Consider the following 115343-nt stretch of genomic DNA (forward strand, 5'->3'; position numbering starts at 1 on the left):
TACAAGTACTATGATCGTCCTCTAAGCACCGTCAGCAAGGCGGCGATGACGCTGACGGGAGATATCGGCTGCGAGAGCGGCGGCGGAGTAAGCTGCTTCGGCAACGGCAAGAACGGCCCGAAGCAGAGCTTCCTCGGCTTCATGGTCTATAACCGTGTCTGGTTCGACCGCGACCGTTATGCCGTTACGGTGGGCGGAGGACGCATCAACAATCCGGGCCGCTACCTTGTGCTGCTGCCGCCCATCAATGGAGCGACGGCTGCCTCGGGTACGCCGTACTTCACGCAGAACCCGGGCGACCCGTTCAAGGCATGGGACATGTCAGTGACGGGAGATTGGATGCCGAGCCAGTACATCACCTACAGGATGGAATACAACCATCGCGCCGCGAATGTTCCTTACTTCAGCGGAGCTGGAGGAGTAACCCCTCCTGGGGGAAATACCGGAGCGCCGGGTTCGCTTGTCCCGGGCTGGACTCCCGATCTTCGCAACAGCGAAAATCGTGTGACCGCAGCTATCCTTGTGAAGTTCTAACCTCGATACCCTGTTGTTCCGGTGCGCGCGTCCTCAGGGGCGCGCGCACTGTTGTATAAGGATGCAATGGATTATCGTCGCTTCATTCATCTGTATCGCGGAGCGCGCCTGCTTGCACTCTGCCTGCTTGTTTCTCTTGCTATGCGTGCGCATGCACAACGGGCGGCGCACACGTTTGCGGTTGCGAATGGACAGTTCACGCTCGACGGCAAGCCCTTCCGCGTGATCTCGGGCGAAATGCACTATCAGCGCATTCCGCGCGCTTACTGGCGCGATCGGTTTCGCATGGCGAAGGCGATGGGGCTGAATGCGGTGACGACGTATGTCTTCTGGAACGTACACGAGCCGCAGCCGGGTGTCTACGACTTCAGCGGTAATAACGATGTTGCAGAGTTTATCCGCGAAGCTCAGCAGGAGGGGCTCTACGTGATTCTGCGCCCTGGCCCTTATGTCTGTGCCGAGTGGGAGTGGGGCGGCTATCCGGCGTGGCTGTTGAAGGATCGCGGCATTGTTGTGCGCACGACCGATACGAAATTCATGCAGCCTGCTGCACGCTGGATCAAGCGGCTCGGCCAGGAGCTGGCTCCGCTGCAGATCGGCAACGGCGGCCCGATCATTCTGACGCAGGTTGAGAACGAGTACGGCTCCTTCGGCAAGGATCACGAGTACATGCAGCAGATTCACAAGCTGCTGGTGGATGCGGGCTTTACCAAGTCGCAGCTCTACACGGCTGACGGCCCGGAGCAGGTTCCGGATGGCTCGCTGCCCGATCTACCGGTCGGCATCAACTTTGGCGCGGGCAAGCCGGGTGATGCGGAAGCAGCATTCGCCACACTCAAGAAGCTGCGTCCCAATGGCCCTTTCTTCAACAGTGAGTATTGGGCCGGCTGGTTCGATCACTGGGGAGCGAAGCATGCGCATACGAACACTGACGCGCAGGTTGCGAACCTGCAGTGGATGCTGGAGCAGGGCTACTCGGTCAGCATCTATATGTTTCATGGCGGCACGAGCTTCGGCTGGATGAACGGCGCGAACTCCAACGGTAAGAACTACGAACCGGATGTGACGAGCTACGACTATGACTCGGCGCTGGATGAGAGCGGTCGGCCCACGCCGAAGTACTTTGCCATGCGCGATGCGATTGCGAAGGTCACCGGCGTGACGCCGCCTGCTGTGACTGAAGTGGCGTCTGCCATCAGCGTGCCGGCTTTCCCTCTCGCAGAGACGGCATCGCTGTGGGATAACCTGCCGCTCGCCATCAGCTCGGAGCAGGTGCAGAGCATGGAAGATATTGGCCAGGCTTACGGCTGGATTCTTTATCGCACACATCTGAAGGCTGATGCAGCGGGCGAGCTTGTGCTCGATCAACTGCACAGTTATGCGCAGGTGTATGTGAACAAGAAGCTGGCTGGCACGATCGATCGCCGGTTGAATCAGAATAGCCTCAAGCTCGAAGCGAAGGCAGGCGCGCAGCTCGACATTCTGGTTGAGAATACGGGCCGTGTGAACTTCGGCAAGACTATTGGTGGCGAGCGCGCAGGCATCACCAAGCAGGCCACGCTCAACGGCGCGCCGTTGCTTGGCTGGGAGATTTATCCGCTGACGATGGCGCACGTCGACAAGCTGCGCTTTGCGAAGAAGGCGTGCGAAGGGCCCTGCTTTTATCGTGGAGGCTTCGATGTTGCTGCGACTGCCGACACTTTCCTTGATACGGGTGCCTTCAATAAAGGTCAGCTATGGCTCAACGGCCGTGCGCTTGGACGCATCTGGAACGTTGGGCCGCAGCGTACGCTCTATACGCCGGGGCCGTTCCTGAACAAAGGACATAACGAGACGGTGGTCTTCGACGCGCAGGGCAAGATGGGTGGCACGCTGCGTGGCCTCGATAAGCCGGTTCTCGATGCACCGGTGAAGTAATACGAATGCAAAAGAGGGAGCGGCTTAGCCGGTCCCTCTTTTTGTTGACCTGAATTTAGTGGCCTGCAGATGGGCTGGCGTTCTTCGGTGGCTTCGGAATGAAGAACAACAGCGGAAGCATGCACGCGCAGAAGATGCACATGTATTGGATGATGTCGAGATAGGCCAGCATCCCGGCCTGGCGATGCATCTGGTTGTAGATCCACGCCTGTGCAGTGTGCGCCGCGTCGCCCAGCATCGGGTTGCCGCCGCCGTGTCCGCCGAAGGCTTCCTTGAGCTGCTTCACCTGATTCACAAAGGCAGGATTGCCCGGTGTGAGGTTACGGATCATGTTGGTCTCATGCGCAGCCGTTCGTCGCGTCAGCATCGTGGCGACAAACGCTGTGCCGCACGATCCGCCGATGTTGCGTGCGAGGTTCGTCAGGCCGGAGACGTCGTTGCTCTCCGACTGCTTCACGCCGATGTACGCGATCATGTTGATCGGAATGAAGAGGAAGGCCAGTCCCGAGGCCTGGAAGATGCGCAGGAAGACCAGGCGTCCGTAGCTGATCTGCAGGTCCATCGTGCTCATCAGCAACAACGCCAGCGTCAGCATGGTGAAGCCGTAACCCATCAGCTTGCGCGGATCGACCTTGCTCGAAAGGAAGCCGACGACCGGCATCATCGCCATCATCATCAGTCCGGCAGGGGAGAGCACCATACCCGCGAGCTGGGCGGTGTAACCCAGCAATGTCTGTACAAACTGCGGGATCAGCACCGTCGTGCCATAGAGCGAGAAGCCGAGCACGAACATCAGGATGAAGCCAATGGCGAAGTTGCGCCGTTTGAACAACGTGAGATTCACGATCGGACGATGCCCGACACGAAGCTGCCGCAGCTCCCACCAGATCATGATGACGAACGCGATGATCATGGCAAAGAAGAAGAACGTGATCAGCGGAGAGGAGAACCAGTCGTCCTCCTGGCCCTTGTCGAGGATGAACTCGAGCGAGCCGAAGGTGAGACCCAGCAGACCGAAGCCGAGAAAGTCGAGCTTGATGCCGCCCTTCTGCGATTCCTTCACCTGATCGGCGACCCACGGTGGATCTTCGACGATGCGCGATGTCAGAAAGAGTGACAGGAGGCAGATCGGCACGTTCAGGAAGAAGATCCAGCGCCAGTCGTAGTTGTCGGTGATCCATCCGCCCAGCGTGGGACCGATCGCGGGAGCGACGACGACGGCGAGTCCATACATCGCAAAGGCCTGTCCGCGTTTTTCCGGCGGGAAGGTGTCGGCAAGGATCGCCTGTTCTGACGGAGCGAGTCCGCCTCCGCCGATGCCCTGCAGGATGCGGAAGAAGACCAGCAGCGGAAGCGACGGAGCGAGTCCGCACAGCGCCGAGCTGATGCCGAACAGCAGGACGCAGATCATGTAGAACTTCTTGCGTCCGATAAATGTCGTCATGTACGCGCCGGCCGGAAGGATCACGGCGTTGGCGACGAGGTATGCGGTCAGGACCCAGGTGGCTTCGTCCTGGCTTGCGCCGAGTCCACCAGCGATGTGCGGCAGAGCCACATTGGCGATCGACGAATCGAGCACCTCCATGAAGGTCGCAAGCGTGACGGTCATTGCGACGATCCACGGATTGATCTTCGGCTTCCACGCAACGTGATGCGTGGCCGTTTCCTGTTTCGGTTCCGGCAGGTCTGTTCCGGGGAGATCTAAAGTTGTCGTCGCCATGAGAAAGGAAGTTTGACTAGAAGTTTCGATTCGCTGGAAATTTCACCGGATTCAATTTCTTCCGGAGTTTCTTCGCGTGATGCACTTAAAAAGGTGCAGGCCGCACATAGATTTACAACATGTACGGCCTGAGGGTTCGGTCGAAGAGCGCATTAATTTAATGCGAGTAGTTCTGTGCGTAGATATCGCGCGGAAGTCCCTGATTGCGTGCCTGCTGTTTGAAGGCTTCGGCCTGCTCACGCGTCATCGGTCCGCCAACTGTAACCAAATAGGGAGCGTGTCCGGTCGGCGAAAAGACTTCTGCGTTCAGCGACGGATGTTGCTTTGCAAGGGTCTCTGCTTTGTGCTGTGCCTGATCTTCATGGTTATAAGTGAAGGCCACAACGCGCCACTGCGTCTTTCCGCCTGCTGCCTGATTGTTGACTGCTGCAGCAATGGGTGAAGCAGGAACTGCCGCTACGCGATTGTTGGCAGAGGTTTTTGCTGAAAGCGGCTTGGTTGCGGAAGGCTTGGTCGCTGCTGGCGCAGTTGCAGTTGCATCGGGTGTGCTCGATGTGGCTGCCGGTTTTATCGCCGGAGTGTTCGTGCTGGTGCCCGGCTCGCTGCGCACCATGCGCCAGCCGATCAGAAGGGCCAGCAGGACCAGCGCAGCGATACCGGCGACGATCATGCGGTTCCGTTTCTGGTCGGCTTCGTCGACTGACTTTACGATACGGTGCCGCACATCGGGTGTTTGTGTGATCGCGGGCTTCTCTGCAGGCAGACTCTCGGCAACTGCTTTGGGTGATGTCGCTGTTGCCGGAGCAGGTGCTGTGGCAGGCGGCTTCGCAACGGGAGTTGAAGAACCTGGTACAGCGGTCTGCTTCTCGAAAAGGTTCTCCTGCACGGCTGTTGATGCCGGAGCGTTCGCCTCCGTGGATGCGACAGGCTCAGCCTTGGCTGCAGGCTCGACCGGCCTTACCGGAGTTTGAGGAGCCGCGGATGGTTTGGCTGGTTGCGCTACAGCTTCCGCCACCTGTATGGGAGAGACTGGCCCGAGTGCGGCGGTCATCTCCGTCAGTCCCCAGCGGCCACTTAATCCGTTGCGAATGATGCCGTCGAATGGGCTGGGCAGCAGTGTTGCAGAGCCTTGCAGGCTGGTGCGTCCGGTAAGAGCCTGCAGCAGAACGACGGAGACGGCATGCACGTCTGCGGCTTTTTGCTCTGCGATGTTCGGGCCGATGCCGTCGGGATCGTCGACAGCGAGCTTCACGCAGTCGCTGCGCAGTTTTACGGTCTCGCCGGCAGCCAGAATATTTGCGGGCTCAACCTGGCCATGCACAAATCCGCGCTCATGCAGGGCCTTCAGCGCAGAGAGCAGGCTGGCTGCAAGTTGCTTGGCTTCGTCTGTGGTGAGCGTGCGGTTCTCCAGCAGCTCAGCCAGTGAAATTTCGGTCGGTTCCATCACGGCGTAGACCAGCGGTGTACCGTCGAGCACGGTCTCGCCGAACTTGCGCATCGTGATCAGGTTTTCCTGCTTGATCTCCGAGATGGTCCGCCAGCGATCGAGAATCTCCGATTCATCGAAGTGGGCCTCGATGACGCGGACAAGCGAGGCGGTTCCTGTTCCATTTGTTGTGACAAAGAAGGCGCTCCGGCCCTCAGGGCGCAGCAGCTTCTTCAGTGGATACACCTCGGCGATCGTTCTTCCTTCGTAATCGCTCCACAGCTTCATAACACACACCAATCCTTGGGAATGGAATCAAGGGAGAATGCCCCAAAGGGCAAGCCGAGCAAAAAGGCGCTAAACGTCGCGGGCCGTACACGCGCGCAAGCGCTATGCAATGCTGCCATTATCGTTCATTGGATGCAGGTTTCTCAACGCGCGGCCACGGCGGGCGGTTCCAGAATTGGTTCGTCTCGTGCGGCCGTGCTAGACTTCGGTCTTCGCCGCAGCTTTCTGTTGCGGTACCGCCTTCACAGGCCAATCTAAAAAGCAAAGGTCCCCGATGCACCCGGATCTGGAAAAGATGATTGTGCTGCAGAGCCTCGATATTGAGGCGCGGCGGCTGAACGATGAGATCGCCGAGCTTCCCAGGCGCGTGCAGAAGCTGGCTGCTGAAGGTGAGGCTGCGAAAAAGCATCTGGCTGCCATTGTCGAAGGCATGGCGAAGGAAGACGCGCTGCGCCGCCGTCAGGAACTGGACATCAAGGACCATCAACAGAAGGCTGCTCGGCTGCAGAAGCAGATGGACGTGGTCACCACGACGGCACAGGCTGCGGCACTTGAGCACGAAATCGCTTTTGCGCAGAACGAGGTCAGTCGGCTTGAGGACGAAGAACTGGCCAGCATGGAGCGCACCGAGACGCTGGAGCTGGAAAAGGCTTCGGCTGAAGAGACCGTCGCGAACCTGACGCGCAGGCACGGCGAGGAGAGCGCGAAGACGGCTGAGGCGCTGGAACGCGATCGTGCGTTGCTGGCCGAGGTGGAGGCGAAGCGCGCGGATTTGCGTCCGCAGATTGGTGAGAATTCGCTTTCGATGTACGACCGCATTGCGAAGAGCCGCGGAACGGCGCTGTCGGAAGGTGTCGACCAGAAGTGCTCGGCTTGCCAGATGCTGGTTCGTCCGCAGCGTTGGAACGATCTGCGCGATCGCTCGAACGATGAGCTGATGCTGACCTGCGAGACCTGCGGGCGCATTCTTTATTGGGACCCCGCACGCGATGCTCCGCAGAAGAAGCCAGCGGAGCGTCAGGAGAGTATTGCGGCCTCCATCGTGCGAGCTTCGCTATGAAACGAATTGCCATCGATATGGACGAGGTGATGGCAGATGCTCTTGGGGAGCATCTGCTGCGTTATAACCGCGATCATGAAGATCAGCTGACGTTGGCCGACCTGCAGGGCAAGAAGCTTTGGGAGGTGGTTTCGGCCGACCGTCATGAGACGCTGTATGGCTATCTGCAGTCGGAGGATTTTTTTGAGAACCTGGCGGTGATGCCGGAGTCGCAACGTGTGATCAAGCGGCTGCAGCAGAACTACGAGGTTTTTATCGCCACGGCAGCGATGGAGGTTCCGGCTTCGTTTGCGCAGAAGTTTCGGTGGCTGGCGAAGTACTTCCCTACGATCTCGCCGGCGAATATTGTGTATTGCGGCGATAAGAGCATCCTGAACGCCGATTTTCTGATCGACGACAATCCGCGTCAGCTGCGCCGCTTTAAGGGCGAAGGCATCCTGTTTACTTCGCCGCATAACATTGACGTAAAGGGGTACAGGCGCGTGAACGACTGGCTGGATGTGGAGAAGCTCTTCCTGGGGTGACCCCCCTCCTATACGACTTTGTAAAGCCCTTGTTTTGTTTGGCTTGTGCGATTTGCACAGGGCAAAATATTCAAAACAGAAGAGTTGAGCCTAAAAATATTGATTTATAACGAGTTAGCCCCGGTCCTTTTGGACCGGGGCTTTTTTGTTTGCTGATTTAAGTTTAGCGAAGTGAAGGAAACTCATCGGCAGATTTTTGTGTGTTTATTTGCTTTGGAATGAGGGAGTTGTGATTTTGGGGGGCTTGACAGGCGTTTTCGCTCCAGTTGGCAGGGCGTTGCGCGCTTCGGGCTTCCCTCCGATATATCTCCTATATCTCCCAACGAGCTCGTCGGGGCCGAGCCTTTGATAGAGCGGTGGCCGCTTCGCGGCGGCTGGATTCTGACACTCATTCGACTGCGCTCAAGGCAGGCTCAAAAAAGCTGTGCTCTTCCGAAGTGCGGTTCGGGGTTTTGCCGTAAATGAACTCTCATGGAAGAAGCTGCACGTAAGCATTCGGCGTGAGAAGGGCGTTTATGAGGACTTATCAAATTGCTATGAGTGAGGTAGAAAGGAACAGTGCTACATCTACTCATATTCGCGACAGGCTTGTTCCTATCTCCTACGCACAACGCATGTAGGGGTGGGGTCACAACTGCGCATTTTCCGCAACTTGGCATCGTCTACGGTCAGATTGATGACGAATCCGGAGCGCCGATTCCAAGAGCTGATGTCGTGTTGAAGGCCTCCTCAGGCAAACGGCAATATAAAGTCGCCGACGAAAACGGATGCTATATGTTCACCGCAGAAGCCGGCGACTATACAGTCCTTGCTCGATATCCGGCCTTCCGAATCGCTTCGGCTAGCTTGCACATCGAACCCGAACAGGCCCAAGTCAAGGACATACGTTTAGATGTAGCCAGTTGCACAAATTGCGTGGAGGTTCAGGGAGCGGCAACGTTCGCCGCATGCATACGGGACGCCGGAGGCTACGTAGCTTCCTCGACTGTCACGCTGACACCACGAAACAAACCGCAGAACAGCACGCCGATCACAGTACACCTCGATGAATGGGGTTGTGGACGCCTACAGCCCCCAGAGGGCGTTTACCAACTGGATGTCGTGACGCCCGGCTTCCTTTCGTTGCGGAAAGTACTCTACCTAAAATCTGGCCCGGAATCGCCTAGGGAGACTCTGATCATCCGGCCACTGAAGCATTAGATCGCACCCATCTGCTCAAATCCCTATATGTCGGCTTGTCGGCAGTAGCGAACAACCAGGTGCGGCCGGTGGTTCTGCGAGCTTCTTCTCTTTTCCTGGGTTCTGTCTTTGTTTAGGGGCAACTGTTTGCCGGTTCGAGATTAACTTCGCAATTTATTGAAAATCTGGTCGAGGTACGGAGTGCGCTCATGAAGCTCTCGGTTTTTTGTGGGGTGAGTGTGGATGGGTTTCTTGCTCGTCCGGACGGTGCGCTGGATTTTCTGGAGGCGGGTGGGCAGGAGCCGCACGGTTTTGAGGAGTTCTTTGCAAGTGTGGATGTGGTGGTGCTTGGGCGGAAGACGTATGAGATCGTCCAGGGATTCGGCAAGTGGTTTTATGGCAGCAAGCAGGTTGTTGTTTTGAGCAGCAGCGGGCCGCTGGATTTCTCTGTCGCCAAGGATGGGGTTATTGAGCAGATGGCGGGGGAGCCGGCGGAGATTGCGGCGCGGCTCAGGGCGCGCGGCTTCAAGCATGCGTATATCGATGGCGGCATCACGATTCAGCGATTTCTGGCCGCGGGGTTGATCGACCGGTTGGTGATTACGCGTGTGCCGGTTTTGATTGGAGCGGGGATTCCGCTGTTTGGTGCGGTGCCTCGCGATATTCCTCTTCGCCATGTGGAGACGCGGAGCTATGAGGGTGGCCTGGTGCAGAGTGAATATGAGATAGATGCTGCGGGGTCTGCGAAGGATTGAGAACGATTCCACGTGGATTGCGGTGACCCCCAGGTCTGGAGTCGAGACCTGGGGTTGAGTCGGCAGTTGCGGCGCTGCGAACGAATGCGGGGGTTCTTCGCTTCGCTCGGAATGACCCTTCGTATATTCATCCACCCTTAGTTCGTGATGGGTTCGACGGTGGCCTGGATTTCGGTGCGGCGCGTGGTGCCGGCGGTGTCAAGCGAGCCGATGGTAAGGGGTTTGCCAGGGGTGAGAGTGGAAATGCCCTCGTAGACGGCCTGGCGGAGGACGGGGTCTTGTGCAGTAGCTGAGGCTTCGACGACGCTGGATTGTTCGACCTTGGCTCTGAGACGGATGTTATTCGGCGATGCGTCATCGAGAGTGGCGTCGAAGCTCATGCCTACGTCGATGTACGCGACTTGCGATTGCGGATTGGTGGAATTTTTGAGATCAATCCCGGTGACGACAGGTACCTTGTTGCCCTGCTTAAGGGTGGTTCGCTGGCCGGGGAAGAGGACCATGCTGTAGTGCTGGTCGCCGATGCGTTTGGTTCCGTCGAAGTCGATGAGGGTGTAGGTGAGGCGATAGGTCTGGTGGCGGCGGTCGAGATCGTTGAGGATTTTTTCGACCTTCTCTATCTGGTCGGCTGTGGTGTCGATGACGATGGCACTTTGAGAGGGAACCAGGGTGATTTTGGCGCGCGGATCGAGAATGTTGCGCAATGCGGTGAGGACTTCATTCTGGTCGGCCTGGGAGCTGCTCTTGAGAAAGAAGGTGCGCAGGATGGTGGGGCCGCTGGGGAGCTGCGATTTGCAGGGCGCTGATTGAGGGGCGAGCCTGGGGGGCTCGGTAGGTGCCTGGGCTGCGGCGGTGAGTGGGAGAGCCGAGGTGAGCGCGAAGGCGATGGCGAGTCTGCTCGAGTGCGAGGTGCGTGGGAATGTCATTCACTTTCTCCAATGGTTGGGGGTGGCGGGGGCGGGGCAAAGAATGCGGTGAAATCGGCGGCTTCCTGCTGCTCGCGGGCGGCTTTGCGCTCGGCGGTAATCTCGACGAGGTCGTTCGGATTGCCGTGGCGGGCGAAGCGGATCAGGAGCTTTTCCTGCTCGGTGAGCGGGAGAGGGGGCGCGGGGTGGCTGATGAGAGCGGTGGCTTCAGGCTGCGAGTCTGCGATGCGATTTGTCTGCGTGAGACGCGGTGGTGGTGCTGTGTGCGGTTGCAGCATAGGCGTGTGGGTGGTGATGGTTGCTGCTGCGATGCGGGGTTGCGATGTGTCGTTCGTAAGCGGGGTTGGAGGCGCTTGCACCGTGGGTGTTGTTGTGGGTTGGTGGCGGCGAGTCGCAATGATGGGGATCACGAGGGCGAGGGCGACGGCGCAGGTGAGCGGTATCCAGCGCCAGCGAGGTGTGGCTGAGCTGGCAGTGTGAAATGCGGGGGTTCTTCTTCGCCCAGCGAACCAGTTCGCCGGGGACGCGGTTCCTCGGCGAGCGTCCGACTCGCTCGGAACGACGCCTTCGGTTGCAGCATCGAGAGTGTTGAGGATGCGCCGCTCCAGGCCGTAGGGAGGCGCGGCCTGGGTGAGGGCGTGGAGGACACGGTCGATCGTGTGATCTGGATTGCGATCCTGAGTCATCGGTAGCCTGCTTTCTCGAGTCGGGCGCGCAGGCGGGTGCGTGCGCGGAAGAGGAGTCCGCGGACAGCGGCTGGGGAACGGCCGGTGATGGCGGCGATCTCTGCTGTGTCGAGCTCGTCGATGGAGGAGAGGAGGAGGGTCTGGCGTTCGAGTTTTGGGAGGCGTTCGATCTCGTCGAGTGCGGCGAGCATGTGGCGGCGCTCGTCGAGGGAGCGGTCGGCGGGAAGACCGGGGGCGATGAGGGAGTCGATGAATACGGAGTCGGTGGGGCGTGACTTGCGGCGGCGCAGGCGGTCGAGGGCGAGATTCCAGGTGATGCGGACGAGCCAGACGCGGGTGTCGCGGATGGCGGGCAGAGCGGAGGGGCGCTGGAGGACGCGGAGGAAGGTGTCCTGGACGACGTCTTCGGCTTCGGCGGGGGAGCGGAGGAGGGAGTGGGCGACGCGGAAGAGGAGGGCAGAGTGGGTCTCGACGAGAGCGGTGAGGTCAGCTTCCGACTCGGCGCTCTTGATGGACGACAGCAATGCCAGGCTTTCCTCGAACGATGCCATAGAGAGTGTTCTACAGCACAGACGCGTGGGGTCGCGTTGCGTTCGGAGATTTTGTGATTTGGGGTAGATGGTTGCTGGCTCTGTGGTTGTCTGGGGGGAATAGGGGCTCGACTGCGTCGCTTGGAGTGCTGTGCTCGGCATGACAGTTTGGCTGCCAAAGTTGTTCGTCGATCGCAACGGCGGTAGTCTTGCGGCATGCGACCCCTTCGGTATTCCATCAACATCACGTTGGATGGGTGCTGTGATCATCGAGCCATCGTTCCGGACGAAGAACTGCATCGTCATGCGGGCGAAAATTTGAAGCAGGCGGATGCTCTTCTTTTTGGCCGGGTGACTTACGAGATGATGGAGGCGGCGTGGCGGCAGCCGGCGCCGGCGGGAGCGAGGCCTGAATGGATGGAGCCCTTTGCCCGGACGATCGATGCGGCGAAGAAGTATGTTGTGTCGAGCACGCTGGACCGGGTCGATTGGAACGCGGAGCTGGTGCGCGGTGACCTGGAGAAGGCTGTTCTGCAACTGAAGCGGGAGCCGGGCAAAGGACTGTTTGTGGGAGGCGTGAAGCTTGCGCAGGCGTTGGCGGAGCTGGGATTGATCGACGAGTACGAGTTCATGGTGCAGCCCAGGCTGGCGGGACATGGGCCGACGTTGTTCGCAGGGCTATCGAAGCCTGTTCCTTTGAGGCTCGTGAGCCGGAAGGAGTTCGGCTCGGGCGCAGTGGCGATGCGGTATGAGCCGATACGATAGCGATGAGCTTGTTCGTTGCGTCGAATGCATCCGCCAGGTTGTCTCTGCGGGGCTAGTTGGGTCTCGCGGCTCCAGGATTCGATGCAGGAGCAGCTGTGCGGACTTTTACAGACATGGTATGTCTGGGGACGCCGTTGACGCTCGGTGAAGCCTTCAGGAAGGTTCCGGCCTGAGTATCGTGCTTCAGGTAGAAGTCGAGGAAGGCCTGCGTGTATTGCATGACCCAGGAGAAGGCGACTACGCCGTCGGCATAGTCGTAGTCTGCGACCTGCAGGTTGGTGAGTTCCTTCTCCCAAAGCTCTTCGTTGCGATAGGCGTTGGAGTAGAACTCGGGATGGAAGAGGCCCAGCATGTGCACGGTGATCAGGTCGCCGTGAAGCCACTGATTGAGAACGTTTGGCCCTTCGGCGTGAAAGCGGCTGTTGAGCTTGTCCTGATCTTCGAGGGATTGATCGCCTTCCTCGAAGTAGATCAGGGGAATTGTCATCTGGTCCGGGTGGACGGTTCCGGAGGCTTGAACCAGGCCGGGGAAATAGCGCTCGCTGCCGTCGAGTGAGACGAGTGCCTTGATGCGCGGATCGCGGGAAGCGGCGAAGAGATTGGCGAGTCCTCCCCAGCTGAAGCCTATGGCGGCTACCTTCGTCCTATCGGTGTCCGGAAGCGTGGCTGCGTAGTTGATCAGGAAGATGATGTCTTTAGCCTGAGCATCGACGCCTTGAAGATCGTGAGTGGATTCACGTGAGTTCGCTCCCATGGCCGGACTTGAGATCACAACATAACCGTGGCTTGCGAGGTATTCGCACAGGTCGGCATTCTGCCATGTCCCAGAGCTGAAGCTAGGAGAGTAGATGACGACGGGAAAGTGGCCATCTTCAAAATGCGCGTCACGGACGGCTGACATGACTTGTCCTGAGGCCTTTTGAAACCATTCCTGCAGGCGTTCCGTGTCTTTTGTTCGTGTGGGTTTGCCGAAGGTGGTTTCGGTTTCGATCATTGCGAGATAGTCCCGCATGGTCATCGTGGGTTGATCGCTTTTCTGCGCGGGATACCAGATAACCGTCTGCACAGGGCGAGGGTGTTCTGCCTGAGCTTGATCTGTGCCGAAGTTGCGTGTGCGGTCGTACTGCTCGACGAGCTTCACGCCGACGGCGTGTGGGCCGGGCTTTACCTGGAACTTTACAGCGGCGTAGTTTTGGGCGAGAACGGGTGAGATCGCTCCCAGAAGAATGCAATAAAGAGCTGCCAGGCGGCATAACGGCATGAGGTGCCTCATGTTTGGAATTACAGTCTTTGTACCTTTACGTCGTAGGGGAAGCATCCGTTCCATTCGCCGGATCCCCATGGCGGTGCGGGCGAAATGCGGGGGTTCCTCGCTTGGCTCGGAATGACACCTTCAAAACGCAGACAACCTGCAACTGACAACTAATCCACGGTGGCGATCATGGCTGCGAGCAGCGCGGTGCGTGGAGCGAGGTGCTGGATTTCGATGTGCTCGTGGGCGGCGTGGGCTCCGGTGCCTACGGCTCCCATGCCGTCGAGGGTGGGGATGCCGAGGGCGGCGGTGAAGTTGCCGTCGGAACCTCCGCCGGTTCCGGCCTCTTCGAGGGGGAAGCCGAGCTCGGCGGCTAGTTTTTTGGCCTGCTTGAAGAGGGCGACGGTGCCGGGCTTGCGCTCCATGGGCGGGCGGTTGATGCCTCCGGTGACGGTGAGCTTGCAGGCTTTGTCGAAGGGCTTGAGGGACGAGAAGAAGCGGTCGACTTTTTGTGCGTCGGAGGCGCGAGCGATACGGACGTCGATTTCGACGTAGGCTTCGGCGGCGATGACGTTGGAGCGGGTGCCTCCGGCGATGACGCCGGGGTTGACGGTGAGTCCGCGGCGGAGGTCGGTGAAGGCGGCGATCTTTTCGATCTGGCGGGCGAGCTCGAGGACGGCGGAGTGGCCGCGCTGGAAATCGACGCCGGAGTGTGCGCCGATGCCGGTGACGTGGACGCGATAGTTGCCGATGCCTTTGCGCGAGGTCTTGAGGGCGGCGGTTTTGCTATCGAGAATTTGGGCGGGTTCGAGGACGAAGACGGCGGAGGATTCGCGCGCGAGTTTTTCGGTGATGGGACGCGAGATGGGCGAGCCGACCTCTTCTTCGGAGTTGATGAGCAGGGTGACGGGGCGGCGGAGGAGGGAGAGTTTCTGGAGGACGGAGATGGCGGTGAGGGCCATGACGACTCCGGCCTTCATGTCGAGTGTGCCGGGGCCGTAGATTTTGCCGGCGTCTTCGCGCCAGGGCATGGAGCGGAGGGTGCCGTGGGGCCAGACGGTGTCAAGGTGCGAGAGCAGAAGGATGGGTTTCTGTCTGGATCGCTGCGGGCCGAAGCGGAGTTCGTAGACGTCGCCGAAGGGAGCGTCTGTGGTGGCATGGGCAGAATGCGGGGGTTCCTCGGCTTTGCTGCGCTTCGCTCGGAATGACACTTCTTCGTTGCCTTTTTGGCTCGCTCGGAATGACACTCTCCCTTTCTGCCGGTGGCGTTTGACGCGGGCTCCGAGGGCTTCGGCCCAGGTTGCGGTGAGCTGTTGGGCGGCGTTGACGGCGGCGGGGTCTTCGCTGGGGCTTTCGACGAGGACGAGCTCGCGGAGGTGTTCGAGGAGCCAGGGGGTTTCCTGCTGGGTACGGGCGAGGAGTTGGGCGAAGTCCATGCTAAGTCTCACTAGATGCCTGATTTGTCGTGGTTTACAGGACGAATGAAAGACGAAAGTGTGTCTAAATTGCAACACAAAAAAGAGTTGACCCGTCTGTAACCTAGTAGCTGGAATTTTAGAGCAGTTCCGCTATGGTGTTGTGAGCTTTTGGAGTTGCTTTGACGGAGACCCTTGGTTCGGAGAGTTTAGCTTCGTGAGATCGCAGGTGCACCTGGAATGCACAATCCGGTCGGCGATTGAGTTCAGTGGAGTAGGGCTGCACTCGGGGGCTCCGGTGTCGATGCGGTTGGTTCCGGCTCCGGCTGGTTCGGGCATCGTCTTTCGCAGGACCGATCTGGACAACTTCGAGATTACGGCGACGGGGCGGAACGTGGCGAAGGTGAGTTACGCGACGAGCCTGATGCGCGGGTCGGTGCTGATCTCGACGACGGAGCATCTGTTGAGCGCGCTGATTGGCTATGGGGTCGATAACGTCATCGTCGAAATCAACAACCTTGAAGTGCCAATTCTGGATGGCAGTGCGCTGCCGTATATTCGCGCGTTTGAAGAAACAGGGCTGAAGCAGCAGCGGCGTCGGCGTGAGTACATGCGCATCCTCAAAGATGTTGAGGTGCGCGACGGTGCGAAGTTTATCGGCGTGTATCCGGGCAAGGGCTACCAGATCGACTACATGATTGATTTTCCGGAGCCGATTGGCGTGGAGGGATTTCGCGGCGACCTGGCGACGGGCGATTATGCGCGGCTGATTGCTCCGGCGCGTACGTTTGGGTTTAAGGAAGACGAGGCGATGTTGCGGAACATGGGATTGATCCGCGGCGTTTCGGACGACAGCGCAATTATTCTTTCGCGCAAGGGCGTGGAGAATGGTCCGCTGCGCTTTGACGATGAATTTGTGCGGCACAAGGTGCTGGACCTGATCGGCGATCTTGCCCTGGCGGGACGCAGGATCGAAGGCCGCGTGGTGGCGGAGCGCGCGGGACATGCGATGCATACGGCCCTGGTGCAGCGATTGCTGAAGGATCGCAGCGCGTGGGAGCTGGCGCATGTGCATGATGAAGTGCATGAGCCGGAGACGGCGCGGGCTTCGGTGAGTATGCAGCCCGTTACGGTTTAGGGTTTCCTGAGACATTCTGCGAAGCGCACATCCGGCAAATGAAGGTGCCAGATATGGGGCACCTGATCCTGATGATGCTGTGGCTGGGATGAGAAATGCGGGGGTTGCTTTCACCCCAACGAGCAAGCTCGCTGGGGACCCCGGTCCTCGGCTCCGCTCGGAATGACACCTTCTTTGGTTGCGTACGGGCTCCGGTGCGCATTGGTTTTCTTTATGCTCATCTGATGACGGGTTTGTTTAAGGAGAAGGCGGCGATTGCGCTGGGGTCGAATCTTGCTTCGCCGTATGGCGATCGCGAGGCGAATCTGCGCGAAGCGGTGCGGCGGCTGGGTGCGCTGGGTAAGGTGACGGCGGTCTCGCGCTTTTACGATACGGAGCCGGTGGGATATGTGGAACAGCCGCGGTTTCTGAATGGCGCGGTGGTGCTGGAGACGTCGCTGTCTGCAGAAGACCTGCTGCAAGGCATGATGGAGATCGAGCGGGCGATGGGCCGCGAGCGTGTGATTGCGAAGGGACCGCGGGTGGTCGATCTCGACCTGCTGCTGTATGGCAGCAAGGTGGCAAGCACGGCGGAGCTCACGCTGCCGCATCCGGAGATGCATCAGCGGCGGTTCGTACTGGAGCCGCTGAGTGAGATCGCGGGCGAGTGGGTGCATCCGGTACTGGGGGAGACGGTGCGGGAGCTGCTGGACCAGAGTTAGAAGCTCCCCTGCGTCATTCGTCGGAGTTGCTACAGATCCTGACGCGAGGTGACGAAGGCGCCGATAGATAGCAGGATCAATGCGGCGGTAAAGAAGCCGAAGATGGGTGTGAGGGCGTAGGCGGGTCCCCAGAGCATAGTGTGGGTGTCAAGGTATCGGGGGAGGAGGCCACTCATGAAGTCGGCGACGTGGAGATGGTACGGGCGGAGGCGAGGATAACGCGCTCCCGCGAGGTAGAAGATGTAGGTGATGTAGGCGACCGCGAGCGAGACGTACTCGCTGGTGAAGATGATGGAGGCGAGGAACGAGATCGCAAAGGTGAAGATTCCGCCGACCGCCCAGAGCGGGACAAAGCGCAACCCGTAGGCGAGAGGAAGTTGCTGGTGGACGAGGTGCGATGCGGCGGTGATGACGAAGGGCGGAATCAACGATAGAACGAGGATCTGCAGAAGGCCGAGGGTGGCGCGTGAGACGACCAGGCTGGTGCGGCTGACGGGTAGTGCGAGGGTGAAGCCGAGGGTGTTCTGCTTGCGATCGCGCTGAAGTCCGCCGAGGCCGAGGAGGAGGCAGCTTAGCTGTAAGATTCCGCGTGTAGCTCCGCCGAAGACGGTCCAGTGGATATATTGGGTATAGTTCTGGACGCGTGGCGTGCTGTGGACGACTCCTGGATAGAGATAGCTTTCGAGAAGCGTGTAGACGAGACACATGACAGCGATCAGTGAAGCGCTGAGAAGGAATCGTACTCGGCTTTCACGCCACGCTTTGTACCAGAGCATCGTCATCTCCTAAAAATCTCGCAGCTGTATGCGCCGCGAGGCGAATACAACGAAGGTAAAGCTGAAGAGCACCATGACGAAGAGCGAGAACCATGGCATGGGGCCTGTGAGCAGGTGCTGGGACTCGTTGAAGAAGGGCATGTCTTCTCCGTTGATGATGTCGAAGATATCAAGCATGCGGAAGCGGGAGAGCCAGGGCAGTTGCAAAAGCACGCCGTAGAGCATGAGCGAGGGGACGGCGAGAAGCACCGAGGTGTACTCCCCTTCGAGGTGATGTGCGAGGAGGAAGGTGAAGCCGTAGAAGAGAGCTCCTGCGGCAGCCCACAGGGTGGCGAAGCCGAGCGTTTGTGCGACGGGATACACCTGGCCAATGTAGTGGGAGGCTAGCGGTAGAACGGCGATGGGGACGGCAGCGATGGCGATGACTCCGAAGTAGCCGATGAGTGCTCGGGTGAAGACGATATTCCTTCGGCTGACGGGAAGGGCAAGAGTGAAGCCCGCAGTGCCGTGCGCGCGCTCCTGAAGCAGGCCGCCGCTGCCGAGGATGATGGAGAGGATAAGGAAGAGATCGCGACCGATGCTGTTGTAGACGGCTTTCCAGATGTAGGCGACGTAGGTTATCGGAGCGTCGGCGTGGTCACGCATCGTCTGCTGATTGATGACGATGAAAGCGCAGACGATGGCCATTGCCGCCATGCCGGCGAGGATGACGGTTCTCATCTCGCGCCAGGATTTATACCAGAGCATCTTCATGCTCCCGGTGCAGTTGCTGGTCCTGGCGGTTTCTGTCCTGAACGGTCTCGAGGAAGATCTCGCGCAGGTTGATGGGCGAGATATCGACGGCGACGGCACCGCGCTCGCGGCCGAGCTGTGCGATGGCGTCGGCGTTGCTGCTGGCGAGGATGGTGATCTGGCGGCCATCCTGACGCATTTTTTCGACACCGAGAAGCGGCTCGAGCGTTGGCGCGGTGGTGGAGAAGCCCAGGGAGATGCGGCGGTAGTTCTCGCGTATCTGTTCGAGCGACATGTCGAGGACGGTGACGCCGCGGTCGATCATGAGGATGTCGTCGGCGATGCGTTCGACCTCGGAGAGCTGATGCGATGAGAAGAAGACGGTCGTGCCGTTGGCGGGCGCGCTGACCAATGTTTGAAGAAGCTCTTCGATGGAGACGGGGTCGAGACCTTCGGTGGGTTCATCGAGGATCAGCAGGCTGGGGCGTCGCGAGAGGGCGAGCAGTAGCGCCAGCTTGGTACGCATGCCCTTGGAGAGGGCTTTAACTTTACGGTCTGAGGGCAGGCGATATTCTGCGAGCAATTTCTTTTCAATGGCGGGTTGCCAGTCTGTGTAGAAGGAGCGCGTAAACCGGATCAGTTGTGCCACGGTCATGTAGCCGTAGAGTCCTTTGTCTTCGCCGACGTATGCAATTTTTCGGCGTATCTCGATGCTCTCGCGAGGATCGCTGATGCGATGACCGAGAACAGTGCCGCTGCCCGAGGTGGGTGCGACCATGCCGAGGAGCATCTTGATGGTTGAGCTTTTGCCTGCGCCGTTGCGACCGAGGAAACCGGTGATGCGCTCGGAGCGCACACTGCAGTTCAAGCAGTTGACGGCGCGGAACGAGCCGTAGTCTTTTGTGAGATTCGATGCCTGAATGACTCTCTCTGGAATCATGAGTTCCTCGCTGTTGCTGCGATGTGGATGAGCTGGTTCTCAAAGAGCCGGCGGATTTCGTCTGGAGAGAAGCCGTCTTCGTGCAGGTCATCGACTACGCCGCGCACCTTCGCCTGTGCCTTGAGGAGTTTGCCGGTGCGTGATCTGGCATTGCGAGGTGTAGAGATATATGCGCCAGAGCCGTGACGAAGCTCGAGGAGGCCTTCGTGCTGCAGCTCCATGTAAGCCCTGGCGACGGTGTTGTGGCTCACAATGAGTTGCTCGGCCAGCGTGCGAATGCCGGGCATGAGGTCACCATCCTGCAGGACACCGGTTTCTACGGCGTGGCGTACCTGTTCCATGAGCTGGAGATAGAGGGGGTGACCGGAAGCTGGATTCAGGCGAAAAATCATAACCACAACTGTACCGCTGTATAGGTACAGCATGTCAATATATTTCTTTGAAATTTGTTTGTCTGCGATGTCGTTTGGGTTGGGCGATGGCTGCTGGTGATCGCGGTACCGGGGGTCTATGCTATTGAGTTCAGGGTGTTGCCAGAGAAGAGGAGCAGTATGCGACGTCGGTTGGCGGTAGTTTGTTGTTGTGCTGTCTGGGTAGGTGCGGTGTTGCAGCTTGCGGTGGCGCAGCAGCCGGCGATGCTATGTCACAGCGAGGAGATGACGGGGATTGTGACGTCGGCTGAGACGCTGCCGCCTCCTGTGAAGATGACGGGGATCGGCAATAGCTCGATGGCGATTACGGTGGCCAACGATGAGGCGCGGATGTGGTTTACGCAGGGGCTGAATCTGCTACACGACTTCTGGGACTATGAGGCGGCGCGTGCCTTTGAGCAGGCGGTACGCGTGGATCCGCAGTGTGCGATGTGCTACTGGGGGTTGTATCAGGCGGCGAGTTTTCACAGGAGCGGCGTGAAGTGGGGAGACGATGCTCTGGCTCGCGCAGTGGAGCTGGCGAAAGACAAGAAGCGTGCGACGCATGCAGAGCAGCTCTACATCAAGGCTGCCGAACAGAGTCATAAGGAGCAGGCGGAGCGGTCGAAGCATGGGCCGAATACGGGCGGCAGCACAGGGTCGAAGCCAGCAGCGTACAAGGAATCGAAGGAGACGAAGACGCTGCGCAAGCTGGTGAAGATGCTGCCGGAGGATGTGCAGGCTCGGGTTTATCTGGCTGAGTCGATGATGAACGGCTTCGACGCGAAGGGTATGCCGAAGCAGGGAACGGCGGAGGGGCAGCAGATTCTGGTGGAGATTTTGAAGGAGCATCCGGATGACACGGCGGCGAATCATTACTGGATTCATGCGGTGGAGCCCGGGAATCGTCCTGAGCTGGCGCTGGAGAGCGCGAGGAAGCTGGGGGCGTTGACGCCGGCTTCGGGACATATGGTGCATATGCCGGGGCACATCTTTTATCGCACGGGAGATTATGAGGCGGCGCGCGCGTCGTTTGAGAACTCGATGCGTGTGGATGAGGCGTACATGCAGGCGCAGAAGGTGACGGTGGCCAACGACTGGAACTACGTGCACAACCTGATGTACCTGGTTGCGAATTTGATGGAAGCGGGCAGAGTGGTGGAGGCAATCGAGATTTCGGCGAAGCTGACGCATGCGCGGGGTGAGGCGGGTGGGACGTTGTATCGGCAGACTCCTCGTGATGGGTTGACGCGGCTGAATGTGCAGCTGCCGGTGTTTCTGCGTGCGGGTGCGTGGGGATCGGCTACGGAGGCGTTGGAGAAGAGCGCTCCTGATCCGGAGCTGAAGAATCTTACCGGTCTGCGGAAGGTGATGCTGGATTACACGCAAGGCATGGCAGCTCTGGAGCGCGGCGATGCGAAGTTGGCTCGGCGCAGTGCAGATGCGTTGGCGGAGTATGTGAAGACGAAGCCGGAAGAGGACAAGGATTCGATGCCAGGGATGGCGGCAATGTCGATGGCGAAGGATGCGATGGCCAAGCCGCTGCACAGCTTTCTGGATGTGGCTTCGCTGGAGCTGACGGCGAGTGTGTTGCTGGCGGAGGGCCGCGGCGTGGAGTCGGATGCGATGTTTACGAAGGCTGCGGATGCGGAGCGGGAGCTGGGATATCGCGAGCCGCCGATGTATATCCGGCCGGTGGGTGAGTCGCGCGGCGATGCGCTGCTGCGGGCGAAGCGCTATGACGAGGCGAAGGCCGCGTACGAGGCGGCGCTGAAGGAGCGGCCGAACTCAGGCTATCCACTGTTTGGGATTGCACAAGCGGATGTGGGGGCGAAGCGGACGCGCGAGGCGACGGAGGATTATGCGCGATTGCTGAAGGCGTGGTCGAAGGCGGATGCCGACCTGCCGCAGGTGCAGGTGGCGCGAGCCTGGATTGAGGGTCAGGCGGTAAGTGGGCAGTAAGCGAGCCGTTAAAAATGATCTATGGAAGCGAATCGAGGAATTGGTTCGTCTCGCTTAGGACCTGGGTTCCGTTGGAGATGAAGATGTAATGGTTGGCGTTTGCGATACGAACGACATGCGCGGTTGGCTGTCCCTTCTCGAACGCATCGATTTGGCGTGCTTGATTTGCGTCTGCCGCCGCTGCTGCCGCGATGTTTTGTGGTGTGTCGCGACGGAAGTTCACACCTTTGTTCTGCGGATAACCGATGATCGCGAGAATGGGCAGCTGAATGGGCGCCGTGAAATGCTCAAAGTTTTTGGAGACTGCACTACCCGCGTCAGGTGCTGCGTTGAGAGCGCCCAAACTGCCGTCAGGATTTTCGAGGAAGCTCTCATGAAGTTCTGCTTCGGGGGGAACTCCGCCAATCGCAGTCGTCATCCTCTTCTTCATGGCAGCGAAGCTGGCTTTATCTGCCGGATCGGGCGGACCATACGCTGGCCGCAACGGATTTTCGGCGGAGTTCAATTTGCGGTTTAGATTGTCTTCGAATTGTGGGAGCGCAGCTTTGACCTGACGCATCTGTGCTGGATCATCGGGCTTTTTCGCAAGGTCATCGATCTTCTTCTGGAGATCTTTGAGACTGGCTTTGTAGTCGCCAGCCGCGTCATAGAAGGCGTAGGCATAGGCGGCATCAAGATAGACGAGCGCGGAGACACGTTCAGGGAAACGGGTTCCGATGGAACTGAGTTCTTCACCTGCGATAGAGTGGCCGATCAGTACAGGTCGCTCGATATGCAGTTGAGTCATTACTGCGAGGATGTCATCGCCAAGTCTTTCCGGAGAGTAGCCGCTGCCGGTATGAGTGGATTTGCCGAAGCCGCGCCGCGTGATGGCGTAGACATGATATTTGCTGGTGAAGATTGGGGCGAAGTCATCCCAGATGTGGGCTGTGTTTCCGAGCCCGGCGAGGAAGATGAGGGGGCGGCCGGTGCCACCCCAGTCCAGCACTTCGAGGTTGATGTCCCGGTCGACGGAGATTGTCTTGCTGTGATGCGGAGACAGGTCGTGCCAGGCAGGCGTGGATGGAGTTTGGGATGATCCCACTTGACTGATGAGGAGAAGGGAGAAAAGTAGAGTGACGGGGGCTTTGAGAAGGATCACGGAAAGAGTCCAATTCTGGTGGTTTGGGAAGACTATGGCGAGCGCGTGGCGCGGGTCAACCAAAGGGTGGAGATGAAATTGGATCGGATAGGTCATGACTTGGGGCGGGGGTCAGCCCTAGATTGGTTTACAAGATATCTCATACAACCTCCAGGAGGCGCTTTGGCGCCTCTCTTTTTTTGCCCGGTGCAGGAGTGCGATAGCGGTGCTTTAACGCTGACGCAACTTTGATGTAGGATGCTAGCGCTCTATGACAAAGAGAATTTTGAGGGCTGTACTGTTCTGCGCGAGTGCGTGTGTGATGGCGAAGGCACAGGATGTTGCCATGAATCCTTATATGCAGCTGATGGAGAAGGCGTGGGCCCATGCGAAGGCGCATGGGGCGGGACAGCCGGTGCTGTCTCCGGTGGATGCGACGGTGCTTAGCGGCGAGGTTCCTGTGAAGGAGCTGCAGGCGAAAGGCTTCAAGATCGTGCCGTGGACGACGAACGATCCGGAGAAGATGCGTGCGCAGATTCGTATGGGTGTGGATGGGTTGATCTCGGATCGCCCTGATCTGTTGCAGCAGGTGTTGAAGGAAGAGTTGGCTTCCGCAAAGACGGATGCCGAGCGCGCGCGACTGAAGCGGTTCGATGTGACAGCCCATCGCGGCGGGCGTGGGTTGCGTCCGGAGAATACGCTGCCTTCGTTTGAGAGCGGGCTGGACCAGCTTTCGACGACGCTGGAGACGGATACGGGTGTGACCACGGATGGTGTGTCGCTGATATGGCACGATCAGTTTCTGAACCCGGAAAGCTGCCGGCGCGCAGACGGGCAATCGTACACGATGGAGAATCGCGTCTTTTCGAAGGACATCTCGAGCACGGAGGCGCAGAAGACGTTTATCTGCGACAAGCTGCACTTTGGACCGGAGCAAAAGAACGATCTGGCTCTGTCACCGGTGGCAGTAGCGTTTGCGAAGAAGGAAGGGCTGATCAGTCCGTATGTGCCGACGTATGTCGCGCAGCTGTTCCGGTTCGTGAATTTTTATGTAGAGTACTACCGCACGGGTGCAGGAAAGAACACGCCGCATGCAAGGGAGCGGGCGGAGAATGCAGCGCGGGCGCGCTTCAATATCGAGACGAAGCTGATGCCTGAAGGCATGCAGACGGATGAGGAGCATCGCAATCACACGGTGGGGCCACAGGCCTTCGTCGATGCATTGTGCGGTGCGATTGTGAAGAACGGTATGGAATCACGAGCCGAGGTGCAGAGCTTTGATTTCAGGACGTTGGTTCTGGTGGAGGAGCAGTATCCGAAGATTCCGACGTACTACCTGACGGGTCCGGCAAAGATGCTTTCGGGCCCCATGGTGCCAGAGGCTTTGCGGGCAACAGTGGGTAAGTAAAGTCCTTGGAATGGGTTGGATGTAACAAGCAGATCACCGCTGCAATGGTATTGATTCGTCTCAACAAAGACCGCAATAAAAACACGTCGGAAATTTTGACGAGGTGCACCTGTGAAATCTTCTATTCATCGTTTTGTCATAGTGCATACACAAATCGGCAATAGCGTAGCGGATATGCGTAAAACTTTTCTAGTTTTGATGGCACTCGTGTGTCTGATGTTCTTGCCAGGCCAGGCGATCGCACAGTATGAGAACGGCAGCATTGTGGGTACGGTGCACGATTCTTCGGGTGCTGTGATGCCATCGGCAACCGTAACGGTTACAAATACCGCTACCGGTGTGGTGAGCACGCGTCAGACGAATGATAGCGGCGACTATGAAGTTCCCGGCTTGCGCGTGGGGCAGTACAACATCGAAGTGACGAAGACGGGTTTTGCCCCGGCGCGTGCGAAGGACATTACAGTGTCGGTCGGTGCGCGCCAGAGAATTGACCTGACGCTGCAGGTGGGTGAGACGAGCGAGACGGTCGAGGTTTCCGGTGTTGCTCTGCAGGTGGAAACGGATTCGAGCCAGCGCAGCCAGGTCGTGACGCAGTATCAGTCGGCGGCGCTGCCTCTGGTGAGCCGTAATTATTCGGACCTGCTAGGGCTGGTGACGGGTGTACGTCAGGCGCCAACGGCAGCGACGACAAGTTCGATCTCGAGCCTAGTGCGCGCGGGTGCGTACAACGTGAACGGCCAGCGCAGCATGTTCAACAACTTTCTGCTGGACGGCATGGACAACAATGCCTATGGCGAGTCGAACCAGGGATTCGATAACCAGATCATTGCGATTCCTCCGGATTCGGTGGCACAGTTCAGCGTGGTGACGAACAACCAGAGCGCGGAGTTCGGGCGCTCGTCGGGTGCGACGATCAATACGGCGTCGGCTGGCGGAACGAACAAGTTTCACGGAACGGCGTATGAGTTTATTCGCAACACGTCGCTGAATGCGGCGGGGTACTTCAAGCCGAATGTTGTCAGCAACACGGGCTCAGTCGTTCCCTTCAAGAAGCCGACGTTCAACCGCAACCAGTTCGGCGTGAACCTTGGCGGACCGATTGTGCATGACAAGCTGTTCTTCTTCCTGGACTATGAGGGATTCCGGCAGGTATTGAAGCCGCTGAGCGTGCTGACGCTGCCGACGCAGAACCAGTTGAACGGCATTCTGGTGTCTGCGGTAAGAAATCCGTTGACCGGTCAGGTTTATCCTGCGGGAACTGCGATTCCGGCGAATGCGATCAATCCGCTGTCGGCGCAGATTATCTCGTACTTCAAGAAGATTCCCGGGCTGCCGGTGAGCGGGCTGCCCTCAACGGGACTGGCGACGAACGATTACGCGGTGCAGGCTCCGTTTACGGATAACTCGGATAAGGGCGATCTGCGTTTCGACTATCAGCAGAATGCCTCGAGCTCATGGTTTCTGCGCATCAGCGACCGCAAGGAGAATGCGGTCAACAACCCGACGATCCCGTTGCCGCTGGACGGCCAGACAAACGGAACGATCCGCGTGTTGAATCAGCAGATCGCGCTGGGCTATACGCATCTGATCGGCGGCAACAAAATCATCGATGCGCGTCTTGGTCTGTCGCGCACGAAGGCGGGAAAGTATACGCTTTCGATCGGCAATAATGCCTTCACGATTCCGAACCTGCCGAACAATCCAGTAGTTGCAGGCGGACTGCCTTCGATCGGCATTAACGGCTTTACGGGATTTGGCCGTCAGAGCACGAATCCGCAGTGGCAGAATCCCGCCTTGCTTGATCCGAAGGTGAACTTCACGTGGATCAAGGGCAATCATTCGCTGAAGTTTGGCTATGAATATGAGCACATATGGATGGCGGTGAACGATAACAATCCGCTCTATGGCTCATTTACGTACAACGGCGGGTACAGTGTTTGCCCCAGTGCGACGGTCAACGGTACCAAGGTGCCTACGCTTGCCAATTGCCCGAACATTACGGCGGTCACGGATAACTATATGGCCGACTTTCTGTTCGGCACGACGAACGCCTACTCGCTGGCGAACTATTTTGTAGCCCACCTGCGGCAGACGATGGACAACGCGTATGCACAGGATGACTGGAAGGTGACGCCGAAGCTGACGCTGAACCTGGGCTTGCGCTGGGAGTACGGCTCGCCTTACACGGAGCAGAACAACTACATCTCGAACTTCGATCCGGTCTCGCAGACCGTGTTGACGCTGTCTCCTGGTGCGGTGGCCGGCAATGGCATTACGCCGTACAAGGCCAGTGGGGTTTACGGCAGTACGCTGGTCAATCCTGACCTGAACGACTGGGGCCCGCGCGTCGGCTTTGCGTATGCGGCGACGCCGAAGACCTCGATTCGCGGCGGGTTCGGCATGAGTTACGTGCACTATACTCGCGCCGGGTCGGGCAACATTCTGGCGATCAACGCCCCGCAGGCGCAGTTTGCCAGCGTGGTGCAGATTACGCCGAATACGACGAATCACTGCAACCCGGTGCCGGCGCAGATTATTCCTGTCGGTTCGACTACGCCAAGCTGCTACGTGACTGCCGACCAGGGATATCCGAGCGGCCTGGTGACGGCGTTCAATCCGGCGACTGACAACATTACGTATGTGCCGAAGAACAAGCGCGACAGCTATGTGGAGAGCTACTTCGTCAGTATCCAGCAGGAGATCGCGAAGAACACGCTGCTCGACATTGCGTATGTCGGCAATCACGGACTGAAGCTGGAGGGTTTTCTTAACGCAAACCAGCTGAACCCGTCGGTCATCACGAATGGTAAATTTACTCGCCCGTATGCGAACTGGCCGAGCGACATCACGGCTGCGATCAATGCATTCTATTCGCACTACGATGCGCTGCAGGTGCGGTATGAGCAGCGCATGGTGGCGGGTCTGACGCTGTTGAATTCATTCACATGGTCGCATTCGCTGGACAATGCCAGCGCTTCGCTGGAAGGCAATACGCCTTCTCCGCAGGATGCCAATAACATTGCTGCTGATTATGCTCAGTCGGATTACAACCTGCCGATCGCGAATATCACGAGCCTTGTTTATGAGCTGCCCTTCGGTCGCGGAAGGAAGTTCATGAACACCTCGAACTTCCTCGTCGATGGTGTGCTGGGCGGATGGCAGGTGAGCGCGATCAATACGATGCAGGCGGGTACGCCGTTCAACCTGACGTATTCGCCGAACGCAGCGACGGCAGTCTCGCCGCAGATCAGTGCGACGTATCGCGGAGCGAACGAGTATAGGCCGAACGTTGTCTTCGGGCAGAAGGTAACGCAAGGGCGGTCGGTCAAGGCACCGAACACGGGATACATTCAGTATGTAAACCTGGCGGCTTTTACGCTTCCGGCGACGACGAATGCGTCGGGTGCGTTGTTGAGCCCCTTTGGCAATGCAACGCGTAATCCCGGACGCACGCCTGCTTTCTACCAGACAGACTTTGCGGCGAACAAGAAGTTCAACACGCCGCTGGAGAGTCTGAAGGTGGAGTTCCGTACGGAGCTGTACAACATCTTCAACCACACGAATCTGTACCTGCCTTCGAGCGGATTGGGCGGCACGCTGGGTGGTTCGCCGACAAGCGGTGGTGTGATTTCGAGCACCTTCCAGCCGCGCGTTGTGCAGTTCGGTTTGAAGGTGATGTTCTAAAACGGACGAAAGCATACAGGTGCCTGCCATCGAATGGGTGGCAGGCATCGTCTTTTTGGCTGAGCCTCTACAATTTAAAGAATGGCTTTGACGTTTGAGATCAGTAAGGTCGCCGAAGGTGGCGGACGCAGGGGCGTGCTTATGCTGCCGCATGGCGAGGTGCAGACGCCGGTGTTTATGCCTGTCGGTACGGCGGCGAGTGTGAAGACGGTGGAGCAGGGCGTGCTGGAGCAGATCGGTCCACCGAAGCCGGACGGTACGGCGCGTGGTGCGGAGATTATTCTGGCGAATACGTATCACCTGTATCTGCGGCCCGGGCATGAGCGGATTGCGCGGCTGGGCGGTGTGCACAAATTTATGAGCTGGGAGCGGCCGATGCTGACGGACTCGGGCGGCTTCCAGGTTTTTAGCTTGTCGAGTTTGCGTAAGGTGACTCCGGATGGTGTGGAGTTTCGTTCGCATCTGGATGGCTCGAAGCACTTCTTTTCGCCGGAACACTCGATGGATGTGCAGATTGCTCTGGGCGCGGATATTGCGATGGTCTTCGACGAGTGTGTGGAGACGCCGGCGAGCTGGGAGAGAACGAAGGAGTCGATGGGCCTGACGCATGCGTGGGCCGGGCGCTCGAAGGATCATTTCGAAGCAAACAAGCATCGCGTGCCGTGGCATGAGGAGCTGGGCGGCGCAACGCAGAACCTGTTCGGCATTGTGCAGGGCGGCATGTATGTGGACCTGCGTAAGGAGTCGGCGGAGCGGCTGGTGGAAATGGAGTTTCCCGGCTACGCGATTGGCGGTCTTGCTGTGGGCGAGCCGCGTGAGGTGACGCGCGAGATGATTGCACGCACGTTGGAGTGGCTGCCGAAGGACAAGCCGCGTTACGTGATGGGCGTCGGCTATCCGGACGAGATTGAGGAGTACGCGAAGATGGGCGTCGATATGATGGACTGCGTGCTACCGACGCGCGCGGGGCGTCATGGGCTGCTGTTTACGCGTAAGGAAGATGGCAGTGTCGAGCGCATGAACATCAAGCGCAAAGAGTATGCGGAGGATCAGGGGCCGATCGATGCAACGTGCGGCTGCATGGTGTGTGCTCGCTATACGCGTGCGTATCTGCGGCATCTGTTTGTAGCGGGTGAGCCGTTGGGCCTGACGTTGAACTCCATTCATAATCTGCATTTTTATCTGGCTACGATGGATCGGGTGCGGGCGGAGCTGGCCGGGTAAATCTTTGCATGGACTCACAGGCGCAGATGAGATAGTGGTTGGCATGAATCGTCGGGAGCTTTTGCGTGGTTCGGCTGCTTTGGTGAGTGGAGGCTATCTGTCTCCAGCGTTTGGACTAGGGGGGATGCAGAATGCAGGTGAGTTGGCGGGACCGCCGAAGTATCTGCTGAGCTCGACCTTTACGCAGGAGTTATTGCGCGCGAAGCTGGTTCCGTTGGGGCAGTGGCATCCGTATCCGCGTGCGACGGAACGCGATGCGTGGATGCAAGTGCCGGAGGATGTGCGCACTGCGATCACGAAGCGCGCTGAGGCTGTGCGCGGTCAGGATTGGCCATCGCTGCTGGCGACGACGGCGCTCGATTTCAAGCGCAACGGGAATCGCTCGCGGTATGAGGGACAGCAGTTCGGGCGGCGGCGCAGGCTGATCGATCTGGTTCTGGGCGAGTGTGTGGCCGGCGATGGTCGCTATCTGGATGACATTACGAACGGCATCTGGCTGATATGCGAAGAGACGTTCTGGGGCGCGCCTGCGCATCTTTCCGCACAGAAGGCACGTGTGGGACTGCCGGATGCAGCCGAGCCAATTGTCGATCTGTTTGCGGCGGAGACGGCATCGACGATGGCATGGGTTGACTATCTGGTGGGTGAGAAGCTGAACAGCGTCTCGCCGCTGATCGGTCCGCGTATCCGCCTGGAGGCGAAGCGGCGTGTGTTGGATCCGTGTCTTGCTCGCGACGATTTCTGGTGGATGGGTTTGACGGCGAAGCGCGGGCATCTGAACAACTGGAATCCGTGGATCAACTCGAACTGGCTGATGACGAACATGCTGCTAGAGCAGGATGCGGAGCGTCGTCTGCAGGCGCTGGTGAAGAGCTGCCGCAGCCTCGATGAGTTTTTGAGCGACTATTCGCCCGATGGTGGATGTGAAGAAGGACCGGTGTATTGGCAGCGCTCACCGGGATCATACTTCGATTGTTGCCGGACGCTGGCTTCAGCGGTGAACGGCACGGCCGATGTAATGACGCATCCGTTTGTACAGCGCATGGGGCAGTTCATCGCGGATGTGCATATCGCAGGCAATGCTTATGTGAACTATGGCGACGCGCACATGGAAGATGCTCCATCGCCGGAGCTGGTGTATCGCTATGGGCTTGCGGCGAAGCTACCGCTACTAAAGCAGTTCGGCGCGTTTTACTCGGGCAAAAACGGTCTGGGAGCGGCGGGGGAAGCGGCGAAGCTGGAGCGCGCGGTGGGTGCAAGCCTGCCGAGTCTTGCGCGGTCACTGCCGGATATTTTGTGCGCGAAAGAGATTCGTGTCTCTCCGAAGGCTGACGCGCTAGGACGCGATGCATGGTATCCGGCACTGCACCTGATGACTGCCCGTGCGAAGGCAGGCACGACGGACGGCTTTTATCTTGCGGTACAGGCAGCGAGCAATGGGCGCAGCCACGGACACAATGACTCGGGGAGCTTCATCGTCTTCCACGATGGCGAGCCGGTGCTGATTGATCCCGGCGTCGAGGCGTACACGGCGAAGACCTTCAGCGCACAGCGTTACAACATCTGGACGATGCAGTCGGCGTTTCACAATCTGCCGACGATCAACGGTGTGATGCAGCATGAGGGCAACGCCTATCAGGCGAGCGAGGTGAAGTATGCGAGCGACGATGCGCATGCTTCGATTGCGATGAATCTAGCTACTGCGTATCCGGCAGAGGCCGGGGCGAAGCGGTGGATGCGCGAAGTTGTGCTCGACCGCAGGACCGGCGTCGTGCAGGTGGAGGAAGACTTCATTCTGGCCAAGGCTGCTCCGGTTGCGTTGTCATTTATGACGCCGCGCACGCCTTCGGATGTGCATGGAGCCGTTATCTTTCACTCGGCTAAGTCAGGTGTGAAGGACGTTGCGTTGAAGTACGATGCCGCAGTTTTTCGTTCGAGTGTGGATACGATCGAGCTTGAAGACGAAGGCATGCGGCGTTCGTGGGGGCCTGCGCTTTATCGCGTGCAACTTCACACGGTGAGCGATGTCGGCGGCGGACGGTGGAGGTTCGAGATTGCATGATGCGCGCTGGCCGATTCAATGGAAAAGCCTGCGGATGGTCGCAGGCTTTTCTGTTTGCGAAGGAGAGTTGTGTGGCTTATGGGAAGACGCCAGCGGCTTTGAAGAACTGATAATCCTCCCACTGGCTGGCGTTCTTCAGCATGGTCTCGATCTGCTCGGGTGTGTCGTGCGGAGCGAAGGATTTTTCCGAATCGGCAATGGCGTAGGCCGTAGCCGCTGTGGTGGCGGCTCCCTGGTTGAGGTCGGCCTGCACGACGGAATCGAAGGAGTCCGATGCCTTGTGATGGAGCTTGAAGTACTTATCGGTTTCGTTCCACAGGACGAGCGTGGGTACGCCGAGAAGATCGAAGGAGATATGGTCGGTCTGGAAGAGGAATTCGACCGAAGGCGTAGTGTCGTTGGAGCCGAGGCCCGCGAGCAGCGGTTCGACGTTGGCGAGCGCCTGCTTCTCGTCGTCGCGGCCCATCACGTACCAGCCTTTGGCCGGCTGTGCGCCGGTGTCGGAGATGAGTACGCAGTCGATGGAGGGAAGCTCGGCGCGATGGGCGCGTACATAGGCAGTGGAGCCGAGGATGCCCTGCTCTTCTCCGCCGAAGAGGATGAAGCGCATTGTGCGGCGCGGTGGGCGTCCACTGGCCTTGACGGCACGCGCCACTTCAATGACGGTGGAGGCGCCGGTGCCGTTGTCCTGCGCACCGGTGGCCGGGTGCCAGGAATCGAGATGGCCAGCGACGATGACGACTTCGTTGGGAAGCTCGCGGCCGGGGATCTCAGCGATGACGTTGTTGACTTCGACATCTTTGCGGATGCGGTTCTTAAAGGAGAACTCGACCGTGACAGGACCGTGCTCGAGCATGCGCCGGATGAGGGCTACGTCTTCAAGGCCAACCTGTGCGACGGGGAAGTGCGAAAGGCTGCCGTCGAAGGTGAGCGCGGTCGCGCTCTCGATCCCATTGGCTCCCCCGTATAGCAGCAGCGCCTTTACCGAGAGCTTGTTGAGCTGGTCGAGTGCCTTAAGAATCTCGCTGAACTTCGGGTTCGCACCGAGGGACTTGCGATCGGCGAGGATGATGTTGTCGCCGAGCTTGTCCTTTTGCGCCTCGACGCCTTCCGGAGTGAGGTGTTCGAGATAGACGACGTTGCCCTTCACACCGGAAGCGGGCGTGGAGGGGCTCCAGCCGAGAGAATAGATGTGCAGCGTCTGTTCACGCGGTGCGATGATGTGCCCGGAGGCGGGGCCATCCGGCTCCCATGTGGCCGGGATCTTCCAGCCTTCGGTGTGAACGTTGGCGAGGCCGAGCGCTTTGAACTTATCCTGCGCCCATGAGACAGCGTGGACGTAGTTGGCGGAGCCGGTCAGTCGCGGGCCGATCTCGTCGGCGAGCTGGCGGTCGTATTCGTAGGCCTGTCCGTTGACGATGACGTCACCCACGATGTGAGTGACGGTGGCGCGAGTCTCCGGCGAGACGGGCATCTGGGCCGATGCCAGCGAGGATGTAACGATCGCAAAAAGTGCAGCCGTGAATAAACGCATGGCCGAACAGTATCACAGAGGAAGTTGCCCATTAGAAGGAGTTGCAATGAACAACTTCATCCTCGAATCAGGGCAGCTTCAACTCCTCGGGGTCGCGGCCCAGGGTGAGGCAGAGGGCTTCGACGACGAGGTTGTGGTCCTGCCTCTGCGGCAGGCCGGAGACGGTGAGAGCGCCGACGACTCCCGTGCCGATGACGTGCAGCGGGAAGCTGCCGCCGTGCGTGGCGTAGTCGGCGTCGGGCAGGGAGTACTTCTCGTGAAAGGAGATGTTGCTCTTGGCGAGGAAGAGCCCGAGCTGGTAGCTGCTGCGATGGAAGCGAGCGACGACGTTGGCCTTGCGTTCGACCCAGCGCGCGTTGTCAGGCGTGGTCCCGGGCAGCGCCGTGAAGAAGAGCTGCTGGCTGGGCTGGCCGAAGCGGCGTATGTCGATCACGAGCGTGTGGCCGCGCTCGACGGCGAGCTCGCGCACCAGCGTCCCGAGCTTCCAGGCATCGTCGTTGTTGAAGTGGTGTAGGCGAAGCTCGGCCTCCTGGTGGATGACGCGTGCGAGGTCGTCCTGCGGGTGATTCGTCATGCGGTGTTGTCCTCTTCTCCTAAAAAGCCTATACGATGTGACAGGTAGACTTCTCGGCCCCCATCCCTGATTCATAAAATCGTTAGCGACGATTTACGACTGGAGGACTCCCCCTTGGCCATTCGGCGCAATTTCTCACGCACACTGATTCCTGCAAGCTGTGTTCTTGCCATAGCTGCCTGCACTGTATCTTCTGTGGCGCAATCCACCGATCCGCTGCACGCCTGGACGAATGGCGCCGATCCCGCAGCGCTTGAAACCTGGGTGAATGCCCGGCTGGATGCCGCGAAGGCCGACATCGACAAGGTGACTGCCGTGACCGGCGCGCATACCGTGGAGAACACGGTGCGTCCGTATGACGAAGCGCTGAATCAGCTGTCGCTGGCAGGCAACGAAGCCTACATGATGTATTCGGTGGGCGATGCGGCTCCGCTGCGCGACAAGGGGCAGGCGATGGTGGCGAAGGTCTCGTCGGCGACGACAGATCTCAGCCTGAATCAGCAGGTATACAAGGCGCTGGCTGCGGTTTCGCTGACGGGAGCAGACGCAGCGACGAAGCACTACGTCGAGCGCGCTCTGCTTGAGTACCGTCTCGCCGGTGTCGATAAAGACGAGGCCACGCGGAAGAAGCTACGTCAGCTGCAGGACAAGATTACCGATGCGTCGCTGGTCTTCGGACGTAACGTTGCCGATGGCAGGCTCGAGGTTAAGGCGACGAAGGCGGAGCTCGACGGTCTGCCTGAGGACTACATTGCACGGCACAAGCCGAACGCTGATGGCAGCTACACACTTAACACCGATTCTCCGGATTCGACGCCGGTCTTCAACTTTGCCAAGAGCGCCGAGCTGCGCAAGCGCATGTACCTGGCTTACAACGAGCGTGCGTATCCGAAGAACGTTGACGTATTGAAGAGCATTCTGGAGGCGCGGCAGGAGCTGGCAACGACGCTCGGCTATAAGACCTATGCCGATCTGGCGACGGCTGACCAGATGATGGGTTCGGCGACGAGCCTGAAGACGTTTCTGAAGGACGTCGACGATGCTTCGCGCGGAACCGCGCAGAAGGAGTTCGAGCTGCTGAAGGCGTACGCGCAGACACAGCAGCCGGGGCTGACAACAATTCCTGCCTCCGACGCGAACTACTGGGCCGAGCTGTATCGTCGCGCGAAGTACGACTTTGATGCGCAGAGCGCACGACCTTACTTCGCCTATGACGAGGTGCAGGCAGGAATCCTGCAGACGGCGGCGAAGCTCTTCCACGTTGAATTCAGAGCGGTAACCGATGCGAAGACGTGGGACCCTTCCGTCTCGACCTTCGATGTGTTCGATGCGGCAGGCGCAAGCCACGCGAAGCTGGGCCGCATCTACCTCGACATGCATCCACGCGATGGCAAGGACAAGTGGTTCTCCTCCGCGCCGATCGTTCCCGGTATTCGCGGACGCCAGGTTCCCGAAGGCATGTTGATCTGCAACTTTCCCGGCGGCGTGCCGAACGATCCCGGCCTGATGGAGTATTCCGACGTGGTGACCTTCTTCCACGAGTTCGGCCACCTGATGCATCACATCCTCGGCAGCCAGGGCGAGTGGTCGAATGCGGGCGGCTTCAACGTCGAGGGTGATTTTGTGGAGGCTCCGTCGCAGATGCTCGAAGAGATGTTTCGCGACTACGGCATCCTCTCGGCATTTGCGAAGAACTATAAGACCGGCGAGACGATTCCCGTTGCGCTGGTGGAAAAGATGAACGCCGCGGGCGCGTACGGACGCGGACGCTGGGTGCAGGCGCAGCTTCTCTACTCAACCTACTCGCTGCAGGTACACAACCGGCCTCCGGCTGACATCGACTTCTATGCCTTGTGGAAAGACGACTTCGAGCGTTTCACGCCGTATGCGTTTGTCGACGGCAACCGCTTCTATGCGAGCTTTACACACCTGACGGGCTACTCGTCGAACTACTACACCTACATGCTCGACAAGGTGATTGCGGTGGACTTCTTCGCACAGTTCGACAAGGGCAACCTGCTGGGCGGCCCGGCGGCGATGCGTTATCGCAGGACAGTGCTGGAGCCGGGAGCGACCAAGCCAGCAGCCGCGCTGGTGCATGACTTCCTCGGCAGACCGCAGAGTCTTGAGGCGCTGAAGTCCTGGATGAACGAGGAGTTTGCAACGCCGGGCGCGAAGATGGCTGTCGGCAAGTAAACCGCATCCGCTGCCGCTACACTGGAGAGGATGCAGCTTAGAACGGTAAGGGCAACGCAATATGTCACGGCTCTGCGCGAGGGCGGAAGTATGCCCGCTATCGTCGCCGCCGACGATCTCGGCCTGTATGTGCTGAAGTTTCGCGGCGCGGGACAGGGACCACTGGCTCTGGTGGCCGAGCTTGTTGCCGGTGAGATTGGCCGCGAGCTGAGGCTGAATGTGCCGGAGCTGGTCTTTATGGAGGTCGATGCGGCGCTCGGCCGCAACGAACCGGACCAGGAGATTCGCGATCTGCTAAAGGCGAGCGTTGGGTTGAACCTCGCGCTCGACTATCTTCCCGGCTCGACGATGTTTGATCCGGCTGCGGGCGACAAGGCCGACGCGAGGACGGCGTCGATGGCTGTGTGGTTCGATGCCTTTGTGATGAATGTTGATCGCACGCCGCGCAACGCAAATCTGCTGTCGTGGCATCACGAGCTTTACTTCATCGATCACGGCGCTTCAATCTACGTGCATCATGACTGGGAGTCGATGCTGGAGCGCGCGGAGTCGTTGTTCCGTGAGGTGAAGCATCACGTGCTGCTGCCATGGGCCAGCGCGCTCGATGCGGCGGATGAGCAGGCACATACGCTGCTTACAACAGGACGCATCGAGGAGATTCTCGAAGCGGTGCCGGATAAATGGCTGATGCGCGAAGGCGAGGCGGGGCTTTCTGCCGATGAGAAGCGCCGCGTCTATGCAGATTTCTTCGCGCGCCGTCTGAAGGCGTCGGCGAAGTTTGTAGAGGAGGCGAACCGTGCCCGTGCCGAGCTCGTTTGATTACGCCGTGGTGCGCGTCGTACCTCGCGTCGAGCGCGAGGAGTTCATCAACGCGGGCGTGATCGTCTTCTGCCTCGAATACAGGTTCCTTGCGGCACGCGTCGTCGTCGACGAGGCGCGGTTGAAGGCGCTCTGGCCGAAGCTCGATGTCGAGCTGGTGCGGCGACATCTCGAGGCGATCCCGAAGGTGGCAGCGGGCGACATCGCCGCAGGGCCGATTGCGAAGCTTTCGCAGCGCGAGCGCTTCCACTGGCTGGTCTCGCCACGCAGCACCATCATTCAGGTCTCGCCCGTGCATACAGGCCTCTGCGAACAGGGTCCGGAGAACATGATCGAGGAGTTGGCGGAGCGGTTTTTGGGCCACGCGCTTGAACGTATGTGAACGGTATCGAAATTTGCAGGAGTGACGATGAATGCTTCCCAAAGCGTGAACTCTCGTAGGAGAAGTTCCCACACTTTTCTAGTCCTGGGTTTCGCTTGTCTTGCGGTTTTCGCGCACGGTCAGATGAAGACCGAAACAGATTGGCCGAATTACGGGAACGACCCCGGAGGCATGCGTCATTCCTCACTCACTCAAATCGGCCGAGAAAATGTGGCGAAGCTCAAAGTTGCCTGGACGTATCACACAGGCGATATCTCCGATGGCCGTGATGGCAGAAAGCGCAGCGGCTTCGAGACCACTCCGATTCTTGTTGATGGCAGACTCTATCTCACCACTCCGTTCAATCGTGTGATTGCTCTTGATCCTTCCACGGGCAAGCAGCTGTGGGCTTACGACCCTAAGATCGACCTGAGCCTTTCTTATGGAGACGGCCTGATCAATCGCGGCGTCGCTACCTGGGTCGATCCGGCGCGGGCAGCTACAAAGTTGTGCAGGCGCCGCATCTTCGAGGCGACGCTCGACGCGCGATTGCTCGCGCTCGATGCTGCGACCGGGCAGCCGTGTCCTGACTTCGGTTCATCGGGTCAGGTGAATCTGCGGGATGTGCCGGGATATGAGCATGCCAACCTCGGTTCTGCTCCGCCAGCGTGGTATCACATGACCTCGCCGCCGGTAACGATGGATGACCTGGTCATTGTTGGATCGTCGATTGACGACAACAACCGCACCGATATGCCTTCCGGCGTCGTTCGTGCGTTTGATGCGCGTACAGGAGCGTTGCGCTGGCGCTGGGATCCGATCCCGCGGAATATAAAGGATTCGACGTCATGGGTGAGCGGAGCCGCGAATGCATGGTCAATTATGGCGGTCGATGTTGCGCGGGACCTCGTGTTCGTACCGACGGGAAGTGCAAGCCCGGACTATTACGGCGGCCTGCGCCCAGGTGACGACAAGTGGGCCAATTCCGTCGTTGCTTTACATGCAAAGACCGGGAAGATGGCATGGGGTTTTCAGCTGGTTCATCACGATCTGTGGGACTATGACACGGCCTCTCCACCGCTGCTGGCAACCGTGCCTCACGAAGGCAAGGACACTCCCGTGGTCATTCAAGGGAACAAGACCGGCTTCCTGTATATGCTCCATCGCGATACAGGCAAGCCTGTATTCCCCGTTGAAGAGCGAGCTGTGCCACAAAGCGATGTGCCGGGCGAGAGCGCCTCGCTGACGCAACCTATCCCTGTAGCTCCTCCGCCACTGGCTCCGCAACACATCTCCGCCGAGGATGCGTGGGGGCCAACGCCGGCAGATCGTGACGCCTGCCGCGCAGCCATCGCCAAGCTTCGCAATGAAGGCATCTTCACGCCCCCCAGTGTGCAGGGCACGCTCGCGATACCGGGAAACCTCGGCGGCATGAACTGGAGCGGATATGCGTATGATCCGCGGCACAATCTGCTGATCGTGAATACGAATAACCTGCTGGCGCGCGTGCGGCTGATTCCGCGTGACAAGATCGACTCGGACAACGAAGACGGGAGCATGGCGTTGCAACGCGGCACACCTTACGCCATGCTGCGGCGCTTTCTGCAATCTCCATCGGATCTGCCGTGCGGAACGCCTCCGTGGGGTATGTTGACGGCGGTTGATATGGCGAAGGGAACGATACGCTGGCAGGTGCCGTTCGGCTCCATGCAGAACTTCGGCGGTCAGCATGGTTCCGTACCGCCGGGGTCGATCAGCCTGGGGGGTCCGATCACGACGGAAAGCGGTCTCATCTTCATTGCAGGCACAACGGATTCGAAGATACGAGCATTCGATGTGGAGAATGGAAAAGAGCTGTGGAGCGCGGAGCTGCCCGCCGCTGGAAACGCGACACCGATGACGTACGAATTCGACGGCAAACAGTATCTGGTGATTGCCGCAGGCGGACATCAAGGCATCCCGGAAGATCCTCTTGGCGATGCACTCGTTGCTTTCGCACTGCCCTAAACTGCAGCGAGCGTCAGGATCTAGACTGATCTTCCTCGATGGCGCGTTGTGCGTAGTCCTTGCGGAAGAAGTCGTTCAGCTCAGAGTAGGGGACGGTGTTGTGGAGTCCTTCGAGCGAGTTGTTGCGGGCGATGAGGCGGGCGGCCTGGATGAAGCCGGTCCATGCGGCGCGGGCGAGCGCAGAGCCTACGCTGGCTCGGCGGACGCCGATGGCAGCGAGTTCGGTGAGCGAGAGGCCGCTGCTCGATCCCACGAGGATGTTCACCGGTTTGGGGTGGACGGCGGCGACAATGGCTTCGACCTCGGCGCGCGAGGAGGCTCCGGGCGCGTAGAGGACGTCGGCTCCGGCTTCGGCGTAGGCGGTGAGGCGGCGGATGGATTCACGCAGCGGGTCGTCACAGTGGACGAGGAAGCATTCGGCGCGTGCGGTGAGCAGGACGCCGGTTCCGGCGAGTGCTTCGCGGGCGGCGCGGATGCGTTCGACGGCGAGTGGAAGCGTGTAGAGCGGTTCGGACGGGTTGCCGGTTGCGTCTTCGATGGAAAGGCCGGCGACGCCGGTGGAGGCGCAGAGGCGGACGTTGGCGGCGACTTCATCGGGCGTGTGTCCGTAGCCGGATTCGAAGTCGGCGTTGATGGGCAGGTCGACGGCGGCGACGATGGAGCGGATGTGCTCGAGCGCTGCGTCGCGCGGGATTGCCCAGTCGGCGTCGGGGAGTCCCTGAGTGAAGGCGAGGCCGGCGCTGGTGGTGGCGAGGGCTTTGAAGCCGAGCGAGCGCAGGTAGCGGGCGGTTCCAGCGTCCCAGGGATTGGGCAGGACAAAGAAGCCGGATTCATGGAGAGTCCGGAAGGCAGCGCGGCGGGCTGAAATGCTCGGGTTGGTGCTCATTTTTGTTATCCCTCTGCGAATCAGAGTCTTGAAGGGGTGGTCGCGGTTCAGATTTGTGTTGGGTGGCCTCCCCCTCCCCCTATCTATGCTTGTAAGGCTTTTATTTTGTTTAATTTGCTCGATTTGCACAGGCCAAAATATTCATTTGATGTGGGTTAGGTGTCAAAATATTGATTTATAAAGAGTTAGCCCCGGTCCTTTTGGACCGGGGCTTTTTGTTTGCTGATTTAAGTGTAGCGAAGTGAGGGAAACTCATCGGCAGATTTTCGTGGGTTTATTTGCTTTGGAATGAGGGAGTTGGGGTTTTAGGGGGCTTGACAGAGTTTTCGCTCCAGTTGGCGGGGGTCGTTTCGCCTTCGGCTTCACTCCGGCCTTCGGCAGAGCGGTGGCCGCTTCGCGGCGGCTGGATGGAGAGGGCCAAGCGTGAAGGCTTGGCGTACCTAGAGGCGGTTCGCGCTGCTGCGCGAAAGGGCTCAACCCCCATGTCGTGATGAAGCTGCGCTATGAGTGGGCAACTGCTTTGGTGGCTGGGAGACGGCATTCGCTTTGGTGCGTCATGGTGGGAGCTTCACCATCCGCACCTGTTTGTGGCGCTATGAATGAGGCACCCAGCGTTTTCGCTTCAGATGACGGAGGGGTGTTTCGCCTGCGGCTTCCCTCTCAGCCTCTCACCCCAACGAGCAAGCTCGTTCGGGGGCCCGAGCCTTCGGCAGAGTGGTGGCCGCTTCGCGGCGGCTGGATGGAGAGGGCCAAGCCTGAAGGCTTGGCGTACCTAGAGGCGGTTCGCGCTGCTGCGCGAATGGCTTATCCACAATGTTGCGATGAAGCTGCTCCATGAGTGGGCAGCTGATTTGGTGGCTGGGAGACGGCATTCGCTTTGGTGCATCATGGTGGGCGCTTCGCCATCCGCACCTGTTTGTGGCGCCATGAGTGGGGCAGCTGCTTGTGGTGGCGAGGAGGTATTTGTGGGATCCCACCTTAGCTCGCTGTGCGAGCGAAGATGGGGCACCCGCTTTGGTGCTTGGGAGAAGGCTCCGCTTGGTGCTCTGCTATAGATGGGCACTCGCCCTGCGCCCTGTTGATGAGCCCTGTTTGGTGGTGGAGGGCGGGTTCTGCTTTGGTGCGTGATGGATGGTCGCTCGTCGTATGCAGCTGTTGGTGCGTGATGGGTGGGCGCTCGCCTTGCGCATTTGTTGGTGCGTGATGGATGGTCGCTCCCGTATGCAGCTGTTGGTGGTGGCGGGGATAGGTTCTGTGAAGCAATGCGGAGAGGTTTTTTGACTTGGCTTGAGGAAGGCTTTGGAGCCTGGAGTTTTCCTGTGGCTGCTGGGCGGATCTGGCGTTATGCCGTTTTGCGTTTGGTGGGGTGGGGTTTTGTTTCGGCGGCGAAGCTGCTGCGGGCTACCTGAGCGAAGGTGGCTACTACGGGGCGGTCTTCTCCTGTGCGGTAGGCGAGCTCGATGTCGCTGGTGACACGGGCTCCGCGCAGGCCGGGGCAGGCGATGTTGGGCAGGGCGAGCTGGCGGGTGCAGGCGGGGCCGACGGAGACGCCTAGTCCTGCGCCGACGAGGCGGAGAATGGTGAGCCACTGCGGGGCTTCCTGCACGACGTTGGGACGGAAGCCGTGGGCCTCGAAGATGGAGAGCGGCTTCTCGTAGGCGCGGCGTCCGGCGGACGGGGTGAAGTAGACGAAGGGTTCGTCGCGCAGGTCGGCGGGAGAGATGGTGGCTTTGCCGGCGAGCCGGTGAGTGGAGGGCAGCACGGCGACGAAGGGCTCCGTGAAGAGCGGTTCGGTGTGGAGGCCTTCGATGGGGCCGCCGTCGCGGAGGAAGCCTGCATCGAGCGCGCCGCGGGTGAGTGCGGCGGCGATGCCTGCGGTGTAGGACTCCGAGAGCAGAAGCTGCACGCGCGGGTAGAGCTGTCGGTAGCGCCCGAGCATGGCGGGCAGCGCGGTGAGCATGCCGGAGCCGATGAAGCCGACGCGGAGGGAGCCTTCATCGCCGCGTCCGATGGAGCGGGCCTCTTCTATGTCTTCGTGGACATTGCGCAGGGTGCGGCGGGCGCGTTCGAGGAAGATTTCTCCGGCGGCGGTGAGGCGGACGGCACGCGAGGTGCGGAGGAAGAGCGGGTAGCCGAGGATCTCTTCGAGCTTGCGGATCTGCTGCGAGAGCGGAGGCTGAGCGAGATGCAGGCGCTGGGCGGCGCGGCCGAAGTGCAGCTCTTCGGCGACGGCGACGAAGTAGCGGAGGTGACGCAGCTCGAGGTCGCGATCCATATACGAAAGATCATAATCGTGACAAACAAGATATTGGACGTATCATTTGTGCGGGCCTAAGGTCAGAGACATACAAAGGAGAAACGACGATGTCCTCGACCTTTGCTCTGGCTGATCTGCCATCCAACGGGAATCCGATGCCTGAACCCACGATCAAACTGCGCTCGTACCGCGGAGGCGATGCGGAGGCGTTTCGCCTGCTGAACGAGGCGTGGATCGAGAAGTACTTCGGCCTGGAAGATGCCGACCGCAAGATACTGAACGACCCGGAAGGTTATGTGCTGGCGAAGGGTGGGCACATCTTCTTCGCGACGGCCGCCGGTGCTCCGATTGGCTGTTGCGGGCTGATGCCGATTGCGCCCGGCGAGTACGAAGTGGTGAAGATGGCGGTGGCGGAGGAGTGGCAGGGCCGCGGTATCGGCAGGCGCGTGCTCGAATACACCGTGGAGCAGGCGCGCGCGCTGGGTGCGAAGCGGCTGTACCTGGAGACGAACAATACGTTGAAGAACGCGGTTCATCTGTACGAGGCGCTGGGTTTCCAGCACCTGCCGCCGAAGCAGTCGCCGTATGTGCGGGCGAATGTGTTTATGGAGATGTGGTTTTAGCTACGACCCCACTCATGCCTAGGACGTGAGTGGGGCACCGGCATTTGTAGCTGGGATGCGCAATGCGGGGGTTCCTCGACTCGCCTGCTGCTCGCTCGGAATGACACTCGTTTGGCTAGCTGTTGGTTTCCTGCGAGCCGGTCTGTGATTCGGTTTCCATGCCGTACAACTCGGCTTCGAAGCGGCGGATGGCATCTTCGGACCAGGCGTGGGTGGACTTGCGCCAAGTGTCGCCCTTCTCTTCCATGAAGTTGGGGAAGTTCATGCGGCAGTAGCCGGCGCGGGTGCCGAAGTCGTAGAGGGCCTGCGGGATGCCGTCGAGGTAGAGCACGGCGCGGAGGCCGTCGCGGGACCACTCGACGGCGGCGATGCGCTCGGGTGTGGGGCGCTTGAGCTCTTCGTCGCTGCGGTTGAGGGCGGAGACGTTGTAGATGAGCATGGCGTCGAGGATGGAGTTCTCGTGCGTGGTGCTGGTGCGGTCACAGGCGTAGAAGTATCCGACGACACCCTCGTCCTCGAAGACGACGGTCCAGGGAGGCGTGGTGGAGTCGGCGGAGAGAAAGGCGGCACCGGGAGTAAACGTGAGCGACTGCATACCCTTCACGATACGATAGAAGCTGGGCGGTGCGGCAGGAGAATGCTGTGCGCCAAGTGATTGGATCGACGAAGGCGGACGCGGATTGAAGTTTCCTGCAATTAAGTTTGGCCTGCCGCAGCGGCTTGCCGCGCTGCTGCTTGTCGTTTTTCTGGGCCAGTGCCTGTGGGTGATCGCGCACCAGGAGCTTTCGACGGAGGACTACCGCTATGCGCGCTGCGGGCGCGAGATGTGGGAGCGTCCTTCGCCGCTGGCGGGGTACTTTACTTCGTGCGGCAATCTGAATGGCGATGGGACGTTTGCCTACCGCGTGGCTGGTTTGCCGCTGACGGCGCAGCGGCTGGTGCTGCTGGGAATCGACAAGCTGCGCAAGCCGGAGAACCGGATGTATACGTCGGGCTCGCTGAACGGGACGACATGGGAGGCAAGGCACGAGATCACGAGCGTGAAGTACCTGATGCATCTTCCGTTTGTGTTCTTTGCGATGTGGCTGGGCGCGGGGCTGTGGTGGGTGTCGCGCAGGCTGTTCGGGAATGAAGGCGGATTTTTTGCGCTGGGGCTTTATTGCTTTTGTCCTGAGGTGGTTCGCTACGCCGTCGTGCCGAACAATGAAGTGCTGGCCATGTGGGGGCTGTATGGCCTGGTGTACACGGCGATTGGCGTGGCGCACGCCATGCAGGGGCCGAGGCGCAAGTGGAGGCCACGCATCCTGCTGCTGACGCTGGCTCTTGGGTTGACGGCGGCGGCGCATCTGCTGGCGGCGATGATCGGTTTTCTCGCCGGGGCGATCTTCATGATGTACCTGGCGGAGCGGCGCAGAAGCTATGTGATGCAGGTGCTGATCTATTCGGCGCTGGGAGCGCTGCTGGTGCTGCTGGCTTCGTATGCGTTCCGGTTACAGGCGTTCAGCTATGTGTTTACGGGGGGCAGTGCGCGATTCTGGTTTTCGCTGGAAGCAGCACGCGGGCTCTTCAGCGATCCGCTGAATGCGTCGATTACGGCGGCGCTGGGGATTGCGGCGGTGCTGTATGTGGTGGCGCGGCGCTGCCGGTACTTCGGCAACACGGCGCCGCTGCTGATGGCGCTGGCGCTGCTGCCGATTGTGACGACGCAGACGGTGACGGCTCCGTGGCTGTGGGCGCTGCCGTTTCTGCTGACGTTTGCGGGAGGCGTGTTTGCGGACGTGCTGGAGTCACGGCACCGCAAGCTGTTTCTCGCACTTGCCGGGCTGATTCTGGTGACGCAGGCGGTGTTGTGCATTGCGGTGCTGCCGGCGATTGCGCATCCACTTTAGTACCTGCCTGCAAAGTAGCTGACTCATTTCATCGGCCTTGCATCATACTGGGAGCCGCACCCGATAGATTGCAGAGTGGCGGATGGGTAGCGCGCCAAGGAAGGTTTGCGAAGCATGTTGAAGCTTTCTCCCCGTACTGCGGGGGCTGTGTGTGTGGTTGCTCTGCTTTTGTCCGTTGGAGGATGCAGGAAGCCGCGTAAGACGACGTCGGCCCCGAACACGACGGACTACTCGGACAACATCAAGCCGCTGGTCGAATCGACGCAGCTCTCGTTTCTGCGCTGGCCGAATATTACGGATTACCAGCCGCTTGTGAAGACGTTCTACGAAGATCGCAACTACGAGATTGCATGGACGCGCGATGGCCGGCCGACGGCAGCAGCCAAGGGGTTTATCGTGGCGTTTGCCGCGGCCGATCTGAAGGGGCTGAATCCGGAGGACTACGATGGCACGCGCTGGATGGCGAGCGTAGCGAGCCTCAACGGGAAACCAAGCGAAGACACGGTTGCGCAGTTCGATGTGGCGATGACGGTGTGCGTGATGCGGTTTATCTCGGACCTGCGCATCGGGCGGGTGAATCCGCAGCACTTTAACTTCGACATCAATGTGGCGCAGAAGAAATACAACCTGGCCGAGTTTGTTTCGGACAATGCGGTGGATGTGACCGATGTGCCGAAGCTGCTCCGGGCGGTTGAGCCGGATTCCGATCTTTATCGCCGTACGGAGCGGGCGCTGGCGCTTTATATCGATCTCGAAAAGAAGCAGCTCGACCAGAATGCCGATCCGTTGCCTGCGGTGGCAAAGACGCTGTCGCCGGGCGATGCGTATACGGCAGCTCCAGAGCTGGCAGAGCGGCTTGCGCTGGAGCATGACCTCGATGCCGATACCGACGATGCGGGCGAGTTGCAGCCGAAGGTCTATACGCAGCGGCTTTCGGACGCGGTGAAGAACTATCAGCAGCGTCATGGCCTGACGGATGACGGCAAGCTGACGCAGCAGACGGTCGATTCACTGAACGTGCCGATGAGCGATCGGGTGCGTCAGCTTGATTACACGCTCGAGCGCTTTCGCTGGTTGCCGGAGCCTTACGTGAATCCACGGCTGATGGTGAACCTGCCGGAGTTTGTGCTGCGCGGCTACACGCCGGAGCATACGCTCGACTTCACGATGCGCGTCGTCGTGGGGCAGGTGATGGGCGAGCATCAGACGCCGGTCTTCGCGCACATGATGAAGTACATCATCTTTCGGCCGTACTGGAACGTGCCGGTGGATATCGCGCGCAAGGAGCTGGTGCCGCATATGACGGTCACCAAAGGGTATCTGGAATCGAAGAACTATGAAGTGGTGAACTCCAAGGGCCAGCTTGTGCCGAACTATACGGTGAAGCAGGTGGAGCAGGGCGGCCTGATGGTGCGCGAGAAGCCGGGGCCGAAGAACTCGCTGGGGCTGGTGAAGTTTATGTTTCCCAACCAGTACGACGTGTACCTGCACTCGACGCCTGCGGTGGGCCTGTTCAGCCGCACGCGCAGGGACTTTTCGCATGGGTGTGTGCGGGTGCAGAAGCCGGAAGAGCTGGCCGCCTGGCTGCTCGACGGGCAGAAGGACAAGGACGGCGAAGACTGGGATATCGACAAGGTGCATGAGGCAATGACGGAGGGCGACGACAATCACCAGGTAAACCTGAAGACGCCGGTGCCGATCGTGATCTTCTACATGACGGCTGAGGTGGAAGAGGATGGAACGGTCCACTTCTTCAACGACATCTATGGCTACGACGCCGCGATGCAGAAGGTGCTGGAGAAAGGGCCGCCGTATCCGGTGAAGCCTGAGCCCGTAGTGCCGAAGACAAAACCCGGCGACACGGCTTAGCCGGCATCAGGCGGAGGGTGTTTTCGAGATAAAATGCTCCCACTATGAAAGCCGATCACTTCGATCCCCGCGTCGACGCCTACATCAATAAGTCCGCTGCTTTCGCACAGCCTATCCTTGAGCATCTGCGCGAGGTGGTGCACAAGGCCCTGCCCGATATTGAAGAAAGTATCAAGTGGTCGATGCCCTTCTTCACCTACAAGGGGCAGATGTTCGGCAATATCGCGGGTTTCAAGCAGCATTGCAGCTTTGGGCTGTTTGGCGGTGCGATGAAGGCATGGTTCAAGGAGCAGGGGATCGACAGCGAAGGCATGGGCTCGCTGGGCAAAATCACCAGCGTCAAGGATCTGCCTGCGAACAAGGTGTTGATCGGCTACTGCAAGCAGGCGGCGAAGTTTATCGACGATGGCACGAAGACGATGACGCGGCCGAAGAAGGCGGCGCGTCCGGCGCCGGAGACTCCGGCTGAACTGGCGGCTGCGCTGAAGAAGAATAAAGCCGCGCAGAAGGTATGGAGTGACTTCAGCCCGAGCTGCCAGCGGGAGTATGTGGACTGGATTACTGAGGCCAAACGCGAGGAGACAAAGCAGAAACGCGTGGCGCAGGCCGTCGAGCAGATTGCCGAGGGCAAGCAGCGGAACTGGAAGTATCAGAATTGCTAGGCTGATTGTTCGTTTTGCATGCCGCGTTCTTCGTGACAAGTGCCGCTGCAGGCAAAAGGCGGGGGTTCCTCGGCTTCGCTCGGAAGGCCACTTTTGTGGCCCTCTCCACTGTTTTATGCGTGAAAGGCTACTTCGTTGCAGGGTATCCGTGCAGCTGTGGGCCGACGGAGTTTGAGAAGACGTAGTTCAGGCGGCGGTCGGCGTCGATGGTCCAGAACATGGCTCCGATCATCTCCGGGTAGCCCTTTGGATTGCGCAGCCGGTACTTCGTTCCCTTTGGCGCTTTGCCGGTGATGATATAGTCCATCGCCTGGTCGACGATGCCGGAGGTGGTGTCGCCGGTGAGGAAGCCTACAGCGACCTGGCTTGCGGGCAACGGCGGGAAGAAATGCTTTGGATCGCCGCCGATGTTGAAGCCGTGCAGCAGCAGCTCGGTCATGGCGGCGTGGTAGTCGACGGTGCCGGGCTGGTAGATCTCGCCGTCGAGACCCTGCAGCGGAGGCGTGTTGTAGTCCTGCACGTCGATGAAGGTGAGGATGTCTTTAATTGCGTAGGTGATCGCGAGGTAGGAGCCGAACTGGCCGCCGTAGCTTGGGTAGCCCGCGGGGATCTGGGTGCCTTCGGGGACGAGCGAGATCATGAACCTGGAACCGAAGTGGTTGTGAAGCTGGCGAAGCGCATCGATGAGATTGACGATCGATGGCGTTGTCGGATGGCGGAAGTCGGTGTCGCCTGAGTCGATGGAGAGTGAGGGGCTCTCGAAGTCGATGTCGATGCCGTCGAAGCCATATTCTTCGACAATCTTTGTTACGGAGTCGACGTAGTTCGGGACGCGCTTGGGATCGGCGAGCGTGAAGTGCTGGCCTCCGCCGCCGAGCGAGATCATGACCTTCTTGCCTTTGCTCTGGAGGAACTTGACGTCGGATTTGAAGGTGGCATCGTCCATGCCGGTGGGCGGATGGAAACGCATGGTGCCCTCGGGGGCGTTCTTGTCGGGGATGGCGAAGGCGACGAGGATGTAGTCCCACTGCGGTGAGACGTCGCGCAGCGAGAAGGTGGAGGAGGCGGCACCGTAGCCGGCCCAGTAGCCGATCAGCTTATGCCCGTTGGGAGTGGCGGTGGGTAGGAAAGGTTCGGCGGTGGGTTGGGCCGGCGCGGGAGGAACGGCTCCGGCGCGGCGCTCGGGGCAAGGCTTAGCCTGTTCGGTGAGCGCCTGCGCGTCGGGGAAGCTGAAGGTGCTGCCGAAGGAGCCGGATGCACCGGCGTACCAGGGCATCAAGGCCACATTCTGCACGTGATATGTCCCGACGGCGAAGGGCTTCGATGCCGGGAAGTTGTTCTTCGGATTGGTGTCGGTGGGTTGTAGCTGGAAGTAGGTGGAGGCGACGCGGTTGCCGCCGCAGCGTCCGCCGTCGCCGGGCTGCATGGCGTCGGGACGCATCCAACTGACGAGGTTGCCGGGCGCGGAGGCGGGATTGAGGTGCTGCTCGTAGAGCTCATGCTGGTAGAGCGGGTCGAAGAGAGGGTCGTTGATGAATTCGGCGAGCTGCTGGGTGAGCGGCTGGACGTCCTTGTCGGCGATGACGGTGGGCGCGTGGCTGAGGTAGCTGGCGAGCACGAAAGAATTGCCTGAAGCGCGGTCGACGCCGTGCGTTCCCCATGAGCAGCAGACCGTCGCATCGCCCATGGCGTAGAAGGCAGTGTTGCGCGTGACGGCGAAGACGAGCGCGCCGTCCTGCTTCGGAAGCTGCTTGAAGATTTCCTTCTGCAGAAATTCAATGTCGACGATGGCCGCGGTCGCGCCTTCGCTCTTCGACGTCAGCACATAGCCGAAGCCCGCAGGCACGGTGACGGTGATGGGCTTGACGGTGGGCTTGCCAAGCAGCGTGTGCCAGTCCTTCGCGTTGGGAAAGGTCGTGCGCAGGAGTGCATCGGCATACTGCGTGGTGCCGGCCGCCTTGAAGTTGAAGCGCGAGAAGATGGGCGAGCGCAGAAGCGCAGGCACATCGGTGGCCGCGTCCAGCGTGTAAGGCTTGCCTGCGATCTTCTTCGTCGCAAACGCGAGCCGAACCGGAACGATCACCGTGGGGATCGACGTTGTGCCTCCCCGGGCCGGGTCGGCACCGGCGAGGGTGTAGGAGTGCGAGCCCGCCTGCTGCGCGAAGGTTGGAGCGGTCTGCGATACCGCGGAGGGAACGGTGGTCAGACCGCATACCAGCAAGGCGAGCATTTTGAGCTTCATAGGTACCATTCTCTTTTCCGGAAAAGTGTGCAGCCAGCATCGTTCAACGCTGTGTTGTCGTGCAAGAGGCAATTGTCTTACAGATGGCACGCCTGCTGACTTGCTCATCAAATGGCGATAGACTGTCATCCGCATGCAAGCATCCAACGGCCTCCAGGCAGAGCAGATAGAGGAGACAGAGCAGTCCGAGCCACAGCAGACGCTCGTGGAACTGGACCCGCCTGCTTTTCGCCGCAAGCTGATGGGCTGGTATCGCGCTCATGCGCGCGAGCTTCCCTGGCGCGGCATCAGCGATCCGTACCGCACGTGGATCTCTGAGGTGATGCTGCAGCAGACACGCGTTGAGGCGGTGATCGACCGCTATAACGAGTTCCTCAAGCGCTTTCCTACGCTGCTGGCGCTGGCGCTGGCTTCGGAAGAAGAGGTGCTGGCCGCGTGGTCGGGGCTGGGCTACTATCGCCGGGCGCGGATGCTGCACAAGGCCGCACAGTTCATTGTGAAGGAGCGCGGCGGGGTGCTGCCGAGCACGTCGAGCGGCCTGAGGACCCTGCCTGGCATCGGCGAATACACGTGCGCTGCGATTGCTTCGATTGCATTTGGTGAGAGTATCGCTGTAGTCGACGGCAACGTGGAGCGCGTGCTGTTGCGCCTGACCGGACGCGAAGACGAAGGTAATGCTGCGACACGAGCCTTTGTGCAGCAGCAGGCCAACGCGTTGGTGCCACAGCGCCGCATGGAGGGCAGCTCCAATGCAGCCGGTGACCACAACCAGGCGATGATGGAGCTGGGCGCGACCATCTGCCTGCCGCGTGCACCCATGTGTTTGAACTGCCCGGTGTACGGCATGTGCAGGACGCGCGGCGAACATGTGACTCCTCCGCGTACAGCACAGCGGAGTCAACCGGCTGCTTATCTGCTGGCGCTGCGGAAGCGCGGCGTCCTTACAGAAGTGCTGCTGGAGCGGCGCGGCGACGACCTGAGCCTGATGGCGGGCATGTATGAGCTGCCTCCGTTGCCGCTGGACGCGGTTGAGGATCGGGAGCCTACACTGCGTCTGCGCCACTCCATCACGAATACGAACTACTATGTGCAGGTCTTCGCGCTGCGTGGCCGCAAGGATACGAAGCTGCGTCGCGCTGTCCCTGCGGCGAAGAGCGATCTGCACTGGGTTCGCACCGGACGCCTCGGTTCGGTTGCGCTGACGGGCCTGGCCCGCAAGATTCTGCAGCGGCTCGACATCATGCAGGTGAAGTTCCCGCAGCTCGAAGAGGCCCACTCGCCGAAGAAGGTATCCCTGCCCATCGATACACAGGCGAATAAACTGAAGTCAGTCTCTCGTACAGGAGCACGCAAGTGAAGCATCTCCGTCTTTCTATTCTTACGTTGTTAGCCTTTTCTGCGATTGCGTCGGCGCAGGTCGTTCCTCCTGCGGTGAAGACGGCGGAAGCCTCGGTCGATCCGGAGAAGATTCGCGCGCACGTCAAATTTCTCGCTGACGATCTGCTGGAGGGCCGCGGCCCGGGCACGCGTGGCGGCGAGCTCGCCGCGCAATACATTGCGACGCAATTTGCACTGTATGGGCTGAAGCCAGCGGGCGACAACGGCACGTATCTGCAGCAGGTGAACTTTGTCGGCACTAAGACGCTGGGGGACAAGACGCACTTTTCGCTGGTGCCCGACAAGCCGAAGGATGGTGGCATGCATATCATGCTGCACAGCTATGACCTGAAGTATGGCGACGATTACACGGTGAACAATCGCAAGCTGACCGAAGTCGCCGATATCCATGCGCCTATTGTTTTTGTGGGATACGGTGTCATTGCGCCGGAGTTTGGCTGGAACGACTATGCGGGCATCGATGTGAAGGGCAAGGTGGTGCTGTGCATCGTCGGCGATCCGCCGTCGGACGATCCGAAGTTCTTCGGCGGCAAGGCGCTGACTTACTACGGACGCTGGACCTACAAGTTTGAAGAGGCTGCGCGGCAGGGAGCCATCGGCGCGCTCATCATCCACCGCACCGATCTCGCCAGCTATGGCTGGGAGGTGGTGAAGAATTCGAACACCAGCGAGAAGACTTACCTGCGCGACAACAAAGACCCGCAGCTGGAGGCGGCAAGCTGGATCACACTGGACACGGCGAAACAGCTTTTCCAGGCGGCGAATATGGATCTCGATGCGGAGATGACGGCTGCGGGGAAGAAGGGCTTCAAGGCAGTACCGCTGCCGGTCTCGCTTGATGCGCATATTGAGGCGAAGGTGCGCAGCTTCCAGTCACCGAATGTTGTGGCGATGTTGCCGGGTGCGAATGTTGCCGCGAAAAAGCCGGATCAGGCGGTGATGTACACCGCGCACTACGATCATCTCGGGATGGTTCCCGGGATGGCCGGTGACAATATCTATAACGGTGCGGCTGACAATGCGACCGGCGTCGGCATGTTGCTGGAGATGGCGCGTGCCTGGTCGACGTTGAAGACATCGCCGCCGCACTCGGTCATCTTCGCTTCGGTCGCGGCGGAGGAGCAGGGGCTGCTGGGCTCGGAGTATCTTGGCCAGCATCCACCGGTACCGCCTGCGCAGATCGCGCTTGACATCAACTACGACATGATTCTGCCTGTCGGCACGCCGCTCGAGACGAGCGTCAACGGAGCGCAGCGCACGACCTTCTACCCGACGGTGCAGGCAACGGCGAAGCGCTTTCATCTCGCCATCGTTCCCGACGCGCATCCTGAGGCCGGCGGCTACTATCGCTCGGATCACTTCTCGCTTTCGCGGGTCGGCATCCCGGCGTTTTCAGTCGAGCAGGGAGAATTGTTTGAAGGCCACGACCGCGCCTGGGGCGAGGCCAAGGGCAAGGACTTCGTCGACCACGACTACCATAACTTCTCTGACAACTATCATGCCGACTGGGACTTCGCTGGCAACGCGGAGCTGGTGCGCTTTGGCATGGAGCTGGGCTGGGAGGCGATCAGCGCGCAAAAGATCATTCAGTGGCTGCCAGGGGATGAGTTCGAGGCAGCACGGAAGGCATCGCAGAAGTAGTTTGATTGTCATTTCTCCGCTACGCGCAGCGCGCTCGGTCGAGATGACAAGATTTGCCGTTGTTGCTGCCTATGCTGGAACTATTTCCATGCTCTGCGCCGCGCGGCTCCGATGGCTCCCAGCACGCCGGTGCCAAGCAGGAGCAAGGAAGCAGGCTCGGGTGTGACTGCAGTCGGATTCAGTTGCGTGAGCGTTGTCTCTCCCAGGCGCAGCCAGTATTGCGAGGTCTGCACGACGGTGAGATCGACGATGCCGGTGCCGAGCGCGGCGATCTGCCCTGCGGTCAGCGAGTAGCTCCACGCTGTCGGTGCGATCAGGTTGTTGTAGCAGGTCGTGAACTCGACGCATTGCGCTACCAGCAGCGAGCCGAGATAGACATTCATTCCCGACGAGCTGGGCGTCAGCGAGTTGCCGAACGTACCGGAGATCGTGATGCCCGTGTCTCCAGCCAGGATGTCGAAGCTGCCGACGACGGTCGGCGGCTGGTATGGACCGGGATCGGGATAGCGTGCCGTGCCGTTGTATTCCGGCAGGGTGCTGATGGAATCGGCATGCGCAAACGCAGACCCAGCGAGCGCGCAGAGCAGGATAAGCAATCGTGACATGCGACGATGCATGGTCTCTATCTCCTGATTGTGATGACGGGGGCCCGGAAGAACATGCTGCGCACAACAGGCCTGAAGCGGCAGTTGCACGGTGAATCCGGTCAGGCTCTACGGGGGATTCGCTTACTCTTTGTACTCCTCGAAGATGTTTTTTCGGTCAAAACACCATGGGAGCGGAATAATCGCCACTATTAGCGATAAGGTTATCGACGGATTCAGCAATACACCTAGAGGGGTTTCTTCGTCCATCCACCCAGCACGGCGCCCATCAGCACCATGCCCACCAGGCAGTAGCCGGTATTGATGGCAAGGGTCTTAACTCCACGGGCTTCAAAGACATACTCGGTGGCAAAGGTTACAAATACGGTGCAGAACCAGAGGATGATCGCCATCTGAATTCCGCGCGCAGCCGTTACCGGTCCGGTTACCTGGATCAGCCAGGAGAGGAACAGCGCGAGCGCCAGCGTCAACAAAAGAGCGACACCGTAGGCCAGCGCAGGGCTTACCCCGCTCGATTGCAGCTGCTCCATCGTCTTGCCGATGCCTGCCAGCCACGCATCGCGGAACATCGTGAACCACACCGCGCCCAGTCCGAAGTAACAAAGCGTTGCAACGATAATGGCAAGAGGATGAAAGCGCACTTCGTTCATAGGCCGAAGCTCCATGCACGCGACGTTAGTGAATGGAGGAAATTGTAGCGCGAGTGGCGGCCTTCTGTTCACAAGAGAAATAGCGGATCACTACTTGCCGATCGGCACACCGCGCCATGCACTCGCCCACTTCGAGGGCTCCGGCCCGATGACGAACTCCAGCGTCGAGCCTTGCATGATGTCTTCGTAGCGAATCACTGGTTTGTTCAGCGGCTTGCCATTCAGTGTCGCCGACTGTATATAGATATTCGCCTTGCTCGCGTTCTTCGCCTTCACGGTGAAGGTCTTGCCGTTTGCGAGCTTCAGAGAAAACTTCGCAAACATCGGGCTGCCGATCATGTAATCGCCGCTTGCCGGATTCACCGGATAGAAGCCCATTGCCGTGAACAGCAGCCACGACGACATCTGTCCGCAGTCGTCATCGCCGTCAATACCCGAGGGCAGATTGGCATACTCAGCGTTGGCGATCTCGCGCACCTTGGCCTGTGTCTTCCACGGCTGGCCTGCGTAGTCGTACAGATAGCCGTAGTGGTGGCTCGGTTCGTTGGAGTGATTGTTGTGCTTGCCGGCAAAGTGCTCATCGAGCTTCACGTTGTACTTGTCTGCGCCGCCCATCATCTCCAGCAGCGCAGGAATATCGTGCAGGCCGCCCCAGGTGTAGACCCACGCGTCGCCCTCGGTCCATCCCGAGACGGAGCGGTTGCCGGGAGTATCGCGCGTGCCGCCGATCGGAGCCCAGGCACCGTCGGATGTTTTTCCGTTCATCAGCCCCAGCGCCGGGTTGTAGAGATGCTTGTAGTTCAGCGAGCGATGGAGGAAGAACTGGTAATCCTTCTCGCGGCCAAGCGCTTTGGCTACCTGCGCGACGCACCAGTCGTCGTAGCTGTCTTCGATGGTGCGCGAGGAGGCCTCGTCCGTCTTGTCGGTGGGGATGTAGCCAAGCTGCTTGTAGTAGGTCAGGCCGCCGCGCGCCTCGTAGGGCGTGTGCTCTTCGCGGTCGAGCCAGCGGCGTGTCGTGTCGCCGTCCGGTGGCGTCATCGCGTCTTTGTACACCGCATCCCACGCTGTCTTTCTGTCGAAGCCGGTGAATCCCTTCCGGAGGGCCTCGGCCACCAACGAGTCGGCGTGCGTGCCGATCATGATGTTGGTGTATGAAGGATTCGGCCACTTCGGCATCCAGCCGCCTTCCTTGTAGTCCTGCAGCAGCGCGGTGATCATGCCGGGAATGCGCTCGGGCGCGAGCAGCGTCAGCATGCTGTGCTCGGCGCGGAAGGTGTCCCAGATGGAGTATGCCGTGTAGCTCTCGCCCTGATGAATTTTGTCGTCGAAGGCCGAGTAGTAGCGTCCGTATTCGGAGAAGACGCGCGGGTACAGTAGTGCGTGATAGAGCGCGGTGTAGATCGTTTTGCGCTGGTCGTCACTGGCGCCTTCAAGGCTGATGCGGCTCAGCTTGTCGTTCCACGTTGCGCGCAGCTTCTTCTGAACGGCTTCGAAGTCCCACGCTGGAATCTCGCGCTTCAGATTTTCGCGTGCCTGCTCGATCGAGATGAACGATGTTCCTACGCGGACGTCAATGTACGCGCCGTCCTCACTGGGCGGCTGGGCAAACTCAACGTACGCTCCGCGAGCGCCTGTGCCGTCCATGCCGTAGGTGGCGGCGCGTTCCCAGCGCTGGCGAAACTGCACGACGAAGTAGCCTTTGAAGTTCGGCAGTGCGAAGGGTCCGAGGTTGCGGTCGATGCGATCTGGGTTATAGCCGGTGATTTCAAGATGTACGTCGTCGACGTTGGCCGAGCCAGCGATGCCGGGGCGCGAGGCTTCGACGAGAACACGTCCGGCAGCTCCCTGCGGAAAGTGAAAGCGCATATAGGCACAGCGTTCGGTCGCGGTCATCTCGGCGCGCAGACGTGAGCCGTCCTTGGTCGTCATCTGCACGGAGTAGTAGTCCGGCCGTGTCACCTCATCGTCATGCGTGAACTCCATCTGCCGCGCTTCCGGCGTCGTTGCCAGCTCGCCTACCTGCGGCACCAGCGTCACGTAACCATAGTCGCCCATCCAGATGGCTGGCTGATGCGTGCCCATGAAGCCCTGAATGTGTGTGTCCTCGTATTTGTAGCTGACGACGCTCAACCGGTTCTGCCGCGTCTGCGCTGTCCAGTCGGTCATGCCGAAGGGAGGGGTCACAAACGGCATCGTGCCGCCGTAACCGATCGGCCCAGAGCCGGAGCCGATGTACGGGTTTACTTCGGAGACGGCATCGTGCTGCTGCGCGATAGCGGAAGGATCGAATGCTGCAAACGACAGCAGGGTGCCAGCAAACAGGCTCACGGCAAAGGGAATTCTCATCGCAGAAGCAACGATAGCAGGCTGCGATTGACTCAGTAAAAATCCGCGCAGCTCAGGAAGTATCCACACTTGCGGCAGATCAGCTTGCAGCGGCTGTCCTCAAGCCGCGACGAGCAGGTGGGGCAGTAGACCTGGTGATGCTCCGTATTGATCGGGCACTGAGGCTGTGCGTCATCAGGCTGAGACGACATTTCCTGTTGCACAGCGGTCGCATTCATCGAGGACATTTTGTAAGCCTAACCCAGTTTTCGAAATTTTCAACCGCCGGAAGACGACCGGGAGGCATCGAATCATGTACCGTCGAAAGACCGGCCCGAATGCGAACGGCCGAACGAGAACAAAGGAGAGACTTTCATGGATCGCTACGCAAGCGCCGTATGGCACGGCACGCTGAAAGAGGGCAAAGGCAGCATCACCACGCAGAGCACGACGCTCAAGGATACGCAGTACAGCTTCGCGGCCCGCTTTGCCGACGGCGTTGGCACCAATCCTGAAGAGCTGATTGCCGCAGCGCACGCCGGCTGCTACACCATGGCGCTGAGCGCGCAGCTTACCGAAGCAGGCTTCAATCCCGAAACGATTGAGACCAGGGCGACGGTCACGCTCGATCTGCACGGCGCTCCGACGATTACCAAGATTCACCTGGTGAATACCTCGAAGATCCCCGGCATCGATAAGGCAAAGTTCGACGAGCTGGCGCACAAGGCCAAGGAAGGCTGCCCGGTGTCGAAGGTCCTGAAGGCAGCGGAGATTACGCTCGACGCCACGCTGGCGTAAACCGATTTGAAACTAAATCTAACGTAGAAGCCTCGGAGATAACTTCCGAGGCTTTGCGTTTTGCAATCGATGATGGTTAGTGCGAGTGATCGTGATGGCCGTGGCCATGGTGATGATGGTGGCCGTGCGCTCCGACCTCTTCGGGCTCGGGCGGCGAGCTGCAGCCGTGAATCGTCTCGCAGCCCGTGGTCTCAAACTGGATCGTGGTGTGGCTGATGCTGAACCGGGCACGCATGCGGGAATTGATCTGCTCGAGGATCGCCGTGCACTCCGACGCGGGCATCTCGTTCACCGTGACGTGGCTGGCCAGCGCGTGCGACTGTGCGCCGAGGCTCCAGACGTGGAGATCGTGTACATCCAGGACGCCGGTTACGGTCGCAATCTCGGACCGCACGGCCTGCAGCTCGATCCCGCGCGGCGTGCCTTCCAGCAGAATATTCAGCGTCTCGCGGATGATGCTGACCGAGCTCCACAGGATCATCACGGCAATGACGAGTGACAGCACAGGGTCAACCCAGCTCATGTGAGTCAACAGAATCGCCGCGCCGCCTGCGATCACCGCCGCGGTCGAAAGCGTGTCGCCCAGCATATGGAGAAAGACGCTGCGGATATTGACGTCGCCGGAGAAGCGCCACAGCAGCGCTGCAACCGTTCCATTCATCAGCACTCCGGCGGCAGCAACTTCCATCATCAGCCGTGGCTGCACTTCAACCGGTGAGCTGAGACGCTGTACGGCCGTAACGGCGATCCAGACCGAGAGCACGACCAGCGTCGCCGCATTCACGAATGCAGCCAGTACCCCGGCGCGCTGATAGCCGAAGGTCTTCTCGTCGGTAGGGGGCCGCGACTGAAAATAAACGGCGACGTACGAGAGGATGATCGCCAGCAGGTCTGAGAGGTTGTGTCCTGCCTCAGAGATCAGCGCCAGTGAGTGCGCCTTGAGGCCAAACAGGAAGGTTGCCAGTACATACCCGGCGGTAAGCACCATGGAAACCTTCAAAACACGCTGCATACTGCGGTTTGGCCCGGCGACCATGTGCATAGGTTAAGTTTAGTCCGTTCCGTGTCTCCGATTCAATCTGCCTGCTGGATTCTCCACCCTCCAGGGGAGGGTGGAGATCCGATTCTCAAGCGGGATTTGCGGGAGGAGGTGGAGGCGCCACGGGCGATGCGGAGGACGCCCCAGGCAACGAGCTGTACCAGTCGATTCGTCGCGTGAAGTACATCACGGCTGCGACGGCGAGGAAGCTCGCGATGGCTCCTACCAGAAGGGCATTGTCTTCCAATGTGAGCAGCAGATAGATGAGACCGTAAAGCAGAGAGAAGCTGACGAAAGCTCGGGCAGCCTGCAGGCGGCTCGCGAAGATCCAGCCAGCATTCGCCGCAAGTAGCAGTACCGTCGCTCCACCAGCGATTACGTAACCAGGGCCGAAGCCAATCCGCTCGGCAAGTGACAGAAGCAACAGATAGAAGATGATCTGCGCTACGCCGACGAGGAGGTACTGCGCCGGATGAACGCGTTTGCCGGTCGTGACTTCAAAGATGAAGTATGAAAGAAAGACCAGGCCGAGCAGAAGCAGAATGTACTTCAGCGCGCGATTGACGGACTGGTACGGGTCGGCGACTTCCACAAAATTCACGCCGAGTTCTGTCGCATTGAGCCCAGTGATGCTGCCGGATGGACCTTCCGCGCGCACGCCACGACCGATGAAAGGCACGCTCCATGTGGCGGAGAAGCCGTTCTGGTAGATGCTGTGGCTGGTGGGCAGAATGCCGTAGAAACCGGGATTGCGCCAGTCTCCCTGCGCGGTAAGGCGCGTGGTCTTGCCATAGGCGAGCACGGCGATACGCTCGGCGCCAGAGAAGCGTAGTGTCGCCGAGGCATGAAACTTCGCGTTCGGCATAGCAAAGCTACTGGCTTTAGCCCCGAAGACCGTCAGCTTTGTTGCGTGGTCTGGATCGCCGAAGGAAAGATGCTCGGCAATATTGGCCGGCACCAGCGTGCTGGTTGTATCCGCGGCAGTCAGGTTGGCATCAGCCAACGCGCCGCGAGAGTCACTGGCCCCGACGACGATCTCAGCGCGACTCCAGTCAAACGTGGCGCCGGAAGGCGCGGCGGCTGGAACCCCGGTCAGATCGAAGTCGGCATCGAGCTTGAGATCTGCCTGAAAGACAGGAACACGAAAGAGCGAACGATGTCTCTCTTCGGTCACGGTTGTGACGGTCCCCGACGCCTGTGCCGGAAAGACGAGATAAGTACCGTAGTGCTCGGTGTCAGCAGGATTTTGCGGCGGCGTCTGGTAAGGAATGGCAAGCGTGGGTCCAAGAAAAACCTGGTGCCCGCCAACATTTGCACTGATGTCCTTGACCACTTCGTCGGCGCGCTGCGTCCGTTCGCGGACAAGATCGCTCACGAAAAAAGAAGGGATGCACATCAGCAACGCCAGTGTGCACACGATGATGAGTTTGAAGCCCATGGAACGCGAACTCGGACGAAGCGTAGATCCGGGTTGATCGAGCGACAGGTGAATCATTGATGGTCTCCTTGTTGCAAAGCACTTTGTATTGCAAAGTTAAAAGGCAAAAAATATATCAAGCCTCTGACGCGGCCAGCTTGCGTAGCGATGGGCTGGCGCTTTCTGCCAGCTTTGCAGAGTCGCGAATCACCTGCTCAAGTGTGGTGAGGTACTCCAGGTAGCGTTTGCGACCGGAGACACTGATGCGGCAGAGCGTCAATGGCCGGCTGCCTTCGTGGCCCTTGATGATGTCGACCATGCCGTCCTTTTCCAGCACAGTGAGGTGCCTGCTGAGGTTGCCGTCGGTGAGTGAGCAGAGCTGCTTAAGATCGTTGAAGGTAAGGCCGCGCGGACTGGTGATGAGGGATGTAAGAATGCTGAGGCGGGCGCGTTCATGAATGACGCGATCCAGTCCTTCGTAAGCAAAGCGGCCCTCGGTAGCTGCAACCTTAGACTTCATCGGCTGCGCTCCTGTTGCTGTAGAAAAGGATGGCGGCAACCAGCAATTGACCAACTCCGAAGGGAACTCCCATCGCAATCGGCGAGAAGGCGTTTTCCACTCCCACTGCGATGACGGCAAGCCCGGTGAAGAGATACCAGGCTCCGGCGACGAAGATCAGTTTTGGCAAAAAGCGTCCGGAGGCGAAGATTCCTAGCCCGAAGACGATCTGCCACAGCCCCGGAAGCATCCAGGCGCTTTGCGGCACATAGAAGAAGAGGACGAGCGTAAGTAGGCTGCCTGCGCCCAATGCAGGCAGGAACTGCTCAACGGCCATCCGAATCATGTCGTCGGAGAGCGCAGAGTGGATGCGGCGCGAACGCGTGAACATCTGTGTGCCTGTCAGCGCCATAGCGAGAATAGCCGTAGTGATCCACAACTGAAGATATACGGCCAGGTGTGCGGCAGGGTTGGCGATCACGAACCTCTGCGCCAGCGCAGCCAGCATGGCCATTCCACCCGTAGCTGCAAGCGTGGCTGGACCATAGCCGCGAAATTCCGTTGTGGCGGCCACCTGCCTGCGGATTCTGCTGATATCGCCAAGTGCCTGGTTGAGGTCGTTCATCTCACTGAGTTAACTTTACAATGCAAAGTATCGTAGCGACGCTTTGCTGTCAACTGCTCGTTCTTCTTTGTTGGGGGTTCAGCCCTCGCTGCCGTGATAGCGGTCGATGCCCAGCACGGGGCGGGGCAGCTCGGCGGAGAGCCGCAGGCCGCTCCATGTCTCGGCGACGACGATGCTGTTGGCAGGGTTATGCGGTTCGTAGCGCACCTGGATCGGCAGGTCGGTGCGAACGTCGCGGACGAGCTCCGAGAGCGTGGTGACGTCCTGCGCTGCCTCGTAGCTGACACCGGCGATGCGGTAGTTGTAGACGATCACCTGGGGGGTCGCATGGGTTGCTTCGGTGTCGGCGGGGTGGTGAATGTGCCCTTCGGCGGTTTCGGTGATGCTGCCGTCGGTGATGCGTCCGTTGGCGGCAAGCTGCTCGCGGCGCGACCGTTCCATCTCTTCAGCCGTAGGACGCGGCTTGCGTAGCAGGTACCACGCCACGCCTCCGACTGCGGCCACAGTGGCGGCAACGGCAACCGCATTGCGTGGAGAGCGCAAGGACGGCGACAGAATCTCAGACAGGGCGGCGAGCACGGGGAGAGTCCTGAAAACGAGCATAGCCCACCCCGCAGCCGAGCGCGAATGACCGCTTCGGGGGAGGCGGTGCCAGATGAGGTTCCGTCGCGCGCCGGGCGATATACTGAGATGTGCTTAAAGAACGCATTCGTTCGACTTCCCCCGCCCCTTCCTCCAGCCCGAAGCAGTCCGGCAAGCGCCTGTCCGGCGACGTGCTGGCCCATCCGCTCGATCTGGGCGAAGGGCGGCGTATCCGCTCGACGACGGTCGTCTGCGTCCGTCGAGGCGACTCGGTGGTAATGGCAGCCGACGGCCAGGTTTCGCTGGGCAATACGGTGATGAAGCACTCGGCCAAGAAGATACGCCGCCTCTATCAGGACAAGGTGCTGGCCGGGTTCGCCGGTTCGACCGCCGATGCCTTCTCGCTCTTCTCGCGTTTTGAGACCAAGCTGGAGCAGCACGCGGGAAACCTGAGCCGCGCTGCCGTCGAACTGGCTAAGGACTGGCGCACGGACAAGATGCTGCGACAGTTAGAGGCTCTGCTGATTGTCGCCGACGTCAAGCAGACCCTGATGCTATCAGGAACCGGCGACGTCATCGACCCGGACGAAGGCATCTGCGCGATCGGAAGCGGAGGCAGCTTCGCGTTGTCCGCTGGACGCGCTCTGCTGGAAAACACAGACCTCTCCGCCCGCGAGATCGCCGAAAAGTCGATGAAGATTGCAGGCGACATCTGCATCTATACCAATCAGAACTTCACGATTGAAGAGCTGAAGGCGAGCTAACGAACCTTCGCAGCAGACATCGCGTATGATCCTTTGACCACTGCTGTTTTATCGATATGGAGTACCCGCAACATGGCAATTTATCTACCCGGAACCGCAGAAGATCAGGCGCTCGCGCTCGACGAGATGACGCCGCGCGAGATCGTCGCCGAGCTGGACAAGTATGTTGTCGGCCAGCAGGCCGCCAAGCGTGCCGTCGCCATCGCGCTGCGCAATCGCATGCGGCGGCAGAAGCTCGCTCCCGATCTGGCCGAGGAGATCATGCCGAAGAACATCATCATGATCGGTGCGACCGGCGTGGGCAAGACCGAGATCGCGCGACGGCTGGCGAAACTGACCAACTCGCCGTTCCTCAAGGTGGAAGCGTCGAAGTTCACCGAGGTGGGCTATGTTGGCCGCGATGTCGAATCCATCGTGCGTGACCTGGTCGAGATCGCAATCGACATGGTGCGTGAAGAAAAAATGGAAGAGGTTGAGGACAAGGCTGAGCTCGCTGCCGAAGATCGCCTGCTCGACCTGCTGCTGCCGCCTTCGCCAGTGACTCCGCCTGCGGCTACAGCCACGCATGAGCCCGGAACGAACGTCATTCAGCTTCCTGCCGTAACGCCCGAGCACGGTGTCGCCGCTTCGTCGAGCGAAGAAAAGCCCGGCGAGCGCGAGCAGCGCACACGCGAGAAACTTCGCCAGCAGTTCCGGGAGGGCAAGCTGGACGAGCGCGTCGTTGAGCTCGACGTGCGCGATCGCAACATGCCCAGCTTCGAGATCATCACCAACCAGGGCACCGAAGAGATGGACATCAACCTCAAGGACATGATTCCGGGGCTCTTCGGCCAGCGCACCAAGAAGCGCAAGATGAAGGTCGCCGAGGCCTTCGACTATCTCGTGCAGGAAGAAGAGGGACGCCTGATCGACATGGACCAGGTGACACGGCTTGCCGTCGAGCGCGTCGAAGACTCCGGCATGGTCTTTCTCGATGAGATCGACAAGATCGCAGGCCGCGAGGGCGGACACGGCCCCGACGTCTCGCGCGAAGGCGTTCAGCGCGACATCCTGCCCATCGTCGAAGGCACGACAGTGAACACGAAGTACGGCATGGTCTCCACCGATCACATCCTCTTCATCGCGGCGGGCGCCTTCCATGTCTCGAAGCCCAGCGACCTGATCCCCGAATTGCAAGGCCGCTTTCCCATCCGCGTCGAGCTGCAATCGCTCACGGTGGATGATTTCGTCCGCATCCTCACCGAGCCGAAGTCGTCGCTCGTCAAGCAGTCGACAGCGCTGCTCGAAACCGAAGGCCTCAAGCTCGAGTTTACGAAAGAGGCCATTCAGGAGATGGCGTCCTTTGCCTATCGCGTGAACGAGACGACGGAGAACATCGGGGCACGTCGCCTGCACACCATCCTCGAACGCGTGCTCGACGAGATCAGCTTCCAGGCCCCCGACCTGATGAAGGCCTCCCGTCAGGAACCGACCGAAGAGGGAGTCGTCGCACAGATCGCCGCATCGGGAGCCCCGCTTCCCGTCATCGAGCGCGAGACGAACGGCGTAACCGAAAAGGTGATCGTCATCGATCCCGAGTACGTGCGTCAGCAGGTAGCCAGCATCGTGAAGGACCAGGACCTCAGCCGCTACATTCTCTGAACCGTTCCCTTTCCATCAAAAAAGCCCCGGAGTTTCCGGGGCTTTTTCATGCTCGCGATAGGCACATCGAGGCATTTTCGGTCGCTGTATTTCCCGCAGAAATCTTTCAGTGTACCCAACCTTAATCCAAGCTGAATAAGGGTTTACAGGTTTGTCATCAGATTTTCAACTCGGTGCAAGACGTGGCCCCTAACTTCGACAGAAGTCCTCTGCCCCTCCCAGATACGCCAGGGAATTGTGTTAAGACTGCTCTGCTCTTTTTCCGAGATCGACTCCTGACAAATCAACAAAATTCATCGCGGAGTTTTAAGATGCTTCGATCTATTTTGGGTGGGCGTTTTGCGCTTACATGGGTAATTTTTCTTTTCGTGGCCGCGCCTCTGCTGGCGCAGACGGGATCAGTGACGGGCACGGTTGTCGACGTGCAGGGCCGGGCGTTGCAGGGTGCCAAGGTGGTCACTTCGCCGGGTAGCTTCTCTGCGCTGTCGGATGCGCAGGGACAGTTCACGCTAAAGGCACTCAACGCAGGAGACTACATTCTCACGGTGGATTACGTGGGCTTCGCCACATCCACCCAGCATGTGACCGTGGCCGCCGGGCAGCCAGTACGTCTGGACGTCTCCATGAAAGTGGCCGACACCCGTCAGGATGTACAGGTTTATGCAGGACGCGAAGGCGGCGAGGTTGAGGCGATCAACCGCACCTTCAACGCCGACAACATCATTAACGTGCTGCCGGCCGACGTCATCACCAGCCTGCCAAACGCGAATGTTGCCGATGCCATTGGCCGCCTGCCCAGCGTGACGTTGGAGCGCGATGAGGGCGAAGGCAAATACGTACAGGTGCGCGGCACCGAGCCTCGCCTGACCAACACCATGATCGACGGCGTTAACATCGCTTCGGCCGAAACCGTGCGTCAGGTCAAGCTCGACATCATTCCGGCGAATCTCGTCGAGTCGGTGCAGATCAACAAGACCTTGCAGGCAAACATGCCCGGCGACGGCATCGGCGGATCGGTGGACCTGCGCACCAAGAGCGCAGGAGAGAAGCCAACCGTTGCGCTTGAGTCGACAGGCGGCTACACACCCATCATTGGTGGAAGGCCGGTCTACCAGTTCGACGGAACGGTAGGCAGACGCTTTCTCGAAGACAACAAGCTGGGCCTGCTGTTTGGCGGATCGTACGACTGGAACGGACGCGGCATCAACGACGTGGAGCCGGGGCCGTTCTATCTGGGCGGATATGACCAGCGCAACTATCAGTACTATCGTTCACGCACAGGTTTTGCCGGCACAGCGGACTACCGCTTCAGCGATACGTCGAGCATCTACCTGAAGGGCCTCTATTCGCTGTTTCACAACTACGGCAACCGCTGGGACTACAACTTCTCGACTTCATTCGATGCGAACTATCAGCCCGTTGCGGGATCGGGATCGATGAGCTTCGGCGCAGAGATACGCCGTCCTGTGCAGGACATTGGTAGCCTGCAGCTCGGCGGTCATCACCTGATGAAGAACTCGCTGCTGAACTGGGATGTTGAGAGCTCCATCGGCCGTACGCGCGATGAAGGCTACGACGATGCAAGCTTCGTCAACAACAACAACTACTCGTTTGCCGCCGATGTCTCAAACCCGCTGGTGCCGAAACTGAAGGCGCTGAACGGCGCGAACGTCTATGATCCCACGCAGTATTACCTTTCATTGCTGCGGACAAACAACTACTACAACCCTGAGGTCGATCTTGGCTTTGGTGCATCGTTGTCAACGGCCTACACCGTCGGCGGACATGCATCGACCTTCGAATTCGGCGGCCGATTCCGCAATCTGCACAAGTTTGCCAATCAGGACACGCTCTACTTCGTACCCACCGCATCCATCACCAATCCGAACGATCCGTCGCTGCAGATGACGCAGCTATTGAGCAGCTTCTCCGATTCGAACTACTACGGCGGCAGTTACGCCTGGGGTCCTGCAGCCGACTACACAAAAATTAAAGCTGTACCAGCCGTGCCGGTTCCAGCCGACATGCGCAACAAGCACAACACCGATCAGATCGGTCAGAACTTCAACTACATCGAAAAAGTGGGCGCCGGGTATGTGATGAACACGGTTAATCTGGGCCGCTTCAGAATCGTAGCTGGCCTGCGTTTTGAGGCAACAAACAACTCAGACGTCGGGACGGTCACACCCGATGCTCCTCCGGTTGCCCGCAGCGGATCGTATCTTGATGTGCTGCCCAGCGCATCCGTACGCTATGCATTCACGCCATCGAGCGGACTTCGCCTGGTGTACGGGCGCGGCCTGTCTCGCCCGGACTTCGCAGACCTGGTTTCGTTCGCATCGGTTTCACCGGGAGGCGTTCGCACTACCTCCAGCATCGGCAATCCCAACCTGAAGGCAGAGCACGCCGACAACATCGATCTGCTCTACGAACAGAGCCTCAACCCCATCGGCCTGTTGCAGGCAGGTGTGTTCTACAAAAACCTGCAGGACCCGATTCTTCCGCTGAACACGACACTTTCCGATGGCACCATTCAGACACAACCGCAGAACGCGGGCAGTGCCTATGTCTACGGCTTCGAGATCGCCTTCCAGCAGCACTTCACCTACCTGCCCGGGATGCTGAATGGATTAGGTCTCTCCGCCAACTACGGCTACAGCGCCTCGCAGGTGACGTGGCCAAAACAGGTGTGCCTGAGCAGCTGTAACGACCCAGCAAACAGGACGGTTAACATCGACCGCACCGATCATCCCGATCTTCTGCGTCAAGCTCCGCATACATGGAACATCAGTCCCACGTATGACAAGCGGAATCTGTCGATGCGGCTTGGCCTCTCCTACAACGCGGCGAATATCTTCGCCTACAACTACACCGACACAAACGCATCCGGCCCCTTCGACCCCACCGCAGCCACCGGCGGCGGCATCAAGGGACCGAACGGAGATGTTTATCTTTACGGGCACCTGCAGGTCGACCTTCAAGGCACGTATCGCCTGCCGAAGGGATTCACTGCCGTAGGCTATGCCCTGAACCTGAACAACGAGGTCTTCGGCTTCTATCAGGGCAGCACGATCTACCCCATCCAGCGCGAGTTCTACCGTCAGACCTTCGGCGGCGGACTGCGTTGGTCGCCCTCTCACGAGAAGTAAGTCCTTTCCTCGAGGCAGAAAAGAGGCCGCGCATCTCGCGCGGCCTCTTTTTGTTAGCTGGAAAGTGTTTAGCGGGCTGCAGCCGGCTCGGAAATCTCTGCCAGGCGCTTGGCCAGCGTCTTTTCGAGATCCTCAAGGGCCTTCGAGAAGCCCTCGATGCCTTCCTTCAGCTTGTCATGGGCCATGCGGTCGGCGGCATGCATTTTGTCGAAGGTCGCCTTGTCGACGACGATCTTCTCGATGTTCATCGTCTTCGCCTTGGCCGGATCAAGCTTGCGCTCGAGCGTGCCCTGCTCCGCCTCAAGCTCACCCAGCAGCTTCGGAGCGATCGTCAGAAGATCGCTGCCTGCAAGCTCCTTGATCTCGCCCGTGTTGCGGAAGCTCGCGCCCATCACCTGGGTCTTGTAGCCGAAGTGCTTGTAATAGTTGTAAATCGTTGTCACCGAGATGACGCCCGGATCGCCGGCGCCCACATAGTCCTTGCCGGTGTCCTTCTTGTACCAGTCGAGGATGCGTCCGACAAACGGCGAGATCAGCGTAACCTTGGCCTCGGCGCAGGCAATCGCCTGGTGCAGACCGAAGAGCAGCGTCAGGTTGCAGTGAATGCCTTCCTTCTCCAGCTGTTCGGCGGCCTTGATGCCCTCCCACGTGGAGGCGATCTTGATCAGGATGCGCTCGCGCGAGATACCCGCGTTTTCGTATTGCGCGATGATGTCATGCGCGGCTGCGATTGTCTTCTCCGTGTCGTAGGAGAGGCGTGCGTCGACTTCCGTCGAGACGCGGCCCGGAACGATTTCGAGAATCTTCTTGCCAAAGGCAACAGCCAGTGTCTTGAAGGCCTGTGCGGCAACCTCTGCATCGGTTGCACTGGCGCCCGCATCCTTGCGGGCCTGCTGCAGAACGTCGTCCACGATGGACTGATACTCCGGCATTCCGGCGGCGGCCTGGATCAGCGACGGGTTCGTCGTGGAGTCCGTCGGCTTGTACTGCTTGATCGAGTTAATGTCACCGGTGTCGGCGACCACGGTGGTCATGCCACGAAGCTGTTCGAGTATTGTCGCCATAATCTTTGCGCTCCCTTCGCTGCTTGGTTTGATTTTATCAAGGCTGCGAACGTTGCGTTCGATCCCACAACGCCTGCGCGATGAAAAGGTCAACAAAACACAGGGATTACGCACCAACTAGTGTGCATAGCTGACAACACGCGTCAATTTCCAGGTACCGTCCTTCAACTGCCAGATATGCAGGAACTTGGCCTCGCCGACAGGCCATTCCTCCGCTCCAGGATCGAGAAAACGGGTCATGCCAAGCTGCCGCGCAGCCGGAAACTCCTTTTCATGCCCGGGATGATGGAAGCGGTGGGTCCCAAGCTCCATCGCGCCATAGCCTTTGATCGGATAGACCTGCAGCGTGCCCGGCACCAGCTCGCGGATCATCACGTGGCAGGTGTTGTTCTTCACAGAGTCGAGGAAGATCTGCTTGCCCTGCATCAGCCCGGCCTTGTCGTGATAGAACTCCAGGTTGTCGTCGACCATACTGCCCAGCTTCACCAGGTCGCAACGGTTCGCTGCATCGAAGAGCTCGGTATCCAGCCTCTGAAGAGTCTCAAAGAGAGTTGGATCGGCTTGTGCATCCAGTGAGCGTGCTCCGAAGAGCAGCGGCAACGAAAGAACTGCCATCAGCGTGAAGGCGCGCATAAAGCTCCTCATGAAGCAGTGAATGAAGGAGCAATACGCACCCTTACGTGCAACAGTTCCGTCACCTGTCGACTACGGTGACACGAATCCGCGATTGGTCAGCTGCAGCCGTTGCATGTCGAGTCCAGCGTTCGCGGTGCTGGCCCGGGCCTGCGTGGCCAACGTATCGAGCAGCTCAGGACGACGATGCGACACCGCTTCCTCCCGCGTCGCCACCGCCATGCACGTCTGGTACATCACGTCTTCGGCCATAAGCTGTCGCTGTGATGCGTCGGCGATCTCATGGCCGGGCTGTGCGTATATACCCCTCAACTGCTGACGCGCTCCCTGAACCTGCGCGACCGAGGGCAGCGCCGTCTGCCGGTTCGCCGACATCCACATCACCACCATGTACGCGGTCAGCACATCGATCAGGTTGTCGTTCCGCAGTCCATACGGAGCCACCATCTTATGGAACGTCGTCTGAATGTCACCCAGGTACGCGTCCACTTTGCGCGCCGCCGGCTCTCCCTTCGACCGTGCAAGATTGCCGATCACCTCATCGCGCACCTGACGGCTGAGCCCGGGATTCCTCCCCACTGCCCAGGCGGCATCGTCCAGCGACGCGCCTCCCGCGAACTGCGATGCAGTCTGCGGCGAGGACCGCGGCGAAGCGCCCGCACGCCGGCTGGCCTCGTTCTGGCTATCGAAGCTCCGCTGCATGTTGTTGATCATCTGCAGGCCCTGTGAATTATTAAGGTTCATGACGGCCATATTGTCGACGGGCGCAAACTGCGCGTGACAGCTAAGGCTCAGCGCAGCCAGCAGGGCCAGCGCACACAGGTGGGGAGTCAGCGATCTCATCGGCCCTTCATGCCTCCAGTGACGATGTCTCACCGATAGATGTGTCCGATAGCGTCTCGCGATGCTTCACTTGTTTTGAATAAATGAAGAGAGCGCTACTCCGGTTTGAAGGAATTCGAGAGCACACCCAGACCGGTAATCTCCACCTCGACCGTATCGCCCGCTGCCACCGGCCCAACGCCCGCAGGCGTGCCCGTTGGAATCAGGTCGCCGGGCTCGAGCGTGATCGACGCCGAGATGTAGCGCAGCAGAAAATCGAGCGGAAAGATCAGGTCCGCCGTCGAGCCACTCTGCTTCACCTGCCCATTCAGCCGGGTCGTAATGGTGACCCGGTCGCCGTCGAGCGGGTCGATCTCGTCGGACACGATCGGTCCCACTGGGCAGAACGTATCCCACCCCTTGCCACGCGTCCACTGGCCGTCGGATTTTTGAATATCGCGGGCCGTCACATCGTTCACGATGGTATAGCCGCGAACGTAGTCCAGCGGATCTTCGGCAGGACTCAGGTGCGAACATCGCTGGCCGATAACGATTGCCAGCTCGCCTTCATAGTCGACACGCTTCGAGAGCGCGGGCATGGTCACCGTGCCTCCCGGAGCCAGCAGCGACGATGGCGGCTTCAGAAACAGCAGCGGCTCCTTCGGCACCTCGTTGCCCAGCTCGGCAGCGTGTTCTTTATAGTTGCGCCCGATGCAGACGATCTTCGACGGCGTCACCGGAGCCAGCAGCTTCAACGAAGCCAGCGGCGCAGCCGTGAACGGCTCCGCATCCTTCGCCTTCAATGCATCCAGCTGCGCGGCCAGGTCTTCCACCGGCGGCTCCATCGGGGCAACGGCCCACATCGCCCCATCGCGAAGCTCGACCAGGGCATATCGCGCATGTCCTGCAGATGAGAGATAGCGGCAGTACTTCATCGCTGAAAGCTCCTTTACGTTTTGCTTCTGAAGCAGCTTACCGGTTCGGCGCCTGGGCCGTCTCGGTCACCTGCGACGAAGCCGGACTCTCGTTGCCGCTCGCATCCACGGCGCTTACGCGATAGGTATAGCTCGACCCGGCAGTCACATCGGCATCCGTGTAGGCCGGGCCCGTGACGGGCGCAGGATTCAGACGCTCGAAGCCCCCGGCTGCATTGCGGCGATAGATGTTGTAACCGGCAAGGTCCGTCTCCGTCCCCGGCTGCCACGACAGATCGATCGCAGCCTTACCATTGCTTGTGGAGGGCACACTCGCCAGCCCGGTCGGTGCCGCCGGAGCAAACGTATCGGCAAGATTGATCGTGATGGCGGGCGACAGCTCACTGTGCAGCTTGTACATCTTTCCGTCCAGCGTGACCACACGCAGTCGCTGCGCACGATAGATATACTTCACGCCGCGGCGAGCCGAGCGATCCAGCATGCCGCCGGGATCGGCTGCCGCCGGCGCCGTCTTCGGGTCCGCCGTGCGCAGCCTCACCTCGTCCGGCTCATCCTGCGCAAGACTGACCGGAGATTTCTTCTCCTTCGGTTTCTGGGGGGCAGGTGTCTTCTGCGCGGCAGGCTCGGCAAGGCTGCGTTCCAATTCAACAATGACGGGCGCATCCACCTTCTGCCACTGCGCCAGCGCACCATCACGCGTAGCCGTAATCCGCAGCCCGGCAACCGTAGCAGGGGCAGCACCTGAAGGCACGATCACGACCTTCGAAGCATCGGCGCTGCGCCCCTCAGGATTCAGCACGCGAATGCGATAGCCCAGCGGCTGCACCGGGTCCTGCGTCAGCTCCGGAGGCAGCAGATCGGCACCCTCCGAAGGGCCGGACTTCACCGCAACGCGAACCACGGCCTTGCACTCTTTCGTCGAAGGTTTCGCCCCCGGTGTCGACGTTGGAGTCGCCCAAGCCGGATTCACCTCACGGCAGATCTCTGCCGTCATCTGCGCAGGCACCGGCAGGTTGTCGGTCGTGCGTGTGGGCGTCGTCCAGTGCAGCATCACACGGTCACCAACGCGCTCGGCCTTCATGTCCGTCACAACGGCAGGCAGATGCAGCGACGGTGGCCGCGGCGGCCCGGGGCTGGCGCACGAAGCGAGCAGCAACACTGGTGCAGCGATGGCCATCATGGCAGCCGGGCGTGCTCTGCGAATCGGTTGAGGGCTGTGCGGCAAGGGCTGCATCATTCGTCCGTCTTTCAGCCTAGCATCCTGCAGCATGCCGCATCGGGAGTCGATGCGCGATCACGATAGAGTAGAGAAATGCCAGTCGTTCAACTGCGCGATGCAACGCTCGACGATGTTGCCGCGATCGCCGCCATCTATCGGCCTTATGTCCTCACCAGCGCCGCCACCATGGAGCTGGACGCTCCCGACGAAACCGAGATGCGCCGCCGCCTGAGCGACACCCACGCTCGCGGTCTGCCCTTCCTCATCGCCGAGCTCGACGGCCAGGTTGTCGGCTACGGTTACGCGTCGCCCTTTCGCCCGCGCGCAGGCTACCGCTACACCGTCGAGGACTCCATCTATCTGCGCACTGGCTGCGCAGGCCACGGCATCGGACGCCAGCTTCTCACCGCCATCGTCGCCGAGAGTCGCAAGGCTGGCGCCCGGCAGATGGTCGCCGTCATCGGCGGCGACAACCGCGCCTCCGTCGCGATGCACGGCGCGCTGGGCTTCGTCGAAGTAGGCGTGCTGCATGGCGCGGGATGGAAGTTCGACCGCCCGCAGGACATCACCCTCATGCAGCTTGAGCTGTAGGGTACCGTCCGCTTCGTTCCAGAATTTTCATCGCAACGCTTTGCCTTTCAGCGTGTTCTGGAGGACAATGCCTCAGTTGCAGCTTTAGAGGAAAGGACGTGCTCTTATGGTCTTCCCGGTTCTGCTGCTCTGCTTCCTGATCGGATGCGTCGCGGGTCTGCGCTCGATGATGGCCCCGGCCATTGTTTGCGCCGCAGCCTACCTGCGCTGGATTCATCTGGATGGGACGCCGCTCAGCTTCCTGAACACAATGCCCGCGCTCTGCCTCTTTACTCTCTTCGCCATCGGTGAGCTGATCGCCGACAAGCTGCCGAAGACGCCCGCAAGGACCGCGCCCATCGGCCTGATCGCACGTATCGTTACCGGCGGCCTCTCCGGCGCAGCACTGGCCCTGAGCGCCGGTAAGAGCACGCTCGCCGGCATCATGCTGGGTGCCGCAGGCGGCATAGCCGGAGCCTTCGCCGGCTACTACATCCGCCACGGTCTCGTCACGCAGACCAAGCTGCCCGACTTCGTCGTCGCTGTTGTCGAAGATCTGCTGGCCATCTCCGGCGGCCTCTTCCTCGTCTCGCGCATGTAATTCTCGAAATGCAGTATGGAAGCGCGCGACAGCACCGCTTTGCAGAACACGCGTCGCAGCTACAAGCGGACGCGAGGCTCCAGGTAGTTCATTGAGGAGTTCAATCATGCGATACGAGCATCGTGTGTGCAGCGCGCTTCTTGTGACCCTTGTGCTGGGCTGCGCTTGCCCGGCACATTCACAGGCGCCACCGCAAGGACCACAGACACGTCCGTCCCCCGGCAACGGCAATCGGCCCAATCCCGGCAATGGCAACCGTCCCAACCCTGGCAATGGTGGAGGCAATCGCCCCGGTCCCGGAAATCCCGGAGGCCCGTCGATTCAACCTCCAAGGCCACAGCCCCCACGTCCTCAACCGCCACGGCCAAATCCGCCGCGCCCTCAACCACCGCGCCCCAATCCCGGCAATCGGCCACGGCCTCCACAATGGGGGCAGCGTCCACCCGTTCGGCCGCCGTATCACTTCCGTCCCAACGATCGCCTCTGGCTGCAACGGTACTACCATCGCAATCTCGGATACATCAACATAGGCAACAGGCCGCGGTTTGTGATCGGGAGCTTCTTCCCCTGGGCATACGTCCCCTACCTTACGCCGCTACCGGGACCGGTGATGGGATATCTGCCGCCACCGCCTCCGGGATACCAGATGGGATACTTCGATGGCTATGTCGTCGTCTACGATCCGGTCACCTACTTCATCGTCAACGTCATCGACCTGATGTAATCAAGGGACGAAAGAGTCCTCCGGTCCACATCGGAGGACTCTTTTTACCTGCCTACCGCAGCGGCGAAAACGGCAGCGGACGCAACATGATGTTGCTGATGTTCGCAACAATCTGCGAGTCCTTCAGCTCCGGGGGAGAACTCAGCTTCTTCCACTCCGGATCGCTGCCAAACGCGCTCCAGTGCTTCTCGCGCTCGGCCAGGGAATCAAACGAAAGCATGTACGTAATATTCGGCTGGCGCGTCCCGATCACCGATTCGCCGATAAACGCCGGACGCATGCCCAGACGTTGAAACACGCCGATCTCGCCATTGTTGAACATGCCAATCTTCTTCTTACGCGCTGCAATCGACTGCGACTGATACGTCCGCAGCTCGAAGACGCGCGCCGGACGCCCCGCCGCATCTGTCGGAAGCACGGCCTCCGGCATGACCGCCAGGCTGTGCAGCAGGCTGCTCTCCGTCGTCACAAACGGAAGCCCCGGCCCCGCCGCAAGCTGCTGCGACGCCTTCTCATGCGCCTCGTCCTCGCTTAGCTTCGCCAGCGCGTCCTGCATCGCTCCCATCGAGGCGTACTGCACGATCGAAAACAGGCTCGGCCCATCCGGCCCGATCAGGTTCGACAGCGCCGCCACCGGCTTCGCTCCCGCCCGCGTCAGCGCAGGAAAGAGCCCGCTCTCCAGATAATCCGCAACACGCTTCGACTGGTTCTCGTCGCTGTTGTGCAATCGCCAGGTCGTAAGTTCCAGAAAGCTGCGCGGCGACTCCGCCGCACGCGCCTGTGTTGTAAGAAGAGCGGACATGGCGGCTGCACCTGTAATTAGTTGACGACGATCCATCTTGAGACGACCCATGCCATCCACGGTAGCAGACGGGAGTATCAGGCGTGTTCGCTTCGCCCCGCGCCGGTTGCTTCGCCTCCAGCTTCGCCTTACTATCGCCCTAGTGGACTACTCCGACACCAAGCCGAACGCCAAGAAGGTCAACCTCAACGGCCCCACCGCCGAGGCCGAGCGCCTCGTCTCCGCGGGCCGCGTCGACGACGATGCCGCCTTCGAGCTGAAGCTGCGCCCCAGCAAGCTCTCCGAGTTCATCGGCCAGACCAAAGCCAAGGAGCAGCTCGCCATCGCGCTCGAAGCTGCCAAATCGCGCGGCGAAGCCCTCGACCACGTACTCCTCTTCGGCCCTCCCGGTCTCGGCAAAACCACGCTCGCCACCATCATCGCCAACGAGCTCGGCGTCGGCTTCCAGCAGACCTCTGGCCCCGCCCTGCAGATTCAGGGCGACCTCACCGCTATCCTCACCAACATCCGCGACCGGCAGGTGCTCTTCCTCGACGAGATCCACCGTCTGCAGCCTGTCCTCGAAGAGAAGCTCTACACCGCACTCGAGGACTACAAGCTCGACATCATGATCGGCCAGGGGCCCGCCGCACGCACACACGTGATGGACATCAAGCCCTTCACCTTCGTCGCCGCCACCACGCGCCCCGGCCTGCTCTCCTCGCCACTGCGCTCGCGCTTCGGCATCCTGCTGCGGCTTGAGTTCTACAACGACGACGAGCTCCGTTTCGTCGTCGAGCGCTCTGCCGATGTTTTAGGTGTACCCATCGACCGCGACGGAGCCGCCGAGATCGCCATGCGCTCGCGCGGGACGCCTAGAATCGCCAACCGCCTGCTGCGCCGCGTCCGCGACTACGCCCAGGTGCGCGCCTCCGGCAAAATCGACCGCGAGACCGCGCAGAAAGCCCTCGAGCTGCTCGAAGTCGACGCCCACGGCTTCGACGAGCTCGACCGCCGCCTCCTCCGCACCATCATCGAAAAATACGACGGCGGCCCCGTCGGCCTCAACACACTCGCCGCCGCGCTGGCCGAAGAACAGGATGCGCTCGAAGAGGTCTACGAGCCCTTCCTCATCCAGATCGGCTTCCTCGACCGCACCCCACGCGGACGCGTCGCTACCCGCCTCGCCTACGAGCACCTCGGCATCGAAATGCCCCGTAAGCTCAGCCTGTTCTGATCTTAGCCATTCGGTTGATCTGCGGTCGCCCGGCTGCGTGAACACGCATTCACCACTTTTTTCGTACCCTCCGGTTTTTACAGGGAAAAATAAAACCCTGAAAGGCGTATCCTGTCCTGCAAGACGAAAAAGTCGAATAAAAGACGGGACCCGGTCCATGGATTACTCAACGTCTTACATTTTTTTTCTTGTTTCTCTTGGTCTGTTCACGCTGGTTCTCTTCACACTCTCTCTGGTCGACCGCAGTGTGGTGGGAGCGCGATGGCTCGCGGCCTCAACGCTGCTCGACTTCACCAAGACTCTCCTGCAGACCTTCCACAGTGACCTTCCGCGTTTCGTCGCCGTCTGTGTCGCCAACGAGCTCAACGTCTGCGCCTACGTAGCCATGTTTTTCGGACTGCGATGGTTCATCGCGCGCAGGCCCTTCTGTGGATGGTTGTGGCTCTCTCCCGTCTTTCTCACGCTGGCCATCTATCCTGCGCTGTTTCTTCTGCACATACGGCAGTGGTCGTTCTCCGTCATCTCGCTCCCCGTCGTCCTTCTCTGCGCGGCGACGGCGTGGATGCTCGCCCACCAGCAGGACGAGCGCTTCACCATCCCCTCCCGCATCGTCGCAGCCCTGATGACCGTGCAGGTCTTCGCCGTCAGCTTCCGCATGACGCTGTCGATCATGGGCTTTCCAAAAGTTCCCGATTCGCCGTGGTCCGATGATCGCTGGATGTACTCCATGCTGGTCATCATTCTGGTGGGTTACTGCATGCTGATGATGTATGCCGTCTTCACGCTCATCGAGATGCACTCGCGCGTAGCCTACGCCGCAGGCGTCGATTCACTCACCGGCGCGCTCAATCGCCGTGCGCTGATGAAGCATGGGGCCGCCGAGATCGCACGCAGCCGTCAGCTCGGCCATCCTCTGGCCGTCATCTGCATCGACCTCGACAATTTCAAGCAGGTCAACGACACCTACGGGCACGCCGGAGGCGACGTCGCCCTCTGCGCCTTCGTCGATCTTGTTCGCGAGCACCTGCGCAACAGCGATCTCATCGCCCGCACCGGCGGCGAGGAGTTCATCGTCCTGCTGCCCGGCATGGACGCATCCGGCGCCGCGCACGTCGCCGAGCGCCTGCGCCACAACATGGAGCAGATGCGCATCCACTACGACGGCAGAATGATCATGGCCACGGCCAGCGCAGGGGTCACTCTCCTGCAGCACGACGACTCGCTCGCCACCATGCTCAAACGCGCCGACCAGTCCCTCTACCGAGCCAAGGCCGAGGGCCGCAACCGCGTCGTCATGGACGAAGAGATCGTCCTCCACCCCAAGCCCATTCTCGTAGAACGCCCCACCGTGCAACGAAGCGGGAAGACGGCATAGCAACCTATAGCGGTTCGATCATTCGAACCGCAGAAGTCCTATTCCAATATCTTAGAAGTGTCATTCCGAGCGAAGCGCAGCGTAGTCGAGGAACCCCCGCATTTCACACTGCATCCCAGCCACCAAAGCGGGTGTCCCCCATTCATGCCGAATGGTATGAGTGGGATTGCAGGATGTACGTACTCGACGGACCCGCGTTTTGCGGGCACTCCGCTAAAACACGCGAAGCGCACTACGCCAAAGCACGCGCCAGCCGTCCACCCACAGCCTTCAGCTTCGCCTCCGCACCAGCGCGATCCAGCCCAAGCTTCTGCATCGCAATCGCCACCTTCACGCTGCCTGCCTCTTCCAGCAGCTTTGCCGCCGCTGCACGATCCGCGCCCGTCGCCTCTGCGATAATCCGTTGAGCGCGGTCCACCAGCTTGTCATTTGTCGGCTGCACATTCACCATCAGGTTGCCGTACACCGCTCCCGTGCGAATCATCACGCCGGTCGAAAGCATATTCAGCACCAGCTTCGTCGCCGTCCCCGCCTTCAGACGCGTCGAGCCCGTCACCACCTCCGGCCCCGTCACCGGAGCGATCGCGATATCCGCAACCGCCGCCATCTTCGAGCCCGCAACGCATGTCAGCGACACCACCAGCAGGCCCATCTTCTTCGCCTGCTCCATCGCGCCGATCACATACGGCGTGCGCCCGCTCGCCGCAATCCCCACCAGCGTATCGGGAGCGCCGACAGCGCCAAACCCCGCCGCCAGCAGATCCGCCGCGCCCTGTTCCGGCGAATCCTCCGACTTCTCGCTCGACTTGCGCAGCGCCGAATCTCCACCTGCAATCAGCCCCTGCACCAGCGTCGGAGGCACCGAAAACGTCGGCGGACACTCACTCGCATCCAGCACACCCAGCCGCCCGCTCGTGCCCGCGCCAATGTAGAACAGCCGGCCACCCTTCTCAAACCGCGCCGCAATCTCATCGATCGCCCGCGCAATCTCGGGCAGCTGTGTCGCCACAGCCTGCGGCACCGCCTGGTCTTCTTGATTGATCAGCGTAACCATCTCCAATGTGGAGACCTGATCGATATGCGTCGTGCGCGGATTGCGCGATTCCGTCGTCAGCGTGGCAAGGTTCAGATCGTTCATCACTCCACAATCATAGAGCCTTACCGCACCGCGTCTCCCGCCGCCGGCATCGTCGCAGCCGCAGCATCCGGCGGAGGCGGCTGTGTCAGGTCAATATCCGCCGTCCCAATGCGCCCCGAAGCCGTCACCCGCACCACAATCCGCACCCGCACCGCCTTCGGATCATGCGCCAGCCTGTACTGAAAGTCGATCGCGCGCTCCAGCCTGCCCGTCGGCGGAACCTCGCCTGTCGCATTCACGCGAATCGACTTTGCATCGCGCTTCAGCTCCTTGCCCTTCTTATCGAACGTCGACGCCACCAGAATCACATCCGCATGACGCTGCGGTTCCGTGTCCGTCGCATACGTCCAGAACAATCCTTTCGCATCCACATGGATCGTAAACATGTCCGGGTCGCCCGCCGGACGCCGCACCGTAATCGGCACGCCGTCATACACCATCGTGCTTCCCTCCGCCGCCAGCAGGTCCGTCACCAGCCGTTGCGAAGGCTTCTGCGGATCGACACGCCCCGGCCCATATTGCAGGTAGTACCCTTCGCGCGTGGTCACCGTCAGCCCCGGCCTGTCTATCGTCACCTTGATCCGCCGAAACTTCTGCAGGTCGGCCGAAGTATTCGTCGGCCGATAGCTCAACGAATAGAAGCTCGACCCATCGCGAATCGCCGTGCCGATCTGCGCATCCACATCGTTGCGTCCATAGATCGCCCGCCCGCCCGTCGCCGTCGCCAGCTTCGCAAACTGGTAGTTGCCGCCAAACGGATCCGTAAATGCTGCATCCGCGCCATACGCCTGCTGATTCACCTGCAGCCCCGCCGGGTCGATCGTATAGAGAGTGACGCGTGCATCACGCAGCACATTCACGCAGTCCTGCACGGCGTTATTCACGCGCCGCTCCGTATCCACCGGAAAATTCGCCATGTTCAGATTCGGAAAGCCGCGCCCGATCCAGATCATGTTCTTGTGTCCCGGATGCCCGATCACCGCCTGCGCCACGCGCCGCAGCGTAATAAAGGCCAGCGAATACCGCTCCGCCAGCCACGCATACTGATGCGCCTGCCACGGATACGCCACAAAGTGGTGGTCCAGCGCCTTGATCAGCTCATCCTTGTCCTGCGTATAGTCATGCAGCACGGTGAAGTTTTGCAGACTCACTGCAATCAGCATCGTCGGTGTCGTCAGTTTGCCCGGCTGACGCTCAAGAAACTTCTTCAGCGAGTAGCGCGCAAACGCCATGTCTTCAAACCGCGTGTTGAACTCGTCCAGCAGAACAATGTTCACCGGAGCCTGCGGAGCCAGTTGGTCGAGCGCTGCCGTCGAATCGATCGTCACGCTTGGCGGAGCGACATGCGCGCCCGCCGTATCGAAGCTCAGAATCGTCTGCGGCTCGTTCATCTCCGTCACGTGGAAGTCGTCCTTCTTCAGGTCCGTCACCACGTTCCCCTTCGCATCCGTCACCACCATGTCCAGCACCACAAGCCGCGCCGTGCTCCGAATCGTGTACGTACCGTTCGCATCACGAGCAGGCTGGCCGCTGCCCGCCGCAGGAGCCTGCCCCGAAGGCTGCGCCTGCGGGCCCTGTATCGGCTGCGCGGGTTGTGAAGTGGACTGCGGAGCCGATTGCGCAGTCGGCTGCGTCGCATCCGCGGGAGTCTGTTGTGCGTGAACAGCAGTCGCAAAGGCAGCAAGCAAAAACGCAGACAGGCAGGTTCGTTTCATGACACTCCTTGGCTTCCTTCCTAAAACCCGCATACAGCAGTCAAGTTTCGTCTGACGTGAGAATAGCCTGAAACCACGGCACATTGGTTACGGCAGAATCACCACCGGACCCTCCGCGGTCTCGTGCTTCACCGCCTCCAGCGCCGCCCGCGCCTCTTCCAGCCTGAACGTCCGAACCTGCGGCCGTATTCCAATCTCCTGGGCCAGTGCCAGAAAATCCCGCGCATCCTCACGCGTCATATTCGCCACCGACCGTATCTGCCTCTCGCCCCACAGCAGCGAGTCGTAATCGAACCGCGGCATCGCATCCAGGTGAATCGCATTGATCGCCACCACGCCGCCCTTACGCAAACTCGCCAGCGCCGCTACCACGACCGCACCCGATGGCGCAAACGTCACCGCCCGGTCCAGCGCCACCGGAGGCCGATCGCTCTCTCCACCCACCCACGTCGCACCTGCTGCCTCCGCCTGCGCCCGATGCTGCTCCCCGCGCGTCGACACATACACCTCGCATCCCCAGTGCCGCAGCACCTCAATCGCCTGCGAAGCCGAAGCCCCAAACCCGAACAGCCCTACCCGCTCGCCCTTCTGCACCCCCGCCACCCGCAAACTGCGAAAGCCGATAATCCCCGCGCACAGCAAAGGAGCCAGCAGCTTCGGCTCTACCTCCACCGGCAACGGATACGCAAAATCGCTGCGCACCAGTGCATACTCGGCATAGCCTCCATCCACCGTGTAGCCCGTGAACTCCAGCGCATCGCAAAGGTTCTCCTCGCCGCGCCTGCAAAACGGACACGTCCCATCCGTGCTCGCAATCCACGAAACTCCTACCCGGGCACCCAGCGGCAACTCCGCCGTAGCTCCATCCACCACCTCACCCACAATCTGGTGCCCGGGAATCAGAGGATCACGCCGTACCGGCAGATCACGCTCAAAGATATGCAGATCGGTCCGGCAAACTCCACAAGCCAGCACCCGCAGCAACAGATACCCCGGCGCCACCGCAGGCCGAGCCACCTCCTCGACCGCTAACCCACCTCCACGCAAAACTGCAGCCCGCATGGCACCCACCTCCGCCTCGATAGTCTTGATACTAGCCAGTCTTGATACTAGCCAGCAGCCATACTCCCAGCCACCCACTCCTATCCCTCCCAGCGAAGTGACGTACCCCCGCCCCCCGGGCAACCGCCCAGCAAACAAGCGAGCGGGAGACAGAGAGTACCGAGTACCCCGCGCATTGTGCCTCCCCCATCAATAGCGGGTGCCCCACTCCAGCAGGGACCCCTTCTCCTAGCCACGAAAGGGATGCCCATCCCAGCAGAACTCCCCTCCCAGCCCCAAAAGCGGGTTTCATCTTCGCTCGCGCAGCGAGCTAAGGTGGGATCCCACAAAACCTCCCCGCCATCACAAGTAGGTGCCATTCATGGCCCACAACGGGGTGCGGATGGTGAGCCTCGTCCATGGCGCACCAAAAAGTGAATGTCCTCTCCCTGCCACCAAAATGGCCATTCAAGGCGCAGCTTCATCGCGACATGGGAGGGGCCATTCGCGCAACCGCGCGAATCACTTCCAGGCCTTCAACTCAAGGCGTCTTCGCGTTCACTCCACGAACCGCCTCTAGGTACGCCAAGCCTTCAGGCTTGGCCCTCTCCATCCAGCGCCGCGAAGCGGCCACCGCTCTGCCGAAGGCCGGAAGTGAAGCCGAAGGCGCAACGACCCCCCGCCAGCTGGAGCGAAAACTCTGTCAAGCCCCCAAAAACCCCAAATCCCTCATTCCAAAGCAAATAAACCCACAAAAATCTGCCGATTAGTTTCCCTCACTTCGCTACACTTAAATCGGCAAATAAAGAAAAGCCCCAAACAAAATCCGGAGCTAACTCATTCAGAATCAATATTTTTAGGGATAACTCCCCTGGTTGGAATATTTTAGCCTGTGCAAATCGCACAACAAAAACAAAACAAAGACTTTACGAAAAATATAGAGGGGGGCTACACCCCCGCCGCAATCGCTCTCGCGACCTCGGCGTGGATCGCATTCTTCTCCTCCGTTGTCAGCGGAGACTCCGTAATATACGAAGCAATCAGGATCGGTTTTCCGGCTGGCGGATACAGCACGCCGATATCGTTATTCGAACCATGATCGCCCGCGCCTGTCTTGTCGGCCACCTTCCAGGTCGGCGGCAAACCGGCCACAAACTTCGTCTTACCGGTCGTATTCGCCAGCATCCAGTCGGTAAGCTGCTGAAGCGATGCGGGCTTCAGCACATTGCCGAACAGAATGCGCTTCAAATTCCCCACCATCGCATCCGGCGTCGTCGTATCGCGAGGATCGCCTGGCGTTCCTTCGTTCAGCGACGTCTCATTGCGGTCCAGACGCGTCACCTTGTCGCCGATCGACCGCACAAAAGCTGTCACTGCAGGCGGTCCACCAAAGCTCGCCAGCAGCAGGTTGGCCGCCGTATTGTCGCTCTGCGTCAGCATTGCCTTGCACAACTCGGCGACCGTCATGTGGCCTTCGCCCACATGCTTCTCCGTCTCCGGCGAGTAGCTCACCAGATCGGCCTTCGTAAAGCGGATCGCGCGGTCCAGATGCTCCTTGCCGGTATCCACGCGCTTCAGCACGATCGTCGCCGCCAGAAACTTGAACGTGCTGCACATCGCAAACCGCTCGTCTCCGCGATGCGTCATCCGCTCGCCCGAAGGAAACACAATCGAGACGCCAAGCCGGCCCTTGCTTCGTGTCTCCAGCGCAGCCAGCGTAGCCGAAAGGTCGTTGGAGTGAGCAAAAAGCGAGCGCGGATTCGCAACAATAGCGGCGAACGAGGCAAGAGCAGAGCGGCGAGTAAGCATCAACACGGACATAAGTGAGTGCGATTCTACGCAGCCCACGCTGTGGAGATGATGTGGATCGCCGTCCACGCGCGCCACGTACCCGAACCGGCAACGAAGCGCTGCTTCGGCCTGTTCTGCCCGGTTTCGCGAAAAACCTGCGTTTTGACGGTAAAATAGAAGGGTTACGGAAAAACTGAATCAGGGAAGACAGGGCAGATGAGCACAGTAGCGCAGACGGCGTTGGCAGGACAGGTGGAAGCGGCAGCAAAGGCAGCCGGGCTGGTTGTAGTTGGGAGCGAAGAAGGCAAGGACTTCTCCGGCGGCCCAACAGCGCGGTTTACTCTTGGCCTGGCCTTGAACCCCGCCAGGAAGCAGACCCTTGAGCTGAGCGCGGCCTTCGACTTTTCGCAGGGACCGCTCAAGAATGTGGTCGACAGCTACCTTCAGGAGTCCGCTACCCGCCTGAAGAACCCGCGCCCGGATTGTTATCTGACGATGCACGGTCTTCCACTGAGCTTCGGCAAGTTTGAGTGGCCTTTCCACGCCTCCACATCAGGCGCCGATACCTACATCGTCCACGGCGAGGCCCGCCTCGAGGACGGTAATGAGAGTGTGCTGCATGCCAAGGTCTCGGCCTCGATGACGCGTACCTTCGCTGAGGTCGTCGCTGCGCTCGAACAACCCTTCGCCGAGAGCTTTATCTACAACGCGATCCGTAAGACCACCGACCAGGGCCAGATTGAGCTGGTCAAGAGCGGCAACCGCCAGCCCGTCCCGGTGACGACGCGCTACTACAGCTCTAAGCAGAAGCGCTTTATTTTCAACGACACCACGGAGTCGCAGCGCCAGGAGTTCCTCGCAGCCAAGGTCTTCTGGTTGTCTGGCATGCTGGGCGGAGGCGAGCCGGTCTGGCTGGCCGATCCGCGCGATGCCCAGTACCTGAACACGACCGTCGACGATCTGAAGAAGATGGCCGAGGCTGTTGCTGCCGAAGGCGTTATCCGTCTGGCGGCTGACACCGAGTTCGCCACGCCGACCGAGGCCCTGATGGGGCACCGCGACGGTTACCTGGCCGAGATGGAGTCCACGCTGAAGTTCATCAAGCCGAGCTTCAACGAGGATATGCGCGCCGGCCACACAAACATGTAACTCCGCTGCCCGGGGAATATGTAACTATTGACGCTGCAATCTATAGGGCGAAAATCAGGTGCGGGCCAGCCGGTGATTTGTAACCGCTTCGTAAACAAACGAAGCGTAACACCGCAGTTGTAGCGCAAATTCTTTGCAACCCTTCATCAAGTCCGTGTATCTTACATGTCGGCTGATGAAGGCGCACCGCGTCGTGCGCCTTGGGAGTTCGGAACCGAATCGGGACTCCTGCCCATGAGGACAACATGAACTGTAAACGGATTGCAACGTCACTGATCGCAGTGACTCTTATGAGCGGCACCTCGGCTTTTGTGCTCGCCCAAAACACACAGCAGAATGCGACCCAGGCCCAGGACTGGAACACTCCGCCCGCCGGAACCGAGTCGCAGCAGGCCTACCACGACGGCATCGAGGCCGCGAAGCTGGACAAGGCCGCCAAGCGCAAGATCGATGCGAAGTCCTCGCACCTGTACAAGAACCCCCCGGTAAAGGGCCAGCAGAAGGACGCCTACCGCAACAGCTTCGAGAAGGGCTACCAGGCTCAGCTCGACCACGACAAGACTGGCGGCATCTAAATCGCCGTCTGTTGATTAGCTGCTGCAACAACCGGCCGATACTGTTACAAAGGATGTGAGAGAAGGGTCCCCATTGACGGGGCCTTTTTCTTTGCTTTTGAAACGAGAACGGAGCGGTGCAGTATGAGGATCGAGTGGAGCGTGAGGTTCGGCGTGGCGCTGATGATGGCGTCGATGGTGGCGGCAGCACAGGATGTATCTCCTCAGACGCAGCCGGTTCCCGCTCCGGCAGGGCGAACGGCGGAGGCTCCCATTGCCGAACTGGTGCGCCGTGATCCGAACACACTCGCACTGACGTTGCCTGGCGGCCGTTCGCTGGAGCTGGGCGACTTCGAGTTCGAAGGAGCGCCGGTCCCCACCAGCAAGGTGCACCTGAAGCTGCTCTCGCCCGGTGTTTACGAGGTGACGAGTGTGGCGTACACCGTAGGTTACTGGCGCGTCCGCATCCATGATGCGGCCAACTACTACGGGCTGGGCGAGCACTTCAACACGCTGAACCACACGCACACCGTGGTACGGAATGTCTCGACCGACAACAGCCACGCCAAGGGCGGCTCGACGTACAAGCCGATGCCGTTCTTTATGAGCACCACTGGCTACGGGCTGTGGGTGGACACAACAGCGGATGCGACCTTCGACATGAATGCGTCGAGCGAGCAGGAGGTGGTTGTCGATGTGCCTGCGGAAAAACTGCGCGTTGTTCTCTTTGCCGGCCCTGAGTTCCCGAAGATCCTCGATCACTTCACCGCGCTTGCCGGGCGCTCGATGCTGCCGCCTTACTGGGCGTTCGCGCCGTGGATCGGCCGCGACTACCACCAGAACGACGCACAGGTGAAGGAAGACGTGGACAAGGCCCGCGCGCTAGGAATTCCCGCAAGCGTCATCCTGATCGATTCGCCGTGGACAACGGCCTACAACAGTTACAAATTCAACCCGAAGCAGTTTGACGATGCTCCGTCGATGGTGAAATACATCCACGCCAATGGTTACAAATTGGTGCTGTGGCATACATCGTGGATCAACTCGAAGTCGGACCCGCCGCGCGAGAAAGGCTTCGAGAGCAAGATGGCAGAGAAGTCGGAGAACTACGACGAGGCAGCAGGCAACGGCTACTTCGTGAAGAACCTCGACGGCAGCCCCTACGTGGGCCGCTGGTGGAAGGGGCAGGGGTCGCTGATCGACTTCACCAATCCGTCGGCGAAGGCCTGGTGGCAGGGCCAGGTACGGCAGGCGATCCAGGCGGGAGCGGACGGCTTCAAAGACGACGACGCCGAAGGCAATTTTGTGAATGCTCCGGTGAAGTTCGCCGATGGTACCGACCCGCGGCTGATGCGCAATCGCTATGCCGTGCTCTACAACAACGCGATGGAAGAGCTGATGCAGAAGGACCTGAAGGGCAACGGCGTGCTTTTCTGCCGTTCGGTCACGCAGGGAGCCAACGGCATCGGCATGTTGTGGGGAGGCGATAACGAGTCCAGCTTCTCGCCAGAGAATGGCCTGCCGACCGTCGTCATGGCCGGTCTGGGAGCAGGGATGAGCGGCATGCCGCTGTGGACCGCCGATGCAGGTGGCTACCTGAAGACGGCCTCGACGCCCGACCCCGTGCTCTTCCAGCGATGGACGGAGTATGCGGCGTTTTCGCCTGCGATGGAGGTGCTCTCGCAGGCCAACGTTGGGCCGTGGGACTACAAAGAGCAGGCGCTGGCGACGTTCAAAAAGTTTTCGGTGCTGCACATGAGCCTGTTTCCGTATCGTTACGCCGCAGCGCAGGAGGCAGCAAAGACAGGCATGCCGATCATGCGGGCGTTGGCGCTGCTCTATCAGAACGACCAGCAGGCACGCGAGTCGCGAGACGAATACATGTTCGGGCCTGATCTGCTGGTCGCTCCCGTCGTCAGCGAGAACACTCGCCGCACCGTCTACCTGCCCGCGGGTGAGTGGGTGGACTACTGGACCGGCGCCCGTGTTTCTGGTGGCAGAACGATCCTTGTCGACGCCGCTGTCGACCAGATTCCGGTTTATGCGCGTGCAGGCGCGGTGATCCCGAAGATTCCCGAGGACGTAATGACGCTGGTGCCGCAGTCGGAGAGCGGCAACAAGGCCGTGAAAGCGATGGATGACCGCCGCGTCTACGAAGTGATCGATGGAGCCAGCGCGCAGATCACGGACTTCGAGGGAAGAAAGATCGAGCGCGAGGCCTCGTCACTGAAGATTGCAGGCGACGCCGCTGCACATATCATCGTGCGGTTCCGCAATATGCATCCCGCGAGCGCGACGGTGAACGGCACAGCGGCGAAGATATTGACTGGCGCAGACGGACAGCCCTTTGTGGAGTTCGATCACGCGAAGACGAGCATGATCGCGTGGCAGTAGAACGACGTGGTTAGCTTCTTGCGACGAGTACGGTACCGCAGTGCGGGCAGAAACCCGCTCCAGGAGAGACCGCACCGCCGCAGGCCGGGCAAGGAAAATTTGGCTGGACGGTCTGCATATACTGCGGGTTTGTTCCCTGGATGATTTGGCTTGAGATATAAGCAGCCTGCTCGGCGTTGTAAGCGCGCACGCGTCCGGGCATAAAAAATGCTTCGATAAAGCCCAGGATGGCTGGTATACCGGTCCAGCAAAAAAGCAGATAGAGGATACCTAACCCATTGCGGCGCAGATAGAAATGATGGATACCGAAGCTGCCAAGAAACAGGGCAAGCAGCACGCCCACGACTTCGTCGCGGCTGGCCTGCTCGTACTCGGCATAGAACCAGGCGCGCTGATGCGGCGTCATGTTCGCGGTATAAAGCGGATCGGTGAAGGCCATCTTTCGTTTGCTCCGTGCCAGCGACAAAACTTTCTATCAAAGATCCATACGCGGTACCGCCCGAAACGGTTCCCAAATAGCTGAATTTACCGGTAACGATCTGTTAGACCCAGGTCGTCGAATAAAGACGTCATCGGTCGTAATGTTTATTACGTTAATTCTGCGCGTGGCTTCGCTGTTTATTTACAGCCCTGGCAGAAACGGAGTAACGTCGTCGCTACAAATATGGCCACGCAGAGGCAACGCTTCTGCTGTCGCGGCGCCTCTGATGCCATACAGGGAGGTTCTATGCAGGCGATTCATACAGGGCAATGCGGTCTGTGTTCTCACTTTGGTGAGAGCCATCCCCACGAAAAGGCGCTGGTGACGATCATGACCAGCAAGAAGGCAGACGCCGAGATGCTGGACGAGTGCGGCCATCCCAAGTTCGCCATGCTTCACCTTAAAGTGACGCCCATCAGCGGTTGCGACGGGTTCACTCCTGCGGCTCGGGCGTAGATTCAGCGGCGCTTCATTCCCAGCAGGCTGAGGAAGAAGCTGCCGAAGATGGCTTCGACGCCAAGCATGATGCATGTGGCGGAGGGCAATGTAAGGCGCAGCATGCGCTGCGGCGACAGGTCGCCATATCCAGCCAGGTGCCACAGGTGGACTGCGTATCCAAACAGACCTGCTCCGAGAAGGAGCAGGAAACAGCCGAAGACAAGGCCTGTCTCGAGCGTGATGTATTGGAAGATGCGCTCATAGCGCGGCTCTATCGGCAGAAAGCCCTCCTGTGTGCCGAAGACCTTCGCACTGACGGCGAAGACTGAGATATGCGCTCCGATGATGACGAGAAAGAGTGCGTACGTAAGCGTATCGACATCGAAGGTTCTGCCGCCCAGCGTCTGCGGCCCCTGAATCAGCCAGAGCGATAGAACAAGGCCAACGCAGAAGCTGAGGATGCCCGGATACAGGAAGAGCCAGCGCGGGCTATAGAGCAGAAGAAAGCGCAGGTGCCTCCAGCCGTCACGCCACGTACGCAGGTGCGGCGCACGGCTGCGTCCGTCAGGCGAGAGCGTCGTCGGGACTTCGGCGATCTTCAATCCGGCCAGCGACGAACGAACGACCATCTCGCTGGCATACTCCATCCCCGTCGTGTGTAGGTCGAGGCCCAGGATCGCGTCGCGGCGCATGGCCCGTATGCCGCAGTGGAAGTCGCCGACAGGAATGTCGAAGAAAAGCCGGCCGATAAAGCTGAGCACCGGATTGCCGAGATATTTATGCAGCGGAGGCATGGCCCCGGGTTTGATCTCTCCCTTGAAGCGATTGCCCATTACCAAATCATTGCCCTGATCCAGCTTTTCGAGGAAGCGCGGCAAATGTCCGAAGTCATAGCTGGCGTCGGCGTCGGCCATCAGCACATACTTGCCGTGTGCGGCCATAATGCCATGCATCAACGCTGCGCCGTAGCCGCGAATGGGAACGTCGACGACGCGTGCGCCCTCTTCCACGGCGATCTTCTGCGAACCGTCGGTCGAACCGTTATCTGCGATCAATACCTCGCCATCAACGTTGTTATCGCGCAGCGCAGCAACCGCCTGGCGAACGCAGTAGGCCAGCGTCTCAGCCTCGTTCAGGCAGGGCATCAGGATGGTGACAGTAAGTTCGTTCATACGTGGCACTGCAATACGTCAGAAGCGTTGCGAATTGAATGCATGGGGAGTGTATTCATGGCTTGGGTAAGGTCGCCTTTTCCATTGGTACAGCTGCAGGAGCAGGATTCAGCAGGAGAGCATAGAAGTCTGTATCGCCCAGCGAGACCCAACCTGCGGTTGCCGGATCGGTTTCTCTCATCTGAACGGGATCGAAATAGCCGACGAGGATGCGTGCGCCATCTCGCTGCGCCGCTTCAATGGCTTCTTTCATATGAGGAGCAGTCCGCGGTGCATAAAGATGCGGTGTGGGGAAATCGATCTCAGACTGGATGCGGACGCCAGCCAGCCGCGCCCAGTAATGGGTATGGAGGCAGGCGTGAACACCTGCGCAGGCGACGGTATCTCCAGGTCCGACTCCAAGTTGATTGATAGCTCTAGCTGCCTGAAATATCTCCGGGTCATACCAGCTTGCCGGAAGCCCGCTTGAGCTCTCGTCACGACGCAGTTCGGCGACGCGGCGGACAGACTCGCCCAGAGATAGAAAAGCCAGCAGGAGGATCAGGGCAGATGAAACGGAGATAGCCGCTGCTTCGCGGGTCGAACGCAACGACGCAAACAGCGTAAGGAGGATGGCGAGGTATCCGACCGTGACGTAGCGCTCTTCCACATTCACCATGCCGTAGATTGCGAAGATCGCAATGCCGAGCAACAGCGGGATCACCCAGAAGCCATTCCCTGCTAGGCGGCGGCAGAGATCGGGACGCGCACCCAGCAGCAGCAACAGACCGAAGAGCAACCACCCTTCGGGATGATTCAGCAGATAGCGGACGATGAGCACGGCCTCGCGCGCCCAGGTGCGAAGCTGCCCTTTGATGTTCATGTGCGGCTTGATGCTGTCGTTCCAATATGTTGCGTCGAACCAGGCGGGATAGGTGCCGTAGGGAAACTCTTTATAGCTGACGACCAGTGGCGACGTGTAGATGACCTTCTCAGGATGAAGGAGGTGGACGTCGGAGGTGCCGTAGAGCTGCGGTGTGCCGTTCTGCAGGTGCATCTTCTCGGTGCCCGCAACATACCAGGCATAGTTCAGACTGCCGGAGTCACCGAAGTCCAGGCGGTGCTTTTGTTTGGAGAGCGCAGCGATGTAGGGTCCAGCGACAAGAGCGAAACATGTTAACCCAATCGCCGCCTTGATAAAGACACGGCCGAGCGATTGACGCTGCCACAGCCACGAGAAGAGTGCCAGCAATGCGACGGAGATCAATGTAACTGGGAATGCAAAGGACTTGGTGAGGAAGGCCAGTCCGAACGAGGCCCCCATAAGGGCTACATAATGCAGCCTGCCTGTCGCAAGGTTCGTAAGAAGAGCGGCGAATCCAAAGAGCAGCAGCGCCTGCAGCAATGCGTCAGGACGTACCTTACCGATAGAAAGCTCGCGCTGCGAGGCGATCACCAGCAAAGCGAGTCCGAGGTAGCGTAGCGGATAGCGGCCCAGCAGAAAGGGCGAGGACGGAGTATCGCCCGCAAGCGTAGCGCGAGAGTCACGCAGTCGGATGATGGCATCCGTAAACGCGACGACGGCTATCATCTCCAGCAGGAAGATGGCGAAGTTCACCATGTAGTACGCAGGCAGCTCGGTATAACGCGTTGAGTGAAAGAGGCTGTGACCCAGAGCAAGCGCGGCTGGATAGAGCGGATGCCAGTATCCGTTGACGATGCCGGCCCACTGGTGCGAGCGGATCAGGTCGCCGATATCCATATAGGACACCGCGTCGCCATCAATCTGATAAGGGTCAAAGCGTGCGTAGCCGAAGGCGGCCAGGATAACCAGCAAACAATAGACAGGCCATAGCCGACGCAGCCATGCTTCTGCGTGCCAGCGTTGGAGCGAGCAGGTCTCCAGCGGAGTTGGCGTCATCTTCCGGTAAGGTCCTTTTGCCTCCATCATCGCAGATGCGTTTGTACTTGGCGATACATATTGCGGTTCATCAAAAATATGCATCGATCTTGTAAAGATAGGCGACGGTAGGAATGCAACTTGACCTTTCCATGTGCATGCCGCATTGTTGGTTTCGATGCGACTGCATCTGAAGCGATGGACAAGTTGTGCCCTGCTGACGGCAGGGCTATGTGCGCTGAAGAGCGCGGCGACTCCAGGCGTGTCTGCTGTGGCGACCTCACGCATGCGACAGCTTCCCCGTCTGACGGTTTGGGCATGGGAGAGGCGTGAAGACCTGCGCGCCATCGATCCTCGTTCGACAGCCATCGCCTATCTGACAAAAACGGTCGTCCTCGATGCGCATGGCCTTGCTGTGACTCCACGGCATCAGGGCTTATTACTTCCTGCAGCAGAGGAATTGGTGCGGATTCCGGTCGTTCGTATTGAGACGGGTGAAGGAGCGGAGCTGACAGATGCTACCGCCGAATTAGCGGCCGCGGCGATTGTGGAAGCTGTTTCGCAAAGCAGTGCTGCATTGCAGATTGATTTCGATGCGAAAGCCTCCGAGAGAGTGTGGTATCGCAGTGTGCTCGCTCGCGTGCGCTTGAAGCTGCCGGCGAAGATGCCGCTTTCGATGACGGCGCTTGCCTCGTGGTGCAGCTACGACAACGCGTGGCTGCATGATCTGCCGGTGGACGAGGCGGTGCCGATGCTCTTCCGCATGGAGCCGGACCGGCGTCAGTTTGCTCCGAATCAGCTGCGTGACGTCGCAAGAGAGTTTCTTCTTCGCGAGCCGAAGTGTATGGATGCGGTTGGCATCTCGACGCGCGAAGCGTGGCCGCGCGAGCTGGCAAGGCGAAGAGTGTATGTGTTTGCAGACAGAGGCTGGCAGCGTGACGGCCTCGAGGAGACGGTGAGAGAGCTATGGTGAAGGCATTGCGAGCGAAGAGCATAGGGACACTGGCCGGAGCGGCGGCGCTGGCAGCGGCCGTGCCGCTATTAATTGTTGTGGCATGTGGGCCGGACTTTGAGCCGGAGGTCTTCGTCCCACCTGTGCATCCAGAGAGCACAGCGGCATTTGCGTCGGGCAGGCTTGGCGTGCTGCAGCCGGGATACGCTCGCATCGATCAGGTCGTCGCGTACCGCTATCTGATCGGTGGCAAGCTGAGCGATGCAGAGAAAGCAGTTTATGTCGGTCTTCCTGCCGTGAGTTACAACGAACCGACCTGGCAGGCGCGGCACGATGCCGAAGAGGCAGCAAAGCCGATGAATCAGTGGCGCGCCGCACGTGCAGCTGTGTTGAAGGTAGACGTGAAGACAACACCCGAGATTGCGCAGGAGAAGGCGCTCGAAACCCAGCGCAATGGATACGTTCAGACCACCGATTTACTGAACTGTCCCGACGATGCTTTTGTCGCTGCGAAAGCGGCGCTGGCCTCGCGCACGAAACAGTGGGGTGCCGGCAGCGCCGATCTTGCCGACTGGTTGCGTGGGCAGGATGCCGTCTTCTCAAACTGTTCCAAGGCCGGCGAGACGCCTCAGCCTGCACCTGCCAATGCCAGCGCGTTGTTGAAGATGGATCGCGAATACCAGCTTGCCGCCGCGAAGTTTTACGCCGGTGACTATGACGGCGCTATCGCCGCATTCGAAGCCGTGGGTAAAGATACCAACTCGCCGTGGAGCCCATGGGGAGAGTATTTGGCCGCGCGCTCTGAGGTACGCAAGGCGGCGATGGCAAAGCCCCAGGCGGAATGGGGTGAGCAGTCCCAGTTCGATCCGGAGCTGTTACGCAAAGCGCAGGCCCGTCTTGGAAAGGTGGCCGCTAACGGCGATGCGCGCATGAAGCACGCCGCGCAGGCAGAACTTGGATTTATTGAGGTACGGCTCGATCCGGCCAGGCGGCTTGACGATTCGGCCAATGCACTCGCCGGGCCCGCTTCTGACGCCGACTTCGCGCAGCATCTGGGAGACCTGCTCTTTCTAACCGGGCACAACGTTACTGGTGATGCCGATCTGCTGCGTTGGATAGGCCACAGCGGAGCCAAAGTAGATGCAGCCGCAGAGTGGAGATCCAGGCGCACCATGCCGTGGCTGGTTGCGGCGCTGATGGCAGCAAAGACCGGCGATGGAGCGAATGCCGATCTGCTGAATGCCGCGGCGAAGGTCCCGGCGAGTTCTCCATCGTATGTGACAGTGAGCTACGAGCGAGCGCGTCTCATGCTGGCTTCGAACGATCCGGCGAGTGCGCGCAAGCTGACGACGAGCGTGCTGTCCGGGCTTAGCGGCGAAGGCACGGACTCTGCACGCAACGCCCTGCTTGGCCTGCGCATACAGACAGCGACCAGCTATGCGGAATTTCTGGCTGACGCACCGCGCACGACAATCGCTACGGATGGAGGCATGTCGCAGTCTGCCGGGAATGCGCTCTGTGGCAGCACGCAGAAGGCTCCGGGTTGCGTAGAGAAGATTCCCGCGTTGCAGTTCGACTGGGATACGATTGAGGCGTTCAATCGGCAGCTTCCGCTGGCTCGCTGGGTCGAGGCGACGAAGGCGGAGGAGCTTCCTGCGCATCTCCGCGAGGCGATTGCCATGGCTGCGTGGTTGCGCGCGCTGGGCCTCAACGACGAGGCTACCCTGAAAGCAACGGTGTCGATGTTGCCGGAGCCGCTGCAGAAGTCCGTGGGCGACACAGGCTTTCCCACAACGCTGGCGCTGCTGCGTAATCCAGGTGTGCGGCCGTTTCTTGAGCAGGGCGTGCAGCGCTCGGTCAGCTTCCGCACGCTCGATAGCTTCCGCGATAACTGGTGGTGCTCGAAGTGGGGCGACGGACCGACCGAATACAACTCCGCAAGCGATAAACCCAAGGTGATTGCAATGCCGATGAGCTTCCTTCCTGCCACGGAGAAGACGGCTGCGGCCGATGAGACGAAGCGACTGAATGCTCTTCCGTTCGGCGTCGTGTGGGTCGGCCGCCGCGCGATCGATTATGTGAAGGCGCATCCTGACGACAAGGACGCTGCCGAAGCATTGGCGCTTACCGTAAGAGCGACGCGCTACGGATGCTACATCGCGCCCGAAGCTGCCGGAGCGGAGCAAAAGGCAGTGAGCAAAGAGGCCTTCACGATATTGCATAAGCAGTATCCGAAGTCGCCGTGGACCGCGAAGACGCCGTACTTCTACTAGGTTTCTCCTGAGGAGGTTGAGAGCACTCGTGCGACATACGGGTTCGCCGTAAGTGTCGTATGCTGGTGGGCATCGATGAGCCAGCAATCCGCATTGATGCAGCCGAAAGCGCATTATGAAATTCTCGATGGCCTGCGCGGCGTGGCGGCCATGGCCGTTGTCCTCTTCCATATCCTCGAGGCCTTTCATTTCGGCAACGCCTTCACGCATCCGTTCAATCACGGTTATCTCGCTGTCGATTTCTTCTTTCTGCTCTCAGGATTTGTCGTGGCTTATGCCTATGACGATCGCTGGAGCCGCATGACCACATGGGAGTTCTACAAGCGCCGTCTCATCCGCCTGCAGCCCATGGTGGTGATGGGCAACATTATCGGCGCGCTGTTCTTCTACCTGCAGGCAGGACCGTCGTTTCCGCTGATCGCGACGACGCCGGTCTGGAAGCTCGTGGTGGTGATGCTCGTTGGCTGCACCATGATTCCTCTGCTGCCTTCGATGGATATTCGTGGCTGGCAGGAGATGCATCCTCTGGATGGTCCCGCATGGTCGCTCTTCTTTGAGTATGTTGCGAACATCCTGTATGCACTTGGCCTGCGCAAGGTGTCGAACAAAGTGCTGTCGGTGCTTGTCGTGCTATCTGCCGGACTTCTGGTGCATCTGCTGGTACTGGGACCGCGCGGCGATGTGATCGGCGGCTGGACGATCAACGGTGAGCAGCTGCATATCGGTTTTGCGCGTCTCCTGTTTCCGTTTCTGGCTGGCATGCTGCTGATGCGTATGGGCCGACGCATCCATGTGCGTGGAGCTTTTCTGTGGTGCAGTCTGCTTCTGCTTGCGGCCTTCGGCATTCCCAGAATCGGCGGCCATCATCACCTTTGGATGAATGGCATCTACGAGGCTTTTGCCATCATCGTCATCTTCCCTGTCATCGTGGCGATGGGCGCGGGCGGCAACGTGCGTGGCGGCCTGGAGGAAAAGGTCTGCCGGTTTCTGGGTGCTATTTCCTATCCGCTCTACATCACGCATTACGCGCTTATTTATACGTACACCGCGTGGGTCATCGATCGGAAGCCTCCGCTTGCACAGAGTGCGCCGATGGGAGTGCTACTGTTTGTGGTTGCGATCGCGATTGCGTACGCATGTCTGAAGCTGTATGACGAGCCAGTGCGGCGCTGGCTCAGTGCGCGTTACCTGGGCGTGCGCGAGGCAGTTGGATCTTCGAAGGTCTGATGATCGACGGGCTCGCGCTCGTCGAAGACGTAGCAGCCGCCTTGCCACTTGCTTTCCTGCTGCGGCGTCTCTTCGAGGTATTTCAGGATGCCGCCTTTCAGGTGGTAGACCTCGGGGAAGCCTTCCTGCAGCATGAAGGCGGAGGCCTTCTCGCAGCGGATGCCTCCGGTGCAGAACATCGCTACTTTGCGATGCTGGGTGGCGTCGAGATTTTCGCGTACGTAGGCGACGAAGTCGGAGAATTTTTCTAGCGGAGGCGTGATGGCTCCCTCGAACGTGCCTGCTTCGCTTTCGTAGGTGTTGCGGGTGTCGAGGACGAGGACTTCGGGGTCGGCGATGAGGGCGTTCCACTTTTCGGGCTCGACGTATTGACCGGGCTTCGTGGGGTCGATGGCGACGTTGCGGAAGGTAATGATTTCGGCCTTGACCTTGAACTTGAGGCGCTTGAAGGGCGGCTCATCGGAGGCGGAGTATTTGACTTCGGCGAGATCGAGTCCGGTGCGCTCGGCGAGCAGGTGCAGGAAGCGCTGGATGGTTGCGGCGGAGCCAGACATCGTGCCGTTCACGCCTTCGGGGGCGATCAGCGTGGTGCCGAGCAGATCGGTATCGGCAAAGCTGGTACGCAGCTCTTCGCGCAACGCGGATGGATCGGCGAGGCGGACGAAGCGATAGAAGGCTGCGATGGTGTAAGTCACTTCTTCCATGATAAATTGGCCGCTTTGTGGGGGTACCCCTCCCCCCACCTAGGTTCTGTAAGGCGTTTGTTTTGTTTGGATTGTGCGATTTGCACAGGCTAAAATATTCCAAACAGGGGAGTTAGCCCTAAAAATATTGATTCTGAACGAGTTAGCCCCGGACTTTTATCCGGGGCTTTTCTTTATTTGCTGATTTAAGTGTAGCGAATTGAAGGAAACTGATCGGCAGATTTTTAGGGGTTTATTTGCTTTGGAATGAGGGAGTTGCAATTTTTGGGGCTTGACAGGTTTTCGGCTCGGGCTGGTGGAGCGTTGCGCCTTCGGATTTCCTTCAATAGGCGGCAATGCGAGTCCATCTTCGTCCAGTGTGCGGACGAAGGTGGGGCAGGCGCATTTGGGATGTGGATGCGGCTAGTAGGTTTTGATGAAGCTGGCGGGAGTGCCTTCGGCTGGGTTGACGAAGTGGATGTCGTCGGGTGGGCGGCGCGGGGTGTCGATGGCGAGCACGGTGTAGGGTTCTTCGACGAGGCGCGGCATGGCGTGGACGGTGTTCTTTTTGAAGAAGACGAGTTCGCCGGGACCGATGATGCGCGGCTCGGAGTCCTGGATGTGGATTTCGGCGCGGCCGGTGAGGACGTAGAGATACTCGTCGGAGCTGGTGTGGTAGTGCGCGGGCACGGGGCGGTAGACGCGAAAGATGCGGCAGCTGGCGTCGCGCTCGTCGGTGAGGCGGAGGTCGGTGAGCATGGTCTCGGCGGTCTCGGGCAGCGTGCGGGCGAGGGCGGCGATGTCGAAGAAGCGTGTTTCGGTGGGCATATCGGTTGGATGAATCTTAATGGTTCGGGTGGAAGGCTCGCATGATCTTATATCGCAGACGCCTGTGGGGCCGGGACGGTATAGACTGAACTCTCGATAGGTTCGCGGCAATCGCCTGTGGACGGTCGAGACACTGCAGTTCATCCGCGCTTCAGAGCAGAGACAAACTGATCCGCCGTAAACGAAGTACCGGAGGCATGCATGCGTTCTGAAGCGATTTTTCGTGCAAAAGAGACTCTCCCGAACAGCTATCAGCTCTGCCAGACGGCGGCGAAGACGACGCGCCGGATGCATGTCGCCTCGAAAAACCCTCAGGACACGATCAATAGTGCGTTCGAGAAGATCGCTGCCGATGCACCGGTGGCAGCGGTGAAGCCTGCTGTGGTGGCGTAGCCCAAGGGTTTGGATGATCCGGCTTGGTCGGTCATGGATGGGACACGAGTAGGCATTCGGAGGATTTTAATCACCGGTGTGGGACGATATGGGTTTGAGCAAATTCATAAATATTCCCAATGAATAAGGTTCTATGAATCATCCGATGACAATTTGCGCAGAGGACACAGAAATCCTTTCGTGGATCTAGCGTAACGATATGTCCTTTTAGTTCAGAAAGTGGCGTGAGGTGATGAGCTTCTATGAAATTCTCACCTATCGAGCCATAAGCTTTCACGAAATCAAATCCGCATGCCTGACAAGAGAACCCATGAATCTTCTTTGCCTTTTTCGCGAGTGCATTATTTCGTTCAAGGCGCTTGTGGTCTCGAAGAACAATGAGCTGTTCAGTTCCGAGTTCGCTCTCATCTTCTTCCCTCGAAATCGAAGAAGGATGTAAGTCTTGCAGCACAAGGTCTTTGTATAAAGACAGAAACGTTTTCAAATCGCGTCTAAAGACATCATCAGTAGGCAATTCGTTTCGTTCATAGTAGATTGCGCAAATGTTTCCGTGTTCATAGTAGGTCCCCAGACCTGAGCTTTCGCTCGATACCAAATCTAGTTGTCCTTTGATCATCTGACGTGTTTTATCTCCGAGCACTGCTAAAAAGCCTTGCGACCTTGCTCTAAGTGCTTCTTTAGCCTCTGCTCCATATTGTTCTTTTACAGTCGTAACACCCTGATTGAGAGAAAGGTAAACGCCGCTGAAATCCTCTTTGAAGAGAAAGACAATGTAGTAACCATCTTGTGCGCTTGAGGTGACTGTGATGTCGAAAATGGCCAGCCAAGGAACTTTGGTCCAAACACCTCTTCCGGCACTTCCCTCTACTTGATAACGTTCATCTCCCTCGATCAAAGAAGCAACTTCTTCTGGAAAATCGTTACGCAAAAAAATAGCTGCGGGATTCTCTTTGAAGGCTTGCTGTGAGGCTTTGGGGTACTCGTCAAGGATTATTTCGATGGAAGCTTTTATGCTCATTGTTTTCCACTCTGGTGGTCCTACTATTCGAATACATGAGAGCAGAAAAAAGAGAAAGACCGCGAGAAATGTCGCGTTCTTTCTCTTTTGGACCGATACAGCGTTCTTAGACTTCTTTGACTCCGTCGACGAAGGCCTTCAGCTTGCGGCTGCGGCTTGGGTGGCGGAGTTTGCGGAGGGCTTTGGCTTCGATCTGGCGGATGCGCTCGCGGGTGACCTGGAAGGACTGGCCTACCTCTTCGAGCGTGTGTTCGGAGCCGTCTTCGAGGCCGAAGCGCATCTTGATGACGCGCTCTTCGCGCGGCGTCAGGGTGCGGAGGACCTGCGAGGTGTACTCCTTGAGGTTGACGCTGATGACCGCGTCCGACGGCGAGACGGCCATGCGGTCTTCGATGAAGTCGCCTAAGTGCGAGTCTTCCTCTTCTCCGATGGGGGTCTCGAGCGAGATGGGCTCCTGCGCGATCTTGAGGACCTTGCGGACCTTCGCGACGGGGATGTCCATGCGGCGGGCGATCTCTTCGGAAGAGGCTTCGCGGCCAAGCTCCTGCACGAGCTGACGCGAGGTGCGGATGAGCTTGTTGATGGTCTCGATCATGTGCACCGGGATGCGGATGGTGCGTGCCTGGTCGGCGATGGCGCGGGTGATGGCCTGACGGATCCACCACGTCGCGTAGGTCGAGAATTTGTAACCGCGACGGTACTCGAATTTGTCGACCGCCTTCATGAGGCCGATGTTGCCCTCCTGAATGAGGTCGAGGAACTGGAGGCCGCGGTTGGTGTACTTCTTGGCGATGGAGACGACGAGGCGGAGGTTGGCTTCGATGAGCTCGCGCTTGGCCTTCTCGGCGTCCATGTCGCCCTGAATCATCTCGCGCTGCGTGCGCTTGAGCTCGGCGATGGAGATGCCGGCGTCCTTTTCGAGCTGGTCGAGGTCGGCGCGGCAGTTTTTCTGCTGGCGCTTGTACTCCTTGCGAAGCTCTTCGGACTTGGAGGCTTCGTGCTTGGTCTCGAGGGTCTTGATCTGGCGCTCGAGGGTGCGCATGGAGTCGACGGTCTTGTTGACCTTGTCGAGGAGGCGCTTCTTCTCGGCGTTGGTGTACTTGAGCTCGCGGACGATGCGGTTGATGTAGACGTGCTCGCGGCCGATGAGCCAGCGGGTCTTGCGCTGATCGCGGGCCTTGGCCTTGGCATCCTTGCCGTGCGGGGCTTCGAGCTTTTCTTCGAGTGCGGCGATCTTCTTCTGGTGCTTAAGGATGTGGTCGATGCGGCCGACGGTGTGCTTGACGCGGGCCTGCAGGATCTCTTCGGTGAGCTCTTCCTCGTCGAAGGTGACGACTTCCTTGATGTTGCGGACGCCGCGGCGGAGGTCTTCGCCGAGGGCGGTGATCTCGCGAATGACGATGGGCGAGCGCGAGATGGCCTTCATGACGCGGAGCTGGCCGCGCTCGATACGCTTGGCGATTTCGACTTCGCCCTCGCGGGTGAGCAGCGGGACGGTGCCCATCTCGCGGAGGTACATGCGGACGGGATCGTTGGTCTTCTCCAGCTGTCCGGGGGAGAGGTCGAGCTCGACGTCTTCGGACTCTTCGCCCATCTCGGAGTCGTACTTGTCGCCGCGGTCGCGGTCGAACTTGTCGCCTGAGAGGACATCGATGCCCTGAGTGTTGATGGTGGTGAGAAGGTCGTCGAGATCGTCGGGTGAGGTGATGTCGCCGGGCAACAGGTCATTGACCTCGCCGTAGGTGAGATAGCCCTTTTCCTTCCCGGTCTCAATGAGCTTGTCTTCTATGTCGTCTTCGTACTTATCGATTTCTTCAGCCACGAGGGTGCGCGCTCCTGCAAAATTTTTCTTTAAGTGGGATGCCGCTCAGGCGAGGTTTTACGGCCTCGGGGCGCAGTTATCCCTGGGTTGTTTCCGTGGTGTCAGGGAGCAGGTAGCGGTGATGACCGCTTTGGCCAGCCGGATGACCTATCTCATGAGGTCAGGGCATATCGAGGGCACACTTCCCCAGCGAATCACAGGATACCACAATATTTAGACGGGTTCGGTGGAGAAAAGATTCGGCGGCGGGGTGCGGAGGGGCTCGCCTTTGGCTCCGTTCTGGTGGCGGGGGCAGCGGCGGGCGTGGATGTCGGTGCCGTTGGCTCCGTAGTCGTGTCCGCAGTGGGTACAGCGGAGATGGTAGATGGTCTGGCCGGGGAAGGTTTCGGAGGGAAAACCGGTGCGGCGGATGACGGTCTGGCCGTGGGGATTGGTGTATCCGGGGTCGGTGGTTCGGTGGCGCGGCATTGATTTGAATAGTTTACGGTCTTGATGCAGGTCTGCACGTCGGAATAGTGGCGAACAGCCCTCGGCGAGTGTTTTTGGAGTAGCCGCCGAGTTCATAATGAGAATATACCGCGCCCGAGCGATCAAGGAGAGGGAGTATTAGGCAACCCGCATTATTGGAATAATTATCATTATTTTTATTGCGGAATGACTTTTAGTGGTATATCCTCATTTCGATCGAAGGGAGCCCAGCTATGACAACCGAAGGGGTAGTGAAGGCGGAATCGCCTGAAATCACACCGGAAAAGGCCGATAAGGGGGAGCGGGAGCGTTCACGAATTGAGTTCCCCTACTTCAGTCTTGACGAAGCGACCAAGATTGCGAAGGGGGTGTTTGAACTAGGCTCGACTTGCCAGATAGATCAGCTTGCTGGACACCTCAATCAATCCGCTACGGGTGGCGGTTTCCGTGTAAAGCTCATGGCTGCGAGAACCTTTGGGTTAATCACTTACACGCAGGGTTCAGCAAGCCTCACTGATTTAGGTTCGAAGCTTTTTGATCCAGATACCGAGCGTGAAGCAAAGGCCGAAGCGTTCCTAAAGGTGCCTCTCTATAACGCTATCTACGAGCAATACAAGAACAAGATGCTTCCGGGCAATGTGGGCCTTGAAGGAGCAATGGTCAACTTGGGAGTGGCCGCCAAGCAGAAGGATAAGGCACGTCAAGCTTTTCAGCGTTCGGCCAAGGAAGCAGGATTCTTTGCATACGGCACCACTAAACTCGTTTATCCGGTCTTGGGAACGCTGGAACGGGTCGCTAAAGAGAAGGGTGCGGATATTCCTCTCGATACTCCCAAAATACACGACAAGAAGACCTCCAACTCTGGGGGAACGGGAGGTGGTGATCTTCACCCATTCATTCAAGGGTTACTCAAAACATTGCCCGAAGTTGCCACGGAATGGACACAACAGGGGCGTCAACAATGGCTGCAAACAGCAGCAGGAATCTTCAATTTGATTTATCAGGCCAGCGCCGACGACAAGGGAACCATCCAAGTAGCGATTGTCGTCCCCAAGTCTGTGAGCGATTCTGCAAATTAGAGAGCCACCCCATCGCAGATAAGGTGGCTCGAAAGGAGAAAACAACCCAACTATGCCCACCATCAAAGTACGCATAGAGACCCGGCGAGTAATTGTCACTGTTACTAGCAGTGACGGAACCGTTGTGGTCGTCGTTCCCAAACTAGGCTAGTCCATCAGCCTTCTTGAGTCCATAGCCCGTACAGCCATGTTCTCTATTCAACAACCTTCATCTCGCCCAACGCTGCTTAGCGGCTCGTTGGGCGATTGCCTTGCGTTCAGCACGGGACAGCTTGAGCGGTCTAGCTTTTATGCAAGCGACTATAGTTTCAATGCGTTGTAGTTCTTGCAGTGCTGGCACAGATGCCCCACCGTGCCGAACTTTCTCTCATTAAGTGGTATATCCCGTCCGGGAGCGCACTTCGTATTGTTGTGATAAACCCTATCTCTAAGCGGTTTCTTAGCCTGATTTATTGAATAGAATGCGGGAGTTAACGGCATCGGTCAGTTCTCCAATGCGAAAGATGATACGCTCGCTATCTTGGGTTGGTCAGCGTATTTATTGCCTCTACGGTCTTAGATATGCTCGGCGTGGGAGCGGAACCACGCGGCTAACTCCTCCTCGGAGAGGGTGCCTTCGGCAAGGTGCAGGAAGGTGAAATATTTTTCTTCGGGAGCAGAAACGATGGCAATGCCGTTCTTTCGAAGAAAGGTTTCTGCGACAACCAAGGCAGTGCGTTTGTTGCCATCAATAAACGGGTGATTGCGAGCGATGCCATAGGCGTAGGACGCGGCGAGACGAGCGAGATCGCAATCTGGCTGGTAGGCAAAGACATTACGCGACTTGCAGAGGGCAGATTCGAGCAGACCCTCATCGCGGACGCCAATAGAGCCGCCGTGCTCGGTGAGTTGTTCGCTGTGAATTCCCAGGACTGAAGCCTTGGAAATCCATCGAGGTTCCGTCATCCGTTATTTCGCCAACTTGCGCAGGACATCCCGGTTCTCGCGCATCACGTTGCGGGCTATCTCCATCGTCTCTGCGAAATCTTCGTCATAGGGAGTCAGTTCGACACCGTTAGGCGTCTCGACGATGAAGACATGGTCGCCACGCTCGACGTGGAGCCTGGCCATGACCTCTTTAGGGAGAATGATCCCGGAGGAGTTTCCGATTGCCATGATCTTCGTTGTGGTCGCCATAATCCTCCTTGTTATAACGAAAATTATAACAGGCCCTCATCTGCGGCAGGCTGGGTTGTTGGCTTTCTCAAGGGTGAAGAAGGTGATGGTGGCGGGGGCCAGGGTGGTGTCGCCGGCTGGGGTGGGGGTTCCGGTTAAGGTGGGAAGGTTGCCTTTGGGGTCGAGGGCGAGGGTGACTCCGTTGAGGGCGACCTGGGTACTGGTGAGGTTGTCGGAGGAGAGGGTATAGCGCTCGGAGGCCTGTGGGAGGGTGATGTTGTGGGAGGCGTTGCGGTTGGCGTTGATGGCCAGCAGGGCGACTCCGCCGGAGTTTCGCGGGCTTCGGGTTGGATTGCGGAGGCAGTGGGCGTAAAGGTAGACGCCGGGAGCAGCCTGGCTTCCTTCTGCCGTAGGTGTGGCGTCGAGGACGGTGGTTCCCATGAAGCGGCGCCAGAGCAGGGCAGCCCAGTAGTTGGGCCGTGGGGTGAGGGTGTCTTCGTCGATGAGGGCGTAGTCGCTTGCGGCGAGGGTGTTGTGGATGACGGCCTGGACGTTGTGGCGGGCGAGGATGCCGAGCTGGTTGAGGTAGCGGAAGGTGTCGATGAAGGTCGCGGCCCAGGGGTCGCCTCCGCAGGCGGCTTCGCCGGTTTCGGTGAGCCAGAGGGGTTTGCCGGGGAGGTACTGGTCGCGGAGTCTGGCGTAGAACTCTTCGTCGCGGACGGTGCGGGAGAGCCAGTCGTCGGTGAGCGCGGTGTCGACGGTGTCTTTGGAGCGCTGGCCGGGACGCTGGCAGCGCTGAGAGACGCCTCCGTAGAAGTGGTAGGAGAAGGCGCTGAGTCCTTCGATGCCCGCGGCGTCGAGCATGTCAGTGGTTTTGAGCAGGGTGAGGCCGATGGGCGGCGTTGCGGAGAAGCCAAGCTCGCCGACGGAGCCGGGGCCGAGGATGGTCATCCTGGGTGCGGCCCTGGAGATATAGGCGTGGAAGGCTTTGTAGTCGCGTCCGTAGGACTGGGCGTCGTAGCCTTTGGGGACGCCGCCGATGGAGGCGAAGGTGGGTTCGTTGAACATTTCGGCCGCGGCGATGTTGCCGCCGCTGGCGCGGGTGAAGTCGAGTAGTTTCTTTGCTTCGGTGGGTGTCCAGACGCCGTTGGTGTCGCGGACGCCCTGGCTGACGGCGAAGGAGGTGACGAGGCTGCCGTCGACTGATTTGGTGAAGTCGAGGACGCCCTTCCACTGCTTGCGGGTGAGGATGCTGCCGAATCCGGTGGGCGGTTTCTCCGGCGCGGGTGTCGCGGCGTCGTGGAAGTAGGTGGAGTTGGCCCAGGTTCCGCTGACGCGGACGTAGGCGGGGCCGAGGGCAGAGGCTAGTTTACGGAGCTTTGCGTTGTAGAGGTCGATGGGCTGGCGGTAGCGATAGAGGGAGGGGTCCATGCCGGCGGGCACGGAGAGCCTCGAGCTGTCGTCGGTCTGGGGTTTGCCCTGTTGTTTGTAGGGAGCCCAGAAGCGTCCGCCGGTGATCTCGACCATCTCGATGTTGTAGCCCTGGAAGCGTGGGTCGATGGTGGCGATGCGTGGGAGGCTTGAGGGATTGATCGCGGTGGCCTGAGCCAGAAGAGCGGCGGGTGCGGTGAGGACGGTTGCGAACGCAACTAGAGCGGGAGCGATTCTATGCACAGAAGACCTTCCCGGAGAGAAGATTTCAATGCAAGAAGGTATATGGTGCGTTTACCGGGGTGTCAATGCGCGTGGCATTTGTGGCTCCACGGACGAAATGCGGGGGTTCCTTTCACCCCAACGAGCAAGCTCGCTGGGGACCCCGCTCCTCGGCTGCGTGCTTCGCACTCCGCTCGGAATGACACTTTGCTTACCAATGTCGAGGTGTTCTAGACGCTCTCTTCGGGTGGATTGAGGTCGGTGGCGGGTGCGCGGCGCAGGTGGCGCAATAGAGCGGCGGGACGCAGGGAATGGGGGTAGTGCGTCAGGCTTTTGAGGAAGGCAGGGAAGTTGTCCTCGGAGAGCTTGAGCGAGGTGGGAAGGACGTACATGTTCATGATGATCTCGGAGATGAGCAGCGAGGCAGCGGCCCATTCCAGTCCGAGATACTTTGCCGTGATGTAGGTGATGATGACGGTCACGCTGGTTCCGAAGAGATACCACGAGGCCAGCGTCTGGTGGCGGTTGACGGCGGTCAGCAGCGTCGAGCTGGTGGACCAGAGTGCATTGGCGATGACGACGAGCAGCAGGATGGCCAGTAGTCCGCGGCTGGGAGGAACGTGGCCGCGGGTCCAGTGGGTGAGGAACCAGGGGCCGAATGTGAGCATGGCCAGCACCATGGAGACGGCGATGATGAGCGCCATCTGGCAGGACCTGCGGTGAAGCGTTCGGATGAGGCCGATATTGTTCGCTCCGAAGGCGATGGAAAGCTCGGGCCAGAAGGTGTTGTTGACCATCTGAAAGACCTGCAGCGCGACGCGCGAGACGGTGCGGGCGGTTCCAAAGATGACGACGGCGGTGGGTCCGAGTGCGTAGCCGACGGCGAGAATCGTTCCCTGCAGATTGAGGGCGTTGCCCAGCGGGAAGGCCATGAAGGCGATGGCGGGGCCGACGAGGCGGCGAATTTCGGAGAGGCGGGCATGGGTCCAGCCGAAACGGATCCAGGGGATCTCGCGGCGGACCATGATGCAGAGAACGAAGGTGAAGAAGCCGTTGGCGAGCGCGTAGGAGAGTGCTGCGGCGCGGGCGCCTCCGCCGAGGCAGACGACGACGAACATGACGGCGAAGGCGGTGAGCGAAAAGGCGCTCTTGAGCAGCGATCCATAGGAATAACGGCCTACGCAGCGATAGGAGGCCTGAAGAAGGGTTTCCAGCTGACTGAGCAGGACGGAGCAGCCGAGGTAAAAGATGATCCACTTGGCGTCGACGGGGCCGATGGCGTGGAGCTTGAGCCAGCTGGCCGCGGGAAAGAAATAGAGGACGATGGCGAGGAGCAGAATGCAGGTGGCACAGATGAAGGTGATAAGCCACCAGCAGCTCTGAAAGACACGCAGCGCGCCTTCGCGATCTCCACGCGCCGCCATCATCGTCATTTCGTTGCCGGCTACGTTGCCGAAGCCGGTGCTGCTGACGTTGAGGTAGTTGGGGACGGCGCTGACGATCATCCATTCGCCGTAAAGCGCAACGTTCCAGAAGTGAAGGAAGATGGGGACCTGGACAAGCTGGACAATGGTCGTGCCCAGACGCGAGATCCAGTTGGTGATGAAGCCGATCGCGAGCCGTCGTTTTGTCGAGGAATCTACGGTCATCGTGGTTCAGAGAGAATCAGCGCAATTCTATTGGCGAGCGAGACGCGCAACAGAAGAGCGTATTGCAATGTAAAGAGCGATAGGAAGAAGTTTTGGTTACACCAACGTTCGGGGAGATTGGCTGTGTGGGTTTGGACCCACGCCGTTATTGTAGCAATGCCGGTGAAAGCGTTCTGCTAAGTGTTGATGAACGTAGGGATCGCGGTGGATTGATCAATGTTCGCGGAGCTTGCGGTTGAGCTGGATGAGTTCGTGGGTGAGGCGGGTGACCATTTCGCTGTCGCCGCGACGCTCGGCTTCGGCGATCTGTGAGCGCAGCTCGCGCTGCCGGCGCTGCATGGCGCGGTGCTCGAGGGTGTGGAGGGCGTCTTCGACCTGTTCGGCGAGCGATGCGGTGTTGGGTGCATCGGGGTCGTGGGAGTGTTCGAGTGCGCGGGCGAGGAGAACACGGGTTGCGTGGTCGGGCGCGGCGTCGAGTGGATTGTCGGGTGCGGGCGCGTTGGCAAGGACTTCGATGACGCCCGCGGAGGGGAGGCCGTCGTAGTACTCCGGGTGCTGGGCGAGGTGGGCGGCGGCGAGCTGGCGTGCTGGGTCATCTTCGCCGTGTACGAGGGCGCGGAGGAGGATGCGTTCGGTCTCGCTGGCGGGGTCGTGCTGGTGGGAGCGGACGCTTTCGCTGCGTTGTGCAGCGGCCTGGCGCAGCTCCTGGCGGAGGATGGCGGAGTCGATGCCTAGCTTTTGTGCGGCGTCGGCGGCGAACTCGTCGCGCTGCAGCGCGCTGGGCATGCGGCGGATGTGCGGGAGGAGGAAGTTCATGGCCTTAACCTTGGCGTCGGCGGTGCGCGCGGGGTGCAGCGTGCGGGCGCGGTCGATGAGGTAGTCGGAGTGACGTTTGGCGGTGCGGAGTGCGGCCATGTAGGCCTCGAGGCCCTGCTCGCGTACAAAGCGGTCGGGATCGAGTCCGCCTTCGAGGGTGACAATTTTTACTTCGAAGCCTTCTTCGGTGAGCAGCGCGATGGATTTTTCGGCAGCGTTGGCTCCGGCGGTGTCGGGGTCGAAGTTGACGACGGCGCGTTTGGTGAAGCGCGAGAGCAGGCGTACCTGGGCTTCGGTGAAGGCTGTACCGGATGTGGCGATGACGTTGTGGATGCCCGCCATGTAGACGCTGATGGCGTCCATCTGGCCTTCGACGAGGAGCGCGAAATCGTGTGCGCGCATGTCGCCCTTGGCCTTGTCGAGATTGAAGAGCACCTGTCCCTTGGTGTAGAGCGCTGTCTCGGGGGAGTTGAGGTACTTGGCGATGTCGCGGCCTTTTTCGTCCTTCGAGTCGAGCGCGCGGGCGGTGAAGGCGATGGTTTTGCCCTGCTCGTTGGCGATGGGGAAGGTGATGCGCTTGCGAAAGCGGGCGTAGAGCGGCTGCGGCGTGCCGTCGGGGGATTCGCGTGAAGAGAAGAGGCCGCTGGCGCGCAGGACGTCTTCAGGGAAGTGTGCCGCGAGGGCGTTGCGCATGTGGTTGTAGTCGTCGGGCGCGTAGCCGATGCGGAACTTCTGGACAGTCTCGGGCGTGATGCCGCGTCCGGTCATGTACTCGCGAGCGCGTGCGGCTTCGGAGGATTTGAGCGCGGCCTCGAAGTACTGCGTCGCGGCTTCGTGGATGTCGATGAGCTGGCGGCGCAGGCCGGCTTCGCGTGCTTCTTCGGGTGAGGTGAATTCGCGCTTGGGCAGCGGGATGCCTGCCTTCTGCGCGACTGCATAGACGGCTTCGCGGAAGCCGAGGTTCTCGAGCTTCTGTATGAAGGTGAAGACGTCGCCTTTTTCGTGGCAGCCGAAGCAGTAGAAGTAGCCGTGCGTGGCGTTGACGGAGAAGGAGCCGGTCTTCTCTTTGTGGAAAGGACAGAGGCCGGTGTAGTTCTGCGCACCGGTTTTGCGCAGCTTGACGTACTCGCCGATGATCTTGACGATGTCGGCCTGCTGCTTGACGAGTTGAGCGAAGTTATCGGCCACGGTGCAGAGTTTGAGTTTAAATGACGGAGCGCGCGATGCAATTCAGGGGTAAAGGGTTGCGGGAGAGTGTGCAACTTAAGTTGCGCCTGGGGCAGGAGATTTTGGCATTCGGGGGAAACTTCAGGGGGTGATTGGGGTCTACCTGTCTGTGGTTTTGTGAGGATTATGAAAATGGCTTCTTTGAAAACAGTCCGGGTTGTGATTCTTGCAGCAGCAGCGGCAGTGGTTGCGGCGGCCCCGATGGCTTCGCATGCATCGGTCAGTATTGCTATCTCGGTGGGTACGCCACCGCCTGCGTTGCCGGTGTATGCGCAGCCCGCGATTCCGGCGCCGGGTTACATCTGGACACCCGGCTATTGGGCGTGGGGTCCTGCGGGTTATTACTGGGTTCCAGGCGTGTGGGTGATGCCGCCTGCGGTGGGCATGCTGTGGACGCCGGGCTACTGGGGCTGGAGCGGCGGTGCGTATCTGTTCCATGCCGGGTACTGGGGTCCGCATATCGGCTTCTACGGCGGCGTGAACTATGGCTTCGGCTACGGTGGCGTTGGGTATGAGGGCGGCTACTGGAATCATGGCGTGTTTGCGTATAACCGCTCGGTGAACAACATCACGAACGTGCACGTCACCAATGTCTACAACAAGACGGTGGTGGTGAACAATGTGAACCGTGTGAGCTACAACGGCGGCAACGGCGGCATCCAGGCGCGTCCTACGGCGTCGGAGCAGGCGGCGTTCAACGAGCATCACTATCAGCCGACGGCGAACCAGATGTCGCATGAGCAGGCGATGCGGAACGATCGCGGCCAGCTTGCCTCGGTCAACCATGGACAGCCGCGGACGATGGCGATGTCGCAGGTGGGGCAGCGTCAGGTGAACCAGCAGCAGCGGATCGCCAATGGCGTTAGCTCGGGTCAGCTGACTCCGCGTGAGACGCAGCATCTGGAGAACCGTGAGGCGAACATCAATCAGCAGGTTCGTCAGGATCGCCAGGCAAACGGGGGACACCTGACACAGCCTGAGCGGCAGCAGGTGAACCGCGAGCAGAATCGCGCCAGCCAGCAGATCCATGAAGACAGGCATAACGGGGCGCGTGGTCCCCGGTAAAAGGTCGTAGAGACAAATACAAAAATACGACAACTCTGGTTAGAGGGAGGCGGTCCGGATTCATGTCCGGATCGCTTTTCTTTTTGTCGCTAGAATGAAGCGGTGAGTCATCCGTTACTGGAGCGCGTGGTTGTGGTGCTGGTGCGTGCGCGCAATTCCAACAATATTGGTGCGGTGGCGCGAGCGATGCATGACTTTGGCTTTCGCGATCTGCGCATTGTGAATGAGTATCGCGTCTCGTTTGAGACGGCGCGCTCGGCTGTGGATGCTTCGGCGGTGATGGCTGGGGCGAAGGCGTTCGAATCGGTAGCGGAGGCTGTGGCTGACTGCACGCTGGTGGTAGGGACGACTGCTGTCGGCGAACGAGCGCTGGAGCATCCGCTGCATGCTCTGGTGGAAGCTGGTGCGCTGATCAAGGCTGAAGCCGCGAGTGATAATGGCCGCGTGGCACTGTTGTTTGGCTCGGAGAAAACGGGCCTGAGCAATACGGAGCTGAGCTACTGCAATTTTCTTCTGACGATTCCGATGTATGAGCACGAGGATGTGCGGCATCCTTCGATGAACCTGGGACAGGCCGTGGCGGTGTGTCTGTACGAGCTGGTGCGAACTGCGGGTGTTCACACGGGCGTCGGCGTGCGCGAGGCTGCTGCCGCTGCCGAGGTAGAGCGCGTGGCGACTCTGCTGAGCGAGGTGCTGGAGGTGACGGGATATAAACGGCGGCATCCATCGAACTCGAGCGAAGAGCAGATACGCAGGCTGGTGGTGCGCATGGGGTTGAGCGCGGTGGATGTTCCGGTATGGATGGGCGTGTTGCGGCAGATGCTGAGGAAGGCAACCAGCGAGTCCGGAAAGTAAGGTCTTTGCTGTTGCCAAAAGCGCCGGTGACGATAGACTGCTGGCACAGTTCAAAAAATAAGGGCCAGATACGACTTCTTAGGAGGAGCAGAGGTATGTCGTCAGGGAAGAGTTTGCGCGTCTGGAGCAGTGTGCTGCTTGCGCCGATTGCGGTAGCCGGGTGGGCACAAGGCAGGCAGGTGACGACGGCGGATTACGCACACGCCGAGAGCTTTATGAACTACAACGTGAATCCGCTGGTTTATCACAGCGTGAGTAATCCGGTGTGGATGGGCGATGGAAGATTCTGGTATCGCGATTCTGCTGCGGATGGAACGACGTTCATGTTGGTCGATCCGGTGAAGAAGACAAAGGCTGCCGCGTTCGACCGGGAGAAACTGGCGAAGGCGCTGAGTACTGCCGCAGGCACAAAGCTCGATGCGAAGAGGCTACCGATTGCGGAGTTTGCGCTGAGCGACGGCGATACGGTGGTTGCGCTCGAAGCGCGTGGAAGGCACTGGCGCTGCGATATGAGTGGAGAGGGCAAGTGCGTTTCGACAGATGCGCAGAAGGACGATGCGAAGGCGGCGTCGCCTGCTCGTGGTGGAAGGCGTGAGCGGCCTCCGTTTGCTCTGTCGCCGGATGGAAAGAAGGCGGCGTTTATTCGCGACTGGAATCTTTGGGTGCGTGATGTGGCCACCGGCAAAGAGACGCAGCTGACCATGGATGGCGTGAAGGATTATGGCTATGCGACGGACAACGCAGGGTGGCAGTCGAGCGATCGGCCGATCCTGGTCTGGTCGCCGGACGGAAAGAAGATTGCCACATTTCAACAGGACCAGCGAAAGACGGGCGAGATGTACCTGGTGCCTACGACGAACGGGCATCCGCAGCTGAAGGCGTGGAAGTATCCGCTGGTGGGCGATAAAGATGTGACGATGATCGAGCGCGTGATCGTCGATGTGGAGTCACCGAAGGTTGTTCGTCTGAAGATGCCGCCGGATCAGCACCGTTCGATGCTGTGCGATGACATCAGTTGCCGCAGCGATGATGGCGAGTGGGAGGATGTGCAGTGGAGCGATGATGGAAAGCATCTTGCCTTTGTTTCTACTTCGCGCGATCACAAGCAGGAGTGGCTGCGTGTGGCCGACGTGGCTACGGGCGATGTGCGCGAGGTGATGACGGAGACTGCTCCGAAGTTTTTCGAGAGCGGGAATGGGCGTTCGAACTGGCGGTATCTCTCGGGCACGAATGAATTTTTGTGGTTCAGCGAGCGCGGTGGCTGGGGACAGATGTATCTGTACGACGGCAACGGCAAGCTGAAGAACCAGATCACGCATGGCGAAGGCAATGTGACGCAGGTGATGCTGATCGATGCGGCTGGGCGCAAGCTTTACTTCGAGGCGGTCGGCAAGGAGACGGGGCGCGATCCTTACTTCCGCCACTATTACAGCATCCACTTCGATGGCACGGGCATGAAGCTGCTGACGCCTGAGGATGCAGACCATGCGATTACTCCATCACCCGATGGGAAGTATTTCGTCGACGTTGCTTCGACGGCGACGGAGCCGCAGACGACACGGCTGCGCTCGACGAGCGGCGACGAGGTGATGGAGGTCACGAAGCAGGACATCTCTACGTTGAAGGCCGCGGGATGGGTTCCGCCGATGCCGATTACGGTGAAGGGGCGCGACGGCAAGACGGATCTGTACGGCTTCCTGTTCAAGCCGACGAACTTCGATGCGACGAAAAAGTATCCGATTGTGAATCATGTCTATCCCGGGCCGCAGACGGGGTCGTGCGGGAGCCGCAGCTTTGCCGCAGCGCATGGCGATATGCAGTCGCTGGCGGAGCTGGGCTTCATCGTTGTCTGCATCGACGGCATGGGGACGCCGTGGCGCTCGAAGGCGTTTCACGAGGCATACTACGGCAACCTGGGCGACAACACGATTCCCGATCAGGTTGCGGGGATGAAGGACCTCGCAGCACGTTATGCGTGGATCGATCTCGACAAGGCGGGTATGTATGGGCACTCGGGCGGCGGCAATGCGACGGCTGCGGCGATGTTCAACTATCCGGATTTCTTCAAGGTGGGTATCGCCGAGAGCGGCAATCACGATCAGCGCGATTATGAAGATGATTGGGCGGAGCGCTGGGCCGGGCTTGAGGTGAAGAGCGCGGACGGCAAGAGTAACTACGACAGCCAGGCAAATCAGTACATCGCCAAAAATCTGAAGGGACATCTGCTGCTGGCTCACGGCACGATGGACAACAATGTGCCGCCGAACAACACGCTGCTTGTGGTCGATGCGCTGATCAAGGCGAACAAGGATTTTGATCTGCTGATGATTCCCAACGTGCAGCATGGCTACGGCGCGGCAACGCCGTACATGACGCGGCGGCGTTGGGACTACTTCGTGCAATACCTTGCGGGAGACACGCCTCCGCATGAGTACAGAATGAAGCCGTGGGCGGAGACGCAGGCTATTGTGAATGGGCCGAGCGACGAAGAGTAGTTCGATGTAGCGGTGCGGATGGTTACGTAGAGAACATTCGCACCACATCTTCAGGCGAGTGTCCCTGCTGGCGCAGCGTGCGTAGAGCGAGCGCGTCATGGCGCTTGGCAAGGCGCACGCCGTGTTCATCACGTAATAGCGGTGTATGAAAGTAGTCGACTGCAGGCAGCGCGAGTGCGCGTTGCAGCAGGATCTGACGTGCGGTGGATTTGAGCAGGTCGGATCCGCGAACGACTTCGGTGATGTGCGTCTCGGCGTCGTCGACGACACAAGCGAGCTGATAGCTGGGGAGGTCGTCCTTACGCCAGATGAGGAAGTCTCCGAAATCCTTGCCGGCGGTGAAGCTTTGTGGGCCGAGGTTGAGATCGGTGAAGGAGATGGTTTCTTCGTCGGGAATGCGGAAGCGGTAGTTCATGTTTGGTTGGAAGGCCTGTGGTGGCGTGCCTTTCGCGGGGCGGCATCTTCCGCTGTAGACGGGTTCGTCGTCGGTATCTTCGTGCGGTGCGGCGATCATCTGCGCGAGGTCTTTGCGGCTGCAGGTGCAGGCGTAGGCGTGGCCGGTCGAGAGCAGGCGCTCGAAGGCTTCGCGGTAGAGCGGGATGCGTTTGGATTGCGTAATGACTGGTGGCGTCCACTCGATGCCGAGCCATGTGAGGTCTTCGATCATGGCGTCGACGTATTCCTGTTTAGAGCGCTGCGGGTCGAGGTCTTCGTTGCGGAGCAGGAGTGTGCCGTTGTGTTGTTGTGCGCGTTGATAGGCCGTCCAGAAGGTGGCGGCGTGGCCGAGGTGGAGGAGGCCGGTGGGGGATGGGGCGAGACGGCCGGTGTAGTTCAAGGAGTTCATTCCCCCGGTGCGATAAGCATCTCGCTCTGCGCGTCGGCTCGCTCAAACGTTAGATTAACCGAACGCTTCCCGATTGGCCTCGTGCGGTGACGAACGCCTCGATGGACAGTGATCATCTGTCCTGGCAAGAGTTCGATCGTTCGATCATCAAAATCAATGAAGAGGCCGCCTTCCAGCGCCAGGAAGCTTTCGTCGGAATCGGGATGACGGTGCCAATGGTAAGCCTCGGTTATGGTGCTTATTCGAATTTCATGGTCATTTACGTTGGCAATGGAATGGTTATCGTAGCTCTTAGAACGTGCTGATTCAAGCGCAAGATCGATGACTTTGAAGGGAGGATTCTGCATTCATTCGCTCCATGGGTATCCATTGTTCTGGACATAGCTGTTCGGTTATTCAGCCCTACATATAGTCCACGCCATACTGCACGGGAATCTGCGTGAACGCGATGCGTGTGGGTGCGCTTTCGCGTGCGGGAAGCATGCTGCCGAAGTGCAGCGTGGTGTGTCCGTATTTGAGGTTGAGCTTGTCCATCGTGGCTGAGAGTTGTGTGCGGTTGCCGGAATCGCCGAAGAGTTCTTCCTGGTGCTCGTTTTCCGGTACGAGGTCGCGCAGTGTGACGCCGACGAAGAAGGGACGCCGGAACTCCTCGCCTTGCGGGCGGCGCTGCCACATGCCGCGCATGGCTTCGAGCAGCGTGAGCGTGTCCTGGCACTGGCGGAAGCGTGCCTCCATGCCCCAACCTGATTGCTTGATGCCACTGAAGTGGCGCTTCGACTTCATGCGTTCGGCCTGCTCGCGCGTGAGCTGGTACCGGATGACGATAGACATGGAGCCTGTGTAGAACTTCTCCATGCGGAGGCGCATCGCGGCCTTGTGCAGCAGCTTGTTGGCGATGGCCCATGCACCTTCGTCCGTGCGGAACTCCGGGGCCATCACGTGCGAGTGGCCGAGCGACTTCTGCACGTCGCCTGTGACTGTTGCGCCATCGTCGCCGGTCACGCCGCCGCGCAGCCAGTGGTACATGCGGTCGCCCCAGACGCTGTTCCACAGGGTATGCATGCCGGTGCGGTCGAGTGCGAGCAACTGCTCCATGGTCGTAATGCCTTTGGCATGCAGACGTGCCTCGGTGCGTGCGCCGACTCCAGGCAGGTCGCGCAGATCAAGATGGGCTACGGCGCGTGGAAGCTGCGAGGGCAGCAAGCCGATAAGTCCATCGGGCTTCTGCATGTCGCTCGCAATTTTGGCGAGGTAGCGGTTGGGAGCCATGCCGATGGAGCAGCGCAGTGCTTCGCCTACATTTTTGTAAATGGATTGCTTGATGTCGAGGGCGATCCTGCGTGCGCGGGGAGGCTCCTGTTCGCGGCCGATCAGCTCGCAGCACATCTCGTCGATGGAGGGATTGTGCGCGACGGGGCAGACAAGATCGACGGCGTCGTTGATGGCCTTGGAGTATTTCGCGTACTCGGTGTGGTCGCCCTCGACGAGGATGATGCCGGGGCACATCTTCTTCGCCTCGCCTACCTGCGTGCCGGTCTTCACGTTGAAGGCCTTGGCCTCGTAGCTGGCGGCGATGCAGCAGGTGGTGTCGGCCATGGTGGGCACGACGGCGACGGGCTTGCCCCGATATTCGGGATGCAGCTGCTGCTCGACGGACGCGAAGAAGGAGTTCAGGTCGATATGCAGGAAGCGGAACCGGTCGGGATTGGGCGCGAAGGACATCGTCGGCTCAAGGCTGATTATATTTCGCTTTTTGTTTGCCTCGCCGATTTTATTTCCGAGGCTTGCAGAGCCCAGAATCGCAGGCTACTGGCTGGAGGCCATCAGGACGTGGTCGGCGATGGCAGCGGCTTCCGCCGCAGGCTGAATGTCGTGCACGCGAAGAATGTGGGCTCCTGTGAGGATGGCGGCGACGTTGGCGGCTGTCGTTGCGTCCAGACGCGCGTTCACCGGCGGCGGAACGCCCTGATGTACGGCTGCGAGGTTGGGTGCCTGGGCCAAGGTGTGCGCGAGGAAGCTTTTGCGTGAGACGCCGACGAGCACAGGCAGCCTGAGATGTTGAAGGGCATCAAGGTGAGCCAGCAGGGTGAAGTTTTCGTCCAGGCGTTTACCGAATCCGATGCCTGGGTCGATCACGATTCTGTGGCTCGCGATGCCAGTTGCGTGGGCCGCAGCAATGCGTGCTTTCAGTTCATGCGCGACCGTTGGCACGATCTTGTCTGTGGCCAGTGGCGGCAAGGACTTCCATTGATCCGGGCGTCCGCGTGTGTGCATCAGCACCAAGCCACACTTCAGACTGGTGCAGGTTGAGAGCATGTCGTCGTCCCATAGGCCGCCGCTTACGTCGTTGACGATCTCGGCGCCTGCCTCCACGACGCGCCTCGCTGTCGCTGCGTGGAAGGTATCGATGGAGAGGATGGTCGTTGGGCGTTCGTGCAGCAACGCTTCGATGACCGGCAGCACACGGGCCTGCTCTTCGTCGGGCGTTAGAGGCGTTGCGCCGGGTCGTGTCGATTCGCCGCCGATATCGATCAGGTTGGCTCCGCGATCGAGCATCGTAACGGCCTGCTCCAGGGCGCGCTCTGGGGCGGTGGCTTCATTGTAGAAATGGCCGCCGTCGGAGAAGGAGTCCGGTGTGACGTTGAGGATGCCCATGATCAGCGTGCGCTGGCCCAGCGTGAGCGAGCGTGTGCGCAGTTGCCAGTCGAACTGAGGGCGCGGCCTGAAAGACATGCAACGATTCTAAGCGTCCTCGTGTTCTCGTCGAATTTACGGCTCGGTTTTAGAAACCGACCTGCTAGACTTCGCGCATGAACAGAGTGCTGGCAGTGGCATTGACAGTGGCAGTGTGTACGGGCGCGACTCAAGCGCAATCGAAGAGCGCTGGGTGCGACAGTGCGGTGCTTGCGAAGACTGGCAGTGGAGAATGCTCCGCGCTGTCG

At 59.8% G+C, this 115343-nt stretch carries 100 protein-coding genes (2 of these 100 running past the window's edge); 47 read left to right on the forward strand and 53 right to left on the reverse strand.

Features of this window, described 5'->3' with window-relative positions:
• Both KFE13_RS11065 and KFE13_RS11070 read left to right on the forward strand, forming a co-directional pair.
• Positions 1-534: the 3' end of a porin gene (locus KFE13_RS11065; RefSeq protein ID WP_260703184.1), read on the forward strand. The gene continues 1110 nt to the left of window position 1, outside the view; the window shows 534 of its 1644 coding nt (coding positions 1111-1644); the start codon falls outside the window, past its left edge; the stop codon is at positions 532-534.
• Between the two features lie 66 nt (positions 535-600).
• Positions 601-2451: a glycoside hydrolase family 35 protein gene (locus KFE13_RS11070; protein ID WP_260703185.1), complete on the forward strand. Its 1851-nt coding sequence runs from the start codon at positions 601-603 to the stop codon at positions 2449-2451.
• Between the two features lie 55 nt (positions 2452-2506).
• Here the strand turns inward: KFE13_RS11070 and KFE13_RS11075 are convergent, their stop codons facing one another.
• Together KFE13_RS11075 and KFE13_RS11080 are read right to left on the reverse strand one after the other, a co-directional pair.
• Positions 2507-4171, reverse strand: a complete 1665-nt coding sequence (locus tag KFE13_RS11075) for a DHA2 family efflux MFS transporter permease subunit (RefSeq protein WP_313900637.1) — start codon at positions 4169-4171, stop codon at positions 2507-2509.
• Positions 4172-4328: 157 nt separating this feature from the next.
• Positions 4329-5885: a protein kinase domain-containing protein gene (locus KFE13_RS11080; protein ID WP_260703186.1), complete on the reverse strand. Its 1557-nt coding sequence runs from the start codon at positions 5883-5885 to the stop codon at positions 4329-4331.
• A gap of 274 nt (positions 5886-6159) precedes the next feature.
• Between KFE13_RS11080 and KFE13_RS11085 the strand changes: the two genes are divergently transcribed.
• From KFE13_RS11085 to KFE13_RS11095, 4 genes are all read left to right on the forward strand, one after another.
• Positions 6160-6945: a zinc ribbon domain-containing protein gene (locus KFE13_RS11085; RefSeq protein ID WP_260703187.1), complete on the forward strand. Its 786-nt coding sequence runs from the start codon at positions 6160-6162 to the stop codon at positions 6943-6945.
• Positions 6942-7469 (forward strand): 5' nucleotidase, NT5C type, encoded by a 528-nt coding sequence (locus KFE13_RS11090; protein WP_260703188.1) that lies wholly within the window; start codon positions 6942-6944, stop codon positions 7467-7469. The genes KFE13_RS11085 and KFE13_RS11090 overlap by 4 nt, the downstream gene beginning before the upstream one ends.
• A 714-nt stretch (positions 7470-8183) precedes the next feature.
• A complete protein-coding gene (locus KFE13_RS18695; protein WP_390891556.1) occupies positions 8184-8669 on the forward strand; it encodes a hypothetical protein in 486 nt (161 codons plus the stop codon).
• A gap of 188 nt (positions 8670-8857) precedes the next feature.
• Positions 8858-9403, forward strand: coding sequence for a dihydrofolate reductase family protein (locus KFE13_RS11095; protein WP_260703189.1), 546 nt, complete (start codon positions 8858-8860; stop codon positions 9401-9403).
• Positions 9404-9540: 137 nt separating this feature from the next.
• On the opposite strand, the gene KFE13_RS11100 is transcribed toward KFE13_RS11095, so the two are convergent.
• The 3 genes from KFE13_RS11100 to KFE13_RS11110 are packed head-to-tail and all read right to left on the reverse strand — an operon-like array spanning position 9541 to position 11566.
• The gene (locus KFE13_RS11100) at positions 9541-10329 is read right to left on the reverse strand and encodes a hypothetical protein (RefSeq protein ID WP_260703190.1); all 789 of its coding nucleotides are present in this window, start codon (positions 10327-10329) and stop codon (positions 9541-9543) included.
• Positions 10326-11015: a hypothetical protein gene (locus tag KFE13_RS11105; protein ID WP_260703191.1), complete on the reverse strand. Its 690-nt coding sequence runs from the start codon at positions 11013-11015 to the stop codon at positions 10326-10328. The genes KFE13_RS11100 and KFE13_RS11105 overlap by 4 nt, the downstream gene beginning before the upstream one ends.
• Positions 11012-11566 carry an RNA polymerase sigma factor gene (locus tag KFE13_RS11110; protein WP_260703192.1) on the reverse strand — a complete coding sequence of 185 codons (555 nt, stop codon included), beginning with the start codon at positions 11564-11566 and terminating at the stop codon, positions 11012-11014. Before KFE13_RS11110 ends, KFE13_RS11105 begins: the two co-directional genes overlap by 4 nt.
• A 195-nt stretch (positions 11567-11761) precedes the next feature.
• On the opposite strand from KFE13_RS11110, the gene KFE13_RS11115 reads away from it, so the two are divergent.
• On the forward strand, positions 11762-12310 hold the full coding sequence (locus KFE13_RS11115; RefSeq protein ID WP_260703193.1) for a dihydrofolate reductase family protein: 549 nt from the start codon (positions 11762-11764) through the stop codon (positions 12308-12310).
• Between the two features lie 52 nt (positions 12311-12362).
• On the opposite strand, the gene KFE13_RS11120 is transcribed toward KFE13_RS11115, so the two are convergent.
• On the reverse strand, positions 12363-13571 hold the full coding sequence (locus KFE13_RS11120) for a dienelactone hydrolase family protein (RefSeq protein ID WP_260703194.1): 1209 nt from the start codon (positions 13569-13571) through the stop codon (positions 12363-12365).
• Between the two features lie 161 nt (positions 13572-13732).
• Entirely contained in the window at positions 13733-14998 is a 1266-nt protein-coding gene (locus tag KFE13_RS11125; protein ID WP_260703195.1) for a M20 family metallopeptidase, read from the reverse strand.
• Positions 14999-15194: 196 nt separating this feature from the next.
• On the opposite strand from KFE13_RS11125, the gene lpxC reads away from it, so the two are divergent.
• Both lpxC and folK read left to right on the forward strand, forming a co-directional pair.
• On the forward strand, positions 15195-16115 hold the full coding sequence (gene lpxC, locus KFE13_RS11130) for a UDP-3-O-acyl-N-acetylglucosamine deacetylase (RefSeq protein ID WP_260703196.1): 921 nt from the start codon (positions 15195-15197) through the stop codon (positions 16113-16115).
• A 95-nt stretch (positions 16116-16210) separates the two neighbouring features.
• A complete protein-coding gene (gene folK / locus KFE13_RS11135; protein ID WP_313900638.1) occupies positions 16211-16816 on the forward strand; it encodes a 2-amino-4-hydroxy-6-hydroxymethyldihydropteridine diphosphokinase in 606 nt (201 codons plus the stop codon).
• A 29-nt stretch (positions 16817-16845) separates the two neighbouring features.
• On the opposite strand, the gene KFE13_RS11140 is transcribed toward folK, so the two are convergent.
• Genes KFE13_RS11140 through KFE13_RS11155 form a run of 4 tightly spaced genes read right to left on the reverse strand, consistent with a single transcriptional unit; the run spans position 16846 to position 19656 of the window.
• On the reverse strand, positions 16846-17592 hold the full coding sequence (locus tag KFE13_RS11140; protein WP_260703197.1) for a hypothetical protein: 747 nt from the start codon (positions 17590-17592) through the stop codon (positions 16846-16848).
• A gap of 9 nt (positions 17593-17601) precedes the next feature.
• Positions 17602-18339 carry a hypothetical protein gene (locus KFE13_RS11145; protein ID WP_260703198.1) on the reverse strand — a complete coding sequence of 246 codons (738 nt, stop codon included), beginning with the start codon at positions 18337-18339 and terminating at the stop codon, positions 17602-17604.
• Positions 18326-19264 (reverse strand): ABC transporter ATP-binding protein, encoded by a 939-nt coding sequence (locus KFE13_RS11150; protein ID WP_260703199.1) that lies wholly within the window; start codon positions 19262-19264, stop codon positions 18326-18328. Before KFE13_RS11150 ends, KFE13_RS11145 begins: the two co-directional genes overlap by 14 nt.
• Positions 19261-19656, reverse strand: coding sequence for a GntR family transcriptional regulator (locus KFE13_RS11155; RefSeq protein ID WP_260703200.1), 396 nt, complete (start codon positions 19654-19656; stop codon positions 19261-19263). Before KFE13_RS11155 ends, KFE13_RS11150 begins: the two co-directional genes overlap by 4 nt.
• Positions 19657-19815: 159 nt before the next feature.
• On the opposite strand from KFE13_RS11155, the gene KFE13_RS11160 reads away from it, so the two are divergent.
• Positions 19816-21636, forward strand: a complete 1821-nt coding sequence (locus KFE13_RS11160) for a tetratricopeptide repeat protein (protein ID WP_260703201.1) — start codon at positions 19816-19818, stop codon at positions 21634-21636.
• Positions 21637-21655: 19 nt separating this feature from the next.
• On the opposite strand, the gene KFE13_RS11165 is transcribed toward KFE13_RS11160, so the two are convergent.
• Entirely contained in the window at positions 21656-22777 is a 1122-nt protein-coding gene (locus KFE13_RS11165; protein ID WP_260703202.1) for an alpha/beta fold hydrolase, read from the reverse strand.
• 250 nt (positions 22778-23027) lie between these two features.
• Here KFE13_RS11165 and KFE13_RS11170 point away from each other — a divergent pair, with 250 nt between their 5' ends.
• The 4 genes from KFE13_RS11170 (at position 23028) to KFE13_RS11185 (ending at position 31134) form a co-directional block, all read left to right on the forward strand.
• Entirely contained in the window at positions 23028-24164 is a 1137-nt protein-coding gene (locus tag KFE13_RS11170; protein ID WP_260703203.1) for a glycerophosphodiester phosphodiesterase family protein, read from the forward strand.
• Between the two features lie 216 nt (positions 24165-24380).
• Complete coding sequence (locus tag KFE13_RS11175; RefSeq protein WP_260703204.1) at positions 24381-27848, forward strand: TonB-dependent receptor; 3468 nt, start codon at positions 24381-24383, stop codon at positions 27846-27848.
• An 81-nt stretch (positions 27849-27929) separates the two neighbouring features.
• Positions 27930-29072, forward strand: coding sequence for a tRNA guanosine(34) transglycosylase Tgt (tgt, locus tag KFE13_RS11180; protein WP_260703205.1), 1143 nt, complete (start codon positions 27930-27932; stop codon positions 29070-29072).
• Positions 29073-29115: 43 nt separating this feature from the next.
• Complete coding sequence (locus KFE13_RS11185) at positions 29116-31134, forward strand: heparinase II/III-family protein (protein WP_260703206.1); 2019 nt, start codon at positions 29116-29118, stop codon at positions 31132-31134.
• A gap of 76 nt (positions 31135-31210) precedes the next feature.
• Here KFE13_RS11185 and KFE13_RS11190 read toward each other — a convergent pair whose 3' ends face one another.
• Positions 31211-32668 (reverse strand): M20/M25/M40 family metallo-hydrolase, encoded by a 1458-nt coding sequence (locus KFE13_RS11190; RefSeq protein ID WP_260703207.1) that lies wholly within the window; start codon positions 32666-32668, stop codon positions 31211-31213.
• A gap of 67 nt (positions 32669-32735) precedes the next feature.
• Positions 32736-33242, reverse strand: a complete 507-nt coding sequence (locus KFE13_RS11195) for a heme-degrading domain-containing protein (RefSeq protein WP_260703208.1) — start codon at positions 33240-33242, stop codon at positions 32736-32738.
• 114 nt (positions 33243-33356) lie between these two features.
• On the opposite strand from KFE13_RS11195, the gene KFE13_RS11200 reads away from it, so the two are divergent.
• The 4 genes from KFE13_RS11200 to KFE13_RS11215 all read left to right on the forward strand — a co-directional run bounded on the left by KFE13_RS11200 (position 33357) and on the right by KFE13_RS11215 (position 38625).
• Complete coding sequence (locus tag KFE13_RS11200; RefSeq protein WP_260703209.1) at positions 33357-35438, forward strand: M3 family metallopeptidase; 2082 nt, start codon at positions 33357-33359, stop codon at positions 35436-35438.
• A 30-nt stretch (positions 35439-35468) separates the two neighbouring features.
• On the forward strand, positions 35469-36257 hold the full coding sequence (locus tag KFE13_RS11205) for a HipA family kinase (RefSeq protein ID WP_260703210.1): 789 nt from the start codon (positions 35469-35471) through the stop codon (positions 36255-36257).
• Complete coding sequence (locus KFE13_RS11210) at positions 36241-36639, forward strand: DUF3037 domain-containing protein (protein WP_260703211.1); 399 nt, start codon at positions 36241-36243, stop codon at positions 36637-36639. The genes KFE13_RS11205 and KFE13_RS11210 overlap by 17 nt, the downstream gene beginning before the upstream one ends.
• Positions 36640-36762: 123 nt before the next feature.
• On the forward strand, positions 36763-38625 hold the full coding sequence (locus KFE13_RS11215) for a pyrroloquinoline quinone-dependent dehydrogenase (RefSeq protein WP_260703212.1): 1863 nt from the start codon (positions 36763-36765) through the stop codon (positions 38623-38625).
• Between the two features lie 13 nt (positions 38626-38638).
• Here the strand turns inward: KFE13_RS11215 and KFE13_RS11220 are convergent, their stop codons facing one another.
• Together KFE13_RS11220 and KFE13_RS11225 are read right to left on the reverse strand one after the other, a co-directional pair.
• The gene (locus tag KFE13_RS11220) at positions 38639-39511 is read right to left on the reverse strand and encodes an isocitrate lyase/PEP mutase family protein (protein WP_260703213.1); all 873 of its coding nucleotides are present in this window, start codon (positions 39509-39511) and stop codon (positions 38639-38641) included.
• A gap of 1342 nt (positions 39512-40853) precedes the next feature.
• Positions 40854-41786: a LysR substrate-binding domain-containing protein gene (locus tag KFE13_RS11225; protein WP_260703214.1), complete on the reverse strand. Its 933-nt coding sequence runs from the start codon at positions 41784-41786 to the stop codon at positions 40854-40856.
• Positions 41787-41875: 89 nt separating this feature from the next.
• Between KFE13_RS11225 and KFE13_RS11230 the strand changes: the two genes are divergently transcribed.
• On the forward strand, positions 41876-42391 hold the full coding sequence (locus KFE13_RS11230) for a GNAT family N-acetyltransferase (protein ID WP_260703215.1): 516 nt from the start codon (positions 41876-41878) through the stop codon (positions 42389-42391).
• Positions 42392-42506: 115 nt separating this feature from the next.
• On the opposite strand, the gene KFE13_RS11235 is transcribed toward KFE13_RS11230, so the two are convergent.
• Entirely contained in the window at positions 42507-42986 is a 480-nt protein-coding gene (locus KFE13_RS11235) for a DUF2251 domain-containing protein (RefSeq protein ID WP_260703216.1), read from the reverse strand.
• 85 nt (positions 42987-43071) lie between these two features.
• Between KFE13_RS11235 and KFE13_RS11240 the strand changes: the two genes are divergently transcribed.
• The 3 genes from KFE13_RS11240 to KFE13_RS11250 all read left to right on the forward strand — a co-directional run bounded on the left by KFE13_RS11240 (position 43072) and on the right by KFE13_RS11250 (position 46811).
• Positions 43072-44280 (forward strand): hypothetical protein, encoded by a 1209-nt coding sequence (locus KFE13_RS11240; protein WP_260703217.1) that lies wholly within the window; start codon positions 43072-43074, stop codon positions 44278-44280.
• Positions 44281-44394: 114 nt separating this feature from the next.
• On the forward strand, positions 44395-46149 hold the full coding sequence (locus tag KFE13_RS11245) for a L,D-transpeptidase family protein (RefSeq protein WP_260703218.1): 1755 nt from the start codon (positions 44395-44397) through the stop codon (positions 46147-46149).
• A gap of 44 nt (positions 46150-46193) precedes the next feature.
• Complete coding sequence (locus tag KFE13_RS11250; RefSeq protein WP_260703219.1) at positions 46194-46811, forward strand: YdeI/OmpD-associated family protein; 618 nt, start codon at positions 46194-46196, stop codon at positions 46809-46811.
• Between the two features lie 127 nt (positions 46812-46938).
• On the opposite strand, the gene KFE13_RS11255 is transcribed toward KFE13_RS11250, so the two are convergent.
• Positions 46939-49053 carry a glycosyl hydrolase family 18 protein gene (locus KFE13_RS11255; protein WP_260703220.1) on the reverse strand — a complete coding sequence of 705 codons (2115 nt, stop codon included), beginning with the start codon at positions 49051-49053 and terminating at the stop codon, positions 46939-46941.
• A 133-nt stretch (positions 49054-49186) separates the two neighbouring features.
• On the opposite strand from KFE13_RS11255, the gene KFE13_RS11260 reads away from it, so the two are divergent.
• Positions 49187-50410 carry an A/G-specific adenine glycosylase gene (locus KFE13_RS11260; protein ID WP_260703221.1) on the forward strand — a complete coding sequence of 408 codons (1224 nt, stop codon included), beginning with the start codon at positions 49187-49189 and terminating at the stop codon, positions 50408-50410.
• Positions 50407-52092 (forward strand): M28 family peptidase, encoded by a 1686-nt coding sequence (locus tag KFE13_RS11265; RefSeq protein WP_260703222.1) that lies wholly within the window; start codon positions 50407-50409, stop codon positions 52090-52092. Before KFE13_RS11260 ends, KFE13_RS11265 begins: the two co-directional genes overlap by 4 nt.
• A gap of 80 nt (positions 52093-52172) precedes the next feature.
• Here the strand turns inward: KFE13_RS11265 and KFE13_RS11270 are convergent, their stop codons facing one another.
• From KFE13_RS11270 to KFE13_RS11280, 3 genes are all read right to left on the reverse strand, one after another.
• Entirely contained in the window at positions 52173-52709 is a 537-nt protein-coding gene (locus KFE13_RS11270) for a PEP-CTERM sorting domain-containing protein (protein ID WP_260703223.1), read from the reverse strand.
• A 215-nt stretch (positions 52710-52924) separates the two neighbouring features.
• Positions 52925-53347, reverse strand: coding sequence for a DUF1761 domain-containing protein (locus KFE13_RS11275; RefSeq protein ID WP_260703224.1), 423 nt, complete (start codon positions 53345-53347; stop codon positions 52925-52927).
• Between the two features lie 90 nt (positions 53348-53437).
• Complete coding sequence (locus tag KFE13_RS11280) at positions 53438-55675, reverse strand: GH92 family glycosyl hydrolase (RefSeq protein ID WP_260703225.1); 2238 nt, start codon at positions 55673-55675, stop codon at positions 53438-53440.
• A 372-nt stretch (positions 55676-56047) separates the two neighbouring features.
• Here KFE13_RS11280 and KFE13_RS11285 point away from each other — a divergent pair, with 372 nt between their 5' ends.
• Complete coding sequence (locus KFE13_RS11285) at positions 56048-56470, forward strand: OsmC family protein (protein WP_260703226.1); 423 nt, start codon at positions 56048-56050, stop codon at positions 56468-56470.
• Between the two features lie 76 nt (positions 56471-56546).
• On the opposite strand, the gene KFE13_RS11290 is transcribed toward KFE13_RS11285, so the two are convergent.
• The 5 genes from KFE13_RS11290 to KFE13_RS11310 form a co-directional block, all read right to left on the reverse strand.
• Positions 56547-57458, reverse strand: a complete 912-nt coding sequence (locus tag KFE13_RS11290) for a cation diffusion facilitator family transporter (RefSeq protein ID WP_313900639.1) — start codon at positions 57456-57458, stop codon at positions 56547-56549.
• 139 nt (positions 57459-57597) lie between these two features.
• Entirely contained in the window at positions 57598-59004 is a 1407-nt protein-coding gene (gene creD, locus KFE13_RS11295) for a cell envelope integrity protein CreD (protein WP_260703228.1), read from the reverse strand.
• Positions 59005-59062: 58 nt separating this feature from the next.
• Positions 59063-59446: a transcriptional regulator gene (locus KFE13_RS11300; protein ID WP_260703229.1), complete on the reverse strand. Its 384-nt coding sequence runs from the start codon at positions 59444-59446 to the stop codon at positions 59063-59065.
• Positions 59436-60050, reverse strand: a complete 615-nt coding sequence (locus KFE13_RS11305) for a hypothetical protein (RefSeq protein ID WP_260703230.1) — start codon at positions 60048-60050, stop codon at positions 59436-59438. Before KFE13_RS11305 ends, KFE13_RS11300 begins: the two co-directional genes overlap by 11 nt.
• A gap of 78 nt (positions 60051-60128) precedes the next feature.
• Complete coding sequence (locus tag KFE13_RS11310) at positions 60129-60653, reverse strand: DUF3592 domain-containing protein (RefSeq protein ID WP_260703231.1); 525 nt, start codon at positions 60651-60653, stop codon at positions 60129-60131.
• Positions 60654-60742: 89 nt separating this feature from the next.
• On the opposite strand from KFE13_RS11310, the gene hslV reads away from it, so the two are divergent.
• The 3 genes from hslV to KFE13_RS11325 all read left to right on the forward strand — a co-directional run bounded on the left by hslV (position 60743) and on the right by KFE13_RS11325 (position 66186).
• Positions 60743-61396 (forward strand): ATP-dependent protease subunit HslV, encoded by a 654-nt coding sequence (gene hslV, locus KFE13_RS11315; RefSeq protein ID WP_449240090.1) that lies wholly within the window; start codon positions 60743-60745, stop codon positions 61394-61396.
• A 72-nt stretch (positions 61397-61468) separates the two neighbouring features.
• Positions 61469-63037, forward strand: a complete 1569-nt coding sequence (hslU, locus tag KFE13_RS11320) for an ATP-dependent protease ATPase subunit HslU (protein WP_260703232.1) — start codon at positions 61469-61471, stop codon at positions 63035-63037.
• A 311-nt stretch (positions 63038-63348) separates the two neighbouring features.
• Positions 63349-66186 carry a TonB-dependent receptor gene (locus KFE13_RS11325; protein ID WP_260703233.1) on the forward strand — a complete coding sequence of 946 codons (2838 nt, stop codon included), beginning with the start codon at positions 63349-63351 and terminating at the stop codon, positions 66184-66186.
• A 68-nt stretch (positions 66187-66254) separates the two neighbouring features.
• Here KFE13_RS11325 and KFE13_RS11330 read toward each other — a convergent pair whose 3' ends face one another.
• The 5 genes from KFE13_RS11330 to KFE13_RS11350 all read right to left on the reverse strand — a co-directional run bounded on the left by KFE13_RS11330 (position 66255) and on the right by KFE13_RS11350 (position 70877).
• Positions 66255-67250: a transaldolase gene (locus tag KFE13_RS11330; protein ID WP_260703234.1), complete on the reverse strand. Its 996-nt coding sequence runs from the start codon at positions 67248-67250 to the stop codon at positions 66255-66257.
• 117 nt (positions 67251-67367) lie between these two features.
• Positions 67368-67883 (reverse strand): nuclear transport factor 2 family protein, encoded by a 516-nt coding sequence (locus KFE13_RS11335; RefSeq protein WP_260703235.1) that lies wholly within the window; start codon positions 67881-67883, stop codon positions 67368-67370.
• Positions 67884-67955: 72 nt separating this feature from the next.
• Positions 67956-68726: a DUF6683 family protein gene (locus tag KFE13_RS11340; RefSeq protein WP_260703236.1), complete on the reverse strand. Its 771-nt coding sequence runs from the start codon at positions 68724-68726 to the stop codon at positions 67956-67958.
• A 95-nt stretch (positions 68727-68821) separates the two neighbouring features.
• Positions 68822-69640, reverse strand: coding sequence for a fumarylacetoacetate hydrolase family protein (locus tag KFE13_RS11345; RefSeq protein ID WP_260703237.1), 819 nt, complete (start codon positions 69638-69640; stop codon positions 68822-68824).
• Positions 69641-69677: 37 nt separating this feature from the next.
• On the reverse strand, positions 69678-70877 hold the full coding sequence (locus KFE13_RS11350; RefSeq protein ID WP_260703238.1) for a fibronectin type III domain-containing protein: 1200 nt from the start codon (positions 70875-70877) through the stop codon (positions 69678-69680).
• 75 nt (positions 70878-70952) lie between these two features.
• On the opposite strand from KFE13_RS11350, the gene KFE13_RS11355 reads away from it, so the two are divergent.
• The 3 genes from KFE13_RS11355 to KFE13_RS11365 all read left to right on the forward strand — a co-directional run bounded on the left by KFE13_RS11355 (position 70953) and on the right by KFE13_RS11365 (position 72754).
• Positions 70953-71450, forward strand: coding sequence for a GNAT family N-acetyltransferase (locus KFE13_RS11355; RefSeq protein WP_260703239.1), 498 nt, complete (start codon positions 70953-70955; stop codon positions 71448-71450).
• 106 nt (positions 71451-71556) lie between these two features.
• Positions 71557-72030: a DUF4126 family protein gene (locus KFE13_RS11360; protein ID WP_260703240.1), complete on the forward strand. Its 474-nt coding sequence runs from the start codon at positions 71557-71559 to the stop codon at positions 72028-72030.
• A 106-nt stretch (positions 72031-72136) separates the two neighbouring features.
• Positions 72137-72754: a hypothetical protein gene (locus KFE13_RS11365; RefSeq protein WP_260703241.1), complete on the forward strand. Its 618-nt coding sequence runs from the start codon at positions 72137-72139 to the stop codon at positions 72752-72754.
• A gap of 52 nt (positions 72755-72806) precedes the next feature.
• Here KFE13_RS11365 and KFE13_RS11370 read toward each other — a convergent pair whose 3' ends face one another.
• Complete coding sequence (locus KFE13_RS11370; RefSeq protein ID WP_260703242.1) at positions 72807-73556, reverse strand: NIPSNAP family protein; 750 nt, start codon at positions 73554-73556, stop codon at positions 72807-72809.
• A 49-nt stretch (positions 73557-73605) separates the two neighbouring features.
• Between KFE13_RS11370 and ruvB the strand changes: the two genes are divergently transcribed.
• Both ruvB and KFE13_RS11380 read left to right on the forward strand, forming a co-directional pair.
• Positions 73606-74772, forward strand: a complete 1167-nt coding sequence (ruvB, locus tag KFE13_RS11375; RefSeq protein WP_260703243.1) for a Holliday junction branch migration DNA helicase RuvB — start codon at positions 73606-73608, stop codon at positions 74770-74772.
• A gap of 157 nt (positions 74773-74929) precedes the next feature.
• Positions 74930-76147: a GGDEF domain-containing protein gene (locus tag KFE13_RS11380; protein WP_260703244.1), complete on the forward strand. Its 1218-nt coding sequence runs from the start codon at positions 74930-74932 to the stop codon at positions 76145-76147.
• Between the two features lie 232 nt (positions 76148-76379).
• Here KFE13_RS11380 and murQ read toward each other — a convergent pair whose 3' ends face one another.
• The 3 genes from murQ to KFE13_RS11395 all read right to left on the reverse strand — a co-directional run bounded on the left by murQ (position 76380) and on the right by KFE13_RS11395 (position 80062).
• Positions 76380-77285: an N-acetylmuramic acid 6-phosphate etherase gene (gene murQ, locus KFE13_RS11385; RefSeq protein WP_260703245.1), complete on the reverse strand. Its 906-nt coding sequence runs from the start codon at positions 77283-77285 to the stop codon at positions 76380-76382.
• Positions 77286-77305: 20 nt separating this feature from the next.
• Positions 77306-79000: a VWA domain-containing protein gene (locus tag KFE13_RS18605; RefSeq protein ID WP_313900640.1), complete on the reverse strand. Its 1695-nt coding sequence runs from the start codon at positions 78998-79000 to the stop codon at positions 77306-77308.
• Positions 79001-79087: 87 nt separating this feature from the next.
• Positions 79088-80062, reverse strand: a complete 975-nt coding sequence (locus KFE13_RS11395) for a zinc-binding alcohol dehydrogenase family protein (protein ID WP_260703246.1) — start codon at positions 80060-80062, stop codon at positions 79088-79090.
• 398 nt (positions 80063-80460) lie between these two features.
• Between KFE13_RS11395 and KFE13_RS11400 the strand changes: the two genes are divergently transcribed.
• Positions 80461-80811: a hypothetical protein gene (locus KFE13_RS11400; RefSeq protein WP_260703247.1), complete on the forward strand. Its 351-nt coding sequence runs from the start codon at positions 80461-80463 to the stop codon at positions 80809-80811.
• Positions 80812-80989: 178 nt separating this feature from the next.
• On the opposite strand, the gene bla is transcribed toward KFE13_RS11400, so the two are convergent.
• Entirely contained in the window at positions 80990-81850 is an 861-nt protein-coding gene (bla, locus tag KFE13_RS11405; RefSeq protein ID WP_390891619.1) for a class A beta-lactamase, read from the reverse strand.
• A 198-nt stretch (positions 81851-82048) separates the two neighbouring features.
• Between bla and KFE13_RS11410 the strand changes: the two genes are divergently transcribed.
• From KFE13_RS11410 to KFE13_RS11420, 3 genes are all read left to right on the forward strand, one after another.
• Entirely contained in the window at positions 82049-82981 is a 933-nt protein-coding gene (locus KFE13_RS11410) for a hypothetical protein (RefSeq protein ID WP_260703249.1), read from the forward strand.
• A 245-nt stretch (positions 82982-83226) separates the two neighbouring features.
• A complete protein-coding gene (locus KFE13_RS11415; RefSeq protein ID WP_260703250.1) occupies positions 83227-83556 on the forward strand; it encodes a hypothetical protein in 330 nt (109 codons plus the stop codon).
• 123 nt (positions 83557-83679) lie between these two features.
• Positions 83680-85929, forward strand: a complete 2250-nt coding sequence (locus KFE13_RS11420) for a TIM-barrel domain-containing protein (RefSeq protein WP_260703251.1) — start codon at positions 83680-83682, stop codon at positions 85927-85929.
• 10 nt (positions 85930-85939) lie between these two features.
• On the opposite strand, the gene KFE13_RS11425 is transcribed toward KFE13_RS11420, so the two are convergent.
• Positions 85940-86368, reverse strand: coding sequence for an NINE protein (locus tag KFE13_RS11425; RefSeq protein ID WP_260703252.1), 429 nt, complete (start codon positions 86366-86368; stop codon positions 85940-85942).
• A gap of 288 nt (positions 86369-86656) precedes the next feature.
• Between KFE13_RS11425 and KFE13_RS11430 the strand changes: the two genes are divergently transcribed.
• Entirely contained in the window at positions 86657-86866 is a 210-nt protein-coding gene (locus tag KFE13_RS11430; RefSeq protein ID WP_260703253.1) for a hypothetical protein, read from the forward strand.
• 2 nt (positions 86867-86868) lie between these two features.
• Here the strand turns inward: KFE13_RS11430 and KFE13_RS11435 are convergent, their stop codons facing one another.
• Both KFE13_RS11435 and KFE13_RS11440 read right to left on the reverse strand, forming a co-directional pair.
• Positions 86869-88020, reverse strand: a complete 1152-nt coding sequence (locus KFE13_RS11435) for a glycosyltransferase family 2 protein (protein ID WP_260703254.1) — start codon at positions 88018-88020, stop codon at positions 86869-86871.
• A 55-nt stretch (positions 88021-88075) separates the two neighbouring features.
• Entirely contained in the window at positions 88076-89950 is a 1875-nt protein-coding gene (locus KFE13_RS11440) for a hypothetical protein (protein ID WP_260703255.1), read from the reverse strand.
• A 127-nt stretch (positions 89951-90077) separates the two neighbouring features.
• Between KFE13_RS11440 and KFE13_RS11445 the strand changes: the two genes are divergently transcribed.
• From KFE13_RS11445 to KFE13_RS11455, 3 genes are all read left to right on the forward strand, one after another.
• Positions 90078-90872 carry a hypothetical protein gene (locus KFE13_RS11445; RefSeq protein ID WP_260703256.1) on the forward strand — a complete coding sequence of 265 codons (795 nt, stop codon included), beginning with the start codon at positions 90078-90080 and terminating at the stop codon, positions 90870-90872.
• Entirely contained in the window at positions 90866-93124 is a 2259-nt protein-coding gene (locus tag KFE13_RS11450; RefSeq protein ID WP_260703257.1) for a hypothetical protein, read from the forward strand. Before KFE13_RS11445 ends, KFE13_RS11450 begins: the two co-directional genes overlap by 7 nt.
• 75 nt (positions 93125-93199) lie before the next feature.
• Positions 93200-94351 (forward strand): acyltransferase family protein, encoded by a 1152-nt coding sequence (locus KFE13_RS11455; RefSeq protein WP_260703258.1) that lies wholly within the window; start codon positions 93200-93202, stop codon positions 94349-94351.
• Here KFE13_RS11455 and trhO read toward each other — a convergent pair.
• Positions 94309-95055, reverse strand: a complete 747-nt coding sequence (trhO, locus tag KFE13_RS11460) for an oxygen-dependent tRNA uridine(34) hydroxylase TrhO (protein WP_260703259.1) — start codon at positions 95053-95055, stop codon at positions 94309-94311. The genes KFE13_RS11455 and trhO overlap by 43 nt on opposite strands.
• A gap of 402 nt (positions 95056-95457) precedes the next feature.
• Positions 95458-95862, reverse strand: coding sequence for a cupin domain-containing protein (locus KFE13_RS11465; protein WP_260703260.1), 405 nt, complete (start codon positions 95860-95862; stop codon positions 95458-95460).
• A 201-nt stretch (positions 95863-96063) separates the two neighbouring features.
• On the opposite strand from KFE13_RS11465, the gene KFE13_RS11470 reads away from it, so the two are divergent.
• Entirely contained in the window at positions 96064-96255 is a 192-nt protein-coding gene (locus KFE13_RS11470; protein WP_260703261.1) for a DNA-directed RNA polymerase subunit omega, read from the forward strand.
• A 70-nt stretch (positions 96256-96325) separates the two neighbouring features.
• Here KFE13_RS11470 and KFE13_RS11475 read toward each other — a convergent pair whose 3' ends face one another.
• The 3 genes from KFE13_RS11475 to KFE13_RS11485 form a co-directional block, all read right to left on the reverse strand.
• Positions 96326-97273, reverse strand: a complete 948-nt coding sequence (locus KFE13_RS11475; RefSeq protein ID WP_260703262.1) for an MrcB family domain-containing protein — start codon at positions 97271-97273, stop codon at positions 96326-96328.
• A 106-nt stretch (positions 97274-97379) separates the two neighbouring features.
• The gene (gene rpoD, locus KFE13_RS11480; protein ID WP_260703263.1) at positions 97380-99095 is read right to left on the reverse strand and encodes an RNA polymerase sigma factor RpoD; all 1716 of its coding nucleotides are present in this window, start codon (positions 99093-99095) and stop codon (positions 97380-97382) included.
• Positions 99096-99308: 213 nt separating this feature from the next.
• Positions 99309-99563: a hypothetical protein gene (locus KFE13_RS11485; protein ID WP_260703264.1), complete on the reverse strand. Its 255-nt coding sequence runs from the start codon at positions 99561-99563 to the stop codon at positions 99309-99311.
• A gap of 233 nt (positions 99564-99796) precedes the next feature.
• Between KFE13_RS11485 and KFE13_RS11490 the strand changes: the two genes are divergently transcribed.
• Positions 99797-100642 (forward strand): hypothetical protein, encoded by an 846-nt coding sequence (locus KFE13_RS11490; RefSeq protein WP_260703265.1) that lies wholly within the window; start codon positions 99797-99799, stop codon positions 100640-100642.
• A gap of 555 nt (positions 100643-101197) precedes the next feature.
• Here KFE13_RS11490 and KFE13_RS11495 read toward each other — a convergent pair.
• The 5 genes from KFE13_RS11495 to dnaG form a co-directional block, all read right to left on the reverse strand.
• Positions 101198-101587 carry a type II toxin-antitoxin system death-on-curing family toxin gene (locus KFE13_RS11495; RefSeq protein ID WP_260703266.1) on the reverse strand — a complete coding sequence of 130 codons (390 nt, stop codon included), beginning with the start codon at positions 101585-101587 and terminating at the stop codon, positions 101198-101200.
• Positions 101588-101590: 3 nt separating this feature from the next.
• Positions 101591-101818 carry an AbrB/MazE/SpoVT family DNA-binding domain-containing protein gene (locus KFE13_RS11500; RefSeq protein ID WP_260703267.1) on the reverse strand — a complete coding sequence of 76 codons (228 nt, stop codon included), beginning with the start codon at positions 101816-101818 and terminating at the stop codon, positions 101591-101593.
• Between the two features lie 36 nt (positions 101819-101854).
• A complete protein-coding gene (locus KFE13_RS11505; RefSeq protein ID WP_260703268.1) occupies positions 101855-103471 on the reverse strand; it encodes a glycosyl hydrolase family 79 N-terminal domain-containing protein in 1617 nt (538 codons plus the stop codon).
• 209 nt (positions 103472-103680) lie between these two features.
• Positions 103681-105099, reverse strand: a complete 1419-nt coding sequence (locus KFE13_RS11510; protein ID WP_260703269.1) for a lipopolysaccharide biosynthesis protein — start codon at positions 105097-105099, stop codon at positions 103681-103683.
• A gap of 213 nt (positions 105100-105312) precedes the next feature.
• Positions 105313-107103: a DNA primase gene (gene dnaG / locus KFE13_RS11515; RefSeq protein WP_260703270.1), complete on the reverse strand. Its 1791-nt coding sequence runs from the start codon at positions 107101-107103 to the stop codon at positions 105313-105315.
• A gap of 171 nt (positions 107104-107274) precedes the next feature.
• Here dnaG and KFE13_RS11520 point away from each other — a divergent pair, with 171 nt between their 5' ends.
• The 3 genes from KFE13_RS11520 to KFE13_RS11530 all read left to right on the forward strand — a co-directional run bounded on the left by KFE13_RS11520 (position 107275) and on the right by KFE13_RS11530 (position 111557).
• A complete protein-coding gene (locus tag KFE13_RS11520; protein WP_260703271.1) occupies positions 107275-108207 on the forward strand; it encodes a YXWGXW repeat-containing protein in 933 nt (310 codons plus the stop codon).
• Positions 108208-108309: 102 nt separating this feature from the next.
• A complete protein-coding gene (locus KFE13_RS11525; protein ID WP_260703272.1) occupies positions 108310-109062 on the forward strand; it encodes an RNA methyltransferase in 753 nt (250 codons plus the stop codon).
• A gap of 95 nt (positions 109063-109157) precedes the next feature.
• Positions 109158-111557 carry a S9 family peptidase gene (locus KFE13_RS11530; protein WP_260703273.1) on the forward strand — a complete coding sequence of 800 codons (2400 nt, stop codon included), beginning with the start codon at positions 109158-109160 and terminating at the stop codon, positions 111555-111557.
• A gap of 22 nt (positions 111558-111579) precedes the next feature.
• Here KFE13_RS11530 and gluQRS read toward each other — a convergent pair whose 3' ends face one another.
• The 4 genes from gluQRS to folP all read right to left on the reverse strand — a co-directional run bounded on the left by gluQRS (position 111580) and on the right by folP (position 115134).
• Positions 111580-112401, reverse strand: a complete 822-nt coding sequence (gene gluQRS, locus KFE13_RS11535; RefSeq protein WP_260703274.1) for a tRNA glutamyl-Q(34) synthetase GluQRS — start codon at positions 112399-112401, stop codon at positions 111580-111582.
• Positions 112398-112748: a cupin domain-containing protein gene (locus KFE13_RS11540; protein ID WP_260703275.1), complete on the reverse strand. Its 351-nt coding sequence runs from the start codon at positions 112746-112748 to the stop codon at positions 112398-112400. The genes gluQRS and KFE13_RS11540 overlap by 4 nt, the downstream gene beginning before the upstream one ends.
• Positions 112749-112803: 55 nt before the next feature.
• On the reverse strand, positions 112804-114123 hold the full coding sequence (locus KFE13_RS11545) for a Y-family DNA polymerase (protein ID WP_260703276.1): 1320 nt from the start codon (positions 114121-114123) through the stop codon (positions 112804-112806).
• 84 nt (positions 114124-114207) lie between these two features.
• Positions 114208-115134, reverse strand: a complete 927-nt coding sequence (gene folP, locus KFE13_RS11550; RefSeq protein ID WP_260703277.1) for a dihydropteroate synthase — start codon at positions 115132-115134, stop codon at positions 114208-114210.
• A gap of 95 nt (positions 115135-115229) precedes the next feature.
• Between folP and dacB the strand changes: the two genes are divergently transcribed.
• On the forward strand, positions 115230-115343 hold the 5' portion of the coding sequence (dacB, locus tag KFE13_RS11555; RefSeq protein WP_260703278.1) for a D-alanyl-D-alanine carboxypeptidase/D-alanyl-D-alanine endopeptidase. The gene runs 1512 nt beyond the window's last position; 114 of the gene's 1626 nt are visible here — the first part of the coding sequence; the start codon lies at positions 115230-115232; its stop codon lies beyond the right edge, outside the window.

It is taken from the genome of Edaphobacter flagellatus (assembly GCF_025264665.1).
GTDB classification, from domain to species: Bacteria; Acidobacteriota; Terriglobia; order Terriglobales; family Acidobacteriaceae; genus Edaphobacter; species Edaphobacter flagellatus.

Coding starts and splice junctions, on each gene's coding strand:
- KFE13_RS11155 (WP_260703200.1), bottom strand. CDS start 19,656: ATGATTTTTCGCCTGAATCCAGCTTCCGGTCACCCCCTCTATCTCCAG.
- KFE13_RS11360 (WP_260703240.1), top strand. CDS start 71,557: ATGGTCTTCCCGGTTCTGCTGCTCTGCTTCCTGATCGGATGCGTCGCG.
- KFE13_RS11465 (WP_260703260.1), bottom strand. CDS start 95,862: ATGCCCACCGAAACACGCTTCTTCGACATCGCCGCCCTCGCCCGCACG.
- KFE13_RS11140 (WP_260703197.1), bottom strand. CDS start 17,592: ATGCTCTGGTACAAAGCGTGGCGTGAAAGCCGAGTACGATTCCTTCTC.
- KFE13_RS11435 (WP_260703254.1), bottom strand. CDS start 88,020: ATGAACGAACTTACTGTCACCATCCTGATGCCCTGCCTGAACGAGGCT.
- KFE13_RS11380 (WP_260703244.1), top strand. CDS start 74,930: ATGGATTACTCAACGTCTTACATTTTTTTTCTTGTTTCTCTTGGTCTG.
- KFE13_RS11350 (WP_260703238.1), bottom strand. CDS start 70,877: ATGATGCAGCCCTTGCCGCACAGCCCTCAACCGATTCGCAGAGCACGC.
- KFE13_RS11445 (WP_260703256.1), top strand. CDS start 90,078: ATGCGACTGCATCTGAAGCGATGGACAAGTTGTGCCCTGCTGACGGCA.
- bla (WP_390891619.1), bottom strand. CDS start 81,850: ATGCTTACTCGCCGCTCTGCTCTTGCCTCGTTCGCCGCTATTGTTGCG.
- KFE13_RS11355 (WP_260703239.1), top strand. CDS start 70,953: ATGCCAGTCGTTCAACTGCGCGATGCAACGCTCGACGATGTTGCCGCG.
- KFE13_RS11305 (WP_260703230.1), bottom strand. CDS start 60,050: ATGAACGACCTCAACCAGGCACTTGGCGATATCAGCAGAATCCGCAGG.
- KFE13_RS11495 (WP_260703266.1), bottom strand. CDS start 101,587: ATGACGGAACCTCGATGGATTTCCAAGGCTTCAGTCCTGGGAATTCAC.
- KFE13_RS11530 (WP_260703273.1), top strand. CDS start 109,158: ATGTCGTCAGGGAAGAGTTTGCGCGTCTGGAGCAGTGTGCTGCTTGCG.
- KFE13_RS11225 (WP_260703214.1), bottom strand. CDS start 41,786: ATGGATCGCGACCTCGAGCTGCGTCACCTCCGCTACTTCGTCGCCGTC.
- KFE13_RS11365 (WP_260703241.1), top strand. CDS start 72,137: ATGCGATACGAGCATCGTGTGTGCAGCGCGCTTCTTGTGACCCTTGTG.
- KFE13_RS18605 (WP_313900640.1), bottom strand. CDS start 79,000: ATGAAACGAACCTGCCTGTCTGCGTTTTTGCTTGCTGCCTTTGCGACT.
- KFE13_RS11345 (WP_260703237.1), bottom strand. CDS start 69,640: ATGAAGTACTGCCGCTATCTCTCATCTGCAGGACATGCGCGATATGCC.
- KFE13_RS11475 (WP_260703262.1), bottom strand. CDS start 97,273: ATGAGCATAAAAGCTTCCATCGAAATAATCCTTGACGAGTACCCCAAA.
- tgt (WP_260703205.1), top strand. CDS start 27,930: ATGGCTTTGACGTTTGAGATCAGTAAGGTCGCCGAAGGTGGCGGACGC.
- KFE13_RS11340 (WP_260703236.1), bottom strand. CDS start 68,726: ATGAGATCGCTGACTCCCCACCTGTGTGCGCTGGCCCTGCTGGCTGCG.
- KFE13_RS11235 (WP_260703216.1), bottom strand. CDS start 42,986: ATGCAGTCGCTCACGTTTACTCCCGGTGCCGCCTTTCTCTCCGCCGAC.
- KFE13_RS11220 (WP_260703213.1), bottom strand. CDS start 39,511: ATGAGCACCAACCCGAGCATTTCAGCCCGCCGCGCTGCCTTCCGGACT.
- KFE13_RS11195 (WP_260703208.1), bottom strand. CDS start 33,242: ATGACGAATCACCCGCAGGACGACCTCGCACGCGTCATCCACCAGGAG.
- gluQRS (WP_260703274.1), bottom strand. CDS start 112,401: ATGAACTCCTTGAACTACACCGGCCGTCTCGCCCCATCCCCCACCGGC.
- KFE13_RS11145 (WP_260703198.1), bottom strand. CDS start 18,339: ATGCTCTGGTATAAATCCTGGCGCGAGATGAGAACCGTCATCCTCGCC.
- KFE13_RS11185 (WP_260703206.1), top strand. CDS start 29,116: ATGAATCGTCGGGAGCTTTTGCGTGGTTCGGCTGCTTTGGTGAGTGGA.
- KFE13_RS11440 (WP_260703255.1), bottom strand. CDS start 89,950: ATGATGGAGGCAAAAGGACCTTACCGGAAGATGACGCCAACTCCGCTG.
- KFE13_RS11150 (WP_260703199.1), bottom strand. CDS start 19,264: ATGATTCCAGAGAGAGTCATTCAGGCATCGAATCTCACAAAAGACTAC.
- KFE13_RS11420 (WP_260703251.1), top strand. CDS start 83,680: ATGAGGATCGAGTGGAGCGTGAGGTTCGGCGTGGCGCTGATGATGGCG.
- KFE13_RS11215 (WP_260703212.1), top strand. CDS start 36,763: ATGAAGACCGAAACAGATTGGCCGAATTACGGGAACGACCCCGGAGGC.
- KFE13_RS11120 (WP_260703194.1), bottom strand. CDS start 13,571: ATGCCGTTATGCCGCCTGGCAGCTCTTTATTGCATTCTTCTGGGAGCG.
- KFE13_RS11270 (WP_260703223.1), bottom strand. CDS start 52,709: ATGCATCGTCGCATGTCACGATTGCTTATCCTGCTCTGCGCGCTCGCT.
- KFE13_RS11125 (WP_260703195.1), bottom strand. CDS start 14,998: ATGGACTTCGCCCAACTCCTCGCCCGTACCCAGCAGGAAACCCCCTGG.
- KFE13_RS11455 (WP_260703258.1), top strand. CDS start 93,200: ATGAGCCAGCAATCCGCATTGATGCAGCCGAAAGCGCATTATGAAATT.
- KFE13_RS11245 (WP_260703218.1), top strand. CDS start 44,395: ATGTTGAAGCTTTCTCCCCGTACTGCGGGGGCTGTGTGTGTGGTTGCT.
- KFE13_RS11430 (WP_260703253.1), top strand. CDS start 86,657: ATGCAGGCGATTCATACAGGGCAATGCGGTCTGTGTTCTCACTTTGGT.
- KFE13_RS11300 (WP_260703229.1), bottom strand. CDS start 59,446: ATGAAGTCTAAGGTTGCAGCTACCGAGGGCCGCTTTGCTTACGAAGGA.
- KFE13_RS11290 (WP_313900639.1), bottom strand. CDS start 57,458: ATGGTGCTTACCGCCGGGTATGTACTGGCAACCTTCCTGTTTGGCCTC.
- KFE13_RS11450 (WP_260703257.1), top strand. CDS start 90,866: ATGGTGAAGGCATTGCGAGCGAAGAGCATAGGGACACTGGCCGGAGCG.
- KFE13_RS11400 (WP_260703247.1), top strand. CDS start 80,461: ATGGCGCACCAAAAAGTGAATGTCCTCTCCCTGCCACCAAAATGGCCA.
- murQ (WP_260703245.1), bottom strand. CDS start 77,285: ATGAACGATCTGAACCTTGCCACGCTGACGACGGAATCGCGCAATCCG.
- KFE13_RS11370 (WP_260703242.1), bottom strand. CDS start 73,556: ATGTCCGCTCTTCTTACAACACAGGCGCGTGCGGCGGAGTCGCCGCGC.
- folP (WP_260703277.1), bottom strand. CDS start 115,134: ATGTCTTTCAGGCCGCGCCCTCAGTTCGACTGGCAACTGCGCACACGC.
- KFE13_RS11110 (WP_260703192.1), bottom strand. CDS start 11,566: ATGGCATCGTTCGAGGAAAGCCTGGCATTGCTGTCGTCCATCAAGAGC.
- KFE13_RS11230 (WP_260703215.1), top strand. CDS start 41,876: ATGTCCTCGACCTTTGCTCTGGCTGATCTGCCATCCAACGGGAATCCG.
- KFE13_RS11205 (WP_260703210.1), top strand. CDS start 35,469: ATGCAGCTTAGAACGGTAAGGGCAACGCAATATGTCACGGCTCTGCGC.
- KFE13_RS11520 (WP_260703271.1), top strand. CDS start 107,275: ATGGCTTCTTTGAAAACAGTCCGGGTTGTGATTCTTGCAGCAGCAGCG.
- KFE13_RS11260 (WP_260703221.1), top strand. CDS start 49,187: ATGCAAGCATCCAACGGCCTCCAGGCAGAGCAGATAGAGGAGACAGAG.
- KFE13_RS11170 (WP_260703203.1), top strand. CDS start 23,028: ATGACAAAGAGAATTTTGAGGGCTGTACTGTTCTGCGCGAGTGCGTGT.
- folK (WP_313900638.1), top strand. CDS start 16,211: ATGCGGGGGTTGCTTTCACCCCAACGAGCAAGCTCGCTGGGGACCCCG.
- KFE13_RS11485 (WP_260703264.1), bottom strand. CDS start 99,563: ATGCCGCGCCACCGAACCACCGACCCCGGATACACCAATCCCCACGGC.
- KFE13_RS11160 (WP_260703201.1), top strand. CDS start 19,816: ATGCGACGTCGGTTGGCGGTAGTTTGTTGTTGTGCTGTCTGGGTAGGT.
- KFE13_RS11080 (WP_260703186.1), bottom strand. CDS start 5,885: ATGAAGCTGTGGAGCGATTACGAAGGAAGAACGATCGCCGAGGTGTAT.
- KFE13_RS11500 (WP_260703267.1), bottom strand. CDS start 101,818: ATGGCGACCACAACGAAGATCATGGCAATCGGAAACTCCTCCGGGATC.
- KFE13_RS11285 (WP_260703226.1), top strand. CDS start 56,048: ATGGATCGCTACGCAAGCGCCGTATGGCACGGCACGCTGAAAGAGGGC.
- KFE13_RS11190 (WP_260703207.1), bottom strand. CDS start 32,668: ATGCGTTTATTCACGGCTGCACTTTTTGCGATCGTTACATCCTCGCTG.
- hslU (WP_260703232.1), top strand. CDS start 61,469: ATGGCAATTTATCTACCCGGAACCGCAGAAGATCAGGCGCTCGCGCTC.
- KFE13_RS11545 (WP_260703276.1), bottom strand. CDS start 114,123: ATGTCCTTCGCGCCCAATCCCGACCGGTTCCGCTTCCTGCATATCGAC.
- KFE13_RS11330 (WP_260703234.1), bottom strand. CDS start 67,250: ATGGCGACAATACTCGAACAGCTTCGTGGCATGACCACCGTGGTCGCC.
- KFE13_RS11425 (WP_260703252.1), bottom strand. CDS start 86,368: ATGGCCTTCACCGATCCGCTTTATACCGCGAACATGACGCCGCATCAG.
- KFE13_RS11255 (WP_260703220.1), bottom strand. CDS start 49,053: ATGAAGCTCAAAATGCTCGCCTTGCTGGTATGCGGTCTGACCACCGTT.
- KFE13_RS11075 (WP_313900637.1), bottom strand. CDS start 4,171: ATGGCGACGACAACTTTAGATCTCCCCGGAACAGACCTGCCGGAACCG.
- KFE13_RS11490 (WP_260703265.1), top strand. CDS start 99,797: ATGACAACCGAAGGGGTAGTGAAGGCGGAATCGCCTGAAATCACACCG.
- trhO (WP_260703259.1), bottom strand. CDS start 95,055: ATGGAAGAAGTGACTTACACCATCGCAGCCTTCTATCGCTTCGTCCGC.
- KFE13_RS11090 (WP_260703188.1), top strand. CDS start 6,942: ATGAAACGAATTGCCATCGATATGGACGAGGTGATGGCAGATGCTCTT.
- KFE13_RS11470 (WP_260703261.1), top strand. CDS start 96,064: ATGCGTTCTGAAGCGATTTTTCGTGCAAAAGAGACTCTCCCGAACAGC.
- KFE13_RS11335 (WP_260703235.1), bottom strand. CDS start 67,883: ATGCGCGCCTTCACGCTGATGGCAGTTCTTTCGTTGCCGCTGCTCTTC.
- KFE13_RS11310 (WP_260703231.1), bottom strand. CDS start 60,653: ATGCTCGTTTTCAGGACTCTCCCCGTGCTCGCCGCCCTGTCTGAGATT.
- creD (WP_260703228.1), bottom strand. CDS start 59,004: ATGATTCACCTGTCGCTCGATCAACCCGGATCTACGCTTCGTCCGAGT.
- KFE13_RS11275 (WP_260703224.1), bottom strand. CDS start 53,347: ATGAACGAAGTGCGCTTTCATCCTCTTGCCATTATCGTTGCAACGCTT.
- KFE13_RS11250 (WP_260703219.1), top strand. CDS start 46,194: ATGAAAGCCGATCACTTCGATCCCCGCGTCGACGCCTACATCAATAAG.
- KFE13_RS11510 (WP_260703269.1), bottom strand. CDS start 105,099: ATGACCGTAGATTCCTCGACAAAACGACGGCTCGCGATCGGCTTCATC.
- KFE13_RS11540 (WP_260703275.1), bottom strand. CDS start 112,748: ATGCAGAATCCTCCCTTCAAAGTCATCGATCTTGCGCTTGAATCAGCA.
- ruvB (WP_260703243.1), top strand. CDS start 73,606: ATGCCATCCACGGTAGCAGACGGGAGTATCAGGCGTGTTCGCTTCGCC.
- KFE13_RS11415 (WP_260703250.1), top strand. CDS start 83,227: ATGAACTGTAAACGGATTGCAACGTCACTGATCGCAGTGACTCTTATG.
- KFE13_RS11115 (WP_260703193.1), top strand. CDS start 11,762: ATGCGACCCCTTCGGTATTCCATCAACATCACGTTGGATGGGTGCTGT.
- KFE13_RS11105 (WP_260703191.1), bottom strand. CDS start 11,015: ATGACTCAGGATCGCAATCCAGATCACACGATCGACCGTGTCCTCCAC.
- KFE13_RS11095 (WP_260703189.1), top strand. CDS start 8,858: ATGAAGCTCTCGGTTTTTTGTGGGGTGAGTGTGGATGGGTTTCTTGCT.
- KFE13_RS11395 (WP_260703246.1), bottom strand. CDS start 80,062: ATGCGGGCTGCAGTTTTGCGTGGAGGTGGGTTAGCGGTCGAGGAGGTG.
- KFE13_RS11325 (WP_260703233.1), top strand. CDS start 63,349: ATGCTTCGATCTATTTTGGGTGGGCGTTTTGCGCTTACATGGGTAATT.
- KFE13_RS11070 (WP_260703185.1), top strand. CDS start 601: ATGGATTATCGTCGCTTCATTCATCTGTATCGCGGAGCGCGCCTGCTT.
- KFE13_RS11100 (WP_260703190.1), bottom strand. CDS start 10,329: ATGACATTCCCACGCACCTCGCACTCGAGCAGACTCGCCATCGCCTTC.
- KFE13_RS11085 (WP_260703187.1), top strand. CDS start 6,160: ATGCACCCGGATCTGGAAAAGATGATTGTGCTGCAGAGCCTCGATATT.
- KFE13_RS11410 (WP_260703249.1), top strand. CDS start 82,049: ATGAGCACAGTAGCGCAGACGGCGTTGGCAGGACAGGTGGAAGCGGCA.
- KFE13_RS11175 (WP_260703204.1), top strand. CDS start 24,381: ATGTTCTTGCCAGGCCAGGCGATCGCACAGTATGAGAACGGCAGCATT.